Origin of the sequence: Mycobacterium sp. AZCC_0083 (assembly GCF_014202335.1) — a bacterium.
Taxonomy (GTDB): domain Bacteria; phylum Actinomycetota; class Actinomycetes; order Mycobacteriales; family Mycobacteriaceae; genus Mycobacterium.
Genome location: NZ_JACHGP010000002.1, coordinates 1 through 113,919, shown reverse-complemented (window position 1 = coordinate 113,919; position 113,919 = coordinate 1). Strand labels below are relative to the sequence as shown.

General features: G+C 66.4%; 109 protein-coding genes and 6 pseudogenes (1 of these 115 only partly in view). 48 read left to right on the top strand and 67 right to left on the bottom strand.

Annotated elements, in window-relative coordinates; all coding sequences use genetic code 11:
• Nucleotides 1-1,951, bottom strand: partial view of an accessory Sec system translocase SecA2 gene (gene secA2, locus HNP02_RS04075; protein ID WP_184435361.1) — the 5' portion only. 398 nt of this gene lie to the left of the window's left edge; only the first 1,951 of its 2,349 coding nucleotides appear in the window; the start codon lies at nucleotides 1,949-1,951; its stop codon lies off the left edge, out of view.
• Nucleotides 1,952-2,094: 143 nt separating this feature from the next.
• Between secA2 and HNP02_RS04070 the strand changes: the two genes are divergently transcribed.
• From HNP02_RS04070 to HNP02_RS04060, 3 genes are all read left to right on the top strand, one after another.
• Nucleotides 2,095-3,996, top strand: a complete 1,902-nt coding sequence (locus HNP02_RS04070; RefSeq protein ID WP_184435358.1) for an ABC transporter ATP-binding protein/permease — start codon at nucleotides 2,095-2,097, stop codon at nucleotides 3,994-3,996.
• Between the two features lie 45 nt (nucleotides 3,997-4,041).
• Nucleotides 4,042-5,955 carry an ABC transporter ATP-binding protein/permease gene (locus HNP02_RS04065; RefSeq protein WP_221317180.1) on the top strand — a complete coding sequence of 638 codons (1,914 nt, stop codon included), beginning with the start codon at nucleotides 4,042-4,044 and terminating at the stop codon, nucleotides 5,953-5,955.
• A gap of 74 nt (nucleotides 5,956-6,029) precedes the next feature.
• Nucleotides 6,030-7,937: an ABC transporter ATP-binding protein/permease gene (locus HNP02_RS04060; RefSeq protein WP_184435355.1), complete on the top strand. Its 1,908-nt coding sequence runs from the start codon at nucleotides 6,030-6,032 to the stop codon at nucleotides 7,935-7,937.
• A gap of 48 nt (nucleotides 7,938-7,985) precedes the next feature.
• Here HNP02_RS04060 and HNP02_RS04055 read toward each other — a convergent pair whose 3' ends face one another.
• Genes HNP02_RS04055 through HNP02_RS04045 form a run of 3 tightly spaced genes read right to left on the bottom strand, consistent with a single transcriptional unit; the run spans nucleotide 7,986 to nucleotide 10,654 of the window.
• Nucleotides 7,986-9,431 (bottom strand): FAD-binding protein, encoded by a 1,446-nt coding sequence (locus HNP02_RS04055; RefSeq protein ID WP_184435353.1) that lies wholly within the window; start codon nucleotides 9,429-9,431, stop codon nucleotides 7,986-7,988.
• Nucleotides 9,428-9,922 (bottom strand): VOC family protein, encoded by a 495-nt coding sequence (locus tag HNP02_RS04050; RefSeq protein ID WP_184435351.1) that lies wholly within the window; start codon nucleotides 9,920-9,922, stop codon nucleotides 9,428-9,430. Before HNP02_RS04050 ends, HNP02_RS04055 begins: the two co-directional genes overlap by 4 nt.
• A gap of 45 nt (nucleotides 9,923-9,967) precedes the next feature.
• Nucleotides 9,968-10,654 (bottom strand): TetR/AcrR family transcriptional regulator, encoded by a 687-nt coding sequence (locus HNP02_RS04045; protein ID WP_184435349.1) that lies wholly within the window; start codon nucleotides 10,652-10,654, stop codon nucleotides 9,968-9,970.
• Nucleotides 10,655-10,767: 113 nt separating this feature from the next.
• Here HNP02_RS04045 and HNP02_RS04040 point away from each other — a divergent pair, with 113 nt between their 5' ends.
• Nucleotides 10,768-11,208: a nitroreductase/quinone reductase family protein gene (locus tag HNP02_RS04040; RefSeq protein WP_184435347.1), complete on the top strand. Its 441-nt coding sequence runs from the start codon at nucleotides 10,768-10,770 to the stop codon at nucleotides 11,206-11,208.
• A 12-nt stretch (nucleotides 11,209-11,220) separates the two neighbouring features.
• Here the strand turns inward: HNP02_RS04040 and HNP02_RS04035 are convergent, their stop codons facing one another.
• The 4 genes from HNP02_RS04035 to HNP02_RS04020 form a co-directional block, all read right to left on the bottom strand.
• The gene (locus HNP02_RS04035; RefSeq protein WP_184435337.1) at nucleotides 11,221-11,775 is read right to left on the bottom strand and encodes a hypothetical protein; all 555 of its coding nucleotides are present in this window, start codon (nucleotides 11,773-11,775) and stop codon (nucleotides 11,221-11,223) included.
• Nucleotides 11,776-11,852: 77 nt separating this feature from the next.
• A complete protein-coding gene (locus HNP02_RS04030) occupies nucleotides 11,853-12,587 on the bottom strand; it encodes a hypothetical protein (RefSeq protein ID WP_184435335.1) in 735 nt (244 codons plus the stop codon).
• A 95-nt stretch (nucleotides 12,588-12,682) separates the two neighbouring features.
• Nucleotides 12,683-13,294, bottom strand: coding sequence for a LysM peptidoglycan-binding domain-containing protein (locus tag HNP02_RS04025; protein ID WP_309241408.1), 612 nt, complete (start codon nucleotides 13,292-13,294; stop codon nucleotides 12,683-12,685).
• Nucleotides 13,295-13,409: 115 nt separating this feature from the next.
• Nucleotides 13,410-14,816: an FAD-binding oxidoreductase gene (locus HNP02_RS04020; RefSeq protein WP_184436483.1), complete on the bottom strand. Its 1,407-nt coding sequence runs from the start codon at nucleotides 14,814-14,816 to the stop codon at nucleotides 13,410-13,412.
• Nucleotides 14,817-14,915: 99 nt separating this feature from the next.
• On the opposite strand from HNP02_RS04020, the gene HNP02_RS04015 reads away from it, so the two are divergent.
• Nucleotides 14,916-15,515 (top strand): hypothetical protein, encoded by a 600-nt coding sequence (locus tag HNP02_RS04015; protein WP_184435331.1) that lies wholly within the window; start codon nucleotides 14,916-14,918, stop codon nucleotides 15,513-15,515.
• A gap of 1 nt (nucleotide 15,516) precedes the next feature.
• Here the strand turns inward: HNP02_RS04015 and HNP02_RS04010 are convergent, their stop codons facing one another.
• The 3 genes from HNP02_RS04010 to HNP02_RS04000 all read right to left on the bottom strand — a co-directional run bounded on the left by HNP02_RS04010 (nucleotide 15,517) and on the right by HNP02_RS04000 (nucleotide 18,711).
• On the bottom strand, nucleotides 15,517-16,404 hold the full coding sequence (locus HNP02_RS04010) for a sterol desaturase family protein (protein WP_184436481.1): 888 nt from the start codon (nucleotides 16,402-16,404) through the stop codon (nucleotides 15,517-15,519).
• Nucleotides 16,405-16,492: 88 nt separating this feature from the next.
• Nucleotides 16,493-18,064, bottom strand: a complete 1,572-nt coding sequence (locus HNP02_RS04005; protein WP_184435329.1) for a carboxylesterase/lipase family protein — start codon at nucleotides 18,062-18,064, stop codon at nucleotides 16,493-16,495.
• Nucleotides 18,061-18,711, bottom strand: a complete 651-nt coding sequence (locus HNP02_RS04000; protein ID WP_184435327.1) for a vWA domain-containing protein — start codon at nucleotides 18,709-18,711, stop codon at nucleotides 18,061-18,063. The genes HNP02_RS04005 and HNP02_RS04000 overlap by 4 nt, the downstream gene beginning before the upstream one ends.
• 127 nt (nucleotides 18,712-18,838) lie before the next feature.
• Between HNP02_RS04000 and HNP02_RS03995 the strand changes: the two genes are divergently transcribed.
• Together HNP02_RS03995 and HNP02_RS03990 are read left to right on the top strand one after the other, a co-directional pair.
• Nucleotides 18,839-19,183 (top strand): multidrug efflux SMR transporter, encoded by a 345-nt coding sequence (locus HNP02_RS03995; RefSeq protein WP_184435325.1) that lies wholly within the window; start codon nucleotides 18,839-18,841, stop codon nucleotides 19,181-19,183.
• On the top strand, nucleotides 19,183-19,506 hold the full coding sequence (locus tag HNP02_RS03990) for a multidrug efflux SMR transporter (RefSeq protein WP_184436479.1): 324 nt from the start codon (nucleotides 19,183-19,185) through the stop codon (nucleotides 19,504-19,506). The genes HNP02_RS03995 and HNP02_RS03990 overlap by 1 nt, the downstream gene beginning before the upstream one ends.
• Here HNP02_RS03990 and HNP02_RS03985 read toward each other — a convergent pair.
• Genes HNP02_RS03985 through HNP02_RS03975 form a run of 3 tightly spaced genes read right to left on the bottom strand, consistent with a single transcriptional unit; the run spans nucleotide 19,457 to nucleotide 22,221 of the window.
• Entirely contained in the window at nucleotides 19,457-20,680 is a 1,224-nt protein-coding gene (locus HNP02_RS03985) for an MFS transporter (protein WP_184435322.1), read from the bottom strand. The genes HNP02_RS03990 and HNP02_RS03985 overlap by 50 nt on opposite strands.
• Nucleotides 20,681-20,701: 21 nt before the next feature.
• Complete coding sequence (locus HNP02_RS03980) at nucleotides 20,702-21,616, bottom strand: SDR family NAD(P)-dependent oxidoreductase (RefSeq protein WP_184435320.1); 915 nt, start codon at nucleotides 21,614-21,616, stop codon at nucleotides 20,702-20,704.
• Nucleotides 21,613-22,221 carry a TetR/AcrR family transcriptional regulator gene (locus HNP02_RS03975; protein WP_184435319.1) on the bottom strand — a complete coding sequence of 203 codons (609 nt, stop codon included), beginning with the start codon at nucleotides 22,219-22,221 and terminating at the stop codon, nucleotides 21,613-21,615. Before HNP02_RS03975 ends, HNP02_RS03980 begins: the two co-directional genes overlap by 4 nt.
• 147 nt (nucleotides 22,222-22,368) lie before the next feature.
• On the opposite strand from HNP02_RS03975, the gene lysA reads away from it, so the two are divergent.
• The 6 genes and pseudogenes from lysA to HNP02_RS03945 all read left to right on the top strand — a co-directional run.
• On the top strand, nucleotides 22,369-23,646 hold the full coding sequence (gene lysA, locus HNP02_RS03970; RefSeq protein WP_184435317.1) for a diaminopimelate decarboxylase: 1,278 nt from the start codon (nucleotides 22,369-22,371) through the stop codon (nucleotides 23,644-23,646).
• A gap of 49 nt (nucleotides 23,647-23,695) precedes the next feature.
• Nucleotides 23,696-25,831: a 4-alpha-glucanotransferase gene (gene malQ, locus HNP02_RS03965; protein ID WP_184435315.1), complete on the top strand. Its 2,136-nt coding sequence runs from the start codon at nucleotides 23,696-23,698 to the stop codon at nucleotides 25,829-25,831.
• 65 nt (nucleotides 25,832-25,896) lie between these two features.
• A complete protein-coding gene (locus HNP02_RS03960) occupies nucleotides 25,897-26,304 on the top strand; it encodes a hypothetical protein (RefSeq protein WP_184435312.1) in 408 nt (135 codons plus the stop codon).
• A 65-nt stretch (nucleotides 26,305-26,369) separates the two neighbouring features.
• Nucleotides 26,370-27,785 carry a serine/threonine-protein kinase gene (locus HNP02_RS03955; RefSeq protein ID WP_184435311.1) on the top strand — a complete coding sequence of 472 codons (1,416 nt, stop codon included), beginning with the start codon at nucleotides 26,370-26,372 and terminating at the stop codon, nucleotides 27,783-27,785.
• 65 nt (nucleotides 27,786-27,850) lie between these two features.
• Nucleotides 27,851-28,705: an LLM class F420-dependent oxidoreductase gene (locus tag HNP02_RS03950; RefSeq protein ID WP_184436477.1), complete on the top strand. Its 855-nt coding sequence runs from the start codon at nucleotides 27,851-27,853 to the stop codon at nucleotides 28,703-28,705.
• A pseudogene (locus HNP02_RS03945) lies at nucleotides 28,702-29,091 on the top strand (nuclear transport factor 2 family protein); the annotation flags it as partial. The gene HNP02_RS03950 and the pseudogene HNP02_RS03945, both read left to right, overlap by 4 nt.
• Nucleotides 29,092-29,137: 46 nt before the next feature.
• Here HNP02_RS03945 and HNP02_RS03940 read toward each other — a convergent pair.
• From HNP02_RS03940 to HNP02_RS03880, 13 genes are all read right to left on the bottom strand, one after another.
• Entirely contained in the window at nucleotides 29,138-29,605 is a 468-nt protein-coding gene (locus HNP02_RS03940; protein WP_184435309.1) for an NUDIX domain-containing protein, read from the bottom strand.
• Nucleotides 29,606-29,614: 9 nt separating this feature from the next.
• Nucleotides 29,615-30,385 carry a bifunctional 2-polyprenyl-6-hydroxyphenol methylase/3-demethylubiquinol 3-O-methyltransferase UbiG gene (locus HNP02_RS03935; protein WP_184435307.1) on the bottom strand — a complete coding sequence of 257 codons (771 nt, stop codon included), beginning with the start codon at nucleotides 30,383-30,385 and terminating at the stop codon, nucleotides 29,615-29,617.
• A gap of 19 nt (nucleotides 30,386-30,404) precedes the next feature.
• Nucleotides 30,405-31,817 carry a serine/threonine-protein kinase gene (locus HNP02_RS03930; RefSeq protein WP_184435305.1) on the bottom strand — a complete coding sequence of 471 codons (1,413 nt, stop codon included), beginning with the start codon at nucleotides 31,815-31,817 and terminating at the stop codon, nucleotides 30,405-30,407.
• Nucleotides 31,818-31,947: 130 nt separating this feature from the next.
• Nucleotides 31,948-32,985 (bottom strand): isopenicillin N synthase family oxygenase, encoded by a 1,038-nt coding sequence (locus HNP02_RS03925; RefSeq protein ID WP_184435303.1) that lies wholly within the window; start codon nucleotides 32,983-32,985, stop codon nucleotides 31,948-31,950.
• The gene (locus tag HNP02_RS03920) at nucleotides 32,982-33,515 is read right to left on the bottom strand and encodes a hypothetical protein (RefSeq protein ID WP_309241406.1); all 534 of its coding nucleotides are present in this window, start codon (nucleotides 33,513-33,515) and stop codon (nucleotides 32,982-32,984) included. Before HNP02_RS03920 ends, HNP02_RS03925 begins: the two co-directional genes overlap by 4 nt.
• Nucleotides 33,512-34,525 (bottom strand): allantoicase, encoded by a 1,014-nt coding sequence (gene alc, locus HNP02_RS03915; protein ID WP_184435301.1) that lies wholly within the window; start codon nucleotides 34,523-34,525, stop codon nucleotides 33,512-33,514. Before alc ends, HNP02_RS03920 begins: the two co-directional genes overlap by 4 nt.
• Entirely contained in the window at nucleotides 34,522-34,845 is a 324-nt protein-coding gene (locus HNP02_RS03910) for an amidohydrolase family protein (RefSeq protein WP_184435299.1), read from the bottom strand. The genes alc and HNP02_RS03910 overlap by 4 nt, the downstream gene beginning before the upstream one ends.
• 16 nt (nucleotides 34,846-34,861) lie before the next feature.
• Entirely contained in the window at nucleotides 34,862-35,707 is an 846-nt protein-coding gene (locus HNP02_RS03905) for an N-acyl homoserine lactonase family protein (RefSeq protein ID WP_184435289.1), read from the bottom strand.
• Nucleotides 35,708-35,710: 3 nt separating this feature from the next.
• Nucleotides 35,711-37,300, bottom strand: coding sequence for an ABC transporter substrate-binding protein (locus HNP02_RS03900; RefSeq protein ID WP_184435287.1), 1,590 nt, complete (start codon nucleotides 37,298-37,300; stop codon nucleotides 35,711-35,713).
• Nucleotides 37,297-37,935, bottom strand: coding sequence for a cysteine hydrolase family protein (locus tag HNP02_RS03895; protein ID WP_184435285.1), 639 nt, complete (start codon nucleotides 37,933-37,935; stop codon nucleotides 37,297-37,299). The genes HNP02_RS03900 and HNP02_RS03895 overlap by 4 nt, the downstream gene beginning before the upstream one ends.
• Nucleotides 37,936-38,940 carry an ABC transporter permease gene (locus tag HNP02_RS03890; protein WP_184435283.1) on the bottom strand — a complete coding sequence of 335 codons (1,005 nt, stop codon included), beginning with the start codon at nucleotides 38,938-38,940 and terminating at the stop codon, nucleotides 37,936-37,938. It lies immediately after the preceding gene.
• A 10-nt stretch (nucleotides 38,941-38,950) separates the two neighbouring features.
• On the bottom strand, nucleotides 38,951-39,814 hold the full coding sequence (locus HNP02_RS03885) for an ABC transporter permease (RefSeq protein ID WP_184435281.1): 864 nt from the start codon (nucleotides 39,812-39,814) through the stop codon (nucleotides 38,951-38,953).
• 1 nt (nucleotide 39,815) lies between these two features.
• Nucleotides 39,816-41,837, bottom strand: coding sequence for an ABC transporter ATP-binding protein (locus tag HNP02_RS03880; protein WP_184435279.1), 2,022 nt, complete (start codon nucleotides 41,835-41,837; stop codon nucleotides 39,816-39,818).
• 225 nt (nucleotides 41,838-42,062) lie between these two features.
• Here HNP02_RS03880 and HNP02_RS03875 point away from each other — a divergent pair, with 225 nt between their 5' ends.
• Nucleotides 42,063-42,740, top strand: coding sequence for a TetR/AcrR family transcriptional regulator (locus tag HNP02_RS03875; protein ID WP_184435277.1), 678 nt, complete (start codon nucleotides 42,063-42,065; stop codon nucleotides 42,738-42,740).
• Nucleotides 42,741-42,754: 14 nt separating this feature from the next.
• On the opposite strand, the gene HNP02_RS03870 is transcribed toward HNP02_RS03875, so the two are convergent.
• Nucleotides 42,755-43,612: a maleylpyruvate isomerase N-terminal domain-containing protein gene (locus HNP02_RS03870; protein WP_184435274.1), complete on the bottom strand. Its 858-nt coding sequence runs from the start codon at nucleotides 43,610-43,612 to the stop codon at nucleotides 42,755-42,757.
• 130 nt (nucleotides 43,613-43,742) lie between these two features.
• On the opposite strand from HNP02_RS03870, the gene HNP02_RS03865 reads away from it, so the two are divergent.
• The 3 genes from HNP02_RS03865 to HNP02_RS03855 all read left to right on the top strand — a co-directional run bounded on the left by HNP02_RS03865 (nucleotide 43,743) and on the right by HNP02_RS03855 (nucleotide 46,105).
• Nucleotides 43,743-44,375: a TetR/AcrR family transcriptional regulator gene (locus HNP02_RS03865; RefSeq protein WP_184435270.1), complete on the top strand. Its 633-nt coding sequence runs from the start codon at nucleotides 43,743-43,745 to the stop codon at nucleotides 44,373-44,375.
• A 34-nt stretch (nucleotides 44,376-44,409) separates the two neighbouring features.
• Nucleotides 44,410-45,210 (top strand): hypothetical protein, encoded by an 801-nt coding sequence (locus HNP02_RS03860; RefSeq protein WP_184435268.1) that lies wholly within the window; start codon nucleotides 44,410-44,412, stop codon nucleotides 45,208-45,210.
• A 64-nt stretch (nucleotides 45,211-45,274) separates the two neighbouring features.
• Nucleotides 45,275-46,105, top strand: a complete 831-nt coding sequence (locus HNP02_RS03855; RefSeq protein WP_184435265.1) for an SGNH/GDSL hydrolase family protein — start codon at nucleotides 45,275-45,277, stop codon at nucleotides 46,103-46,105.
• Here the strand turns inward: HNP02_RS03855 and HNP02_RS03850 are convergent.
• The 3 genes from HNP02_RS03850 to HNP02_RS03840 are packed head-to-tail and all read right to left on the bottom strand — an operon-like array spanning nucleotide 46,091 to nucleotide 47,985.
• A complete protein-coding gene (locus HNP02_RS03850) occupies nucleotides 46,091-46,465 on the bottom strand; it encodes a DUF732 domain-containing protein (protein WP_184435263.1) in 375 nt (124 codons plus the stop codon). The genes HNP02_RS03855 and HNP02_RS03850 overlap by 15 nt on opposite strands.
• 51 nt (nucleotides 46,466-46,516) lie before the next feature.
• On the bottom strand, nucleotides 46,517-47,098 hold the full coding sequence (locus tag HNP02_RS03845; RefSeq protein ID WP_255506194.1) for a hypothetical protein: 582 nt from the start codon (nucleotides 47,096-47,098) through the stop codon (nucleotides 46,517-46,519).
• A 53-nt stretch (nucleotides 47,099-47,151) separates the two neighbouring features.
• Nucleotides 47,152-47,985 carry a nuclear transport factor 2 family protein gene (locus tag HNP02_RS03840; RefSeq protein WP_184435261.1) on the bottom strand — a complete coding sequence of 278 codons (834 nt, stop codon included), beginning with the start codon at nucleotides 47,983-47,985 and terminating at the stop codon, nucleotides 47,152-47,154.
• A 118-nt stretch (nucleotides 47,986-48,103) separates the two neighbouring features.
• Between HNP02_RS03840 and HNP02_RS03835 the strand changes: the two genes are divergently transcribed.
• From HNP02_RS03835 to HNP02_RS03825, 3 genes are all read left to right on the top strand, one after another.
• Nucleotides 48,104-48,463: a hypothetical protein gene (locus HNP02_RS03835; protein WP_184435258.1), complete on the top strand. Its 360-nt coding sequence runs from the start codon at nucleotides 48,104-48,106 to the stop codon at nucleotides 48,461-48,463.
• 75 nt (nucleotides 48,464-48,538) lie between these two features.
• The gene (locus HNP02_RS03830) at nucleotides 48,539-48,967 is read left to right on the top strand and encodes a hypothetical protein (RefSeq protein WP_184435255.1); all 429 of its coding nucleotides are present in this window, start codon (nucleotides 48,539-48,541) and stop codon (nucleotides 48,965-48,967) included.
• 78 nt (nucleotides 48,968-49,045) lie between these two features.
• A complete protein-coding gene (locus tag HNP02_RS03825; protein WP_184435253.1) occupies nucleotides 49,046-50,701 on the top strand; it encodes an acyl-CoA synthetase in 1,656 nt (551 codons plus the stop codon).
• Nucleotides 50,702-50,705: 4 nt separating this feature from the next.
• Here HNP02_RS03825 and HNP02_RS03820 read toward each other — a convergent pair whose 3' ends face one another.
• Complete coding sequence (locus HNP02_RS03820) at nucleotides 50,706-51,203, bottom strand: SRPBCC family protein (protein ID WP_184435250.1); 498 nt, start codon at nucleotides 51,201-51,203, stop codon at nucleotides 50,706-50,708.
• Here HNP02_RS03820 and HNP02_RS03815 point away from each other — a divergent pair.
• The 9 genes from HNP02_RS03815 (at nucleotide 51,202) to HNP02_RS03775 (ending at nucleotide 60,974) form a co-directional block, all read left to right on the top strand.
• Nucleotides 51,202-51,675 carry a VOC family protein gene (locus tag HNP02_RS03815; RefSeq protein WP_184435248.1) on the top strand — a complete coding sequence of 158 codons (474 nt, stop codon included), beginning with the start codon at nucleotides 51,202-51,204 and terminating at the stop codon, nucleotides 51,673-51,675. The genes HNP02_RS03820 and HNP02_RS03815 overlap by 2 nt on opposite strands.
• The gene (locus HNP02_RS03810) at nucleotides 51,672-52,454 is read left to right on the top strand and encodes an SDR family NAD(P)-dependent oxidoreductase (protein ID WP_184435245.1); all 783 of its coding nucleotides are present in this window, start codon (nucleotides 51,672-51,674) and stop codon (nucleotides 52,452-52,454) included. Before HNP02_RS03815 ends, HNP02_RS03810 begins: the two co-directional genes overlap by 4 nt.
• Nucleotides 52,455-53,230: 776 nt before the next feature.
• The gene (locus HNP02_RS03805) at nucleotides 53,231-53,869 is read left to right on the top strand and encodes a peptidoglycan endopeptidase (RefSeq protein WP_184435243.1); all 639 of its coding nucleotides are present in this window, start codon (nucleotides 53,231-53,233) and stop codon (nucleotides 53,867-53,869) included.
• A gap of 358 nt (nucleotides 53,870-54,227) precedes the next feature.
• A complete protein-coding gene (locus HNP02_RS03800) occupies nucleotides 54,228-54,971 on the top strand; it encodes a GntR family transcriptional regulator (protein ID WP_184435241.1) in 744 nt (247 codons plus the stop codon).
• On the top strand, nucleotides 54,968-55,195 hold the full coding sequence (locus tag HNP02_RS03795; RefSeq protein ID WP_029114105.1) for a ferredoxin family protein: 228 nt from the start codon (nucleotides 54,968-54,970) through the stop codon (nucleotides 55,193-55,195). The genes HNP02_RS03800 and HNP02_RS03795 overlap by 4 nt, the downstream gene beginning before the upstream one ends.
• Nucleotides 55,196-55,205: 10 nt before the next feature.
• Nucleotides 55,206-56,639, top strand: coding sequence for an ABC transporter substrate-binding protein (locus HNP02_RS03790; protein WP_184435239.1), 1,434 nt, complete (start codon nucleotides 55,206-55,208; stop codon nucleotides 56,637-56,639).
• A gap of 32 nt (nucleotides 56,640-56,671) precedes the next feature.
• Nucleotides 56,672-57,502 carry an ABC transporter permease gene (locus tag HNP02_RS03785; RefSeq protein ID WP_184436471.1) on the top strand — a complete coding sequence of 277 codons (831 nt, stop codon included), beginning with the start codon at nucleotides 56,672-56,674 and terminating at the stop codon, nucleotides 57,500-57,502.
• 11 nt (nucleotides 57,503-57,513) lie between these two features.
• A complete protein-coding gene (locus tag HNP02_RS03780) occupies nucleotides 57,514-58,248 on the top strand; it encodes an ABC transporter ATP-binding protein (RefSeq protein ID WP_184436469.1) in 735 nt (244 codons plus the stop codon).
• Nucleotides 58,248-60,974, top strand: a complete 2,727-nt coding sequence (locus tag HNP02_RS03775) for a fumarate reductase/succinate dehydrogenase flavoprotein subunit (RefSeq protein ID WP_184435237.1) — start codon at nucleotides 58,248-58,250, stop codon at nucleotides 60,972-60,974. Before HNP02_RS03780 ends, HNP02_RS03775 begins: the two co-directional genes overlap by 1 nt.
• Here the strand turns inward: HNP02_RS03775 and HNP02_RS03770 are convergent.
• The gene (locus tag HNP02_RS03770) at nucleotides 60,971-61,159 is read right to left on the bottom strand and encodes a hypothetical protein (protein WP_184435235.1); all 189 of its coding nucleotides are present in this window, start codon (nucleotides 61,157-61,159) and stop codon (nucleotides 60,971-60,973) included. The genes HNP02_RS03775 and HNP02_RS03770 overlap by 4 nt on opposite strands.
• 208 nt (nucleotides 61,160-61,367) lie before the next feature.
• On the opposite strand from HNP02_RS03770, the gene HNP02_RS03765 reads away from it, so the two are divergent.
• Entirely contained in the window at nucleotides 61,368-63,737 is a 2,370-nt protein-coding gene (locus tag HNP02_RS03765) for an arylsulfatase (RefSeq protein WP_184435233.1), read from the top strand.
• Between the two features lie 3 nt (nucleotides 63,738-63,740).
• On the opposite strand, the pseudogene HNP02_RS03760 reads toward HNP02_RS03765, so the two are convergent.
• Nucleotides 63,741-64,011 (bottom strand): annotated as a pseudogene (locus HNP02_RS03760) (histidinol dehydrogenase); the annotation flags it as partial.
• On the opposite strand from HNP02_RS03760, the gene HNP02_RS03755 reads away from it, so the two are divergent.
• From HNP02_RS03755 to HNP02_RS03745, 3 genes are all read left to right on the top strand, one after another.
• Entirely contained in the window at nucleotides 63,934-64,884 is a 951-nt protein-coding gene (locus tag HNP02_RS03755) for an amidohydrolase family protein (protein WP_184436467.1), read from the top strand. The pseudogene HNP02_RS03760 and the gene HNP02_RS03755 sit on opposite strands and share 78 nt — an antisense overlap.
• A 13-nt stretch (nucleotides 64,885-64,897) precedes the next feature.
• Nucleotides 64,898-65,305 (top strand): hypothetical protein, encoded by a 408-nt coding sequence (locus HNP02_RS03750; RefSeq protein WP_184435231.1) that lies wholly within the window; start codon nucleotides 64,898-64,900, stop codon nucleotides 65,303-65,305.
• 150 nt (nucleotides 65,306-65,455) lie between these two features.
• On the top strand, nucleotides 65,456-68,335 hold the full coding sequence (locus HNP02_RS03745) for an RND family transporter (protein ID WP_184435229.1): 2,880 nt from the start codon (nucleotides 65,456-65,458) through the stop codon (nucleotides 68,333-68,335).
• A 69-nt stretch (nucleotides 68,336-68,404) separates the two neighbouring features.
• On the opposite strand, the gene HNP02_RS03740 is transcribed toward HNP02_RS03745, so the two are convergent.
• Together HNP02_RS03740 and HNP02_RS03735 are read right to left on the bottom strand one after the other, a co-directional pair.
• Nucleotides 68,405-70,819, bottom strand: coding sequence for a Tex family protein (locus HNP02_RS03740; protein ID WP_184435227.1), 2,415 nt, complete (start codon nucleotides 70,817-70,819; stop codon nucleotides 68,405-68,407).
• Entirely contained in the window at nucleotides 70,773-72,122 is a 1,350-nt protein-coding gene (locus HNP02_RS03735; RefSeq protein WP_184435225.1) for an acyltransferase, read from the bottom strand. Before HNP02_RS03735 ends, HNP02_RS03740 begins: the two co-directional genes overlap by 47 nt.
• Before the next feature lie 141 nt (nucleotides 72,123-72,263).
• Here HNP02_RS03735 and HNP02_RS03730 point away from each other — a divergent pair, with 141 nt between their 5' ends.
• The 3 genes from HNP02_RS03730 (at nucleotide 72,264) to HNP02_RS03720 (ending at nucleotide 74,172) form a co-directional block, all read left to right on the top strand.
• Complete coding sequence (locus tag HNP02_RS03730) at nucleotides 72,264-73,082, top strand: carbon-nitrogen hydrolase family protein (protein WP_184435223.1); 819 nt, start codon at nucleotides 72,264-72,266, stop codon at nucleotides 73,080-73,082.
• Complete coding sequence (locus HNP02_RS03725; RefSeq protein WP_309241403.1) at nucleotides 73,079-73,795, top strand: alpha/beta hydrolase; 717 nt, start codon at nucleotides 73,079-73,081, stop codon at nucleotides 73,793-73,795. The genes HNP02_RS03730 and HNP02_RS03725 overlap by 4 nt, the downstream gene beginning before the upstream one ends.
• Before the next feature lie 101 nt (nucleotides 73,796-73,896).
• On the top strand, nucleotides 73,897-74,172 hold the full coding sequence (locus tag HNP02_RS03720; protein WP_184435219.1) for a hypothetical protein: 276 nt from the start codon (nucleotides 73,897-73,899) through the stop codon (nucleotides 74,170-74,172).
• On the opposite strand, the gene HNP02_RS03715 is transcribed toward HNP02_RS03720, so the two are convergent.
• On the bottom strand, nucleotides 74,169-74,816 hold the full coding sequence (locus tag HNP02_RS03715) for an HD domain-containing protein (RefSeq protein ID WP_184435217.1): 648 nt from the start codon (nucleotides 74,814-74,816) through the stop codon (nucleotides 74,169-74,171). The two genes, HNP02_RS03720 and HNP02_RS03715, sit on opposite strands and share 4 nt — an antisense overlap.
• Nucleotides 74,817-74,881: 65 nt before the next feature.
• Here HNP02_RS03715 and HNP02_RS03710 point away from each other — a divergent pair, with 65 nt between their 5' ends.
• Nucleotides 74,882-75,892 carry a GlxA family transcriptional regulator gene (locus HNP02_RS03710; protein WP_255506192.1) on the top strand — a complete coding sequence of 337 codons (1,011 nt, stop codon included), beginning with the start codon at nucleotides 74,882-74,884 and terminating at the stop codon, nucleotides 75,890-75,892.
• 138 nt (nucleotides 75,893-76,030) lie between these two features.
• Here HNP02_RS03710 and HNP02_RS03705 read toward each other — a convergent pair whose 3' ends face one another.
• From HNP02_RS03705 to HNP02_RS03640, 14 genes are all read right to left on the bottom strand, one after another.
• Nucleotides 76,031-77,725: an HNH endonuclease signature motif containing protein gene (locus HNP02_RS03705; RefSeq protein ID WP_184435215.1), complete on the bottom strand. Its 1,695-nt coding sequence runs from the start codon at nucleotides 77,723-77,725 to the stop codon at nucleotides 76,031-76,033.
• A gap of 163 nt (nucleotides 77,726-77,888) precedes the next feature.
• Nucleotides 77,889-80,066 carry a thiamine pyrophosphate-dependent enzyme gene (locus HNP02_RS03700; protein ID WP_184435213.1) on the bottom strand — a complete coding sequence of 726 codons (2,178 nt, stop codon included), beginning with the start codon at nucleotides 80,064-80,066 and terminating at the stop codon, nucleotides 77,889-77,891.
• 22 nt (nucleotides 80,067-80,088) lie between these two features.
• Nucleotides 80,089-81,279 (bottom strand): acyl-CoA dehydrogenase family protein, encoded by a 1,191-nt coding sequence (locus HNP02_RS03695; RefSeq protein ID WP_309241401.1) that lies wholly within the window; start codon nucleotides 81,277-81,279, stop codon nucleotides 80,089-80,091.
• A 31-nt stretch (nucleotides 81,280-81,310) separates the two neighbouring features.
• Nucleotides 81,311-82,546, bottom strand: coding sequence for an amidohydrolase family protein (locus HNP02_RS03690; RefSeq protein ID WP_184435211.1), 1,236 nt, complete (start codon nucleotides 82,544-82,546; stop codon nucleotides 81,311-81,313).
• Nucleotides 82,543-83,604, bottom strand: coding sequence for an FUSC family protein (locus HNP02_RS43630; protein WP_184435203.1), 1,062 nt, complete (start codon nucleotides 83,602-83,604; stop codon nucleotides 82,543-82,545). Before HNP02_RS43630 ends, HNP02_RS03690 begins: the two co-directional genes overlap by 4 nt.
• Nucleotides 83,604-84,101, bottom strand: a complete 498-nt coding sequence (locus tag HNP02_RS03680; RefSeq protein WP_184435201.1) for a (2Fe-2S)-binding protein — start codon at nucleotides 84,099-84,101, stop codon at nucleotides 83,604-83,606. Before HNP02_RS03680 ends, HNP02_RS43630 begins: the two co-directional genes overlap by 1 nt.
• Nucleotides 84,088-84,969: a xanthine dehydrogenase family protein subunit M gene (locus HNP02_RS03675; RefSeq protein WP_184435199.1), complete on the bottom strand. Its 882-nt coding sequence runs from the start codon at nucleotides 84,967-84,969 to the stop codon at nucleotides 84,088-84,090. Before HNP02_RS03675 ends, HNP02_RS03680 begins: the two co-directional genes overlap by 14 nt.
• A complete protein-coding gene (locus HNP02_RS03670; protein ID WP_255506191.1) occupies nucleotides 84,966-87,290 on the bottom strand; it encodes a xanthine dehydrogenase family protein molybdopterin-binding subunit in 2,325 nt (774 codons plus the stop codon). Before HNP02_RS03670 ends, HNP02_RS03675 begins: the two co-directional genes overlap by 4 nt.
• Nucleotides 87,287-88,069, bottom strand: a complete 783-nt coding sequence (locus tag HNP02_RS03665; RefSeq protein ID WP_309241400.1) for an ABC transporter permease subunit — start codon at nucleotides 88,067-88,069, stop codon at nucleotides 87,287-87,289. Before HNP02_RS03665 ends, HNP02_RS03670 begins: the two co-directional genes overlap by 4 nt.
• Nucleotides 88,066-88,920, bottom strand: a complete 855-nt coding sequence (locus HNP02_RS03660; RefSeq protein WP_309241399.1) for an ABC transporter permease — start codon at nucleotides 88,918-88,920, stop codon at nucleotides 88,066-88,068. Before HNP02_RS03660 ends, HNP02_RS03665 begins: the two co-directional genes overlap by 4 nt.
• Nucleotides 88,917-89,696 carry an ABC transporter ATP-binding protein gene (locus HNP02_RS03655; protein WP_375373642.1) on the bottom strand — a complete coding sequence of 260 codons (780 nt, stop codon included), beginning with the start codon at nucleotides 89,694-89,696 and terminating at the stop codon, nucleotides 88,917-88,919. Before HNP02_RS03655 ends, HNP02_RS03660 begins: the two co-directional genes overlap by 4 nt.
• Nucleotides 89,697-89,775: 79 nt before the next feature.
• Nucleotides 89,776-90,753 (bottom strand): ABC transporter substrate-binding protein, encoded by a 978-nt coding sequence (locus tag HNP02_RS03650; protein WP_255506190.1) that lies wholly within the window; start codon nucleotides 90,751-90,753, stop codon nucleotides 89,776-89,778.
• Between the two features lie 77 nt (nucleotides 90,754-90,830).
• Nucleotides 90,831-91,148, bottom strand: coding sequence for a hypothetical protein (locus HNP02_RS03645; RefSeq protein WP_184435191.1), 318 nt, complete (start codon nucleotides 91,146-91,148; stop codon nucleotides 90,831-90,833).
• The gene (locus HNP02_RS03640; protein ID WP_184435188.1) at nucleotides 91,145-92,143 is read right to left on the bottom strand and encodes an LLM class flavin-dependent oxidoreductase; all 999 of its coding nucleotides are present in this window, start codon (nucleotides 92,141-92,143) and stop codon (nucleotides 91,145-91,147) included. The genes HNP02_RS03645 and HNP02_RS03640 overlap by 4 nt, the downstream gene beginning before the upstream one ends.
• 87 nt (nucleotides 92,144-92,230) lie before the next feature.
• On the opposite strand from HNP02_RS03640, the gene HNP02_RS03635 reads away from it, so the two are divergent.
• Nucleotides 92,231-92,827 carry an SRPBCC family protein gene (locus HNP02_RS03635; RefSeq protein WP_184435185.1) on the top strand — a complete coding sequence of 199 codons (597 nt, stop codon included), beginning with the start codon at nucleotides 92,231-92,233 and terminating at the stop codon, nucleotides 92,825-92,827.
• 1 nt (nucleotide 92,828) lies between these two features.
• Here the strand turns inward: HNP02_RS03635 and HNP02_RS03630 are convergent, their stop codons facing one another.
• From HNP02_RS03630 to HNP02_RS03615, 4 genes are all read right to left on the bottom strand, one after another.
• Nucleotides 92,829-93,272: a RidA family protein gene (locus HNP02_RS03630; protein ID WP_255506188.1), complete on the bottom strand. Its 444-nt coding sequence runs from the start codon at nucleotides 93,270-93,272 to the stop codon at nucleotides 92,829-92,831.
• A 14-nt stretch (nucleotides 93,273-93,286) separates the two neighbouring features.
• Complete coding sequence (locus HNP02_RS03625; RefSeq protein WP_184435181.1) at nucleotides 93,287-94,021, bottom strand: GntR family transcriptional regulator; 735 nt, start codon at nucleotides 94,019-94,021, stop codon at nucleotides 93,287-93,289.
• 96 nt (nucleotides 94,022-94,117) lie between these two features.
• Nucleotides 94,118-95,110, bottom strand: coding sequence for an ATP-binding cassette domain-containing protein (locus HNP02_RS03620; RefSeq protein WP_184435178.1), 993 nt, complete (start codon nucleotides 95,108-95,110; stop codon nucleotides 94,118-94,120).
• Nucleotides 95,110-96,159 (bottom strand): ABC transporter permease, encoded by a 1,050-nt coding sequence (locus HNP02_RS03615; RefSeq protein WP_184435163.1) that lies wholly within the window; start codon nucleotides 96,157-96,159, stop codon nucleotides 95,110-95,112. The genes HNP02_RS03620 and HNP02_RS03615 overlap by 1 nt, the downstream gene beginning before the upstream one ends.
• 128 nt (nucleotides 96,160-96,287) lie before the next feature.
• Here HNP02_RS03615 and HNP02_RS03610 point away from each other — a divergent pair, with 128 nt between their 5' ends.
• Complete coding sequence (locus HNP02_RS03610) at nucleotides 96,288-97,097, top strand: cutinase family protein (protein WP_221317177.1); 810 nt, start codon at nucleotides 96,288-96,290, stop codon at nucleotides 97,095-97,097.
• Nucleotides 97,098-97,173: 76 nt separating this feature from the next.
• Nucleotides 97,174-97,896, top strand: a complete 723-nt coding sequence (locus tag HNP02_RS03605; protein ID WP_309241443.1) for a glycoside hydrolase — start codon at nucleotides 97,174-97,176, stop codon at nucleotides 97,894-97,896.
• Here the strand turns inward: HNP02_RS03605 and HNP02_RS03600 are convergent.
• On the bottom strand, nucleotides 97,893-98,372 hold the full coding sequence (locus tag HNP02_RS03600; protein ID WP_221317176.1) for a hypothetical protein: 480 nt from the start codon (nucleotides 98,370-98,372) through the stop codon (nucleotides 97,893-97,895). The genes HNP02_RS03605 and HNP02_RS03600 overlap by 4 nt on opposite strands.
• Before the next feature lie 498 nt (nucleotides 98,373-98,870).
• Between HNP02_RS03600 and HNP02_RS43625 the strand changes: the two genes are divergently transcribed.
• Complete coding sequence (locus HNP02_RS43625) at nucleotides 98,871-99,146, top strand: excalibur calcium-binding domain-containing protein (protein ID WP_309241398.1); 276 nt, start codon at nucleotides 98,871-98,873, stop codon at nucleotides 99,144-99,146.
• A gap of 52 nt (nucleotides 99,147-99,198) precedes the next feature.
• Here the strand turns inward: HNP02_RS43625 and HNP02_RS03590 are convergent, their stop codons facing one another.
• From HNP02_RS03590 to HNP02_RS03580, 3 genes are all read right to left on the bottom strand, one after another.
• Nucleotides 99,199-100,461, bottom strand: a complete 1,263-nt coding sequence (locus tag HNP02_RS03590; RefSeq protein ID WP_184435157.1) for a hypothetical protein — start codon at nucleotides 100,459-100,461, stop codon at nucleotides 99,199-99,201.
• Nucleotides 100,462-100,504: 43 nt separating this feature from the next.
• The gene (locus HNP02_RS03585; protein WP_255506185.1) at nucleotides 100,505-102,190 is read right to left on the bottom strand and encodes a serine/threonine-protein kinase; all 1,686 of its coding nucleotides are present in this window, start codon (nucleotides 102,188-102,190) and stop codon (nucleotides 100,505-100,507) included.
• A 66-nt stretch (nucleotides 102,191-102,256) separates the two neighbouring features.
• On the bottom strand, nucleotides 102,257-104,188 hold the full coding sequence (locus HNP02_RS03580) for an FHA domain-containing protein (protein ID WP_184435151.1): 1,932 nt from the start codon (nucleotides 104,186-104,188) through the stop codon (nucleotides 102,257-102,259).
• Nucleotides 104,189-104,486: 298 nt separating this feature from the next.
• On the opposite strand from HNP02_RS03580, the gene HNP02_RS03575 reads away from it, so the two are divergent.
• A complete protein-coding gene (locus tag HNP02_RS03575; protein ID WP_255506246.1) occupies nucleotides 104,487-104,837 on the top strand; it encodes a DUF732 domain-containing protein in 351 nt (116 codons plus the stop codon).
• Nucleotides 104,838-104,876: 39 nt separating this feature from the next.
• Here HNP02_RS03575 and HNP02_RS03570 read toward each other — a convergent pair whose 3' ends face one another.
• Both HNP02_RS03570 and HNP02_RS03565 read right to left on the bottom strand, forming a co-directional pair.
• Complete coding sequence (locus HNP02_RS03570; RefSeq protein ID WP_184435145.1) at nucleotides 104,877-106,259, bottom strand: FAD-binding oxidoreductase; 1,383 nt, start codon at nucleotides 106,257-106,259, stop codon at nucleotides 104,877-104,879.
• Complete coding sequence (locus tag HNP02_RS03565) at nucleotides 106,256-107,737, bottom strand: APC family permease (RefSeq protein WP_184435142.1); 1,482 nt, start codon at nucleotides 107,735-107,737, stop codon at nucleotides 106,256-106,258. The genes HNP02_RS03570 and HNP02_RS03565 overlap by 4 nt, the downstream gene beginning before the upstream one ends.
• A gap of 164 nt (nucleotides 107,738-107,901) precedes the next feature.
• Here HNP02_RS03565 and HNP02_RS03560 point away from each other — a divergent pair, with 164 nt between their 5' ends.
• Together HNP02_RS03560 and HNP02_RS03555 are read left to right on the top strand one after the other, a co-directional pair.
• Complete coding sequence (locus HNP02_RS03560) at nucleotides 107,902-108,048, top strand: hypothetical protein (protein ID WP_255506184.1); 147 nt, start codon at nucleotides 107,902-107,904, stop codon at nucleotides 108,046-108,048.
• A gap of 10 nt (nucleotides 108,049-108,058) precedes the next feature.
• A complete protein-coding gene (locus tag HNP02_RS03555; protein WP_255506183.1) occupies nucleotides 108,059-108,466 on the top strand; it encodes a hypothetical protein in 408 nt (135 codons plus the stop codon).
• A 14-nt stretch (nucleotides 108,467-108,480) separates the two neighbouring features.
• Here HNP02_RS03555 and HNP02_RS43620 read toward each other — a convergent pair.
• Both HNP02_RS43620 and HNP02_RS43615 read right to left on the bottom strand, forming a co-directional pair.
• A pseudogene (locus tag HNP02_RS43620) lies at nucleotides 108,481-108,813 on the bottom strand (DUF742 domain-containing protein); the annotation flags it as partial.
• Nucleotides 108,814-108,948: 135 nt separating this feature from the next.
• Nucleotides 108,949-109,467: pseudogene (locus HNP02_RS43615) on the bottom strand (peroxiredoxin); the annotation flags it as partial.
• Nucleotides 109,468-109,631: 164 nt separating this feature from the next.
• Between HNP02_RS43615 and HNP02_RS03545 the strand changes: the two are divergent.
• Together HNP02_RS03545 and HNP02_RS03540 are read left to right on the top strand one after the other, a co-directional pair.
• Nucleotides 109,632-109,859 (top strand): 4-oxalocrotonate tautomerase family protein, encoded by a 228-nt coding sequence (locus HNP02_RS03545; RefSeq protein ID WP_184435136.1) that lies wholly within the window; start codon nucleotides 109,632-109,634, stop codon nucleotides 109,857-109,859.
• A gap of 143 nt (nucleotides 109,860-110,002) precedes the next feature.
• Entirely contained in the window at nucleotides 110,003-110,752 is a 750-nt protein-coding gene (locus HNP02_RS03540) for a hypothetical protein (protein ID WP_184435133.1), read from the top strand.
• Nucleotides 110,753-110,840: 88 nt separating this feature from the next.
• Here HNP02_RS03540 and HNP02_RS03535 read toward each other — a convergent pair whose 3' ends face one another.
• On the bottom strand, nucleotides 110,841-111,551 hold the full coding sequence (locus HNP02_RS03535; RefSeq protein WP_184435130.1) for a spermidine synthase: 711 nt from the start codon (nucleotides 111,549-111,551) through the stop codon (nucleotides 110,841-110,843).
• 299 nt (nucleotides 111,552-111,850) lie between these two features.
• Here HNP02_RS03535 and HNP02_RS03530 point away from each other — a divergent pair, with 299 nt between their 5' ends.
• Nucleotides 111,851-112,120: a DUF1778 domain-containing protein gene (locus HNP02_RS03530; protein WP_184435127.1), complete on the top strand. Its 270-nt coding sequence runs from the start codon at nucleotides 111,851-111,853 to the stop codon at nucleotides 112,118-112,120.
• A gap of 3 nt (nucleotides 112,121-112,123) precedes the next feature.
• Nucleotides 112,124-112,636, top strand: coding sequence for a GNAT family N-acetyltransferase (locus HNP02_RS03525; protein WP_184435124.1), 513 nt, complete (start codon nucleotides 112,124-112,126; stop codon nucleotides 112,634-112,636).
• Between the two features lie 435 nt (nucleotides 112,637-113,071).
• Here HNP02_RS03525 and HNP02_RS03520 read toward each other — a convergent pair.
• From HNP02_RS03520 to HNP02_RS03510, 3 genes and pseudogenes are all read right to left on the bottom strand, one after another.
• Nucleotides 113,072-113,374 (bottom strand): annotated as a pseudogene (locus HNP02_RS03520) (integrase core domain-containing protein); the annotation flags it as partial.
• Nucleotides 113,375-113,381: 7 nt separating this feature from the next.
• The gene (locus HNP02_RS03515; protein ID WP_184435121.1) at nucleotides 113,382-113,687 is read right to left on the bottom strand and encodes a DUF6262 family protein; all 306 of its coding nucleotides are present in this window, start codon (nucleotides 113,685-113,687) and stop codon (nucleotides 113,382-113,384) included.
• Nucleotides 113,684-113,919, bottom strand: a pseudogene (locus tag HNP02_RS03510) (integrase); the annotation flags it as partial. The pseudogene HNP02_RS03510 and the gene HNP02_RS03515, both read right to left, overlap by 4 nt.

Here is a 113,919-nt window from a genome sequence, read left to right as displayed (position 1 = left end):
AACGCGCGGCCAGCTCCTCGCGCGCCGTCGCAGTGCGGAGCAGCTTCTCGCGACGATCCGAGATGATCGCGCGCTGCTGGGCGACCAGCTGGTTGTAGCGCCAGGTGTTGGCGTGCACGTCGAGCAGCTTGCCCTCGGCGATACGCTGCGCGTGTTCGAGCAGTTGGGCAGCTTTGTCGTTGGTGATCCGGCCGTCTTCGTCGGTGTGCGTCGGCAGCTTCTGCGGCTCGAGGTGAGCGGCGACGACGTCGTCCTCCCAGCTGGAGAAGAACACCGACGAGCCGGGATCGCCCTGTCGTCCTGCGCGGCCGCGCAGCTGGTTGTCCAGGCGCTCGGTGAAATGCCTGCCGGTGCCGATGACGTGCAGGCCACCAAGCTCGGCGACCTCGTCATGGTCGGTCTCGTCGGAGCCGCCGAGCCGGATGTCGGTACCGCGGCCTGCCATCTGGGTGGACACGGTGACCTTGCCGAGGGTGCCCGCCTCGGCGATCACCGCGGCTTCCTCGGCGTCGTTCTTGGCGTTGAGCACGACCGCGGGCACGCCGGCCTTGACGAGGCGCTCGTGCAGTTCCTCGGATTCGGCGACGTCGCGGGTGCCGACCAACACGGGCTGGTTGGTCTCGTGCACCGACTTGATGTGTTCGATGACGGCGTCGTTCTTCGCGGCGACGGTGATGTACACCCGGTCGGCCTCGTCCTCGCGCACGTTCGGGGTGTTCGGCGGGATCGGCGAGACGCCCAGCTTGTAGAACTGGCGCAGCTGCTCGCCCGCGGCCAGCGCGGTGCCGGTCATGCCGCACACGGTGGGATACCGGTTGATCAGCGCTTGGACCGTGATGGTGTCGAGCACCTCACCGGTCTCGGTGGTCTCGATGCCTTCCTTGGCCTCGACGGCGGCCTGCAGACCGTCGGGCCAGCGCTGCAGTTGCGCGATCCGGCCTCGCGACGAGTTGATCAGCTGCACCGCGTCGTCGCGGACGATGTAGTGCACGTCGCGCTGCAACAGCACGTGGGCGTGCAGGGCGACGTTGACCTCGGTCAGCGTGGTGCTGACGTTCTCCTCGGAGTACAGATCGATGCCACCGAGGGCGGCCTCGAGCTTGCGGGCGCCCGCCTCGGTGAGGTGCACGTTGCGACGATCGGGGTCGGTGTCAAAGTAGATTTCGGCGGACTTGTCCGCGAAAAGCTCGCCGACCAGCCGGATGACCTCGACCCGTGGCTGCTCGCGGTGCGTCGTGCCCGCGAGCACCAGCGGCACCAGCGCCTCGTCGACGAGCACCGAGTCGGCCTCGTCGATCAGTGCGACGTCCGGATCCGGCGACACCAGGTCTTCGACGTCGGTGACCAGCTGGTCGCGCAGCACGTCGAAGCCGATCTCGTTGACCGAGGCGTAGGTGACGTCGCAGGCGTAGGCGTCACGGCGCTCGTCGGGCGTGGACTCGGCGGTGATCCAGCCGACGGACAGGTCCATGGCCTCGAGCAGCGGCCCCATCCATTCGGCGTCGCGTCGGGCCAGGTAGTCGTTGACGGAGATGACGTGCACGCTGCGGCCCGCCAATGCGTAGCCCGCCGCGGCGATCGCGCCCGCCAGGGTCTTGCCCTCGCCGGTCGCCATCTCGACCACGTCGCCCGCAAGCATCCGCAGCGCGCCGAGCAGCTGAACGTCGAACGGTCGCAGCGTGGTTGCACGTTCGGACGCCTCGCGGGCGATCGCCAGGAATTGCGGGATGTCGGACGACTCGGCCAGCTCGCCGAGGTTGAGCAGCTTGGCGGCCTTGCGCAGCTGCTCGTCGTCGAGGCCTGCGGCCTTCTCTTCGAAGTCGGAGGCGGCGCGGACGTGCCCCATCGACTGGGCTTGATCCTTGTCGGTGCTGGCGCCGAGCAGCTTCCAGAACCGGTTGCTCAGCCGGTTCGGGGCGCTGTTCTTGGACTTGGGAGCGGTCTTGGGCACGTGTTCAAGGTACGCGGCCGGGAACACCCGCCGAGAGTGTGATCGGCACCCAATCGCATTCGACCCGGGATCAGCCAGGTCGGCGCTGCGGTAGCTTCGCCGCAGAGCGGTGTCGTCGGACGCCTGCGGAGGAGTTTCGTCGGATGGATTCTCCAGAGTTCAAACCATCGGTCGACTGGAGCAATGAACTCGTCAACTCGACGCTGTGGGTGCTCGAGACATTCCTGATCGCCGCGCTCTGCGTGGTCGTGGTGCTCGTCCTGCTGCACCGGTTCACCGGGTGGGGGCGCCAGTTCTGGCGCATCACCGGTGATTACTTCGTCGGGCGCGCGAGCTGGCCGGTGTGGTTGGTGCTGGCGGCTCTGCTGGCTTCGGCGGTCGTGTCGGTGCGGGTCAGCGTTCTCATCAGCTACTACGCCAACGATCTCTTCTCGGCGTTGCAGGTCGCCTTCGAGGGCAGCGGCTCGTCGGAGACTTCCCTGAAACAAACTGGCGTCCATGGGTTTTGGACGTCGATGGGAATCTTCGCGATCCTTGCGACGGTGGCCGCCGCCCGGTTCCTGCTCGACCTCTACCTCACCCAACGATTCATCATCGACTGGCGAGTGTGGTTGACCCGCAGGCTGACCGGCGACTGGCTGGACGGGCACGCGTACTACCGGGGCCAACTCGCCAAGGAACCGATCGACAATCCCGATCAGCGCATCCAACAGGACATCGACATCGTCACCACCGTGACGGGCGAGCCGAACGTGCCGTCGCACGGCTCGGGCAGCACCCTGCTGTTCGGCGCCGTCGAGTCGGTGTTGAGCGTCGCCGCGTTCGGCGTGATCCTGTGGCACCTGTCCGGACCGCTGACGGTCCTTGACGTCACGTTGCCGAAGGCGCTGTTCTGGATCGTGATCGGCTACGTGCTGGCCGCGACGATCATCGCGTTCTGGATCGGTCGGCCGCTGATCCGGTTGAGCTACCTGAATGAGTTGCGCAACGCCAGCTTTCGCTACGCGATGATCAGGATGAAGGACAGCGCGAGCGCCATCGGTCTCTATCGGGGCGAGAACGTCGAACGCGGCCTGCTGGACCACAGACTCACCTCCGTCATCACCAACTACCGGATGTGGCTGAACCGCATGGTGATGTTCCTCGGCTGGAATCTGGCCGCGAGTCAGACGATCAATCCATTGCCGTACATCGTTCAGGCGCAGCGACTCTTCGCGAGTGAGATCTCGTTCGGGGACGTGATGCAGTCGGCGACCGCGTTCCACGCGATTCACGACGCCTTGTCGTTCTTCCGCAATGCGTACGACTCGTTCGCAAGTTACCGGGCGGCGCTCATCCGCCTCGACGGGTTGATCGACGCCAACGACCGTGCCAGAGCGATGCCCCGCGTGACGACCCAGGACGCGGACGTGGTGGCTGCCGAGGACGTCGACGTGCGAACACCCGACGGAAAGAGACTGATCCGCGCACTGTCCCTGCGGCTGGAGCCCGGTGACGGCCTGCTGATCAAGGGCCCGTCGGGCAGCGGGAAGACCGTTCTGCTGCAGAGTGTCGCGGGCTTGTGGCCGTACACGTCCGGAGTCGTCAGCTACCCGATCGCCGCGCGGGAGACGATGTTCGTCGCGCAGCTGCCCTACCTCCCAATGGGCGATCTGAGGGCGGTGACGTCCTACCCATCTCCGGAGGGGGCCGTCGACGACGAGCTGGTTCAGGGCGCCCTTCTCAAGGTGGCGCTGCCGCATCTGATCATCCGGATCAACGAGGTGAAGGACTGGGCCAAGGTGCTCTCGGTCGGCGAACAGCAACGCATCGCCTTCGCGCGCATCCTGCTGAACAAGCCCAAGGCCGTGTTCCTCGACGAATCCACCTCCGCCATGGACGAGGGTCTGGAGTTGATGCTCTACCGCCTCATTCGCGACGAGCTGCCCGACACGATCGTGGTGAGCGTGAGCCACCGCGACACCGTCGACCAGCATCACGACCGGCAGCTCGAACTGCTCGGCGATGGCGACTGGCGACTCGATCGGCTCGCCGCCGCTCGTTGACGCCTCGGGAAGCCCGGCGGCAGGCAGTGGGGGTACCTTGCCGGGATGGATATGTTCACCCCTTCGCTGGACTGGGGCGGCGAGTGGCTCGTGTCACTGATCTGGATCGCCAAGGCGTGGGCCATCGCCGCGGTCGCCACGGTCGCGATCCTGGCCCTCATCTTCCGCTACACCACGTGGGGCAGGCAGTTCTGGCGCATCACCGGCGCGTACTTCACCGACCGTTCCAGCCTGAAGATCTGGCTGTGGTTGGCATCGATGCTGCTGTTGGTGATCATCGGCGTCCGCATCGACGTGCTCATGAGCTACTACGGCAACGACCTGATGACCAGCTTCCAGGTGATCGCTACGGGCATCGGCGGCAACGACGAAGCCGTGAAGAACTCCGGCAAGGCCGGCTTCTGGCTGGCGATGATCGTCTTCTGCGTACTGGCCTCCATCTACGTGGCGCGCGTCATGCTGGACCTGTTCGTGGCGCAGAGGTTCATGTTGGCGTGGCGGGCCTGGCTGACAGATCGGCTCACCGGGGACTGGCTCGACGGCAAGGCCTATTACCGATCCCGCTTCATCGACGACACGATCGACAACCCAGACCAGCGAATCCAGACCGACATCGACATCTTCACCGCAGGCGTGGGGCCATCTCCCAACACGCCGAACCAAACTGCGGGCTCCACACTGCTGTTCGGGTCGATCTCCGCGGTTACCTCCATCTTTTCCTTCGTGCCGATCCTGTGGGGCCTGTCGGGCACGCTGACGATCTTCGGGATGGACATTCCGCGGGCGATGTTCTGGATCGGGCTGGGTTACGTCGTCTTGGCGTCGATCATCGCGTTCTGGATCGGCAGACCGATCATCTGGTTCAGCTTCGACAACGAGAAGTTCAACGCGGCCTTCCGCTACGCCCTGGTGCGACTGCGCGACGCGTCCGAGGCGGTCGCCTTCTACCGCGGGGAGATCGCCGAGCGCGCCGGATTGCGGGGACGCTTCGGCGCTGTGGTCGACAACTACAAGCGCTACGTCAACCGAATGGTCGGCTTCTACGGCTGGAACCTGTCTCTCAGTCAGATCATCGTGCCGTTGCCCTACCTGCTGCAGTTTCCGCGGTTCTTCGCGGGCCAGATCAAACTCGGTGACATGTCCCAGACCGCGTCGGCCTTCAACAACATCCAGGACGGGCTTTCCTTCTTCCGAAACGCCTACGACCAGTTCGCCGGGTACCGGGCCGCGATCATCCGCCTTGACGGCCTTGTCGTCGCCAACCAGGAGGGCAGGGCGCTGCCGCAGCTGACGACCACGCCATGCAAGGACGGCACGGTCGAACTCGACGACGTCGAGGTCCGCACACCGGACGGCAAGCAGCTGATCAAGCCGCTCGACATGCGCCTGGAGATCGGCGACACATTGGTGGTCACCGGCCCGTCGGGCAGCGGGAAGACCACGCTGTTGCGCAGCCTTGCCGAGCTGTGGCCGTTCACGTCGGGGACGCTGACCCGGCCGTGCGGCCCCAACGAGACGATGTTCCTGTCGCAGCTGCCCTACGTGCCGCTGGGTGATCTGCGCGCCGTGGTGACGTACCCGGGCGAGGAAGGCACGATCGACGACCAGGCTCTGCGGGACATGCTGGAGAAGGTGGCGCTCCCGCATCTCGTCGTCCGGCTCGACGAGGTCCTTGACTGGGCCAAGGTGCTCTCCCCCGGCGAGCAGCAGCGAATCGCGTTCGCCCGCATCCTGCTGACCAAGCCCAAGGCGGTATTCCTCGACGAGGCCACGTCGGCGCTCGACGAGGGCCTGGAGTTCATGCTCTATCAGCTGGTGCGCGCTGAGCTTCCCGACACGATCCTGGTCAGCGTCAGCCACCGCACGACCGTCGAGCAGCATCACACCCACGAGCTGGAGTTGCTCGGCGACGGCGAATGGCGGCTGGGCCGCGTGGCGGGCGACTCCGTCCCGGTGTGACGCCTCTAGGGGCGAGCGAAGCGACGGGGTATGTCATCCCGATCACAACGGATGGGTCGCGGTAGCTTCCCGGCATGGAGATGTTCACCCCGTCGCTTGACTGGGGCGCCGAGATCGTCGATTCGCTGGTCTGGATAGCCAAGGCGTGGGTCATCAGCGCGCTGTGCACGCTGGTGGTGCTGACGTTGATCGCACGATTCACCACCTGGGGCAGGCAGTTCTGGCGCATCACCGGCGACTACTTCAAGGGTCGCCAAAGTGTTTCTGCGTGGGCCTTCGTCGCGGTGCTGCTGCTGTCGGTGATGATCGACGTGCGCCTGTCCGTCTTGTTCAGCTACCAGAGCAACGACCAGTTCTCCGCAATGCAGGCCGCGGTCAGCGACGAGGGGGTGGCGAAAGACTCGGCGATCGACGGCTTTTGGGTCGCCATGCTGATCTACCTCGCCCTTGCGGTCTCCGACATCGTCCGCACGCTGCTGGATCTCTACCTGATGCAGCGGTTCATCATCCGGTGGCGGGTCTGGCTCACCCACCGGGTCACGGGCGACTGGCTTGACGGTGATGCCTACTACCGGGGCCGGTTCCTGGCCGGTTTCGGCGACGAGCCGATCGACAATCCGGACCAACGCATTCAGCAGGACATCGACATCTTCACCACCGGTACCGGTCCCGAGACGAATACGCCGACGGTCGGGACGTCGCAGACACTCGTATTCGGTGCGATCACGTCGATCCTCTCGGTGGTTTCGTTCACTCCGATTCTTTGGAGTCTGGCCGGCCCGCTGACGGTCTTCGGGGTCACCGTGCCGAAGGCGCTGTTCTGGCTGGCACTCGTCTACGTGTTCTTCACAACCGTCATCGCGTTCTGGATCGGCCGCCCGCTGATCCGGCTGTCGTTCCGCAACGAGCTCACCAACGCCGCGTTTCGCTACGCGTTGGTGCGGCTGCGCGATGCGGGTGAGGCCGTGGGGTTCTACCGCGGCGAACGTGCCGAAGGTGGCCGGTTGATGACGAGGTTCGCGGCGATCATCACCAACTACCGGGCCTTCGTACGACGGGGTGTGTTGTTCCAGGGCTGGAACAGATCGGTGCACCAGATCGTCAGTCCGCTGCCGACGGTCGTGCAGATTCCCCGGGTGTTCGCCGGCGAGATTCAGCTCGGCGACATGACCCAGTCGTCGAGTGCGTTCCTTTCGGTGCACGACTCGCTGTCGTTCTTCCGTGCCGTCTACGATTCGTTCGCCGGGTATCGGGCGGCCATCATCCGCCTCGACGGGCTGCTCACCGCCAACGAAAGGGCAAGGGCGCTACCGTCGTTGACCGCCCTCCCGAGCACCGACGGGTCGGTGGAGCTCGACGACGTCGAGGTCCGCACGCCTGAAGGGGTGCAGCTGGTCGATCCGCTCGACGTGCGCCTCGATCCCGGCGACTCGCTGGTGATCACCGGTGAGTCGGGCACCGGCAAGACCACGCTGCTGCGCAGCCTGGCGCAACTGTGGCCGTTCACGTCGGGCACGTTGCGCAGCCCCGAGGGCGCCACCATGTTCCTGTCCCAGATGCCGTACGCGCCGTTGGGCGACCTGCGTTCGGTCGTCTCGTATCCGGGCGAGGGAGGCGATTTCGGCGACGCAGCCGTTCACGCCGCACTGGACACCGTCGCGCTTGGCCATCTGGGGAGCCGCCTCGACGAGGTCGCGGACTGGGCCAAGGTGCTCTCCCCCGGCGAGCAGCAACGAATCGCGTTCGCCCGGGTGCTGCTGGTCAAGCCCAGCGGGGTGTTCCTCGACGAGTCGACGTCGGCGCTCGACGAAGGCCAGGAGTTCGCGTTGTACCGGTCGCTGCGAACGCAGTTGCCGGACTGCATCGTGGTCAGCGTCAGCCACCGCGGCACCGTGGAGCAGCATCACCGCCGTCGCCTCGAACTGCTTGGCGGTGGTGGTTGGCGGCTCGGCCCGGTCGCCGAGGCACCGTTGCCCGTATAGGTTTTGGGTCCGGTGGGCAGGAGCGAAGCGACCCGGGGAATGTTACCGCTACCGTGCGGCGTGCGCGCCCGCCCGGCGTCCGAAGAACGATCCTTCGCCCAGCTGGGTCCCGCTGGCGTAACCCTTGCCGTCCTGAGCGATGTTGGACGCGCAAGCGCCCGCCGCGTACAGCCCGGGAATCACCGAATCGTCCGCGCGGCGGACCTGGCCGTCGACCGTGGTGGCCAGTCCGCCGACGGTGAAGCCCGAGTACATCGCGTGTCCAAGCGAGAGGTCGAACGCCGCCCACGGCCCGGTGTCTTGTGCCGCAAGGAATTCCGGCTGCTTGTGGAAGTCGGGATCCTCGCCTCGTGCAGCGTGCTCGTTGTAGCGGTCGAGGGTGGCGACCAGCTTGCCCTTCGGAATGCCGAGTGCGGCTTCCATCTCGTCGACGGTCTCCCAACCGTCGATGAACTTGATGAGCGGGAACATCGGTCGCTCCATGTGCGATTCGTCGACGATCAGGTACGCCGCGCTGTCCGGTTGATCCATCACGAAACCCGATGTGCGGGAATGGTAGGAGTCCTCGGTGACGAACCGCTCACCGAGTTTGTTGACGATGATGCCGGTGAGCAGGATGGCCGGCGGATACACCGGGGCGGTGATGAAGATCTGGTCCATGTGCTTGGTCGCTCCGCCCGCGGATTCGCCGAGCCGGATGCCAAGCCCGTCGTCGTAGCTGTTGCCAAGCACGAACGGCTTCTCGGCCAGCTTCGGTGTCAGTTCGGCAACCATGTCGGGGTTCATCACGAAGCCGCCCGCGGCGATCACGACCGCCTTCGCGCGGATCGCGCCGGATTCGTTGAAGTGCTTCCAGCCGACCCCGACGACCGCGCCGTCGTCGACGACCAGAGCGGAAGCACCCGTCTCGTAGCGGATCTGAACGCCGAGATCTGCGGCCCGCTTGACCAGCAGGTCGACCACCATGCCCGCACCGCCGGTGTCGCCGGGGACCGGCACCTTGTGCCCGCGCGGTGCCGGTTTGGCTTCGTCCTTGTACGGCCACACCTTTTCGTTGCCGGTGAACATCAGGCCCTCGGTGTTGGGCTGAATGACCGCCTTCTCGGGGTAGTAGCTGCGCTCGAACTGAAAGCCCAAGTCCTCCAACCAGTTGAAGTGCTCGACGCTGCCGTCCGCGTAAGCGCGGATCTTGTCGAGCTCGGGCTCGCGGGACACCGCGACGAGGTACTTGTACATCTCGTCGGCGCTGTCCTCGTGCCCGGTGGCCTGCTGCACGGCGGTCCCGCCGCCGAGGTAGAAGTGCCCACCTGCCATCGACGTCGTTCCGCCGGCTGCAGCTGCGCGTTCGAGGACCAAGACCCGTGCACCAGCGGCGGCGGCGCTGACCGCGGCGCAACCACCCGCGATGCCGAATCCGACCACCACGACGTCCACGTCGTCGGACCAGTCCGCCACGTCCGCGGCGTCGATGGTTTCCGGAAGCTGGGTCGTCACTGTTGCTCCTGTTTGACGTAGTCGAAGAAGGCTTGGATCTCGGGTGGGACGTAGGCGATCTCGAGGTAGGGCACGCCGGCGTCGGGCGCGGACACGTAGGCGAACTGCATGCCGCCGGGCATGGTGCCCCGGGTCAGCACCGGTGCGCCGTTCCGCTCGGCGTCCTCGCACATGGCGTCGAGGGCGTCGGGGCTGGGAGCCGTCACGCTGACGTGGTGCAATCCTGAACCGGATCGTTCGAGGAACTCCGAGTAGAGGCTGGTGCCGGAGACGGGCTGGATGATCTCGAGTTGGGTGTCGCCGGCATAGGACAGCGAGATGTGCACGACGAAGTCGGCAGGCGCACCGCGATGAGTGCACGAGTCGGGGGCGAAGTGGATGTCGGACATCCTGATCCACTTCTTGGCGCCGAGAAGCGAGGTGAGGGCGGCTTCGGTGACATCGAGGTCGCGCGTCACCCACGCAATCTGGACAGGTGTCTGGGCGGGCATCGGTTCGAGGATATCTCCGGGATCCCCACCTGGCTAGAACGTGTTCTAGTTTTGCGCCGCGAATGTGGTGAGCAACAACTCGATCTGCCCGTCGAACACCGCGGCGGGGTCGGTCAGGGTGTCCGCGCCGTACTGGCCGAACACCTCGAGGCTGATCGCACCGACCAGTGCGGCCCACAGCAGGAAGCACTTGAGCACGGTGGCGTCGTCGCCGGTGAATGCGAACTCGGCTCGGACGGCGTCGAAGTCGGTCGACATCGGCTGGCGCGCTTGAATGTTCGGCACGGGGATGTCGCCAGCGGCGATGCCAGAGGCAACGGCGGCGAACAGGGCTCCGACCACCCTGGTGCCCGGCCCGACCGTCCGCTCCGCGGGAGCGTGATAGCCGGGCACCGGGCTGCCGTACAACAGGGCCCAGCATGCCGGCTGATCGATCGCCCATTGGCGTGCGGCCCGCGCGCTGGCGAGCGCCTGTTCGGCCCAGGATCCCGACGCCGAGCGGTGCGCGCGGTCGACTGCGTCGGCGAGTTCGGTGTAGGCATCGATCAGCAGGAGGGTCAGAAGGTCGTCACGGCTTGCGACGTATCGGTAGACCGCCGAGGACACCATGCCCAGCTCACGGGCGATGGCGCGCACCGAAAGTCCGGCCGCGCCCTCGGTGACGAGGTGGCGCCTGCCGATCGCGATGATGTCGCGTTCGATCCGCTCACGCGATTCCTGCCGCTTGCCCATCGCCCGAGTGTGACACAGAACGAGATCACTGCTCTTGATTTCTCCGCAGGGTCGTGTCACGCTAATAACGAGAGCACTGCTCTCTAATATCAGACTTCCCGAAGGAGACCGCAATGACGACGCGATACGACGAACCGAACCTCGCCGCAAGGACCTTCAACGAGGTCTTCCGCTGGCTTGCCGAAGCCGGCATCGGCATCGCGGGCACCAGGGCGCTTCGGGTACGCGGCCGCAAGACCGGCAAGCGCAGAGGCGTGGTGATCAACCTGCTCACCGTCGACGGGCGCGACTATCTGGTGTCGCCGCGCGGCAATACGCAGTGGGCGCGCAACGCCCGCGCAGCGGGCGAGGTGGAGATGGGTCCCCGCTGGCGTGGCCGCGAGGTCCGCATCACCGAGCTCGCTGACGACGCCAAGCCCGAACTGCTGAGGCGTTACGTGAAGCGGTGGTACTGGGAGGTCAAGGGTCACGTCGGCGGTCTGACTCCGGAGTCGACGGATGCCGAACTCCGTGCCGCCGCGCCGTCGATCCCGGTATTCGAGCTGTCCCGCTAACCCGATCCGCCGTCACGACCCGTCGAGAAGCATGCGCACGATGGTCTGGGCAGTCTCCTGAGACATGTTGCCGGACAGTTGAAGCGACTGCCCCTCGATGGGTTGGTCGATCGCGGGAGCCGCGAGCACCATGCCGTCACGCACGAACGCCAGCTGCTTTCCGATGTTAGCCGCGGTGTAGCCGCCGAACGCCGCGCCGGATCCTGGATCCATCGCGAGCTGAACGCTGTAGAACTCGCTCATCGGCAGCTTGACCGCCTTGGCGCCGGTCAGGTTGAGCTCCAACGCAACCGGGCCCATGTCGTAGCGGGCCGCGCGGTCGAGGTCGCAGGCCTGCTGGGGTTGGTCGGGTGGAGGCGGCGGTGGCAGCTGACACTCCTCGGGCGTGCTGACCAGCGCCTGGAACACCGGCCGGACCGCCAACGGCTTCATCACGATCACGGGCGTCGTCGAGGTCGGTGTGGCGGAGCGCGACGGCGGCGCGCCAGAGTCCTTGGCCAAGAAGGGCATCACCACTGCGCCGAGGGTGGTGCCCACCATGGCGAGGATGCCGAGTGACCCCAACACGGCGATCAAGATCCGTCGACGAGACCACCCACCCCTTGAACCAGGCATGCTTGCTCTCTGCCCGGCGCTACGCCGGCCTAGGCCGGTGCGTTGGGCGGGACTGGAGGTTGGGGGACGGCGTTGGGCGCAATGCCCGAAGAGGCCGTGAAGACCTCCTCGCGGATCTGCTGATCGGCTGCCTGCCAGGAGACGGCCGCAGGGTAGGTACCCCACGTGCTGTTGAACATGCCGACGATGACGGCGCGTCCGTCATCGGTGGGCACATAGACCGGGCCACCCGAATCACCCTTCTGGCTGACCACGCCATTGGCCATCGTGAACCATCCATTATTGACGGCGTCTACGGTGCCACAGCTTTCGCCGGTGATCACACCGAAGTGGCATACCCGCTGACCGGGCTGCGGCAATACCGTTGGATCGGCGACGAGGACCCGCCCGCCGGGAAGGACGTTGTTCACCACGACCTCGGGCGCCAGCGCAATCGTCTCCCAGTCGGCGATCAGGTGATCGGTCGCGACGGTGGCTCCGTCGGGGGTGTTGTCCCGGAATATTGCTTGGTGGCCGATGACATTTCCGTTCTTGTCCCCCACCGACCCGCTGCCACGACAGTGGCCCGCCGTGTAGGCCGTGCGCGTCGCCATGTCGACGAAGCCCACCGTGCACTGGTTGGTGTCTTGGCGGACCTCCATGCCGGGAAAGACCACGACGCCGGGGTCGGCGTTGGCGGTCAACGGCGCGAAGACAGGCGCACACAGCCCGGCTGCGATCGGGGCGGCCACCACAGCGAGCACGCGCAAACGCCACCGCCGCATGGGTTCTCCGATCCGTGAAGGTAGATGGGCACACCAGCCTACCCGTAAGCAAATGCGGCCCGGGCCGAAAAGGCCCGGGCCGCATCTTGCTTGCGCTACGGAATCGTGAGCACCTGACCGGGGTGGATCAGGTCGGGGTTGGAGATGCCACTGGCATTGGCGATCTCCTGGTACCGGTTGCCGTTACCGTAGAACCGTTCGGAGATGGCCCACAACGTGTCACCTGACACCACCGTGTACGTCTGCACTGCAGGTGGTGGTGGCGGCGGAGGAGGAGGCGGCGGCGGTGCTGGTGCCTCCTCGACTACCGGTGCCTCGGCCGCAGCGAGCTCGACCTCGGGCTCGGCAGCGACGGGCGGCGCCGGCGGCGCGTCGTCGGTGTGGGTCTCGGATGACCACGCCGGTCCGTCGAAACCGTAGAGGACCAGGTTGCGGTCGTCCTGCAGAACCAGCCGGACGTCCTTGGCGCCCTTGGTGTCGCTGTGCCACACCGGCTTGTCCGCCGTGTACAGCACGAAGTTCCCGTCTTCCTGCACCTCGGCGCGGACCACGCTCTGGCCATTCGTTTCGGTCGACCAGACCGACTGGTCACCTGCGTAGAGCACGAAGTTGCCGTCGTCCTGCAGGATCGCCTTGTACGCCCCGTTGGCCGACGTCAACGACTGCCCAACCTCGAGCTTCTCACCCTTTTGGAGTCTGTCTCCCACGATGTCTCCCCTTCTCCTCATTTGACGGCTGAGAGCTTACTAAGCCTCCCTGGGTTCGTGGGCGGGTTCGACTGCGCACGAGCAAAACGGTTGGCGAACAGTCGGTTGCGGATGACTAGGAGTCGAAGCCGAGGCCGAGCGCATCCAGCGTTCGCAGCAAAGCATTGCGTCGCCCCTCGGTGTGGTCGGCGCGATCCAGTGACCAGCGGGTGGCCTGGATTCCTACGCTGGCCAACGGCTCGGGCGGAAACGGCAGCGGGCGCTTGCGGACCATCTCGAGCTCGGTACGCGGTGTGTCCTTCCCTCCGAGCAAGTCGAGGCACACGTCGGCGGCGAACCGTGCCGCGCCGACGCCGAGTCCGGTGAACCCGTTGACGTAGGCGACCCTGCCGTCGCGGGCCAGTCCCCAATGCGCACAGAACCGGGTGTTGGTGTCGATGGCGCCTGCCCACCGGTGGCTGAACCTGACGTCGTCGAGTTGCGGAAAGGTGATGAAGAAGTGCTCGGCAAGCCGGCGGTACGTCTCGGGCCGGTCCTCGTAGGAGGCGTCGACCTTGCGACCGTAGTGATAGATGGCGTCATAGCCGCCCCACACGATGCGGTTGTCCTCGGTGCGCCGGTAGTAGTGAAACTGGTTGGCGGAGTCGCCGATTCCCTGTCTGCTCTGCCAACCGATGCGCTCCATCTGGGCGTCGGTGAGCGGTTCGGTGGCCAGCACGTAGTCGTAGACGGGCACGGTATGAAACCTGTTGCGGCGCAACAGCGAGGTGAAGACATTGGTGGCCAGCACGACCTGACGCGCCGTCACGATGGCACCCCCGGTATCGACGCGCAGTGCGGCACCGCCGGAGTCGAGCGTGACGGCGTTGGTGTGCTCGTAGATCCGTACGCCGGCTTCGGCGCATGCGCGGGAGAGTTCGAGCGCCAGCTTGGCAGGGTGCACGATCGCACACGTGTCGGGTTCGAACAGCCCGGCCAGGTAGGTCGGCGAGTGGACCTCGCTCTGCACGTCCGCACGGCCGAGGAAGCTGCCCTCCCCCTTGTCCGCGGCTTCCTGGAGCCATTCCACCTGATGGGGTTCCGTCGCGACGGCGAGCATTCCGGTGCGCTGCCACTCCACGTCGAGGCCGAGCCGCGCGATCTCGTCTTGCATGCCGTCGAGATTCTCGATGCCCATCTCGGTGAGCCGGTCGATCTCGTTGGGCCAGCGCGTCTTTCCGTTCGCCAGGCCGTGAGTGAGGCTGGCCTCGACGAAACCGCCGTTGCGACCCGAGGCGGCCCACCCGATGCGATCGGCCTCGATGAGCACGATGCGTTGGTCCGGATTGCGCTGCGCGGCATGTAGTGCGGTCCACAGCCCGGTGTAGCCGCCGCCGACGACGAGCAGATCGCAGGTGGTCGAGCTCGACAGTCGCGGATACTCCGGACGCGCGATGTCGAGCCACATCGAACCGAAGCTGCTTGCGGCAAGCGACCGTTCAACGATCGCAGGATCCACATGGCCGTCGAACACCGTTTCCACACTGCGGGCAATCACACCGCGGAGACTACCCGCGGACAAGATGGCATCGACCAGCGAGACCGCCACGAATTAGCTTGCGGTCCAGGTGACGATGGACTCGTGCTGTTTCTCCTCACCGGCGCGAGCGGCGCGGGCAAGTCCTCGGTCAGGCAGGCGATCGAGGCCGATCTCGCACCGACCGTCGAATGCGTCGAGCTCAGACAGTTCGGCCCGGTTCCTGCGGTTCCTGACCTGGCCTGGCGGCAACGGATGGCCGAGTGCGCCGTCGCCAGGGCCGTGCGACTCGACGCCGAAGGCCGCGATCTGCTGCTGGCTGGCGACCCGGTGGCACCTGGGGAGGTCCTCGCGGCGCCGTCGGCACCGGGCGTAGACATCGCGGTGTGCCTGCTCGACGTCGACGAGGCCACCCAGCAGCGCCGGTTGCGGGGCCGGGGCGATCCCGAGGAGCTGCTGTGGCGCCATGCCGCGTTCGCGCAGTGGATGCGCAGGCACGCCGAAGATCCCGCCCACATGCCCGAGGTGCTCGTCAACGATGGTTGGCAGGAGATGGACTGGTCGAGGCTGTCGCGGTTGTCCTGGAAGGTCACGGTGATCGACGGGTCCAGGCTGAGCGTCACCGAAGTCGGCGAACGGGTGCGGCACTGGATCGATGCGGTCAGGGCCGGGTCGGCGCCGGTGTTCCGCCGGTCCGGCGAATGAACTACTGGGCGGTGGTCATCGGCGCAGGAATGTCGGGCTGCACGCTCTGCGGCGGTGCCCATCCTGGCCGGCCGAACGTATAGCCGATCATGTCGCGCCAGCGGCGGGCATGCCGGACGTCGCGGGCGATCGCGACGTACTCGTGGGTCTGCAGCGTCCAGACGTTGTAGGTGTCGATCTGCTTGGTCAGCCCGTAGTGCGGCCGGGACGTCTCCGCGGTGAAGCTGCCGAACAGCCGATCCCACAGGATCAGGATTCCGCCGTAGTTCTTGTCGAGGTACTGCTGGTCCATGCCGTGGTGCACCCGATGATGCGATGGCGTGTTGAACAAGAATTCGATTGGGCGCCAGAGCTTTCCGATGCGCTCGGTGTGAATCCAGAACTGGTAGACGAGATTGATGGAGAAGCTGAGGAAGACCATCCACGGCGGCACGCCGAACAGCGGCAACAGCGCCCGCAGGAAGACGTCACCGCTGATGTTCCACTTCTGCCGCAGCGCGGTGGCGAAGTTGAAGTACTGGCTGGAATGGTGGGCCTGATGGGTCGCCCAGAAGATGCGGACCCGGTGGGCCATCCGGTGATAGAGGTAGTAGAGCAGGTCGACGCCGAGGATGGCGATGACCCAGGTGTACCACTGGCCGGCTGGCAGATGCCACGGCGCGACGTAGACGTACAAGGCCACGTAACCCAGCAGCGCGATGCCGTTGAGCAGGCCACTGGTGCCGATCGACACAATGCCCATCCAGATGCTCGCCCACGCATCTGGCTTGAGGTAGGCACCCGCGGGCGCCTGCTCGGCCTCGGTGTGCTGAAGTTTGCGCGCCGACGCCCACTCGATGATCAGCAGCACCAGGAAGAACGGCACCGCGTACATCACCGGGTCGTGCATCAGCGGTGGCAGCACGTCCGAGAGAAACCTCGAGAACGCATTCGACCAGTCCACGTCGACACCTCCGAGGGCAGCGTAACGCCCCCGCTCAGCGGAAACTGAGCACGTCGTCACCCCACGCCGCCCGCAAGGCCCGGTCCGGGTCGTCCACCACGGTGTCCTGCTTGTCGATCACCAGGGTGGCCCGGTCATCTCGCCGATACGGCCGCCAGGCCGGTTCGCCAGCAAGTCCGGTCGGTTTGCCGGACACCGCGAAGTTCCGCCACCTGGCCCGCATCCGCTCCGAGACCGCTGTTCCCGTCTTCAGTCCGCCGAGCTTGAACGTCGGATCCTTCGGTCCGGCCACCAGGTTGCCCCACACGTAGGGCAATTCGGTGGCGTGTGCCGCGCCGAGGCGCAGCAGTCGCAGCATCGGCGTGGCCCAGTCGAACCGGTAGACGTAGACCGGGGCGACGGCGGCATGCCCCTCTGCCATCCAGATCGACGGCATCCGGAAGCCGAGGTCACGGGCCACTCCCATGCCCGGTGTCTTGCCGCGGCCGCGATAGGTGGCGCCCAGCTCCTCCTCGGTGGGCAGTTGGAGGCCCGGTTGTTCGGAGGCGATCTCGGCGAACATCGCCTTGATCGCCTGGGGTGTGATCGGCAGCAGCGGTGACTTCATGAACCGGAAGAGCGCCGCCTCGTGCTTGTTCGTGCCGATGAGCAAGGGCACGGCGTGCGTGCGGCCGGCACGCGCCACCACCACGGGGTAATCGGGTACCACGTCGCCGTCGACGAACGGAGCGAAGGCCAGCGTGCCTGGGGTGCGCAGGGGCACCTCGTCGAAGACCTGCTTGGACGCGGCAAGCACCGCGGCGGTCGGCGCGGCGGCCAGTCCGGCGGCGTCGTCGACGCCCAGCGCAGCGAGGAACTGCTCGGCGACCACGCGTGAGCGGGCGGCGTCGTAGATCGACGTCGCGGGTGAGCTCTGTGCGATGGCGGCCGAGAACAGCCCCGCCGCAGCAGGACTGGCCAGCAGCGTGGTGACCATGCCCGCACCCGCCGACTCGCCGAAGAGGGTGACCCGCCCGGGATCGCCACCGAAGGCGGCTACGTTGTCGCGGACCCAGTTCAGTGCGAACAGCACGTCGCGCAGACCCAGGTTGGTCTCGAACGTCGACGTCGGCGTCGAAAACGGCGAAAGATCGAGGAAGCCAAGCGCACCCAGCCGATAGTTCACGGTGATGACCACGACGTCGCCGCTCGAGGCGAGCGCCCGCCCATGGTACAGCGGCTGCGCCGACGACCCGAGGATGTAGGCACCGCCGTGCACCCACACCATCACGGGCTTGGCGTCGCCGGGTGAGGTATCCGACGACACCCACACGTTCAGTGTCAGGCAATCGTCGCCCTGCGGAGCACCGAGATCGATCGGGATCCGCGGATCAGTCGGTTGCGGGCACACCGGCCCGACGCGGGTGGCGTCGGCGGGTTCGGTCCATCGTTCCGGTGGTTGCGGCGCGCGCCAGCGCAGCTCGCCAACGGGTGGCGTGGCGTAGCGAATCCCCTTCCACACCTTGACCGTTCCGTCGTCGATGCCGCGCACCGGCCCGTGCACGGTGTCGACGATTTCGATGACGGGATGCCCGCCAAGCTGCCCGGTGCTCTGTTCGGCCGTCACTTGTTCGCGTTGCCAAGGGCCGCCACTCGGTCGTTCTCCGAGAAGCCCTGCACCTTGGCACCGGCAGGGGCGGATCGCTTGCGCGCCACGAAGGCACCCGCCGAGGCCATCGCATTCACCACTCCGCCGCCGGTGGTGTCCCAGGTCATCGACTTCTCGGCCTGCACGCCGAGCGCGGTGCCGATCTGCACGGCGTCCATGTTGGCACCGAGGAACAGGAAGTCCCAGGCGTAGTCGCTCTCCTGCCTGCGGATGGCGGCGCCGACGGCGTCGTGAGTCCATTCGCGGCTCGAGTTCTCGTGTCCGTCGGTGAGCACGACCACGATCACGGTGCCAGGCCGCTCGTCTTCTGCCAGCGCGGCCAGGTCCGCACCCACGTCGGTGATCAACCGGCCAAGCGCGTCGTAGAGGGCCGTCCCTCCCCTGGGTTGCAGTTCCAGCCGCGGGACGTCGCCGATCGGCCGGTTGGCGTAGACCACGTCGTACTCAGTGTCGAACTGCGCCAGCGTCACTCGCGCGTCACCCGGTTCGGCGCGTTGGGTGTCGATGAATGCGTTGAACCCGCCCTCGGTATCGGACTTCACGGTTTCCATCGATCCAGAACGGTCGAGCAGAACGGCGATGAGCGTGCGTCGAGGATCCGTCACGTAGTGCTCCTTCAATCGATCCGGCAGGCGTTGAGCGCCTTTTGACACCAGGCTACGCGCGGCCCCGGCAACCCCTCTGAGCTGTGCTTTTCACGGATCGGGCACGGCGGTCGACTAGTTTCGAACCGTGCGAAAGTGGGCGTTGCTGAGCGCAGCCATCACCATCGAGGTGGCGGCAACGCTGTCTCTTCGGGCGTCACGAGACCATTGGGGCTGGCTGGTCGTGGTCGTCGCCGGATACGTCGGCGCGTTCGTGCTGCTGACCCTCGTGCTTCGCGCAGGCATTCCGATCGGGGTGACCTACGGCATCTGGGGTGCGCTCGGCACCGCAGGCACCACCGTGCTGGCCGCGGTGATCTTCGGCGACCCGTTCACCTGGGCCATCGTGATGGGCATCGTGTTGATCATCGCGGGGGTGCTGCTGATCGAGATCGGGTCGCAGCGGGCCGCCGCTAACAAGACGACACCGTGATGTGGTCGGCGCTGGCCGGCGCGATCCTCGTCGAGGTCATCGCGACCCTGTCCCTGCGTGCGTCGGACGGCTTCCGCAAGCGAGGCTGGATGATCCCGGTCGTTCTCGGCTATCTGGCGTCCTTCTATCTGCTGTGGATATCGCTGTCGCTGGGGATGCCCGTCGGCGTCGCCTACGGCGTCTGGACGGCGTGCGGCGTCGCGCTGGTCGCCATCATCGCCCGGTTCCTGTTCTCCGAACCGCTGACCTGGCTGATGGGGGCAGGCATCGCACTCATCGTCGCCGGCGTGCTGACGATCGAGATGAGCGGTGCGGTGCACTGAGCACGCCGGCCAGCGACATCGCCGCGAGACCGGCGACGGGGACGATGAGCAGTCCGGCGCGCACGCTGGTGGCGTCGGCGACGACCCCAACGATGATCGGGGACATCAGGAATCCGGCCCGGCACAACCACGTCACGATCGTCAGCCCCGTACCCGGCCGCAGCCCTCGCACCCGATCGGCCCCATGCATGGCCGCCGGGATCAGGGTGGCGCTGCCGAAGCCGGCGGCGGCGAATCCGGCAATGGTCGCGGGCACACTCGGGAACGCCAGCGCAGCACTCATGCCAACGGCCGCGATCAGCCCGCCAACGCGGGCCACGACACGTTCGCCGAACCCGTCCACCAGGCGGTCACCGAAGAACCGCCCGAGGAACTGAAAGCTGACCAGCGCGATGTAGCCGAATGCGGCGATCGCGGCCGGGGTGCCCAGGCTGTCCCTCAGATAAACCGTCGCCCAAGAACTTCCGGCGTCCTCGATGGCCGCGCCCGCGATCGCGATGCCCACCAGCGCGGCCAGTGGGGCGTAGACGCCCAGTCCGGTCTTCGTGCGGTCGGCCCTCCCCGCAGCGGGGTGGCCGTCGTGGTCGGGGCCGCGAAGCAGAAACGGGTACGCGATCACGGCGACTGCGCCGAAGACGAGACCGGAGAACGCCAGGTGCACGCCGCGTGGGACGTGCAGCGCGATGGCGGCCGCTCCCATCAGCCCGCCGCTGATCGCGCCAACCGACCAGACCGCGTGCAGGGAGTTGATGATCGACCGGCCGTAGATGCGTTGCACTCGCAGACCGTGCGCGTTCTGCGCGACATCGGTGACGGAGTCTGCCGCTCCCCCGACGAACAGCGCGGCGGCGAACAGCGCCGGTGACGGGGCGATCGCGGCGCCGAAGACGAACGACGCGATGCCAAGCGTGGCGATCACGGCGACGCGGGATGAGTTGAATCGGCGGATCAATGCGCCCGCGGTGAGCCCGGAGACCAGTGCGCCCGCGGAGAACGCGGCGACCGACGCTCCGTACGCCGCGTTTGAGAGCCCCAGGTCGGCCTTGATCTCGGGGAATCGCGGCAACATGTTGGCGAAGATCGCCCCGTTGGTGAGAAACAGCGCGGCGGTGGCCACCCTGGCTCGACGGTCTCTCGTGGCGGCGGGAACGTCGTCGAGCCGTCCGAGCGCCATGGGCACCGACGTTACCGGTCGCTAGGGAACGGGCGTCAGCAGCCGCTCGCTGGTCTCCCACAGATCGAGCGCCTTGTCGCGGTCGTACGAATCGACCGACGAGCGGATCGGCCGCGTGCCTTCGAAGTACGAGCCGGTGACACCGTCGTAGCGGGGGTCGCCTACCAGCGCTGCCAGACGTTGCCCCGACGACCGCGTGCTGTTGACGTTGGGCAGAACGCGCAGCGCGGGAAACAGGTATCGCCAGGCCAACCGTCCCATCGGCGAATAGTCGCGCGCCAGACCAGAACCCGGCATCAGCCCCGGGTCGAACGCGTTGACGGTAATGCCCCGCTGCCCCTGACCGAGCCGGCGGTCGAGTTCGTAGGCGAACAGGACGTTGCACAGCTTCGAGGTGGTGTACCTGCGGCGGCCGTCGATGGTGTCGCCCGGGGGGTGGGCCAACTCCGCGGCACTGCTGTAGTGCGGGGACGGCATACCGGTGTGCTTGGCGGGGTCGTGGGTACCGCTGCTCACGACGACGATCCGCGCCGGGTCGGCCAGCTCGTCGAGGAGGCTCTGTACCAGCGCGAAGTGACCGAGGTGGTTGACGCCGAACGTCATCTCGACGCCCTCGGCCGTCAGCTCCGTGCCGGACACCACCTGCACTCCGGCGTTGCACACGACGGCATGCAACGGCGCGAGACCGGCGTCGCGGAATGTGTCGACGAAGGCGCGCACCGATTGCAGCGACGCCAGGTCGACCTCGATCACCGTGCACCGCTCGGGTGCACCGAGTCGCGCCACCGCCTCCGCGCCGCGTGTCGGACTGCGCACCGCGAGTACGACATGCCACGACCCATCCCCAACCAACTGTGTCGTATCCAGCAGTGCCCGTGCGCATTCCAGGCCAAGGCCGGCGCTTGCACCGGTGATGATCGCAGTTCTGGTGGTCATTTCTCCTCCAAGAGAATCGGAATCAAGGCTGCCATCGTCTGGTGCAGCCGCCGGTACATGCGCGCGACGTCAGTCGCGTCGGGTTCGAGATGTTCGGCAAGAAAGATGCCGTCGGACATCGCGGTGGCGACGGCGGCGAGTTCGGCAACGACGCGCTGGGCCTTCGCGGGTGGCACATCGTCCGGTATTAGTAGCGCGATCGCCTGGTGAAACCCCGCGATGGCCCGGTCACGGACCCGGCGGATGACCGGGGCGACCGCGGGGTCGTCTCTGCGCTCCAACGACAGCAGAAGAAACAGTCGCAGGAACAAGGGGTGTTGCTCCTGCTGTGCAGTCACGGCTGCGAGCTGGCGTTCGACGTCGGCCTCGACGGGAATCGCCGCGAAGTATCGCTCGGCGCCGCGCTCCATGACCGCGGCGAGCACACCTTCCTTCGAGCCGAAGTGCCAATAGATGGAACTCGGAGGCAACCCGCACGCCTTCCTGACGTCACTGATCGACGTCGCCGCGAAGCCCTTGGTGGCCATCAGACGCTCGGTCGCGTCGAGGATGAGCTCGCGCGACTGCTCACCCTGCTCCTGCTTCTTGGTCAACGGAACCGTCACGAGTCTTCCTTCTGTAAGGATCGTTACAGACGCAACAGTACACGCTCGCCCCGGAACCTTCCCCCGACGCTTCGCTCGCCCCGGTGAGAATTCACGAACTTCGTCCCAGTGCGTTCACGCTCGACGAACCGGTGGCACGCTGAGGCGATGTCGATTCACACCGCGCCAGCCACCGATCAGGTTCTTGGCCTCTTTCCGCCAGGATCCCGGCTGGACGACGACGGAACCCTGATGGTCGGCGGCTGCCGGCTCGACGACGTGGCGGAGAAGTTCGGCACCCCCGCGATCGTGGTGTCCGAGGACGCATTGCGTCAGAGGGCACGCGACTACCTGACCGCGTTCCGCAGTCGCTGGCCGCGGGCGGACGTGGCGTTCGCGTCGAAGTCGTTCCCCTGCACGGCGGTTCAGCGTGTGATGGTGTCCGAGGGCCTGCACCTCGACGTCGCGGGCGGTGGCGAGATCCTCAGCGCGCTGAAGGCCGGCGCCGACCCAGCCCGCCTCGTGCTGCACGGCAACGCCAAGACCGACGAGGAACTCGAGTTGGCCATGTCACGCGGCGTCGGGCTGATCGTGGTTGACAACTTCGACGACATCGACCGGCTCGAGCGCATCGTGCCCGCGGGTACCCGGCAACCCTGTCTGGTGCGGGTGATCCCCGGCGTCGAGGCCGCCACGCACGCGTCCCAGGCGACGGGCCACGCAGGCTCCAAGTTCGGGCTGATGCCCGACGACGCCCGCGACGCGATCGGGCGGGTCGAGCGCAGCGCCAAGCTGCGGCTCGACGGCGTGCATACCCACGTCGGTTCGCAGTTGCTCAACGTCGAACAGTTGGCCGCCGCGGTCGAGCCGATCGCCAAGCTCGGCACGTTCGAGGTCTACGACCTCGGCGGTGGCCTCGGCGTCGGCTACACCTACGACGAGCACCCGCCAAGTCTCGATGCGTACGCCGACGCAATGGTCGCGCAGGCCCGCGCGCTGCTTCCCAGTGGAAGCCGCATCATCGTCGAACCGGGCCGCAGCATGGTCGCCAACAGCGCCTGCACCATCTACCGCGTCACGACGATCAAGCGCGGACTCGTCACCCACGTCGCTGTGGACGGCGGGATGGGCGACAACCTCGAAGTGTCGCTGACGGGGCAACGATTCGAGGCGACGCTCGTCGACCGGGTCGGCGGCGGGGAGACGGTGACCGTCGTCGGCAGGCACTGCGAGTCGGGCGATCAACTGGTCGACGGCGTCGCCCTGCGAGACCCCGCGGTGGGTGACCTGCTGGCCGTCCCCGTCACCGGCGCGTACTGCTACACAATGTCCAACCAATACAACGGCGCACGCCGGGTGCCGGTCGTGTTCGCAAGAGACGGAGCCGCCCGACTCGTCGTACGCCGCGACACGTGGGACGACCTACTGGCCCGCGACGTGGACTGACGCGCGACACCCACGCACACCCGAGCCGCAACCGGCAAGATCATCACCCATGACCGCTCCGTCGTTGGTCCACCTCGCCCACCGCTACGGTGTGGCCACCCACTACGTCGACTGGATGGGCGGCAATCGGTCGGTGCCCGAATCGACCCTGGTGTCCGTGCTGGACGCGCTGGGAGTAGTGGCCGACACCGAAGAGGCAAGGGCGGCAGCACATCTCGCCCACGGCCGGGCGCACTGGGAGCGCACGCTGTCGCCGACCATCGTGGCTCGCGCCGATCGTGCGTCGTCGTTCTGGGTACACGTCTCCCACGGCGACCCCGTCGGCGTGTGGATTCGGTTGGAGGACGGCACCGTTCGCGCCGGCCTGCGGCAGCTGCAGAACGACAGTCCGCCCTACGACCTCGATGGTCGCCTGATCGGTGAGGCCACGTTCGAACTCCCCGCCGGGCTGCCGTTGGGGTACCACAGACTGCACGTGCAGGCGGGGACGGAGCATGCCGATACCGCACTGATCGTCTGCCCCGGCGCGGCCGCACTGCCGCCGCGGCTCGGGGCAGGCCGATCATGGGGCCTGGCCACCCAGCTCTACAGCGTGCGATCCGAACAGTCCTGGGGCATCGGCGACCTGACCGATCTCGCCGATCTGTCGGTGTGGTCGGCCGGTCACGGTGCGGGCTTCATCCTGGTGAACCCGCTGCACGCCGCTGCGCCGAAGGCCCCGATGGAACCTTCCCCGTATCTGCCGACATCGCGCCGATTCGTCAATCCGCTGTACCTGCGGGTCGAGGCGATCCCCGAGTTCGCATACGCCCGCAACCGCGGCGGGTTGCGCAAGGCGCAAGCCGTCGTCCAGGCAAAGGCAAAGGCGTCCAAACTGATCGACCGGGATTCCACGTGGAAGGTCAAGCGTGCGGCGCTGAAGAACGTCTACCGGGTGCCACGCTCGGCGGGCCGCGAGCTGGCCTACGCCGCCTACCGCAAGCGCGAAGGGCAGAGCCTCGACGACTTCGCCACCTGGTGTGCGCTCGCCGAGAAGCACGGCAACGACTGGCACCAATGGCCCGAGGAACTGCACCACCCCGCGGGCGAGGCCGTCGCCGCGTTCGCCGCCAAGCACGCGGACGCCGTCGACTTCCACCGGTGGTTGCAGTGGCAGTCCGACGACCAGCTGACCAACGCTCAGGCCACCGCGCTGCAGGCGGGCATGGCGCTGGGTGTCATGCACGATCTTGCGGTCGGGGTGGACCCGAACGGAGCCGACGCATGGGCGCTGCAGGACGTGCTGGCCCTCGGGGTCAACGTCGGTGCGCCACCCGACGAGTTCAACCAGCTCGGCCAGGACTGGTCGCAACCGCCGTGGCGGCCCGATCAGCTGGTCGAGGCGGGCTACGAGCCGTTCCGCGCCGTGGTCAACGCGATGCTGCGGCACGCAGGTGGTGTCCGCGTCGATCACATCATCGGGCTCTTCCGGTTGTGGTGGATCCCGAACGGGGCGGCTCCGACCGACGGCACCTACGTCCGCTACGACCACGAGGCGATGATCGGCATCCTGGTCTTGGAGGCACACCGTGCCGGGGCGGTCGTCGTCGGCGAGGACCTGGGCACGGTCGAGCCGTGGGCCCGCGACTACATGCGCGAACGTGGACTGCTCGGCACGTCGATCCTGTGGTTCGAGCTGGACCGCGACGGTGACGGCGGGCCGCTGCGCGCCGAGCGGTGGCGGGAGTACTGCCTGTCCTCGGTCACCACGCACGACCTGCCGCCCACCGCGGGCTATCTAGCCGGTGAGCACGTCCGGCTGCGCGAGGAGCTCAACCTGCTCACCACGCCCGCCGCGGAGGAACTCGCCGCCGACGAGGCCGAGCAGGCCGCCTGGCTGGCCGAACTGCGTCGCGTCGGCCTGCTGCACGACGGCCAGGAGCCCAGCACCGAGGAGATCGTCCTTGCGCTCTACGAATACCTCGGGCGGACGCCGTCGCGCCTGCTCGCACTGGCCTTGCCGGACGCCGTCGGCGACGTCCGCACCCAGAATCAGCCAGGCACCGTCGACGAATATCCGAACTGGCGAGTGCCGCTGGCGGGCCCCGACGGCGCGCCGATGCTCCTAGAAGAGGTGTTCACCGACCCTCGTGCGGCCGCGCTCACCGAGGCGCTGCGCGCCCAGGTAACACTGAGCGTGGAGTGACCGAAGTTCACTCAAGAGGCTCGATTGCGATAACCTCGGAACGCACCGCGACACTCGGAGGTCACGTGAAGAAGCTTGTTGTGCTGGGAGCCGGCACGTTCGCAGTCGTTGGAGCGGCCCTGCTCACCCCTGCGGTCGCTGATGCCGACCCGGGCAGCGCGTCGGCCCTCAACGTCGTCGGCGAGCCGTACGGCAGAGCCGTCAGCATCCTGAAGAGCCAGGGCGTCAAGCCGTCGTTCGGCGGCTCGGTGGGCAGCGACCTGCCCCAGGCGGCGTGCATCGTGGACTCGCAGAAGATCACGAATCAGGGCCGGATGATCCTGAATCTGAACTGCACCCAGAAGGCCGCAGACGACGCAACGGCCAGCCAGCCCGCCGCAAGGACTGCTCCCGGCGGAGGGGCTGCACCAGCGCCGGGTGCCGGTCAGGGTACGTACGGTGGCCCCATCGGGGTGCCCGTCCCCGTCAGCTGACCCGGGCCTAGTTTTTCGGGGCGCGCTCGCTCTTTGACCGCGCACCCGCGGTCTACTATTCCGGCATGCCGTTGGCCCCAAGACCGTTCGACGCAGGAACGATCTTCGCGGGGTACACCATCGTGCGGCGACTGGGCTCGGGCGGTATGGGCGAGGTCTACCTGACACAACACCCGCGACTCCCCCGCCAGGACGCCCTGAAGGTGCTCCGGCCCGAGGTGTCGGCCGACGGCGAGTACCGCGAGCGATTCCACCGGGAGGCGGACATCGCGGCCACGTTGTGGCACCCCCACATCGTGGGCGTACACGACCGCGGAGAGTTCAATCGCCAACTCTGGATCTCGATGGACTACGTGGACGGCACGGACGCCGGCCGGCTACAGCACGACGGGTACCCCGAAGGCATGCCCGCGGCCGAGGTCGCCGAGATCGTCGCCGCGGTAGCGGACGCCCTTGACTATGCCCACCAACGCAACCTGCTGCACCGCGACGTCAAACCCGCCAACATCCTCGTCGCCAAGGACGACCAGCGCATCCTGCTCGCCGACTTCGGAATCGCCCGCTGGGTCGACGACCCGAGCGGTTTGACCGCGACGAACATGACCGTCGGCACGGTGTCCTACGCGGCTCCCGAGCAGCTGATGGGCGGGCAGCTCGACGGTCGCGCCGACCAGTACGCGCTGGCTGCTACTGCGTATCACCTCTTGACCGGCTCACCGCCGTTCCACCACACGAACCCGGCCGTCGTGATCAGCCAGCACCTCAATGCGACGCCACCCATGATCGGCGACCGCCGCCCGGAACTCGCCGCGCTCGACCCCGTGCTGGCCAAGGCACTGGCGAAGGACCCGGACGACCGCTTCGAACGCTGCGCCGACTTCGCCCGTGCGCTCGCACACCAGGTCGGCACCGACCAGCCCGACGCAACCCGGCTGTCTCGGGTCGCCGCCACTCCCAAGGCCACCCGATCGCTGGTCCGGCCCAGCGTGATCATCCCTGCCGTCCTGGCGATTCTGTTGGTCGTCGCGATCGGCTTCGCGATGTTGGAGCTCAACCGCGCCGACGACGAGAAGGCCGCGCCTCCGGCAGGCACCGCGTCCGCGACGTCCCGGGTGACGCCATTGCCTCCGCCCCCTGAGCCTCCGCCATCGCCGTCGGCGTCTCCCCCGTCGACGACGACACCAACCACGACGACCGCTGCGGCACCCGTCGCGGTGATCGGCGCCGACTGCTCGCCGCTCGGCAGCACCGGCACGACCGCCAACGGAGCAACCGCCTACTGCTCGACGCTGCAGAACACCAACGCGACCATCTGGTCGCTGACCCAGGGCACCGTGGCCAGCCCCACGGTCACCACCGAGCCGACCGACCAACCACTGCCCATCGAAGAGGAGTCGCCGGTGCGGGTGTGCATGCAGCAGACCGGCCAGACGCGTCGGCAGTGCCGCGAGGACATCCGGCGCAGCAACGGGCTGCCGTGACGGACCCGCCCAAGTTCGCCGTGATCACTCCCGTCGCGGCGGGCGTGACCGCCGACCCGACGTGGATGACGACCTTCGCCCGCCACGTCGAGGCGTGCGGGTTCGAGTCGATCGTCGCCGTCGAGCACACGGTGCTGATGACGCAGTACAGCAGTGTCTACCCATACGACGAGTCGGGCCGGGTGGAGATCCCCGCGGATTGCCCAGTGCCGGATCCCCTTGACCTGCTGGCGTTCCTGGCCGCAAGCACGACGACGCTGGGGCTGGCGACGGGCGTGCTGGTGCTGCCCAATCATCATCCGGTGGTGCTGGCCAAGCGCGTCGCCACACTCGATTCGTTGTCGGCTGGCCGGGTCCGCCTTGCGGTCGGCATGGGGTGGTTGCGGGAGGAGATCGAGGCGTGCGGCGCCCCCTTCGACAGCCGTGGCCGCCGCGCCGACGAGCAGATCGAGGTGCTGCGACTGCTGTGGGAGGGTCGGCCCGATGGCGCCGACTTCTCTGGTGAATTCTTCCAATTCGCCCATGCTGCTTGTCATCCCACCCCTGTCAGACGCATACCGATACACCTCGGTGGGCACACCCGCGCAGCGGCACGGCGGGCGGGACGCCTTGGTGACGGCCTTCAACCGCTGGGCGTCGGGGGTGCCAAGCTGACTGAACTGGTCGCGGTGATGCGCGAGGAGGCCGAACGCGAGGGCCGCGATCCCGATTCGTTGGAGCTGAGCCTCGGACACATGGTCGCCAAGATCGACGGTGAGCGCGCGGGCAAGCTTGCGGAGTTGGGCGCCGACCGCGTGGTACTGGCGATGCCGCCGACCTCCGACATCGACGAGGCCTGCGATGTGGTGTCGGAGTGCGCACGGCGGCTAGCGTTGAGTTCCGGAGGGCAGGAGCGCAGCGACCGGGGAATGCAACGATGACTCTGTCCGTCGCGGACCGGCTGGCGGTTGCCGATCTGGTGCATCTGTACGCGGCCGCCGTCGACGACCGCCGCTTCGACGACGTCGTCGAATTGTTCACCGAGACAGCCGAACTGCACCTTCCCGATCCACCGCGCTCGCTGGACCCGATTCGGGTGCTGCACGGCCGCGACGGCGTTCGCGCCGCGATGAAGGCGCTGGTGGTCGAACGCACCGAGCACGCGATCGTCGGCGAGGTGTATGCCGACGGACCGGAGCCGGGCTACGCGCTTGGCAGGATCACGGCCGTCGCCCACCACTGGACGCGTCGCGCCGGCCAGGTCACCGATCTCGTCTGGCACGTCCGTTATGACGACGAGTACATGCGGACGAAGTTGGGGTGGCGCATCCATGGCCGCGCGCTGACCATCAACGCGATCGAGACGCGACCCGTCAGGCGCCTGCGAGATGCTCCTCAAGTCGATCGAGCAGTGGCCGCTGACCCGTCAGCAGCTTCAACCGAGCCTCTGGCATGGAAAGCCATGCGACCCGGTCGATCTCGGGGAACTCCCTGATCTTTCCTGATCCCCTCGGCCATTCCAGTTCGAAGGTATTGCTCTTGCTGTGGGTGAGGTCCAGATCGCCGCGGACGGCGAAGGCGGTGACGATCTTGCCGCCGGGCTGCTTGACCGGGGCGAACTCCATGCGCGGCCCGGCGGGGACGTCGAAGCCGATCTCCTCGCGGAACTCGCGCTGGGCGGCAGTCCACGGGTCTTCGTCATCGGCGTACTCGCCCTTCGGGATCGACCACGCGCCCTCGTCCTTGCGCGCCCAGAACGGCCCGCCGGGATGGCCGATCAGCACTTCGGCGACATCGTCGATGACCCGGTACAGCAGGAGACCTGCGCTGCGTTTCGGCATCCGCTCAGACTAGGCGCGGGGCCTGGCCGTGATCAGCAGGGTGTCTCCGCCCACGGTGACGCCTGCGGTGCCGATGTGCGCGGCGAGCCGGTCCCGCAACTCGCCGGCCTTCTCGGCGGGCAGCACCAGGTGGTTGGAGTAGGTGAAGACGAGGTCGAGCCATTCGTCGCGGGCGTAGTGCGCCTCGCGTCGGTAGGTGTGCTGGCGGGCGGTGAAGCCTGCGTTCTCGAGCACGTCGTCGACACGGGCGATGTCGAGCCCCTCCGCGGTGGGAGTCGCAGTGACCAGTGGTGAGCCGGGCTCCATGAAGTCGCGGTAGATCGGCGCGAAGTCGCTGCGCGACGGCGCGACCGGAAACATCCGATTCCACGCCAGCGCCAGGTGACCACGGTCGGTCAGCAGCTGCCGAACCTTGGGCAGCGCCACGTCGGGATCGACCCAGTGGAACGATTGGGCGAACATGACGAGGTCGAACCTCTGCTCGGCGGCGTCCCACTCCTCGAACTTCGCGATCTGGGTGCGAATCCCCTTCTCGGCGGCGAGTTCGGCCATCCTCGGATCGGGTTCCAGCGCAAGCACGTCGACGCCGCGATTGGCCAGCTGCCCGGAGGCGATTCCGGTGCCCGCCCCGACGTCGAGCGCATTGTCGACGCCCGCAGCTACCAGATCGTCGATCAGCCGGGCCGGGTATTCCGGGCGGTGCCGGTCGTAGGCACGTGCCGCGGCACCGAAGGAGTCGGCCCGTTCGCGCTGGTGATGGAGTCCCCGGGATGAGGTCATGGACGCACCCTCCTCGAGCTCAACTGGACGCGTACTGAATCATCGGCTCGGAGAACACTTCTCCTTCGGGCGTGATGATGGTCAATGCCCCCGACCTGATTTCATACCGGGTTCCGTCGGTCTGATTCACCACGTCGAAGCCGCCCGCCGAGGGTACGGCGTGGTCGAGTTCAATCTGCGCTCCATCTCTCAGGCGGACACCGCGGTAGTAGTACCCGTCCGTGCCGTAGCGGCAAACCACCAGCGCAGACGCCGCGGTGAGGCCGAGCGCGACAGGACGCTGACCTGGGGCGCATCGCGCACCTGGGTAGGCCATGAAGCCGAGGTCGTCGGTGCCGGGCAGGCTGATCGGCGGGGGTGTGGTCGCGGTGGTTTCCGTGGTCTCGGGTTCAGCGGTCTCGGAGTGCGTGCTGGTGATCGGCACGCGGGTCATGGTGGCCGAGGCTGGCGTCGCGTCCGTCGTGCGGTTACCGCCGAACGCGAGCCACAGCCCGGCGACTGCCGCCACCGCCAACACGGCCACCGCGGCGGCGATACCGACTACGGCTCCGCGTCCGAGATGGCGACGGGGAGAAGTGGTTTGGGGCGGACTGGGTGCCGCCGTGACACTCATCGCCGAGGCCGACGCAGCCCGTGCCAGCTCACCGGCCGACGGGCAGCGATTGGCCGGGTCCTTGGTCATGCCCCACAGGATCACGGCGTCGAAGGAGGGATGGAGGCCTGGGTGTGTGACGCTCGGCCGGGGTGGCGGCGCCAGCAGGTGCGCGCTCATCAGACTGGGCAGATCCCCCGTCGGGTACGGCGGTTGCCCGGTGAGGCATTCGAAGAGCACACACGTCAGCGAGTAGACGTCGGCTGGTGGGCCCACAGTGCCGCCGGAGAACCGTTCCGGAGCCATGTACGCGCACGACCCGATCGCCGAACCCGCGCTCGTCAGGCCGGAATCCCCGCCCCAATGGGCGATGCCGAAATCCACCAGGTAGACGAAGTCGCCGGGGGTCAGCAGCAGGTTCTCCGGCTTGACGTCGCGGTGCGTCAGCCCGCTGGCGTGCGCGGCGTCGAGCGCTGCGGCGACCTGAGTGATGATCGCAGCTGCCCGCGCTGGATGCATTGGGCCGCTCCGTGCCAGCACCGCCTTGAGGCTGGCTCCCTCAACCAGTCGCATGTCGATGAACAGCACACCGTCGATCTCGCCGAAGTCGTGCACGGGGACGATGTGCGGCTCGTGCAGCCTTGCCGCCGTGCGAGATTCGCGCCGGAACCGCTCCTGAAAGCTGGGGTCGACGGCCAACTCGGGTCGCAGCAGCTTGAGCGCGACCATACGGTCCTTGACCGTGTCGTAGGCCTGGTAGACCTCACCCATCCCGCCCGCCCCGAGCAGCGACCGAAGCTCGTAGGGGCCGAACTTCTCACCGACGCGTGGACCGGTCATCCGGCAACCGGATCGGGCATCGGACGAGCGTAGCAAGACTCGCTGGGCGGCGCGTTTGGCGATGGCGAAGCCGATGTCGACTTCGATTGGGCTGATGCGCCGGCTGATCAGGCCGGTAGTGGCGACAGATTCAGTCGATGCCCTGCAGCGCCTGTTGACCGAACGAATTCATCTCCATCGAGCCGTCCGGCAGCACCAGTTCCCCGCGCTCGAGGCGCGACCGCAGATAGGCGAACGTCTGGGCGGTCTGCGCGAACAGGTGCTCCCCCGCCCGCAACGCCGGTCTGGACGTGCCGTCGCCGGCGACGAACTGCGGCAACGGCTTCACCTCGGTGTGGTAATCGACGTTGAAGAACAGCGGGAACGAGTAGCGCTCCTCCTTCACCTTGCGGACGCGGTGACTGGTGGCGACGTAGGCCCCGTTGGTCCACAGCTCGAGCAGGTCGCCAATGTTCACCACGAACGCGTCGGGCACGGGCGGGACGTCGACCCACACGCCGGCACCGTTGAGCACCTCGAGTCCGGGAGCGGTCGGCTTGAGCAGGGTGAAGCACTCGTAGTCTGTGTGCGCCCCGATGCCCAGCACGTCCTCGGCGTCGGGGTTGTACGGGTAGTGCACCAGGCGCAGCTGACTCGGTGTCTTGGTGGCGTGCTGGGTGAAGGTGTCGGGATCTTCGCCGAGCGCCACCGCGAAGGCCCAGAGCAACTGATTGCCCAGGTCCAGCACGGCTTGGTAGTAGGCGGTCACCGACTCGGCGAAACCGTCGACTTCGGGCCACACGTTGGGACCAAGCATCGGATTGCCCGCGACGTGGTCGGGATCATCAGCGGGTAGGTCGAGCGCCGTGTCGAAGGCCTCCTTCAGGTCGGGCATGCCGGTCTCGACACCTTCCTCCCCTACCGGCACGTACCCGCGATGGCAGGTCGAGAGCCCGATGTAGCTGCGCATCTTCTCCTCGACCGGTAGCGCGAAGAACGTCTTCGTAGCCGCCAGCATGCGGTCGAACAATGCCTCGTCAATGCCGGTGCCGCTGATGTAGAGGAAGCCGATCTCGCGCGCGGCCTTCCCGATATCGGCGGCGACTCGCTCGCGTTCGGCGCGGTCCGGCGACCGCAGCCCGGTGATGTCCACGATCGGAATCGAGGTGAAAGGGGTTGTGCCTGTCACAGTTCCACGTCTCCTTCGCTCTGCACTACAGTCCACCGCGCGCCGTTGACGCGGATTTCACCATCAGAAAGGTTGGGCGCCAACGCTTCCCACTCAACGCTGCCGACGGCGGCCAGCGTGACGGCGGTCGCGGATGCCCAGGCGAACACGGCACCCACCCGAAGCAGCAGCGCGTCGCCCGCGTCGGCTGATTGCAGCGTCAATGCCCACCGCGGGGAGGACGGTCCGTCATCGCGTACCCAGTGCTCGACGTAGTCGGCGTGCACCCCCGTCTCCACCAGGGTGTCGCCGTCCCAGTGCATCGCGCCCGCGTCGGGAAACGGCCCGGGCGGTTCCAGATCGACCATCCGATGCCACTCGAAGACGTCGTCACGCTGGTGCAGGCGGCCGCCGAACCCGCGTGAGTCGACGTAGGCGGTGTCGCCCTGTAGCCAACGGACGTCGCCGCCGGTCACGTGTGAGCCGTCCTCCTGGATTAACAGAGTGCGCCGCCACAGACCGGCACACCGGGACAACTGCACGGCGATCACGAGGATTCCTCCCAGCGGGACTTCAGGGTTTGCAACCCGTCGGCGGTCGGTGTGCCGAACGCGCGCACGCGTGCGATGCCACCGTCCGGATAGGCCTGCAACCGCACCGCGGTGATGTCCGTGGCGTGCACGGCGAACACCTGCCTGGCGTCGGCGACAAGGCGGGTCCTCGGCAATACGGGTACGTCGAATGCGACCAGGGCCCAGCCGTGTTCGCCGTCGGGCAGGCACTTGCTACCCACCACCGACACCTCGAGGGTGGCGTTGAACACGAAGTAGGAGGTGTCGATCTCGATCCGGCGCAGTTCGGAGGCCGCGGCGAAGGAGATCATCACCGCGTCGTAGCTGTCAGGGCCGACATCACGCCGCCGCCGGGTCTCCCAGCCGTCGCCCATGTTTCGGGGTCGGTCCGGTGCGATCAGTGCTGATGCCTTCGAGTAGAAGTTGTCGCTGGACCACTCCACCCGGCCACCCCGCTCGACACCCGACACCTCGACCGTGACGTCGGCCCACGCATCGGGATCGGGCACGACGTCCCCGTACACGCGCAGCCGTGCCACACCCCCATCCGACTCAAGTGCCAGCCGTACGTGGGTGTAAAGGCGCTGATCGTCGACTTCGAGAAGATTGTGCGAATCGGGTTTCAGCGCAGTCGATTCGACGACGGTGCGCCACTGAGTCCCCGCATCGGTGGGATCGTCGAGCAGGTCGAGCCTGCACGCGTCGATCCGGCAGCCGGTGGGATGGTTGCCGGTGAAGGAGCGGGTGTCGACGTCGACGGCGCGCAGCCTGCCTGGTGACCCGAGCCGAACGATTGCCCAATCCCCTTCTGGCCCGGCGTGCCTGCGCGTCTCCCAGCCGTCCACGACCTCACCCCGATGGTCATAGGTTCCCGGCACGAACGCGGGTTCGGCGGGGTCGACGAGTCGCTCCTTGAAACCGAACGACTCGTCGCTCGCCGCCAACACACTTCCGCCAAGAATCCGGGATGCCAGATCCACGCCGCTCACGAGGTCAGCCCCAGCGCGGTCGAGATCGGCCAGTGCGTGCCGAGCGGCATGTCCACGAGCGTGGTGATGCCGCCTGCCGCGGCGGCAGCCGTCGCGCTGGTGAATCCCTCCCAGTCGGTGCCTGGCGCGTTGACGTGGACGTGGGTGTCGACGAAGCCCGGCAGCAGCACCGCAGACGGCGGCACTAGCACCTCCTCGTACGCGGCGAGATCCGCGTCGAGGGGTTCGACCGCGGCGATGGCCCCGTCGACGACACCGACTGCCGCAGAACGTATCCGGCCGCCCACCAGGGCCCGTTCGGTACGCAGCACGACATCCATCAAGACGGCACGTCCATTACGGGGCGTCCTCGCGCGGCACCTGGCCGAACCTGTCGTGGAACTGCTGGGTGAGTTCGGGCCACACGTGCGGGTCGTGGCCGGGGATCAGGGGGTAGCCCTTGTCGGCCGCGAGCCGCTTCAGCTTGCGGATCGGTTCCACGGTCTCCTCGGGCGTCACCCCGATGTAGCCCCCGATCGGCAACTCGTGCTCGATGTTCTCGGTCAGGTCGGCGGCGTCGAACGCGAAGACGAACCCGTCGCCGCCCACCGACTCGTCCAGTTCGACCACGAAGCTCTGGTGACCGGGGGTGTGTCCGTAGGTCGGTACCGCGGTGATGCCAGGTGCGATCTCGGCCTCGCCGTCCGCCAGCTGCCAGTCGATGTTCGGATCGTCGAAATCGATCCGGGCAATGGCATGACGTTCCGGTTCGGGATGATTCGAGAGCCCATAGTCGACTTCACGGCGTTGCGCATGGACCGGCACCTTGCCTGCGAACAGCTTCAGGCCGCCTGCGTGATCGTGGTGCAAGTGGCTGACCGCGACCGCATGGATGTCGTCGATGTCGACGCCGATGTCGTGCAACGACTCCTCGATCGGCTCGCCGGGCCCCGGCAGCACCGGGATGTACTCCACGCTCGGGAAGAAGCGCCGATACAGTGCGGGGTCACGTACCAGGGCCGTGTTGAACCCCGTGTCGAGCAGGACCCAGCCACCGTCGGTCTGGAGCAGCACCCCTGGCACCGGTTCCCGCATCCGCAGCTCGGCCGGCGCGCCGTACACCGACACCGACTTCGGCAGCTCCTCCCACCCGAGGGTCAGCAGGATGATCCGGCGAACCTTGCCCTTTCTGACCAGGTTCACCCGTCACCCGACCGACAGATCGGCGATCCGCAGCGAGTTCGGGTTCGACACCGCGTGCGCCTTCTCAACGCCCTTGAGCCAGGGCTGAGCGACCACGAAGTCGTCGATGTCGGCGACGTTGAGCCAACACCCGGTCGCTTGTGCCTCCGTACCGGCATCCCCGTACGGCTGCGGCACGCCGGTCGGCAGCCCCGCTGCCAGCGATGCGGATAGCCGCGGCGACGAGCAGCTCAGGTAGTTGATGCCGCCGTCGGCGTCCCACGCGATGTGGCCCCACGTGTACGGCGAGGGGGCATCCGGCCACACCAGGCCGGCGTAGAGCTCCGGTGCTGCCGAGGCGTTCCCGATCCAGCCGTAGATCTCCGACGTCGGGTACCCCTGCACTTTCGCGGTGAGCCCCGCTGCGGCGAGCTGAGTTTGGACGAGATTGCCGATCAACTGAGCGTCGGGGTTGCTGGTGTCGAAGCCGATGGTCACCGATTTCTGATCGGCGGGCAGCCCGGCGGCGATCTTGGTCAGCGCCGACGGATCATGTGTCAGAGTCTGCTTCCCGTACGCCGCATCGAGCGTGTAAGGCGGATACATCTGTGCGCCGACCTTGCCGCGGCCGAAGTACGTCTGCTTGACCAGCTGGTCGACGTCGACGGCCTGCATGATCGCCGTACGGGTGGCCTGGTCCTTCATGAGGCCCTTGGTCGGGTTGGTGTAGAGGAAGGCTGCCATCATCGTGGGCAACGAGTAGTGCGAATACTTGTCGTTGTTCAGGTACTGCTCGACCGCAGATGACGGCAGGTCATGCAGGATCGCGGCGAGCTGACCGTTGTTGAACTGCAATTGCATCGCGGACGCGTCGGTGATGACGGGCATCTCGACCTTCTCGAAATACGGCTTCGGACCCCAGTACTCGGGGAACACCGCCATCGCGTAGCGCGATCCGACCTGCGCGTCCGTCAGCGTGTACGGGCCGGTGCCGAGATCGTGAGTGGTGAGGTAGTTCTGGGCGAAATCCGAGCCGGCATTCTTCTGCAGCCCGGTCGGGCTCATCATGCGCGGGCCATACGGTGACGCGAGGTAATCCAGGAACTCCGAATTGGGAGACTTCAGGGTGATCGTGACACCGTAATCCCCTTGAGTGGTCACCGAATCGATGTCCTTGACCATGTATGCAGGCCCGCCGTTGACGGCCAGCCGACGGTCGAAGGACGCCTTGACCGCGTCCGACTTGAACGGTGTTCCGTCATGGAACTTCACGCCCTCGCGCAACTTGAGCGTGAACACCTTGTTGTCGGGCGAAACGGTCCACTCGGTGGCCAGCAGTGGCTCGAACTCGGCCTTGTCCTGGCCCCCCTTGAACTGCAGCAGACCTTCGTAGGTGTTTGTGGTCAGCAGCAGACCCTGCCCGGCGTAGTACACGTCGGGGTCTGGCGGTTGGCCCGGGTCCTGCAGGAATGACAGGTGCAGCACCTTGTCCGTCGGCGCCGCATTCGGCGTGCCACCACCGGAATCCGAACTACTACAGGCTGACAACGTCAGCATCGCGACGGCTCCGGCGACGGCCACGGACTTGAGGCCGGTTTTGAATCGGTTCTTCATCGTGCTGCTCCTTCGAGGACGGGACCGGCGGTCCGCTCCAGTTGTTCGAACGCGGCGAGGATCTCCTCGGTGGTGCGCATGGCGCCGGTCTGCAGGTACTCCATGGCGGCGAGCGCTGCGTCGTGGAGGTACTGCGACGAGCCGCCGACACAGTCGGTCACCACGCGGACGTAGAAGTCGCGCTGGTGTGCGTCGGCGAAGGTGTAGTGCACGCACACGTCGGTCAGGCCGCCGACCAGGATCAGCGTCGACGCCCGCAGCCCCCGCAGGACGATCTCGAAATCCGTTCCGATGAAACCCGAGTAGCGCCGCTTGACGATATGAAACTCGTCGGGCAGCGGCCGTAGCGACGGCTCCAGATCGGTGCCGGGCTGGCCTTCGACGCAATGCACGCCCTCGGTGCCGTCCAGTTCACGGCCGAAGTCCACTCCACTGGAGCGGTGCACCTCTTGGAAGAAGACAACGGGCACCCCGGCGGAGCGTGCCGCGGCGAGCAGCCTTTCCGCCCGCTGGACGCGTTCGGCGTGACCGGACATCACGGGAATTCCCGCTTCCTCGGCCGACATTGCGCCGCCTTCCTGCATGTCGACGACGACGAGTACGGGATTGCCCACGATGAGTGGCTGTGTCGGCACCTAACCTCCTGTGACTGCGATTCGGGGATCTGCCGCTGCCTGCAGGAGATCGACTGCGGTATTGATGGCGACGTAGAGCACGCCAAGCATCAGCGTGACGCCTGCAATGGCGGGAAAGTCGGCGACAGGAATGCTCTGTGCGATGTACTGACCGATGCCCGGCCAGCCGAACACCTGCTCGACGACCAGCACACCGGAGAACATCAGGCCCACCTGCAGACCCGTCATCGACATTGCGCTGCCCACGCAGTTGCGCAACACGTGGCCAACCATGATTCGGCCTTCGGAAAGACCCTTGGCCCTCGCGGTTCTGGCGTAGTCGCTGTCCGCATCGGTCAACAGGCTCGATCGCAGCACGCGGCCGATCGCGACCGCGGGGCCGAGTGCGATCACGATGGCGGGCAGGATCAGGTGGTGCAGCGCGTCGGTGACGACGTCGATCCGCCCGGCAAGCAACCCGTCGACCGTCAGCAACCCGGTTGGCCCGCTGGGCGGGTTGGGCACGCTGATTCGGCCGTTGGCCGGGACCCAGCCCAATTTTTGGTAGAACACGATCAGCCCGACGATTCCGAGGAGGAACATCGGTGCCGCTGCGCCCGTGAACAGCACGGCGCGCAGCACCTCCGACCCGCGCCACTTCAGCGTCATGCCGAAGGCCAGCAATGCCGCGAGGATCAGCGCTATCGCGATGCCGTACAACGCCAATTCCAGTGTCGCCGGGAAGAAGTCGCTCAGATCGCTGCTCACCGGATGGCGGGTGCGGAACGAGGAGCCGAGGTCGCCCTGCACGGCGGAGGTCAGGTAGCGCCAGAACTGATTGAAAATCGGCTGATCCAGTCCGAGCGCATGCCGACGGGCCGCGACGGCATCCGCCGACGCGTTTGCACCGAGTTGAGCCTTCACCGGATCCATCGGCGAAATGTGCTGCAGCACGAACATCACCGCCGTCAAGGCGACGAGGATCGCTGCCGTGGCCCCCAGTCGGGACAGGATGAAATTTCTCATGTCCGACCTCCTAACTCGTCTTCATCAGGTTGCGTAGGCCGTCGCCCGCGATGTTGGCGATCAGAGCGAGCACGAGCACGGCAAGACCGGGCATCACGGGGACCCACCACTGCTGAAGGAAGTACGTCAGGTTGCGGGCGCTGTCGGCGCCGAGTTCGGGTGCAGGCGCTGATTGACCGAGGCCGAGGAATGACAGCGCGGCCAACGTCAGGATCAGAGTGCCGATGTCGAGGCTGGCGGCGATCAGTGCGTTGGGCACGGCGCCAGGCAGAAGATGGCGTGTCGCGAGCCGAATCCTGCCGACTCCAGCCAGTTTCGCCGCCTCGATGTGCGGGCGCGCGGCCAGCCGCGCCACCTCACCGCGTACCAGCCGCGCGTAGAACGGCCACCAGACGATCGACACTGCGACAAGCGTGTGGACGAAGCCAGGGCCGAGTGCGGCGACCACCGCGATCGCCAGCACGGGTGCCGGTAGCGACAGGAACCCGTCGGTGATCCGCATCAGCATCGAGTCGACCCATCCGCCCGTCGCGCCTGCGATGAGTCCGACGAGCCCTCCGAGGATCAGCCCGATGGCCACGACCGCCAGTGCCGCGAACCAACTCGACTGCACCCCGTAGAGCAGACGGGACAGGATGTCGCGCCCGACACTGTCGCTGCCGAGCAGGAATCCGTCCTTGCCGGGTGCCTGCAGTGGCATGCCAACCGGTACCAGCGGATCGTGTGGCGAGATCAACGGGATCGCGACCGCGACGACGGTGACCAGGGGCACCAGGCCGACGGCCGCCCAGTTGACCAGAGACGACGGTGATTTCAGCAGCGAGAGCCGGTCTTGGCCGCGCATCCACGTGCCACCGGTGACCGCTATCGCCATGTCAGCTCGCCTTCCTTTCGATGCAGGCCACCTGGTGCGGGCTCCCTGGGATGCCCTCCAGCCGGACGTCGAGTTGCGCGTCATTGCAGGTGTCGACCGCGATCGGGCATCGGGGATGGAACGCGCAACCGGTAGGAGGCGACAGCGGGCTGGCGGGTTCGCCTGCCAACACCCGTGATTCGCGGCCGATATCGGGTATCGAGTCGACGAGTGCCTGCGTGTACGGGTGGGTGGGCCGGTTGATGACGTCGTCGGCGGGACCGATTTCGACGATCCGGCCCAGGTACATCACTGCGATCCGGTCGGCGACCACGCGGGCTACGGACAGGTCGTGGGTGACGAAGAGGACCGACATGTCCAGCGTGCGGCGGAGATCGCCGATCAGGTTGAGCACCGATGCGGCGAGCGACACGTCGAGTGCGCTGGTGGGCTCGTCGCACAGCAACACCGACGGTGGCACTACGGTCGCGCGGGCCAACGAGACTCGTTGCCGCTGACCGCCGGAGAGTTGGCCTGCGCGCGACTTTGCGATCTCGAGCGGCAAGCCGACGCGGTCGAGCACCTCGGCGACCGCGTCGTTGCGCTGTGCGCGTGACATCTTGGTGCTCCGCAACCGCTCGGAGATCAGCTCGCCCACCGACAGCCACGGGGTCAACGACGCGCCTGCGTCCTGGAACACCATCTGAGGTCGATGCCCGCCCGCGAGTTCGACATCGCCGGAGGCAAGTTCGACATCGCCCGAGGTCTGCTTCTCAAGACCGGCGATGACACGCAATAGCGTCGATTTGCCCGAGCCGCTCTCCCCGACCAATGCCACCGATTCGCCGTGCCCGACGGTGAGTGAAATGCCACGCAGGGCATGCAGTTTCCCACCGTTGTCGCCGGAGCGGTCGAGGATCCGTCGTTTGACGATGAAGGTCTTGGTGATGTCGCGAGCCACGACCGACGGTGGGACGGTGTCGTCGGGCCCTGACCCGTCGAAGGTCTCCGAGGCGTTGGTGGCTGCACTACCCAGAGCGTCGACGACGTCGTCGAACGGCAAAATGCATGCGCTGACCCGGCCGTCGGCCACGGCCACCGGGTTCGGCGGGACGGTGGAGCAGGCGGAGGTCTCGAGGACGCATCTCGGGGCGAATGCGCAACCGGGTAGCGGGGTCACCGCGCTTGGCACCGAGCCTGCCAGCGCGGCCAGTCGCTGATCCCTCGCGGTGTCGAGGGTGAGGCGGGAGCGCAGCAGCCCGTGGGTGTAGGGGTGGGCCGGCCGCTCGAGCACGTCGCGGGTCGGTCCGATCTCGGCGATGCGGCCCGCGTAGAGCACCGCGATGCGGTCGGAGATCTGCGCTGCGACACCGAGATCGTGTGTGATGAACACGATGCCGCACCCGATCTCGTCGCGCAGGCTCTGCAGCAGGCGCAGCACTTGCGCCTGAACGGTCACGTCGAGTGCGGTGGTCGGTTCGTCGGCGACGATCAGTTCGGGGTCACCCGCGATCGCGATCGCGATCATGACGCGCTGGCGCAGACCGCCGGACAGTTCGTGCGGGAAGGCCCGCATCCGCCGCTTCGGCTCGGGGATTCCGACCGCGGTCAGCAGACGCAGCGCTTCTTCGTCGCTGCCTGCCGCTTCGGCTACCTGCTTGCCGATGCGCATCGTGGGGTTCAGCGAGGTCATCGGATCCTGGAAGACCGCGCCAAGATCCAGTCGGCGCACCTTGCGGAGGGCCTTGGGCGATCCCTCGATCATGTCGGCGCCGGCGACGCTCACCGTTCCTGCCGTCCGCGCATGGTCGGACAGCAGCCCGAGCATGGTGAAGCCGAGAACGCTCTTGCCAGAACCGGATTCTCCGACCAGGCCGAGGATCTCACCGGGCGCGATGGTCAGTGACACACCACGAAGGGCGTGCACGTTGCGGCCGTTGCGGCGGAACGTGACGTGCAGGTCGCCGACGCTGGCGACGGGGTCCGCCACCGTGGGCACGGCTGCAGACCTGTGCGCATCGACCTCAGAAGTCGCAATCCCCATTCAGCCCTCCTCTACTTCTCGGACGTCGCTAGATGACGTCTGGAGGTGGCGCGCCTGCGGACCACTCGCCTGTCACTTGACAGTTTTCACACTCCCCGGTGGTTATGGGTATCGCTGGCGTAACCAAAATCGTGCACAGGTAACCGATACGTATCGTGGGTTTCTATCGTGTGACAGATAAGGGAGGAACTCCACTTCGGGGCCGGTGTGGGCAACTATGGGTCGATGACCGTCACTCGTGCGGGCCGGCCTCGCCTGAGGTCACAACGACGGCCCGGCACCACCGCACGCGACGAGATCCTCGACGCCGCCGGTGAGCTGTTCACGACGACCGGCTACACCGGCACGTCGACGAGGACCATCGCTGAAGCCGTCGGCATCAGGCAGGCATCGCTCTACCACTACTTCAGCACGAAGGACGACATCCTCTGCGCCCTGCTTAGCCAAACCGTCACTCCGACTTTGTCATTCATACCGAGCCTGGCGGCCGCAGACCCGCCGCTGAGCGCGGCAGGACATCTTCACGCCTTGGCCGCGTTCGATGGGCACCAATTGCTCAACGGCCGCTGGAACCTTGGTGCGCTCTACCTGCAGCCCGAGCTGCGCGGGGCACGGCTGGAGCCGTTCTGGTCCGATCGCGAACAGCTCCGCCTGCACTACCTCGCACTGAGCCGGGCCATCGTCACCGAGACCGGGGTCGACGAGGTCGCCGCCGAGCTACCTTTCCGGCTCGTCGAGTCGCTGGTCAACATGTGGGCCGATCGCCGCGACGACGACAGGACGGGGCTGCCGATGCACGTCGCGGACGCCTGCATGCGGGTGCTCGGCCTGCCCGACGCCCGCACCCCCGCGCTACGCGAGCGCAGCGCCGCTGAGCTAGTGCGTCACGCCTCGACGGCTTGATACGAGGGTTCAGCTCAAGGGGTCACCAGCAGCGAGCCGAACCGCAACGCCAGCCAGGGCTTGCGGCCACCTGCGCGCAGTCTCCCGCGAAAGATCTGCGGCCACTGCGTGATTCGGCCATAACCCAGCAACAGGAACGTGACGGGGTCAGCGGTGATGACGCAGTCGGCTCGCTCGCCCGCGGCGGTCACGGTGGCCGCGCCGTCGGCGACGGCGAGGCGGAAACGACGGCCACCGCGCATTCGGAGTTCGTAGCTCACCCGCGTACCCACCGCACGCGACGGTCGCAGGTACTCGGGCGCGATGTTCAGCACGCCGGGAATCACCAAGTGTGCGTCGCCATCGGTGATGGTCCAGGGCACGCCTGCAGACCGCGCGACGTCGAGCCCGTGCACGACCTGCTCCCCAAGTAGCAGGGAGGTCATCGTCGACGGGGCGATCACCATGCCGTTCGGCGTCGCGATGACGGCCGCCAGATCAGCGGACGAGGCGACCGCGACGTAGGCAAGTGCGGCGTCCTCCAACATGTCGGCCAGGCGATTCGGATCCCGCTCCGGAATCTCTTCGAGATGGCGGGCGTTCACCTTAGCGCCCAGCTTCCACGGTGACTCCATCGGCGGATTGGCATGCGTCATATAGCCGTTGGCGTACCGGGTGAGCGACTGGGTGAAATCCCGAATGCCGCCGACCATGTGTGCGGCGATCTCGGCGGCGGTCCAATCGACCCGAGAGGTCGGGACGTTCGGATCCTCGAGGCCTCGCCAGAGTTGTGTGGTGCGCCCGACGGCGTCGCGAAAGGCGTCCAGGCATTGATCGTGGTCGCGTCGTGCGCTCTCGGCAGGTCCCGCGGTATCGACGGCGGCAGATGTCATGAGCGCGCTCCCCTGGTACTCGCCTGTGTAGATAGAGCTACTATTTCACATTTTGTTACTATGTCAATAGGGTGAGCGGGTCGCCAACGAGACATTTCCCGTCGCTTCGCTCGCCCCGGAGGAGTACGAGATGCGTGAACCGGAACCCGAGCAGCCGGCATCGCTGCGTGCCGTGCAGGTCGCCCAGACCCGCGCCGCGCTGCTCGCCGCCGGGCGCCGCCTCTTCGGCGAGAACGGCTTCCGATCCACCTCCGTCGAGGATCTCGCTCGCGAAGCGCGGGTAACCACGGGCGCCCTCTATCACCACTTCCCCACCAAGACAGCCCTTTTCGAGGCGGTCTTCACGCAGGCGCACATCGACCTGTTGATGGCGGCGACCACGGCCGCGCAGAGCACGGCAGACGACGGTCCCGCGAAGAAACGCGATGACCTCGCCCGCGGCGTCGACGCCTTCCTCGACGGAATCCTGCAACCCGACATTCAGCGAATCCTGGTCCTGGACGGCCCAGCGGTGCTCGGGCTCGCCCGGTTCACCGAACTCGACGAGCAGTACGCCCACGCCGCGATCATGCATGCCCTGGTGTCCGTCGCCGAAGCCGGCGCAACCCAGATAGACGATCCGGACACCACCACCAGCCTGCTCCTCGGGGCGCTCACCCGCGGCGCCATGCTGATCGCGAATTCCGCGGACCCGGTCGAGACGCGCCACGCGGTGGCGCGGTCGATGCGATCGCTGCTGAACGCATTCACCGCTCCCGACTGACCAACCCACGTCCGACGAAGAGGATGCTGGTGTCATGACGCGTCCTGGACCGCCGCGCCGCTGGGATCCCCTCCGCCCGCTGGACGTGCTGGCCGCGTTCTGGTCGACGGCGGCCGTGGTGAACTCCGGCGCAGCGGCCGCCTATCGCACGCTCTTCCTCACCCTGCGCCGACTGATCGTCGGCAGGCGGCTTGCCGTCAGGTTGGCCGACGGCGACCTGGTCCTGACGATCACCGAGTTCGACTCGCGGCTCGACTTGCGCGGCCTCGCGGTCGGTCAGCTCAACGACGTCCGCCTCGAAGCCAGGGACCTGCGCTGGAACGGCCACCACTTCGACATGGCCAGCGCGATGCTGCAGAACGTGCACGTCCGCGCGTCCGTGCCCCCGGTTCTGGTAGCCGCGCCGGTCGAGCTCACCCTTGAACTGCCGGCGCCGGTGCTCGACGAGCTGTTCCGGTGGGCCGCGCCGCGGCTATCGGGCGAGATCGGACCCGACGGCATCGCCCGGATCAGCCTGGCCCGTCGCAAGGGCAGCGGTCACGTCGAGGTCGAAACGCACATCGACGGGTCGACGCTGTGGATCACACCACGCGCGATCGTGCGGCGCCGCAGGTGGGCGCTGCCGCAGAACACTCCCGGCTACCGCGTCCAGCTGCCCGAGTTGCCCCGTGGGCTCCAGCTCACCGACGTCGATCTGGCCCCCGGCGTCGTGAAACTCACGGGGACGTTGCCGCAATGGCACATGGACGTGCCCCGCGCCCGGTTGGAGGACCTCATCGGTCAGCTCAGCGTCGTCGGGCGTCCGCTCAGCCCGATCTGGCCAACACGCGGGTGACACGCGGTGCCGCGCACGCCGCACCCTGCGGGCATCCCGACGCGGCGCGATTAAAGTCTCGGTCGTGGGTGATGGTGAATTCTGGGGCGGCTACTCCCGCTACGTCGCAATCGGCGACAGCCAGACCGAGGGCCTGTGGGACGGTGACGACACCAACGGGGTGTACGGCTTCGCCGATCGGCTGGCGGTCATGCTTGACACGCTGCAGCCCGGTGTCGCCTACGCCAACCTCGCGGTGCGGAGCAGACGCATCCGCGACGTCCTCGACGACCAGCTGCCCGCGGCGCTGGCCATGGAGCCGGACCTGATCACCACCTGCATCGGCATGAACGACGTCACCCGGCCCGGGCGTTCGTTCGACCGCGCGCTGGCCGACCTGGACTACCTGCACGACAGGCTCGCCGAATCGGGCGCGACCATCGTCACGACGACGTTCCCCGACCTGGCCCGCATCCTCCCGGTGGGAAGACTCATCGCAGGCCGGGTGGTCGAGATCAACCACGTGATCCGGACCGCGGCCGCCCGGCACGCCTTCCGGCTCGTCGACCTCTACGGCGCCCCGTCGATGACCGACCCCGACACCTGGAGCACCGACCGCGTGCACGGATCACCAAGGGGGCACGCATTGTTCGCCGCCGCGGCCGCCGAGGCACTCGGCCTTCCAGGGAGCAATCACGACTGGGCTCACGCGCGACCCGACGTGGTGCTTCCGGGTTTCCGGTCGCGCTTCTACTCGCAGGCCTTGTGGGCGCAAAACCTATTGATGCCGTGGATGTGGCGCCATTTCAGGGGGCTCTCCGGCGGTACCGGTCGAGTCCCTAAACGGCCCGTCCTTGACGGCCTGCAGGGTCTCGAGAGCGTACGTGGCTGGTCGGTCGGCTCAGAAGCCGAATAGCCCGGGCGGTATCGGCGATTCCCCGTTGCCGATCGCGGTGACCGCGCCCGGACAGAACGCCGTGATGGCCAGCCCGGTGAACATGGTGGCCGGGCCGAGTGACATGCCCGCGACGTTGGCGACCTGGGCTGCGGCGTCCGCCGCGGTCTGTCCTGGCTGCGCGAGCATCGGGCATACCGATTGACCAAGCGCGACGGCGTCGGCAGGGTTGGTGGCGCCGAGTCCGGCACTGCTCAATGAATCGATGAACGCATCGTCGGACGGGTCGGCCTGTGCCTGCGCCGCCAACGGCACGGCCATGGCAAACGCGCCGACCACTAGGGCGGCGAGGCGTGTGGTCTTCGTCGTTCTACGGGCCATTGGTAGAGCGTACGGCCGAATCCTGCGATCGGCCGAATCCTGGGAGCCCAATTACGGTCCTTGCCACACCGACGCGATCTGCCCACCGATGTCGATGATCTTGGCCTTTCGCGACCCCGGGCTGTCGATCTCGCGCGACACGTGAGCAGAGATGAAGCGCTTGATCTCCGCGTCGACCCCGCCGACGATGCGCAACAGTTCGGCCCGTAGCGATGTCGACGTGACGTGGATCGCGATGTCCGACGGCCGCGGTTTGTGTACGTCGAGGATGAGCAGCAACGGTTCGGCAGCCACCGCCGTCGCCCCAAGTGCGATCTCTCCGAACACCATGAACCGGGGCTTGTCGATGCGCAGGTCGATGACCATGTCGATCTCGAGCGGGATGCGGATCGAGAAGGTGATCTGCTCACCGACATGGCGGGTGACCGTCGGTGTCTGGATCTTCACCCTGGCGGTGACCTTGGCGATCCCGCCAGGCCCCTGACCCATCGGGCCCATCTCGAACTCGTCGCCGGCGATGGTCGCGATCGCGTCGCCGACGCGTTGTTCGGTGACGGCGATCTCGAAGAATTGGCGGCCGAATTCCTCGTAGGTCATCGTTTTGTACTCAGACAGGGTTTCGTGCTCAGACATGGTGGGGTAACCGTCTCACGTCCGTACCACCGGACATTGCAACGCCGCCGAAATCAGTCGCGCTGAGATCCTGGCCCGAACAATCGCATCCTGACCGTCGCGAGCGTTTTGGGCCGCATCTCGGCGATGACCACCTGGCGCTGTCCGCTCGATTCGATCCGTACCGCCACCGTGTTGCCTGCGGCGATCAGCTTGTGTGGGCGGCCACCCGCCAACCGGCTCACCAGGTCGGACGTGGCGATCCGCTCGTCGTCGCCGAGCGTGATGTGCACCTGATCGGACATTCGACGCCGGACGGCCACCTCGTCGCCCGCGCAGGCGTCGTCGAGGAATCCGGACAGGTGGCGCTTGCCGCGCGCCCCGACTCCCCTGAACCCCGACAGAAAGCCCAGCGTTCCCCCGACACCCTGGTTGACCAGCAGCCCGCGGGACAACGACAAGCCAGCCGGCACTGCGGCCAGGCCACCCTTGGCGAATTGCATCACCATCGCGGGCAGCTCCCAGTGTGCTTGCAGCCGGGCAATTCTCAGCTCGCCGTCGACTTCTTCGACGTCGTACCGCAGGTAGGCAGGAATCCTCATCACCAGCGAATCCGCCATCGCCGCCTCGAGCTCGACATCGCGCACGACCGTGCGCCCGACCACGAAGTCGCCGTCGCGGTGGATCGTGATGTCGCGAGGTGCGATGAACGTGTCGTAGAAGCGTTCGATCTCGTCGCGGCCATGGTGCGGCGCGGAACCGACCGGATCGTCGACCCGCCCACCAGGAGTGAAGAGGTCGACCCAGGCGCGCCGGTCGTGTGTGCGCAGGGCCGCGGGCGATCTCTCGACGGTGGCCAACAACTCGGCGCGGGTGGGTGCCGTGCCTGCGGGCTGATGATCGGGCATGACCTCATCGTCTACCAGAGGCCCGCCCCGGTGGGCACCGTGGCGAACATTGCCGACGACGCGCACACTGGTGGAAGACCGCGAGCCCGCGTCACGATCCATCTTCAAGGAGGCGGCGATGAGCCAGAACGGACCGTTCGGCATCGACCCCGAGGATTTCGACCGCGTGTTCCGGGAGGCCGGCGACGGCCTCCGCGACGCACTCGACCGCCTCGGCAAGGGCGCAGGCTGGGCCACCCTGCTGGATCAGATCACGCGACAGTCGCGGCCCAAGTCGGAACCCGAGACCGCCGGTGAGACGGGTGACGGCGTCTGGGCGATCTACAGCGTGGACGCCGAGGGCGGTGCTCACATCGAAGAGGTCTACCCCAGCGAACTCGACGCGTTGCGCGCCAACAAGACCAACACCGACCCCACCCGCAAGGTGCGGTTCCTGCCCTACGGCATCGCGGTGAGCGTGCTCGACTCACCCGAGTAGCCGGCCGAGAAACCGCTCGCCGGCCACGTCCCACCCATTAGGCTTCGCCACAACGCCGAGGGAGGGCTCACCGACATGATTCGCAAACTCTTGGTAGCTACGGCCGGCATCGCTGCGGCCGCCGCCGTCGGCGTGGCGCCGTCGGCCGTCGCCGATCCGGACAACCACTATCCCGATCATCCGGGCCGCTACTCGACCGATGTACCCGGCATGAACTACGACGCCTCACTGAGCGCGCCGTGCGACAACTATCAGCTGTTCACCTTCGGCCGTGGCCCCGGCGGCGAGGCCTTGGCCTGCCATTGGATTCCGAATCAGTGGCCGCCGATCTACACCGGATTCTGGGTGTCGTCCTACCCCCTCTTCGGCCAGCAGGACATCGGCGCCCCGTGCCCCGGCCCGAAGTCGGCGGCACAGGCGCCCGACGGCCGCCCGATGGTGTGCCTCGGAGCGCAGGGTTGGCAGCCGGGCACGCTGACGGGGGCCGGCTTCTTCCCCGGCTGAGCACACGCCAATTGACCACGAATCCGCCGACCATACAGTTAGCGATGGGATGTATGGTCATCGATTGTGAGCGTTGTCATGAGTGACGTGTCCTTCAACTTGTCCGATGTGTTCGGCACCGTCGCGCGGGCGATTCCCGACCAGACGTTCCTGACCTGGCGCGACCGGCACCTTAGCTACGCCGACGTCGACGCCCGAGTGGACGGGTTCGCGCACTACCTGGCGTCGGTCGGACTCGGCTGCCACACCGAGCGCGACTCGCTCGCAGGGCATGAATCGGGTCAGGATCACCTCGCCATCTACCTGCGCAACGGCAACGAGTACCTCGAGGCGATGATCGGCAGCTACCGCACGCGGGTGGCCCCGTTCAACGCCAGCTACCGCTACGTCGCGGAAGAGCTGGTCTACCTGCTCACCGACTCGAAGGCCCGGGCACTGGTCTATCCGGCGGAGTTCGCATCGCGGGTGGCCGCGATCCGCGACCGGCTGCCCGCCCTCGAAGTACTGATTCAGGTCGCTGACGGATCCGGTAACGAGTTGCTGCCCGGCGCAGTCGACTACGAGACGATCCTCGCCACCCCTGCCCCGCCGGACGGCATGCCGTCGACGTCGGGCGACGATCTCTACGTCCTGTACACCGGCGGCACCACGGGGATGCCCAAGGGCGTGCTGTGGCGCCAGCACGACATCTTCGTATCGTCGATGGGAGGACGGCCATTCGGCAGCGACCAAGCCATGGCCTCCTACGTCGAACTCGCCGACAAGGCCCGCGCGTCGGCAGGGGCGTTCGCAATCATGGTGATCCCGCCGTTCATGCACGGTGCCGCCCAGTGGGCCGCCTACAACACCGTGACGATGGGCGGGCGCCTGGTCATTCCCGACGACGTGGAGCGCATGCGCCCCGCAGCGGTACTGCGACTTGCCGAGCGCGAGCGGGTGATGGGCATCCCGGTGGTCGGTGATGCGATCGCCCGACCGCTGCTCGACGAGATCGAGACGGGTGACTACGACCTGTCCGGGTTGGTGACCATCACCAACGGTGGCGCCCCGCTGTCGCCGACGGTGCGGGAACGCATCCTCACCGCACTTCCGCACGTGATGTTGCTCGACGCGGTCGGCGCATCCGAGTCCGGCGCCCAGATGAGCACCTACAGCACCGCAGGCACCGAAACGCAGGCCGCGACATTCACCCCGCAGTCCGATACCGCCGTGATCTCCGCAGACCTGGACCGGGTGCTCTCGCCCGGCGAGGGTCAGGGCTGGTTGGCCCGCCGCGACCTCATCCCCCTCGGGTATCTCGGCGACGAGGCGAAGTCCGCGCGTACGTTCCCCACGATCGACGGGGTGCGGTGGTCGGTGCCAGGCGACAGGGCCAATGTTCTCGACGACGGCCGCATCCAATTGCTTGGCCGCGACTCGGTGACGATCAACTCCGGAGGCGAGAAGATCTTCGCCGAGGAGGTCGAACGCGCCATCGCCGCCCACCCGGATGTCTACGACGTGGTGGTCGTCGGCAGGCCATCCGAGCGTTGGGGCAGTGAGGTCGTGGCGATCGTGCAACTTGCCGAGGGCGGATCCGCCACCGACGAGGAACTCGCCGACGTGTGCCAGAAGTCCATCGCACGCTACAAGATTCCCAAGGCGTTCATCCGCACGGCAAAGGTGCAGCGGTCCCCCGCGGGGAAGGCCGATTACCGCTGGGCCAAGGAGATCGCGGTCGGCCCAGAAGCGTGACGGCTCAGGCGAAGTGCCTGCGGATGCCCGCCAGCATCTCGACGTGCGCGGCGACGGCCTGACGTACCGTCGTCGCCGCCAGCGGACGAGGGGCCCGGATCACCAGGCGCTCCGTGACGCGGGTGCCGTTGCCCTCCTCCTCGAACGACACGACGCCGTCGAGTTCGACACGAGGAAACTGCCGCGCCTCGGTCAGCACGTCGCCGTGCAGTGGCACGTCCAGACGCGCCGTATAGGCGATGCCCAACGCGAGTGGCCCTAGCGGAATGCGGTCGCGGACGCGGTAGGTCTGGGTGTAGCCGTCCGCCGTCTGCGTCCGCGCGGTGGACTGCACCGAGACCACCAGCGGGTGGACCACCTTGATGTTGTCGAGGTCGACGTAGAACGCCCTGACTTCATCGGGCGGGGCGGGGACGACGTCGGTGATGGTGCGCTCCGCACTGGCGATCCACCAACTGGTTCCGCGGTTCACCAGCCGAATGTAGCGGTAGTTTGACGGCATGCCGGACGGGAAGGCCGATGCCGGCCTCGACACGCAGTTCTCGCACGTGGTCATCGCGGTCAGCGACATGGACCGTGCGCTCGCCTTCTACCGCGACGTGCTCGGCATGGACGTCGTCTTCGACCAGGAACTCGCGGGTGAGCCGTTCTCTGGCCGCGCGATCGGTGGCCTCGTCGGCGGTACCAGCATCGAGTTGCTGCGCCTGCCAGGGCAACGCGCCGACGATTCGCCGGCAGCGTACAAACCCGTTGGTCTGCAGGTGATTTCGTTCTCCGTACCGGACCTCGATCATGCTCACGCGACGATCAGGGACGCGGTGGGCGACCGTGCGCAGAACCCCTTCGAAGTCGAGGGTGTACGGATGTTCTTCGTCACCGATCCCGACGGCACGGTGATCGAGTTCGTGCAGTTCCCCGACGGCGCGCGCAACCCAGCCGAACTGCACAGGGGCATTCCCGGTGGTGACGCGTGAGCACCGGCTTCTCCCACCCGCAGTCGCTGGCGGGACGCACCGCGATCGTGACGGGTGCCGCTCAGGGTGTCGGCAAGGGCATTTCGCGGGCGTTGCTCGGTCGGGGCGCGACGGTGCTTCTGGTCGACGTCAAGGACGAGAAGCTGGCGGCCACGTCGGCCGAGTTCACCGAAGCGGGCTTCACCTTCGAATCCCTTCGGGCCGACCTGCGGGATCCGTTGAGCCCGCGCAGGATCGTCGACGCCGCGCTGACGGCGTTCGGCCGGATCGACGCCCTGATCAACAACGCGGTCGCCACCAATGAGCCGAAACGGTTCGTCGACATCACCCTCGACGACTACGAGCTGGTGTTCGACACCGCCCCGCGCGCCACGTTCTTCCTCATGCAAGCCGTGCATCCGACGATGTCTGCCGCAGGCGGTGGCGTGATCGTCAACCTCGGATCCGGTTCTGGCACGGGTGGGCAAGCGCGCTTCGGTGCCTATGCCGCCGCCAAGGAAGCGGTGCGCGGCATGTCGAAGGCCGCCGCGCTCGAGTGGGGACGCGACAACATCAGGGTCAACGTGGTGTGCCCGTTCGCCGACTCGGAAGGCATCCAGTTCTGGCGGGAGATCGCACCGAAGGACTTCGAGCAGGCACTGAAATCGGTGCCGCTGCGGCGGGTCGGCAGGACCGCCGAAGACATCGGGTCCGTCGTGGCGTTCCTCGTCAGTGACGAAGCCGAATACCTCACCGGCCAGACCATCCACGTCGACGGCGGCATGGGCGTGTACCGCTGACGCCAGTCCACTGCTGCTCTCCTGCTGCTGGCTCAGCCATCTCGAATTCGACTGGGAGACACGCTCGGCATCCTCCAGCCCTGTGGTGAGACTGACCGCGGCCTTGTTGTCACTGTGATGGGGCAACGACTTTCAGTTATTGAAGTGCCAACGCCGTGTCGTTTGGTCGTGTCGATACGGAAGGCATTGCCGTTGAGCACTTTTCGCGATCAGGGATTCATTTGCCGAATCGTGCTCGAAAAACGTTGGTATCAAACAGAATATGGGCGTTGTGTGACGTCGACTCGTTCCCGACATCGCATCACCCGCTTCCCGGGGTTCAATTGAACCGGCGCAGGGCCTTTCGCCGATCGAGGGGCAACACCGATACCAGTGTCCGCATCCCCTTTTCAGGACATGCAGGCGCGCAATCACTTAGATGAGCTTCGTGAAATCTCCGCGGACCGACTTAACCGATTCAGAAGACGTGCCAATACGTCCACGAGGTGCGGTTTGAGCAACGGCCCGTGAACTGCATAGATCTCCGATTCACGAGGTATGTGGGGCTTCGCGGTACTCATCCAGAAACCGTGCATGAACAGGCGTTTCAACACATTTCACAGTTCGCCTCGTGAAAGCGGCTCTGGCGCAGCAACGCTGCGCGAACTGCCACTACCTTCTACTCGAGAACGTCACTCGCTCAACGTTTCTTGTTGACTAGTCCATGGGTTTCACGAAACGTGATCGCCGCCACAAATTTTGGCGACGAGCAAATCCCGTTGCTAGTGTCCGACCGCATGATCGGAATAGCGACCGCAACGCTGATGACACTCGTCAACCAGGTCTCGGGCACGCCGTACGTAACGGGTGGCGACTCGCCACACGGGACGGACTGCTCCGGCCTCGCGTCCTGGGTGGCCAATGCGGCCACTGGTAGGCCCGTGTACGGCGACAGGTTCCATACGGGCAACGAGGAATCAGCCCTGCTTGCTCGAGGCTTCAAGTACGGCACCGCCCCCGGTGCGCTGGTGATCGGCTGGAACGGCGGCCACACGGCAGTGACGCTGCCCGACGGCACCCCGGTGTCAAGCGGCGAAAGCGGCGGCGGTGTCAGGGTCGGCGGTGGTGGCGCCTTCCAACGTCAGTTCACCCATCACATGTACCTCCCGGTGCCGCCCGAGGGGATCGACGAGCTTCCTGCCGACGCTCCCATCGACCCCTTCGCACCGCCGCCCCCGCCAATCGACCCGTTCGCACCGCCTCCGCCGCCGGCGGACGTCGTGAACGTGGGATTCGTGGAGCCTGCGCCCGAGGCCGCTCCTGGAGCCCCCGAGCCTGGCCTGGTGCTCCCCCCGGCAGCCCCGGAGGACATCCCAGCCCCCGCACCCGAGCTCCTGCCCGTCCCGGCGCCGGACGCCCCCACCGACGTGATCTGACCGTCCCAACCGTTCGACGGCGCTGAGCGCCGTACAAGCACGAACCCGATGCCGTGTGCACTCTGTGCACACGGCATCAATGCGTTGCGGCGGGGTGTGAGCCCCCTCACATACTTCGACTCACCGGGATTGCAAATCGGGCTGCCCCGCCGCAGGTGGCGCAATACCCGGATTCGCGAGGATTCGGGCAGGTCCACTCGGAGCGGCATCCGGCGCATTGCCAGACCGGGCGTCCCCACGTGAACGCGGCCGCCAGATGGGGTCAGACGACGGCCTTAGCGTGATTGAAGCCCATTCGGACAGCCCATTCGACAGGCGATCTAGCAGTCCGTTCAGACCGTCGTCGACGAGGAGTGACGTGACTCAAATGGAGCCGACGCCCATCCGCCGTCCGCGCGCCGATCAAGCTCGGCTGGTCGCCGACGTATTGCGTCATCAGATCCACGCCGGCGGCTATCCCGACGGACTGCCCACGGAAGGCGAGCTCGCTTCCGAGTTCTTCGTGTCGCGCAACACGGTCCGCGAAGCTCTCGCCGCCCTGAAGACCGAGGGCCTCATCGGCCGCGGACCCAAGGTCGGCACGCACGTCGCCATCCGCAAGTACGACCACGACCTCGACGCGCTCGTCGGACTGAAGGCGACTTTCAAGGGATATGGCGAGATCCGCAACGTCGTGCGCGCCGCCATGCCGGTTGCCGCTCCCCCTGCGGTCGCCAACCGACTGCAGCTCGACCCCGGCGATGACGTCATCTTCGTCGAGCGACTCCGGTTCCTCGGTGACCTGCCGGTGAGCCTCGACATGACCTACCTGGCACCCGACATCGGCGCTGCCGTCCTGGAGAGTTCGTTGGAGACCAACGACATCTTCGCGCTCATCGAAGAGGCGACGGGCCACCGCCTCGGCACCGCTGCCCTTGCCGTCGAGGCAGTGGCGGCGGACGCGCACACGGCGGCCCTCCTGCAGGCTCCCGACGGCGCCGCGGTGCTGTTGCTGGAACGACTTACACACCTCGACGACGGAAGACCCGTCGATCTCGAGTACATCCGGATGCGCGGCGACCGAATCACGCTGCGCGGCAACCTGCTTAGGGGAACTTCATGACGCTGGTCAACCAACGGGTCGACGTACCGGTCACCATCGACGAGTCGTTGTGCATCGAGGGCTGCACGCTGTGCGTGGAGATCTGCCCACTGGACTCGCTGGCGATCAATCCGGAGAACGGCAAGGCCTTCATGCACGTCGACGAGTGTTGGTACTGCGGGCCGTGCGCAGCGCGCTGCCCCACGGGCGCCGTCACCGTCAACATGCCCTATCTCCTGCGCTGAAGGACCACTCGTGAAACGCATCCTCGCCACCCTCGTTGCCGCTGCCACCGTCGGCTCGCTCGCCTCTTGCTCACTCGACTCCACGTCTCGGTCCGCCGACACCGTCAACGTCGTCATCGGCTACCAGTCCAAGACCATCAACACCGTCACTGCCGGAACTCTGTTGAAGGCCAAGGGTTTCCTGGAGAAGCGGCTGGCCGACATCACCAAGCGCACCAACACCACGTACTCGGTGCAGTGGCAGGACTACGACACCGGCGCTCCGATCACCGCGCAGATGGTCGCCGAGAAGATCGACATCGGGTCGATGGGTGACTACCCATTGCTGATCAACGGCTCCAAGACCCAAGGTAACGAGCGCGCCCGTACCGAGCTGGTTTCGGTCACCGGATACAGCCCGACCGGTGCGCTCAACATGGTCGTCGTTCCGCCGAACTCGACGGCCCGTACCGTTTCCGACCTCAAGGGCGAGAAGGTCTCCGCGAGCGTGGGGTCCGCAGGGCACGGCACCCTCGTCCGAGCGCTCGACAACGCAGGCATCGACCCGGCCACCGGTGTCGAGGTGCTCAACCAACAGCCGCAGGTTGGTGCATCAGCGCTGGAATCCGGTCAGGCGCAGGCACTCTCGCAGTTCGTCGCGTGGCCGGGCCTCCTCGTCTTCCAGAACAAGGCCAAGCTGCTCTACGACGGCGCGGAAGGCAACTACCCCACCTTCCACGGCGTCGTAGCCCGCCGCGACTACGCCAACCAGCACCCCGAGGTCCTCGACGCCTTCCTGCAGGCACAACTCGACGCCACGGAATTCCTCAACGGCAACCCGCTGGAGTCGGCGAAGATCGTCGCCGACGGCAGCGGTCTTCCCCAAGAGGTCGTCTACCTCTACAACGGCCCAGGCGGCACGTCCTTCGACACCACCCTCAAGCCGTCCCTCGTCGACGCGCTCAAAGGCGATGTGCCCTACCTGAAGTCGATCGGAGACTTCGCCGACCTCGACATCAACGGCTTCGTCTCCGACGTGCCCCTTCGCAAGGCGTTCACCGACCGGGGCCAGAACTACGACGCTGCACTGAGGTCCACCGTGAACCCGTCGTCGCTACGCGGCCAGGACCCCGTCTGCAACGTCCCGCTGACGGACCCCAAGCTGGCAGGCGAGCTCTGGATCGACGGCCAGGACACCACCCAGCCCGCCGCCAACCCCGGTTGCCTGCTGCGGGCCGTCCGCGACGCAGTTGCCAAGGGCCAGAAGGTGCGTGGCGCCTACATCCCAGACACCGAGTTCGGCACCCGATGGTTCGCCGACAAGTCGATCTGGGTCCACTCACCAGTGCAGGGCGGCCAGACCTATCTGCCGTTCGGAACTCCGGCCGGTGCCGAGCGCTACACCGGGTCGCATCCCGGCTCGGCGGTCGTGGACTACCAGCAGGCCCTTGCGGGTGCGGTGTGACGACCCAGCCCGCGGTCCTCGCCGCCGAACCCATGGTCGCCGCGCGGCCCGTGGCACCGGCCGTCACACCGGCACCACGCCGCAGGCCCTGGCTCGCCTGGCTGGTGCGGATTGCGTCGGTGGTTGCCGCGATCGGGCTGTGGCAGGTGTTGACCGCCAACCACGTTCGGTTCTGGCTGCGGTTCGACACCCTGCCGACGGTGACCGAGATCGTCACGGCCTTCGGCCACCGGTTTGGCGCAGAAGACTACTGGCTCGACCTCGGACAGTCGCTGATCCGCATCCTCACCGGATTCGGCATCGCCGCCGTGGCCGGGGTGCTCACCGGAATCCTGCTCGGCCGCTCGGACGCGTTCGCCAACGTCTTCGGCCCGCTCACCGAATTGGCAAGGCCCATCCCGGCGATCGCCATCGTGCCCGTGGCGATCCTGCTCTTCCCCACCGACGAGGCGGGCATCGTGTTCATCACGTTCCTGGCCGCCTACTTCCCCATCATGGTCAGCACCCGGCATGCGGTGCGGGCGCTGCCGACCATCTGGGAGGACTCGGTGCGCACGCTCGGCGGCAGCCGGTGGGACGTGCTGGTGCGGGTCGTGCTTCCCGGGATCCTGCCAGGAGTGTTCGGTGGCCTGTCGGTCGGCATCGGCGTTGCCTGGATCTGCGTCATCTCCGCAGAGATGATCTCGGGCCGGCTTGGAGTCGGCTACCGGACGTGGCAGGCATACACCGTGCTGGCCTACCCCGAGGTGTTCGTCGGCATCATCACCATCGGCGTGCTCGGCTTCGCCACCTCCGCCGCCGTCGAGCTGATCGGGCGCCGGGTCACCCGCTGGCTGCCACGCGGCGAGGAGAAGACACGATGAGCGCCACCGGCATGACCCTGGAACTGCACGACCTGGTCCTCAGCTACGGCGGACCACCGGTGGTCGACGGGCTCGACCTATCGGTGCGCCCCGGCGAGATCCTGGTGCTCACAGGACCGTCGGGATGCGGAAAGTCGACCGTGCTGCGCGCCCTGGCCGGCCTGCTGCGACCCGACTCCGGCCGCATCGTGGCCGACGGCGAACCGGTGGTCACCACGTCGCGTGACCGCGCCATGGTGTTCCAGGACAACGCGCTATTACCGTGGCGCACCGTCCGATCCAACGTCGAACTCGCGCTGAAGCTGGCCGGCCGGCCCCGGGCGGGGCGTCGCACCGACGCGCTGCGCTGGATCGCCGACGTCGGCCTCACCGGGTTCGAGGACTACCTCCCGAAGAGCCTGTCCGGCGGAATGCGCCAGCGCGTGCAGCTGGCCCGCGGGCTTGCCGGAGCACCCCGCGCGGTGATGATGGACGAACCATTCGGCGCACTGGACACCCAGACCCGCACCAGCATGCAGCGACTGCTCATCCAGACCTGGCGCGCGCACCCGACCACGGTCGTGTTCGTCACCCACGACGTCGACGAGGCACTGCTCATCGGCGACCGCATCGCCGTACTCGGTCGCGCAGGCCAGCCGCTGCGGGCCTTGCTCGACGTGCCGTCCCCGCGTGAACCGAACGTCGCCCGCGCCGCGCTGCGCGCTGAAATCATTTCCGCCCTCGATCATTCGGAGCTCGTCAGTTGATGCAAATACCCGACCTCGATGACGCAGTCCGCCTCGACTGCGACGTTCTGGTGATCGGCGGCGGCACCGCAGGGACGATGGCCGCACTGACCGCGGCCGAGAACGGCGCCCAGGTACTGCTGCTGGAGAAGGCCCACGTCCGGCACTCCGGCGCGCTCGCCATGGGCATGGACGGCGTGAACAACGCCGTCATTCCCGGCAAGGCCGAGCCCGAGGACTACGTCGCCGAGATCACCCGCGCCAACGACGGAATCGTCAACCAGCGCACCATCTATCAGACCGCAACTCGCGGTTTCGCCATGGTGCAGCGGCTGGAGCGCTACGGCGTGAAGTTCGAGAAGGACGAGCACGGCGAGTATGCCGTGCGTCGCGTGCACCGTTCCGGCTCCTACGTGCTGCCCATGCCCGAGGGCAAGGACGTCAAGAAGGCGCTCTACCGGGTGCTGCGCCAGAAGTCCATGCGGGAGAAGATCCGCATCGAGAACCGGTTCGTCCCAGTGCGTGTGCTCACGGAGAACCTGGGCCGCGAGCGAAGCGACGGGAAATCAACGCGCAGAGCGGTAGGGGCTGCCGCGCTCAACAGCCGCACCGGCGAGTTCGTCGTCGTCGGCGCCAAGGCCGTCATCCTGGCCACAGGCCCGTGCGGCCGCCTCGGACTGCCCGCGTCGGGCTATCTGTATGGCACGTACGAGAACCCGACCAACGCCGGTGACGGCTACTCGATGGCCTATCACGCAGGCGCGGAGTTGTCGGGCATCGAATGCTTCCAGATCAACCCGTTGATCAAGGACTACAACGGCCCCGCGTGCGCGTACGTGGCCAATCCGTTCGGCGGCTACCAGGTCAACGCGGCCGGGGAACGGTTCGTCGACTCCGATTACTGGTCGGGCCAGATGATGTCGGAGGTGAAGCGGGAGATCGAGTCAGCCCGCGGCCCCATCTACCTCAAGGTCAGCCACCTGCCCGACGAGACGCTGAGCACGCTCGAAGGCATCCTGCACACCACCGAGCGACCGACCCGCGGCACGTTTCACGCCAACCGCGGTCACGACTACCGCACCCATGACATCGAGATGCACATCTCCGAAATCGGGTTGTGCGGTGGTCATTCCGCCTCCGGTGTGTGGGTCGACGAACACGCCCGCACCACCGTTACCGGCCTGTACGCGGCGGGCGACCTCGCCTGCGTTCCGCACAACTACATGATCGGTGCCTTCGTCTATGGAGAACTGGCAGGCGCCCACGCGGCGTCAACATTCGTTGACGACCGCGCGCCGGACGTCCTGCCTGCCGACCAGATCGCCGCCGCGCACGAACTGATCTACCGCCCGTTGCGGCACCCCGATGGCCCACCCCAGACGCAGGTCGAATACAAGCTGCGCCGGTTCGTCAACGACTACGTCGCCCCGCCGAAGACCGCCGCGAAGCTGTCCATCGCCGTGCAGACCTTCGACCGCATGCGCGAGGAGATCGCCGGCATCGGCGCCTCGACGCCGCACGAACTCCTGCGTGCCGTCGAGGTGTCGTTCATCCGCGACTGCGCCGAGATGGCAGCGCGGTCGTCGCTGACCCGCACGGAATCCCGCTGGGGGCTCTACCACGACCGTTCCGACCTCCCCGAACGCGACGACGAGAACTGGCGCTACCACCTCAACCTCCGCAAGAGCGACGACGGAGCGATGCAGTTCCTCAAACGACCCGTCGCGCCGTACTTCGTGCCCGTCCCCGGTCTCGACGACTTGCCAAGTGGGGAAACCGAACCCATCCACGTCCACCAGCCACCGCTCGTCGGCGGTCAGGCACCCGCATCAGAGGTGTCCCGGGTCCGCGACGGCGCCGCAGCGCAGCCACCGTCGCCGCGCATCGCTGCGGTACTCGCCCTGGAATCCCCTACCGTCGAGGATCTTTCGGAGTTCCTGACCGATCCGGACGCCGGTGTACGGCGCACCGCCGTCGACGTCCTCACCGAGCATCTGCCTGACGAGTACGGCCCAGCACTGCTGGCAGCGCTCGGCGACGGCGATCCAGGCGTTCGCGCCGCGGCGGCCGACGGGGTGCGCGAACTCGTCGAGGTGCTCCCCGACCCGGCCGCCGCCCGAACGTTCCTGACCGCCGCCGACCCGGTGGTGCGTGCGGCCGCCGTCTATCTGCTCAGTTCACGCAAGGTCGGCGACGCGGCGCACTTCCGCAGAAGCCTGGACGATCCGGACCATCGGGTCCGTATCGAGGCCGTGCGGGCGCTGGTGTCCGTCGACGATGCGGAAGGCGTGAGCGCCGCTCAGCACGACGACGACCGCGGCGTCCGCATCGCCGTTGCCAACGCCCTCGGCACCCTCGGCGAGGGTGCACCGACCATCCGCATCCTGATCGCCGACAGGGATCCGCTGGTGCGCGCCGCCGCACTGGCCGCGCTCGGTGCCGGCGGTGTCGTCGACGCGGACCTGACCACCGTGGAGCGGGCGTTGGCGGAGTCGGCGTGGCAGGTTCGCCAGGGCGCCGTCCGTGCCCTCGCCGGTGTCGGGACCACCGCGGCTGTCGCGCCGCTGACCCGCGCGCTCAACGATCCGCACCTCGACGTGCGCAAGGCGGCGGTTCTCAGCCTGACCCGGTGGGCGCCCTCCGACGACGCGGCGAGGGACGCGCTGAACTCGGCGCTCGACGACGGCGACGCCGACGTGCGGGCCTACGCGCGCCACGCGCTGGCAGCGCCGTCAGTGGATCGCTAGCGCTTGCGCCATCGCGACCCCGCGAAGGCGATGCCAACGCCCACCAGTGCGGTGATCGGACCGATCACCGACCAGGTGGTGGTGTTGCTCATAGGGCTACCGCCCAACACGCCGAAACCCTGCAATCCCCACAGCAGGCCGAACAACGTGACGATCACGCCCAACACCACGATGGCTATCCGCATCACTCGAGAGTAACCGCGCGTGTCGAACAGCTCCCTGAGGGAGCCGCGCGGCTTAGGCTGATGCCCTTGACTCGGGCAGTCCGTGAGAGGAGACGCGTGATCGGTTCTCCCGTTTGCCGACCATCCGCTTGGTCGTCCAAATAAGTTGCTGTGAGCACCAAATCTGCTGTACCACCGTGGTATTCAGCTTGTCCAATGGAGGACCATCATGGCGAAATCGCCGCGGGTAGTGCGCGACATCCTGCCCATTCCGGATGTCCCGCACGTTGGGCTGACCACCTACGATGCGAAGGACCCCGACACCAGCTATCCGCCGATCAGGGACGTGCGTCCGCCCGACGGTGCACCCAACGTGCTGGTCATCCTGATCGACGACGTGGGCTTCGGCGCCAGCAGCGCGTTCGGCGGACCCTGTGAGACGCCCAACTTCGAAAAGCTGGCATCGGGCGGGTTGAAGTACAACCGGTTCCACACCACGGCGTTGTGCTCGCCGACGCGCCAAGCCCTGTTGACCGGTCGCAACCACCATTCGGTGGGTATGGGCAACATCACCGAAACCGCGACCGCGGCGCCCGGGTACACCTCGGTGCTCCCCAATACCAAGGCGCCGCTGCCACTGACCCTCAAGCTCAATGGCTACTCCACCGCGCAGTTCGGCAAGTGCCATGAGATTCCGGTGTGGCAAACCAGCCCGGCAGGACCGTTCACCGCATGGCCGACCGGAGGCGGCGGATTCGAGTACTTCTACGGCTTCATCGGCGGGGAAAACAACCAGTGGGATCCGGCCCTCTACGAGGGCACCACCCCGATCGAGCCGCCGAAGACGGCGGCCGAGGGCTACCACCTGACCGAGGATCTGACCGACAAGGCGATCAACTGGGCGCGCCAGCAGAAGGCATTGCTGCCCGACAAACCCTTCTTCATGTACTTCGCGCCCGGCGCCACCCATGCGCCGCACCAGGTGCCGCCGGAGTGGATCGACAAGTACAAGGGCAAGTTCGCCCACGGCTGGGACCGGCAGCGCGAGATCACGTTCGAACGCCAGAAGGAACTGGGCGTCATCGCACCGGACGCCGTGCTCACCCCGCGCCACGAGGAGATCCCGGCGTGGGATGACATGGATCCGGCCCTCAAGCCCGTGCTCGAGCGCGAGATGGAGGTCTACGCCGCGTTCTTGGAGCACACCGACCACCACGTCGGCCGGCTGCTCGATGCCCTGGGGCCGGTGTTGGACGACACCCTCGTCTACCTGATCGTCGGCGACAATGGCGCTTCAGCGGAGGGCACCCTGCAGGGTGCGTTCAACGAGATGGCCAACTTCAACGGGATGGCCGACATCGAGACCCCCGAGTTCATGATCTCCAAACTCGGCGAGTTCGGCGGAGAGGGTTCCTACGGCCACTACGCGGTCGGTTGGGCGTGGGCGATGGATTCGCCGTATCAGTGGACCAAGCAGGTGGCGTCGCACTGGGGCGGCACGCGTAACGGCACGATCGTGCACTGGCCCAAGGGAATCAATGACAAGGGTGGTCACCGCAACCAATTCACGCACGTCATCGACCTCGCACCCACCGTGCTGGAGGCAGCGGGCATTCCGGCGCCGACGATGGTCAACGGCGTCCTGCAGAGCCCCCACGAGGGGACCAGCATGCTGTACAGCTTCAACGACGCCGATGCACCCGAGCGGCACCAGACCCAGTACTTCGAGATGTTCTGCAACCGAGGCATCTACCACAAGGGGTGGAGCGCGGTGACCAAGCATCGCACGCCATGGGCAATGGGCGGCCAGGCGATGCCCGCCTTCGACGACGACGTCTGGGAGCTCTACGACGGCAACAGCGACTGGACCCAGTCGAGGGATCTGTCGAAGGAGAATCCGGAGAAACTGCATGAACTACAGCGCCTTTGGCTGATCGAGGCGGTCAAGTACAACGTGCTTCCGCTCGACGACCGCCAGATCGAGCGCATCAACCCCGCCACCGCTGGGCGACCGTCGCTGATCAAGGGCAACAGCCAATTGCTGTTTCCTGGCATGGGTCGGCTGTCGGAGAACAGCGTCGTCGACATCAAGAACAAGTCGTTCGCGGTCACCTCCGAGGTGCAGGCGCCTGCAGATGGCCTCGAGGGCGTGATCATCGCCCAGGGCGGTCGGTTCGGCGGGTGGAGCCTGTACGCCAAGGATGGTCACGCCAAGTTCTATTACAACGTGCTGGGCATCAAGTCGTTCGAGATCGACGCAACCGAACCAGTCCCGGCAGGCACAACCCAGGTACGCATGGAGTTCGACTATGACGGCGGCGGAATGGGCAAGGGCGGCAACGTCACCCTCTACTACGACGGTAGGGAAGTCGGCAAGGGTCGGGTCGATCAGACCCAGGGCTTCATCTTCTCGGCCGACGAGACGACGGACGTCGGCTATGAGTCCGGCACCACCGTCAGCCCGGACTACACCGCACACTCCAGCAGGTTCAGCGGCAAGATCGACTGGGTACGGATCGACCTCGGCGAGGACGCCAAGGACGCCGACCACTACATCGACCCCGACGAACGCTTCCGGGTAGCGATGGCGCGGCAGTAGACATTACGGGTTGAAGACGTGGTCGGTCCATGACAGCGGGGCGCCGGTGTACTTGGCGTGACGGACGTCGCCGGAACGGGCGTGACCCTCGAACAGCTCCACCCGGGCGGCCCGCCCGCACAGTTCGCCGAGGGCGGCGCTGCTCGCCGTGTAGGTGACTTCCTGATAGGTGACCGGGGCCAATCACCTTGTCGCCATAGCTGACACACGTTCCCTCACCCAAGAACAAGGCACCGTAGTCACGCATCTGCTCCAGCGCCTCGCGAGGCTCGGAGTCGTCGAGGCCGACCGCGTCCGGTTCACCCTCACCCCCGAATTCACCGATCCCGATGCGAAGCTGGACCGGCTCGCTGACGTCGGCCTCGACGCGGCGATAGTCTCGCTGGTCCCCGCGCTGTTCTGCTACCACGCCGAGCCCGGCAGATCCGCGCACCTTGCAGCCCTCGTCAACGAAGCCCTGGCGCAGTTCTGCACAGGCGAACCGCAGCTGCGGTGGATGGCACACGTTCCGCTACAGGACCTGTCGGCTATCACCGACACAATCGAGCGCGCGAAGGCCGCCGGAGCCGTTGCCATCGAGGTCGGCACCTTGATGGCGGGAAAACCACTGGACCACAGCGACTTCGATCCGTTGTGGGCCACCGCGTCGCGCCTTGGGTTGCCGGTGATGCTGCACCCGGCATACAACGCGCCGCACCCCGGCCTTGCGGACTGGTACCTGCAGAACGCGATCGGCAACCTCCTGGAGACCACTATCGCCGCCGAAAGGCTGGTGTGCGCCGGTCCCCCTTCCCGCTTCCCGTCGTTGCGGATCATCTTGTTGCACGGCGGAGGGTTCGTGCCGTGGCAGATCGGGCGGCTACGCCATGCGCGAGGCGTCCGGCCGGAGTGCCAGGACATCCCCGGTGACCCGGAGAAGTGGCTGGAGAACTTCGTCTTCGACACCCTCGCGCACGATCCCGAAGTTCTGGAAATGCTCGTCAAACGGGTAGGTCCCGCGAACCTCGTGATGGGCACGGATGCCCCGTTCGACATGGCGTCAGCTCACCCGATGCGTGATCTGCTGAGCGTCGTCGACGAAGGCACCGCTCGCCAAATCATGGACGAAACTCCAGCGCGTCTCTTCGGGTTGAACTCCGCGCGCTGATCTGGAAAGCACCATGACCACTAGCATTCGCCGTATGCATTTGACGGGGGCCTTCTTTGCGAACGCGGCGAGCGAGACGAATGGGATGCTCGAGGTTTCCGGCGGCTGTTGGTCCAGCACCACGGTTCCACCGGGATCTACGGGGTTCCTGACTCAGCTGGTGCTGTTGGCGGACGTCGGCGATGACAGCGTCGGTCAGGAGTACGTGGTCTGCGTCGACGCCAATGGCCCGACCGGAAGCCGGTGGACTGCTGCGCTGTCGACGCCCTTCGTGGTGACTGAGTTCCTGGTGTTCATGATTACTCCGCAGATCATGCTTCCCATCGAACCCGCAGGGGGTCGCCACGTCTACAACGTGCGCATTCAGGGTCAGCACAACCAGATCGACCTGCCGCTGCAGGTGAACGTCGCGAGCGGTTAGAGCGTCCGCGGCGACCACCGCCGACCGGTCGACGAAGCCCCTGTGAGGCGTCCCCATCTGGTATTACTAAGGTGACCTAACGCCCCTAGGGAGGAGTTCCGCCGAGGTGCCCGCTGCCGTTGCAGACGGGCGCAAACCCCGGATGACGACATGGTGAGCGCCCCGACCATCGAACCCGTCCCCCCAACCGAGCAGGCCCGGCGACGTGGCCCGGCGAAGTGGATCCGCCGGTTGGCGGCCACCATCGTCATCTTCTGGATCGCGATCATCGCAATCCTGAACGTGACCGTGCCGCAGCTCGAAGTCGTCGGCCAGATGCGGTCGGTCTCGATGAGCCCCGACGAAGCCCCATCGGTGATCGCGATGAAGCGCGTTGGCCAGGTCTTCGAGGAGTTCAAGTCCGACAGTTCGGCCATGATCGTGCTGGAGGGCGAACAGCGCCTCGGCGCCGATGCGCACCGCTTCTACAACGACATGGTCGCCAAGCTCGAGGCCGACACCAAGTACGTCGAGCACGTTCAGGATTTCTGGGGCGATCCGCTGACCGAAGCCGGAGCCCAGAGCACCGACGGTAAAGCCACATACGTGCAGGTGTATCTCGCAGGCAATCAGGGTGAAGCCCTGGCCAACGAGTCGGTCGCGGCCGTGCAAAAACTCGTCGCCGGGCTTACTCCCCCACCGGGGGTCAAGGTCTACGTCACCGGGGGGTCGGCGCTGGCCGCCGACCAGCAGATGGCAGGCGACCGAAGCGTCAAGATCATCGAGTTCGCCACGTTCGGCGTCATCATCCTGATGCTGCTTCTGGTGTATCGGTCGATCACCACCGTCCTCATCGTGCTCGTCATGGTGTTCCTCACGCTGTCGGCGTCCCGCGGCGCGGTGGCGTTCCTTGGCTACCACGACCTCATAGGGCTGTCGACCTTCGCGACGAATCTTCTTGTCACCCTGGCGATAGCCGCATCGACCGACTATGCGATCTTCCTCATCGGGCGCTACCAGGAGGCCCGCACCGTAGGCGAAGATCGGGAGTCGGCCTACTACACGATGTTCCACGGCACCGCGCACGTGGTACTGGCCTCTGGCATGACGATCGCCGGTGCGACCTTCTGCCTTTCGTTCACCCGGCTGCCCTACTTCCAATCGCTGGGTGTCCCCCTCGCGGTCGGAATGTCCGTGGCAGTGTTCGTGGCGCTCACACTGGGCCCCTCGGTGATCACGGTCGCCAGCCGCTTCGGACTGCTGGAACCCAAGCGCGCCATGCGAATTCGCGGTTGGCGACGGTTGGGCGCCGCCATCGTCCGGTGGCCGGCCCCGATCCTGCTCGCGACGGTCGCGCTCTCGCTGGTCGGCCTGCTCACCCTGCCGGGCTACCAGCCCAACTACAACGACCGCAACTACATCCCCCCCGATCTGCCCGCCAACGCGGGATTCGCCGCCGCCGAGCGGCACTTCTCCGTCGCCAGGATGAATCCCGAACTGCTGCTCATCGAAGGTGACCGCGATCTGCGCAACGCGGCGGACTTCCTGGTGATCGACAAGATCGCCAAGGCCGTCTTTGATGTACCCGGCATCGGAAGCGTTCAGGCGATCACCCGCCCTAGCGGCAAACCCATCAAGTTCAGCACGATTCCGGCCCAGCTCAGCAACAGTGGCGTCAATCAGACGATGAACCGCAAGTACATGCAGGACACCATGGACAACATGCTGGTGCAGGCCGCCGACATGCAGACCACCATCGACACGATGAGCAGGATGATCGAGTTGATGGAAGAGATGAGCTCGGTGACCCACGAGATGGTCGGCAAGACCACCGACATGGCCGTCGACATCGCCGAATTACGAGACCGGATAGCCGATTTCGATGACTTCTTCCGCCCCATTCGCAACTATCTCTACTGGGAACCGCACTGCTACGACATCCCGGTCTGCACATCCATGCGCTCGATCTTCGACACGCTCGACGGTGTCGACACCATGACCTCTGACTTCCAGGAGCTGCTCCCGGACCTGCAACGCCTCGACCTGATAATGCCGCAGATGGCGGCTTTGATGAAGCCGAACATCGAGACTATGAAGTCGATGCAAATGATGATGCTGAAGATGCACTCCAGTCAGGCGGGCATGCAGGACCAGTCGGAGGCGAGGGACGAGAACTCCACCGCGATGGGTGATGCGTTCAACGACTCCATGAACGACGACACCTTCTATCTGCCGCCGGAGATCTTCAAGAACGAAGAGTTCAAACGCGGTATGGACAGCTTCATCTCGCCGAACGGCCACGCCGTGCGGTTCATCATCTCCCATGAAGGCGATCCGCTGACCGCCGACGGCATCGATCGCATCGACGCCATCAAGGAGGCGGCGAAGGAAGCCATCAAGGGCACGCCCCTCGAAGGATCGAAGATCTACGTCGGCGGAACTGCCTCGGTGTTCAAGGACATGCAGGAGGGCAACAGTTACGACCTGTTGATCGCTGGAATCGCCGCGCTGACACTGATCTTCATCATCATGCTGCTCATCACGCGCAGCATCGTCGCGGCCGCCGTCATCGTCGGCACCGTGGTGCTGTCACTCGGCGCGTCGTTCGGCCTGTCGGTTCTGGTCTGGCAGCACATACTTGGCATCGAACTGCACTTCATGGTGATGGCGATGGCGGTCATCATCCTGTTGGCCGTGGGCGCGGACTACAACCTGCTGTTGGTGGCGCGCCTCAAGGAAGAGCTGCACGCCGGGATCAACACCGGAATCATCCGCGCCATGGGCGGCAGCGGGTCCGTCGTGACCGCCGCCGGCCTGGTGTTCGCGTTCACCATGATGTCGATGGTCGTCAGCGAGTTGATCGTGGTGGCCCAGATCGGTTCGACGATCGGGCTGGGCCTCCTCTTCGACACCTTGGTGGTCCGGGCGTTCATGACGCCGTCGATCGCCGCACTGATGGGTCGTTGGTTCTGGTGGCCGCAGGTGGTCAGGCCCCGGCCCAAACCCGCGAAGTGGCCCAAACAACCCGCGCAGGCGACAGTCGAACAGTAAATTTCCCGTCGCTTCGCTCGCGCCGGCCACATCACCCGTCGCTTCGCTCGCCCAGGCCAGCCGTTCGGGTTACCGCCCGAACCCGGCGTCACGCAATGCCTGCGCCATCGACCCCGTGGATTGATTCGACTCTCGAGCGCCAGACTTCTTGTCGCGACTGGGGTTTGGCCGCTTGCCCGTGCTCTGATTGGCGCCGCCCTTGCCCTGATTGGCGTCGCCGCGGGGCGCGGGAGCTCCGCGGTCGGGGCGCTTGCCCCGGCTCTTCCCGTCGCTTCGCTCGCCCCGGTGACCGCCCTGCGGGGTGTCGTTGAGGCGCAGAGTTAGTGCGATCCGCTGGCGATCCAGATCGACCTCGATGACCTTCACCCGAACCACCTGCCCGGACCGCACCACCTCGTGCGGATCGGAGACGAAGCGATCGGACATCGCGGAGACGTGCACCAGCCCGTCCTGATGGACGCCGACGTCGACAAAAGCCCCGAAGGCCGCGACGTTCGTCACCACGCCTTCCAGGACCATGCCCGCCTTCAGGTCGGCCACCTTCTCCACACCGGCAGCGAACGTCGCCGTGGAGAACGCGGGCCGTGGATCGCGTCCCGGCTTCTCCAGTTCGGCGAGGATGTCGGTCACCGTGGGAATGCCGAACCGGTCGTCGGCGAAGTCTGCGGGGCGCAGTGACCGCAACGACCGTTCGTTGCCGATGAGTTCGGCGAGGGTGACGCCCGAGCGGTCGAGGATCCGCCGGACCACCGGGTAGGCCTCGGGGTGGACGCCGGATGCGTCGAGGGGGTCGTCGCCGCCGGTGATCCGCAGGAAGCCGGCGCATTGTTCGAATGCCTTGGGGCCCAGGCGAGGAACGTCCAGCAGTGCCTTGCGCTTGCGGAACGGTCCGGTCTGCTCGCGGTGGGCAACGACGGCCTCGGCCAGGGTTTCCGTGATGCCCGAGACGCGGGCAAGGAGCGGAACCGACGCGGTGTTCAGGTCCACGCCAACGGCGTTCACCGCGTCCTCGACGACGGCATCCAGACTGCGCGCGAGGGTGCCCGGCGTGACGTCGTGCTGGTACTGCCCGACGCCGATCGACTTCGGCTCGATCTTCACCAGCTCCGCGAGCGGATCCTGGAGCCGACGTGCAATCGACACCGCCCCGCGCAGTGTGACGTCGAGACTGGGCAGCTCGTGCGCCGCATACGCAGATGCCGAATACACCGAGGCGCCAGCCTCGCTCACCATGGCCTTCACGGGGGCGGTCGCGCCGGAGCTGCGGATGTCGGCGATCAGTTCGGCTGCCAGTGCATCGGTTTCGCGGGACGCCGTCCCGTTGCCGATGGCGATGAGGTCGACCCCGTGGCGCGCGACGAGCGCTCCCAGCGTTGCCTTCGCGGCATCCCATTGCTTCTGCGGCTGGTGCGGGAAGATCGCACAGGTATCGACCACCTTGCCGGTGCCGTCCACGACCGCCACCTTGACGCCCGTCCGGAAGCCGGGGTCGAGGCCGAGCGTCGTGCGCGTACCGGCCGGTGCCGCGAGCAGCAGATCCTTGAGGTTCTTGGCGAACACCGCCACGGCGTCCAATTCGGCGCGTTGCCGCAGCCGCATGCGGGCGTCGACCGCAGCCGAGATCATCAGCTTGACGCGCCACGCCAACTTGACGGTGGTCGCCAGCCACGGTGTCGCCGCGGCCGTGGAGGTCATGTCGATCCCGAGCGTCTTGGCGACCATGGCGTGGTACACCGCCTCGTCGCCACCGTCGAGGTTGAGTGCGAGCACCTGCTCCTTCTCGCCGCGCATGACGGCAAGCACCCGGTGTGATGGGATCCTCTCCAACGACTCGGAAAACTCGAAGTAGTCACGGAACTTCTGTCCTGCAGCGCTTTTGGAGATCTCCTCCGATGATGGTGCCGTCCGCAGCGCGCCGTCGGCCCAAAACTTGGCGCGGACCGCGCCGACGAGCTCGGCGTCCTCGGCGGCACGCTCGATGAGAATGTGTCGAGCCCCGTCGAGTGCGCTGGCAGCGTCGGCGACGTCGGCCCCGAGGAACCCGGCAGCCAACTCTTCGGGGGCGAGCGTCGGATCGCTCAGAATCTGATCGGCGAGCGGTTCGAGACCAGCTTCGCGTGCGATCTGCGCCTTGGTTCGCCGCTTCGGCTTGTAGGGCAGGTAGATGTCCTCGACCCGGGACTTGGTGTCAGCCGACAGGAGTGCTGCCTTGAGTTCGGCGGTGAGCTTTCCCTGCTCCTCGATGGAGGCCAGTACGGCGGTGCGCCGGTCGTCGAGTTCTCGCAGGTATCCGAGGCGCTCCTCGAGGGTGCGGAGCTGGCCGTCGTCGAGGCTGCCGGTGACCTCTTTGCGGTACCGCGCGATGAACGGCACGGTCGAGCCCTCGTCGAGCAGCCGCACCGCGGCGGCCACCTGGGCCTCGCGTACGGCGAGTTCCTCAGCGAGACGGGTGTTTACGGGTTTGACGGTCAGGCTCGGAGTCACCCGATGACCCTACCGAACGCCCCTGACATACCCGCGCAGCCACCACCGCGGCGAGGAAGAATCCGAGAGTGATCCACCCTTCCGAACCGGCCAGCCCGTTCTTCGCCAGCCAGACCAGCGCGACGCCGGCGACGCATATCAGCGCACCTGCGGCGGTCGAACGGGCACCGGTGGCACCGACGGACGCGTCCCACCATGGCAGCCTGCGGTGTTCGAGCGGTGAGAGCAGCCGGAACGCGGCCGCCATGACGATCGCGAACGCCAGAGCGCGTAGAGCAAGCAGGCTCCAGAACCCCGGTGCGTGCACGTCGTACGCGTCGAGACCGACGGCGTGCAGGGTGAACGCGGCGACGGCGATGGCGGGGATGTGCCACAGATAGAGCGTCATCGCTCCCCCGTTGCCGACGGAGACGACGCGCCAGACCCGCGGGCGGGCGGCCCACCGCTGGATGGCGCCCGCGGCGGCGACGAACACACACGACACCCAGATGGAGTGCAGTGCCAGCAACAGCGTCGGCGGTGAGGTGTTGGACATCCGCTCCACGCCGGTCACGACCAGGGACACTTCATACAGCCCGGTCATCGCGAGGGCCAACTGCGCGGCGAACGCGGCCGCGGCCGTGACGAGTGCCGCACGCGGTCCGATCAGCCGCCGCGCATAGGCGACGCCGATAGTCGCGGGGATCAGCCAGACGAACAGGAAGTTGGCCCCACCCGCCGTCGGCGAGTCGAGCGCGACCCGAAGGCCGTCGAACCCAGCCGAGATCGCCAGAAGGGACACGATCACGACCGCGACCGCACGCCCCGAACTCAGCCTGGTCAGCGCCGGTACGAACGCGAGCACCACCAGGTAGACGCCGAGGAACCACAGAAGCGCGACGCTTTCGCGGCCAAGTCCCTCCGCGGACTCCGCTCCGAGGACCATCCGGGTCACGAGCAGACCGGCCGTCCATGCCGCGAGGTACCAGAACACGGGCCTGCACAGTCGTTGCGCCCTGGTGAACAGCCAGGTGCCCCACGGCGTGCCCGTCTTCCAGCCGTACGCGGCAGCGGCGCCGCCTGCGAGGAAGAACAGCGGCATGACCTGGGCGACCCACGTGAGGGGGGCGATCGCGGGCAGCTCGCCGATCAGGTTGCCGATGTGCAGTCCGTTGGTGTCGATGGTGGCGAGCAGCAGTGCGCAGTGCCCGAACATGACGACCACCAGCGCTGCGAGCCGGGCGACGTCGACGGCGCGATCGCGACCGGATGCGGTGGGGGCGCCGACCTCGTGTGCGTCGGTCCCGACCTTGGTTTGCGGCATGTACACAGCATGCCCGGGTTGCGGCTGCTGTGGATGAGTAGGACTACGCGCTTCTAGAACCTCTGCTCATCCAATATCGAGATGCCGCGCATCGAAATCTCGTGTTTGACCGCTGTGGGACGACGACCCACGATGACGGGCATGAGCACGACAACGGTCGGCATCGCACAATGGCACCCCACCTGCGGCGAACCTCGGCGAAACCTCGATACGGCACTTATCCACATCGAATCGCTGGCCGCTCGGGGCTGCAACCTCGTAGTGCTCCCCGAACTCTGGGCCTCCGGTTACGACGCGACGTCGCTGGCCGCGGACGCCGCCGCCGCGGCCGAGCCACTTGATGGCGAACGCGGACGCCATCTCGCAGCGGCAGCCGTGGAACACGATGTTTGGCTCTTCGCGGGTTCGGTACCCGAGGTCGATCACGACGGGCGACTCTTCAACACCGCCGTCGTCTACGCACCGGATGGCAGCCTTCGGGCGCGACATCGCAAGGTGCACTTGTATACCCCGCTGGGTGAGGACGGCGTGTTCACGGCGGGCTCGGAACCAACCGTTGTCGACGTCGACGGAATCGGGACCGTCGGGCTCAGCGTGTGTTTTGACGGCGATCACCCCGCGTATGCGCGGGCACTGCACGACCTGGGTGCGCGTGTGGTGATCTCGATCTCCGCCTATGAGGCCGCGACGGAATCATGGTGGGACATCCTGTACCCCGCGAATGCGCTCGCGAATGGTCAATGGTGGTTGATGGCCAATCAGTGCGGCGGCACAGGGCCGAATGCACTGCTCGGAGGTAGCCGGATCATCGCCCCCGATGGCGCCGTGATCGCCGAGGCGCCGCGGTGGGACGGGGATGGAGACCAGACCCATCTCCTCGTCGCAACGCTGGACCTCGGCACCGCCGTCGCAGCGGCCGAGCAGGAGGCCGGGGCGCTATGGGCAGAATCGGAACCGTGAAGGCCGTGACGGTGCGCACCGACGATGCGACGTCACTGCACGTCGGCGTCGTGGGTGATGGTTCAGATGTCTTGGTGTTGTCCGGCGGACCAGGGTGCGTGAACTACCTCGAGAACGACGCATTGGCGCCCCATGGGACGCGTGCCTGGTTTCCCGAGCCGCGCGGCGTTGGCCGCTCTGGCGGTGGCCCCCATGACCTCGCTCAAGCGGTCGCCGACCTCGAGACGATCAGGAGCGAGGTCGGCGCGGATTCCTGGACCGTGGTTGGCCACTCCTTCGGTGCGGACCTGGCCGTCCGTTATGCCTTGGACCACCCGGAACGCGTGCGCGCGGTGGTCGGGCTTGCCGGTCACGGGATGCACGAGGATCGGACTTGGTCCGACGTCTACTCATCGCGCCAGCACACCGAAGACGAGTTCGTCATCGAGTGGGAGCCGGCAGTGCACGAGTCGCTGAAGGCCTCCTTCGACGAGTGGATTCACGAGCCCGAGTTGTTCCGGCGACTGGCCGACTCGGCCGTGCCGATGACCTTCGTCGCCGCAGCCGAGGACATCCGCCCCGACTGGCCTCTTCGTCAGCTCGCCGCGTTGGTCCCGCGCGGGGTGTTCCTGGAGATCACCGGCGTCCCACACAATTTCTGGAGCACGCACCCTGCGATCTGGACGGAGGTCGTCTCCGACCTTTGCGCGGCGGTCGTCGGCTCGACCGGCTAGTTCTGCTGCACCACCTGCGCCGCAAGAATCCTCCAAGGCGTTCGCCACACAGTGTGTGAGACAGGCACCTTCTGGGTGCCCCCGCCGACGAGGAGCCACCAGTGTTGTCCACCGTTCTGTCCTGCTACCTACTTGGTTGGGTGATGACCACGATCGGGTTGGCCCTCGTGGTCGGCAAGCTGAACGATCGGGTCGCACCTCAGGCGCATCCGCTGCCCCTCGCCGTCGTGGCAGGTGCCGCCTGGCCGCTGGTTCTCTTGGGCGCCGCGCAGTTCGCGATCGTCGCGATCGTTCTGAACGCCATTCGCCGACGCACTGATGTTCCGCGCCCAGCCACGACCGCGGAGTTCGACGTGCTGCTCGCTGCGCCCGTCTAACCGTTTACCAGCGGCTGATCGTTCCAGCCGGAAGCACCTACGACGTCCAAGAACGTCACCGCCGGCGTCGCTGGGTACATCAGCTGATGCATATGGCCGGGAAAGGTCATCGGGTGTCCCTTCGCCGGGTTGGCCTCCACCTGCCGGGCAATGACTTCGGTCAGCGCGTAGCCGAGGTCGTGACGTGGCCACGACTCGTGGACGCGATCGGCGAATCCCGGTGCGAGCATGTCGCGATCGGTGCCGACGATGTCCGTCCCGATCCCCATGTGGGTGATGGCATGCACGGCACCGAACCTGTGCGCTATGCCAACACTGGTGTGCAGCGCAATCGCCTGCCAGACGGTCGTGACCCGGTCTTCCTGCACTCCTCGGTCACGCAAGAAGCGTGCCGCGGCGTCGGCGCCGTCGACTTCGAACCGCTGATCGCCGTTCGCGTGGTCGGTGGCGCCGAGGTCGTGCAGCACGCAGCTGAGGAACACCAGTTCGTCGTCGTAGTCGACGCCGCTCCGCAATCCCTTGACCGCGGCGAGCTCACGAGCGAACAGGTAACTTCGCACGCTGTGATTGGCGACGAAGGCCGGTGAGACGTCGAACACGAACTCTTTTGCGGCGCTGGCGATGTCGGAGTCTGGGAGGTCCATACCGCAACACTGCCGGACCGCAGCCTGCGGATACCAGTGGCTAGATGGCCGAACATAGTTAAGATATGGCCACGATGATCATTTCCGTGCTGGCGCTCGACCAGGTCATGGGTTTCGAACTGATGATTCCCGGCCAGGTCTTCGGCATGGCCAACATGGCGGCAACTGAAGCCGGAGCCCCCGTCGGCGACCCTGCGGTCCCTCCGTACGAGGTCCGGGTGTGCGGACAGCGCCCGTCGATCAGCACCACCGCGGACTGGGGCATGGCCGAGATTCGCACGTCCTACGGATTGGACGCGCTAGTGGACGCGGATCTGGTGGTGGTGCCGGGAACCCATCAATTCATGGAAGAACCTGACCCGCAAGTGATTTCTGCGTTGCGGGCCGCCGCCGACAACGGCGCACGGGTCGCGTCGATGTGCGTCGGGGCCTTCACTCTGGCCGCAGTCGGTCTGCTCGACGGCAGGCGCGCGACAACCCATTGGCAGTTCGCCGACGAGTTGGCACGGCGCTATCCCGCCGTCGACGTCGACCCCACCGTGCTGTTCGTCGACGAGGGCCCCGTGCTGACGGCGGCGGGAGTGGCATCGGGTTTGGACTTGTGCCTGCATCTGATCCGCCAGCACGCAGGCCCCGACCTGGCGGCCCGAACCGCGCGACGGATCGTGGTGCCCGCGTGGCGCGATGGTGGTCAGGCGCAGTACATCGAGCACGCGGGGCCCGCCGACGCAGGCCATCCGCTGCAGCCGACGATCACCTGGATGGAGGAGAACGCGGTCGATGCGCTCGACCTGCGGGCCATCGCCAACCACGCAGCGGTCAGCGTGCGAACGCTCAACCGCCAATTCCGCGAGCACTTCGGCACCACCCCGTTGGGATTGCTCGCCAGGATGCGCATCGACCGAGCCCGCCGGCTTCTGGAGTCCACCGGGCTCACCATGGACCGCGTCGCCGAGCAGTCCGGGTTCGGCTCCTACGCGTCGCTGCGCTATCACTTCCACCGCACGGTCGGGGTATCGCCCCAGAAGTACCGGCAGAGTTACGAATACCGGCAGACCTACACCGCCGCGCACTAAGTCCAATGCCGTGGCGATGGCCAGATTTCGCCAATCCGTGGCGATCTGACTACTGGCGCGTCGGCCCGATGCGCGCCGAGGATGTCGGCAATGAGTGCTGAGGCCGAGGGCCGTTCTGTCGGGCTCGTGCCCGGTTGGTCAGAACGGTGGTGGGTCGTCGTCGATGGCGCGTTGGTTGCGTTGGCGTTCGGCGTGGAGTCGCTGGGCGCTTTGTTGGGCGCGGGTGTTCTTGCGGGTGGGCATGGTCAGGCCGCGTTCGGGTGAGCCGGTGGCCGCTTCTGGTGCGAGGGTGCCCGGCGGTAGCGGTGTGGTGGTGTCCCAGTGTGGGAAGTGCAGTCTGCTGCCCGGTGGTCGGGTGTAGCGGTGTCCGGTGGGGCTGATCCACACGATGGTCCCGTCGGACAGTTGGTGGTCGGTCCAGCCGGTCGGGCCGATCCAGAAAGTCTTGAGTAGGTGGTGTTTTCGGCATAGGGCTTTGATGTTGCCGGGATGGGTCAGCCCGCCGGGACCGTGGGGTGTGGTGTGGTCGAGGTCGCAGCGTTCGGCGGGCCGGTCGCAGCCGGGGAAGCGGCAGGTTTGATCTCGATTGCGTACGAACCGCGCCAATGCGGCTGAGGGGCGGTAGCGCGGCTCGGCGCACAGTTCGGCCGGGTGGACGACGGGGCGTATGGGGGCGCCGAGGCGGATGAGTTCGGCGAGTAGTGGGGTGGGTACGATCGCGCCGCCGGCGATCACCGCCAATCCCGAAGCGGTGCTGCGGTGTTCGGGCTGTGGCTGGTGGTCTGATGGTTCGGGTTCGGGTTCGGGCTGCGGCTGAGGGTCCGACAGTTCGGGGTCGGGGTCGGGTTCGCGCTCCAGTTCTAGGTTGGGGTCGGGTGCTGGCTGCGCTGCGATCCCGCGTTGCGCCCCGGGCGGTGGTTGGTCGGGCATCGGCCCTGGGGCCGGCGGTGGTGGTCCCACGTCGGGATCATTGGGCCCTGGGTCGGGTGGTGGCGGGGGTGGTGCAGTGTCGGGGTGGTGGTCGGTGAGGATGTGGATGACGATGGCCTCGGCGCGGGCGTCGGGTCCGGCGGCGGTGCAGTCGGGGCGTGCGCAGGTGCAGGGCAGGTGGGTGCCGCGGGCGCTGAGCACACCGAGGGCTGCCGAGCGGCGTTCACCGGAGCTGCGGGGGTCGTGCGGGCAGACGGTGGCGGCGAGTTGAGCGACACAACGCGCCACCAGGTCGGCGTCGGTGACGGTCAACCGCCCCCAGATGGTGGTGGTGCCGGTGGTGTCGTCGCGGTCCCCGAACTTCACGTCGCAGCTTTTGGCGGCGGTCTGGAAGCGGCGGACGGCGGCGGGGTCGTGGACGAGGATGGCGGCATCGATGGCGTTTTCGAGTTTGGTCACCGACATCGGGCCGAAGGAGGCGGCGATGGCGGCCAGGTCGGCGTCGACGCGGGCCAGGATGTCGGGGTCGTCGATCAGTTGGGTGCGCCAGCTGATGGTGTGGGCCAGCGGGGCGGCCAGGGTGCCCTCGGCGACCAGTTTGGCGATCTGGGGCAGCCGATGACGCAGGGCCAGCCCTTGATGCATGTGGGTGGACGCCGTCCGCTGACTGATCCCGCTGGCTGCGGCGATCTCGGCGGCCGCGCTGTCCCAGCCATCGCAGGCCCACATCTCCCGCCCCATGGCTTGCTCGGCGGCGCAGCGTCGGGTGGTGAGTTCGGCGATGGCGGCCATCCGGTGAAAGGCCACGGTGGCCTGGGCACGGGTCCAGCCGGTGACGGCATCAACCAGCGCCGCATCATCGACATGCGGCAGGTCATCGCTCTGGGCTAATTCCTCGAACACGCTTCAATCATGCTGAGGAACCCAGACATTCATGCCCGCAGACTCAGACATCCAACCGACCCGCAACCTCGAGCTGTGGATGAATCGGTGACTGTGCACAACTCTGCACAACACCGACGTCGACGGCCCGAGTTGTCAGTGCCGCATGCTAAGACTCGGCGCGCTAGGCCGAGCCAACCAGCTTCGTCGCCGCGGCCTCGATGTCGTCCTCCGAGAGCAGCACTTTCAGCGCGGCGTCGCCGAGGGCGATGAAGCTGTCAGAGCTCGCGACCCGATCGAGGCGTCCGGCGAATCCGTGTTCGAGCAGGACGCCGAGAATGCCCTCTCCGACTCCGCCGGTCTTCCGCGTCTCGTCGACGATCAGCACCGTGCCGGTGGCATTCGCCTCCCGGATGATGTCGCCAACCGGCATCGGCGCAAGCCAGCGCAGATCGACGGTGCGGCTACTGATGCCGATGCGGTCGAGCTTCCGCGCCACGCGCAGGCTCATCCTCAACCCGTTGCCGTATGTGAGCAGGGTCAGATCGGTCCCGTGACCGTAGGTGCGGGCCCGGCCGATCGGCGCGTGGGGTTCGGCGCTGAGGTCGGGATAGCACGCCAACCAGCCGTCGTCACCATCCTCGTAGAGGTCCCGTGTGTGGTACAGCGCGATGGGTTCGAGGAAGATGCAGACGACGCCGGCCGCCGACGCGGCCTCGACGCAGCTGTGCATCATGGCCGCGGCATCGTCGGGGCGCGCGGGCGAGGCGATCACGACGCCGGGAATGTCGCGCAGCGCCGCGATCGAGTTGTCGTTGTGGAAGTGCCCGCCGAAACCCTTCTGATAGGCGTATCCCGCGATCCGCACCACCATCGGGTTGCGGTACTGCCGATTGGCGAAGAACTGCAGGGTCGCGCCCTCGCCGCGGATCTGGTCGGCGGCGTTGTGCACGTAGGCGAGGTACTGAATCTCTGGAATCGGAAGCAGCCCAGACACTCCGGCACCCAGCGCCAAGCCGAGGATCGCTTGTTCGTCGAGTAGCGTATCGAAGACTCGCGCGGAACCGGCCTTGGATTGCAGACCACGAGTCACTCCGTACACGCCGCCCTTTCGGCCAACGTCTTCTCCGAAGAGCAGCGCTTCGGGATGGCGCGCCAGCACGTCCTGCAGCGCGCGGTTGATGGCCAGCGCCACGGTCAGGGGTGGTTCGTCACCACCACCGTCGACGTCCATCGCTGCGAGCGGGCGTTTCGAGGCCGCCACCGCGTCCTCCATACTCGCCCGCAGTGGCTCCATCACCGCATGGGCGCTGTCGAGTTGAGCCAGATCGGCGACTTCCGAAGCCATCTCGAGGACCTGAGATCGTTTGGCCTCGTAGTGTTCCACCACTTGGGCTGGCGTCAACACGCCTTGCCCGATGAGCGCCTTGGCTGTGCATAGCAAGGGATCCCGGTCGTAGTCGGCGGCGATCTCCTTCGGCTGCCGGTAGGCGGCTTCGTAGTCGGATCCCGCGTGGGCCATCAGTCGGACCGTGCGCAGATGCAGGAACGCTGGTTTGCGGTGAGTCCGCACCCACTCCGCAGCGGCTGCGGTGGTGCCGAAGGTGTCGGCCAGGTCGGAGCCGCTGGCGCTGAAGTACTCCAGGCCATCGCGATTCGCGTACGTCCTGGCGACCCACCCTTGGGGGGTCTTCACGCTGATGCCGATCCCGTTGTCCTCGCAGACGAACAGCAGCGGGATCGGCAGACCCTGATAGGCGCCGTGCATCGCGGTGTTGATCGCGCCGGCCGCGGTGGAGTGGTTGACCGACGCGTCGCCGAAGCTGCAGACCGCGAGAGCGTCACTGGGCCAGGGGCATTCGACCCCCAACTTCTTGGCACGTGCGATCGAGAAGGCGACGCCGACCGCCCGCGGCAGGTGCGAAGCAATGGTCGAGGTTTGCGGGATGATGTTCAGGTCGTGTCGACCAAACACCTTGTGCCGCCCGCCCGACATCGGTTCCTCCGTCGCCGCGACGAGGCCCAGCAGCACATCGCGCAGCGGATCGCTGCCATCCACTTGAGCGGCGCGGGCCAGGAAGAACCCGCCGGAGCGGTAGTGCAGCAACGCCGGATCCGTCGGGCGAAGTGCCGCGGCTACGGCGGCATTGCCCTCGTGACCCGACGAGCCGATGGTGTAGAAACCCCGTCCGTGCGAACGCAGCCAGCGCGCCGCAAGGTCGAGGTGGCGGCTGCCCAGTTGCGCGTCGAACAGGTCGAGCCAGGCCTGCGGACTCAGCACGCCGCCGGATGTCGGCGAGGCGCCGTCATCGGGCAACGCCGAGATCGTGTCGGTGAAGTAGTCGTCAATCGGCTCAGCCACTATGCATCCCAACCGTCGGCCGTCACCGGAACGCCGCTGCGCCGGTGAGCGCCTGACCGATCATCAGCGTGTGCATCTCGCTGGTGCCTTCATAGGTCAGCACGGACTCCAGGTTGTTGGCATGTCGCATGACCGGATACTCCGACGTGATGCCGCTGGCACCCAAGATGGTGCGGGCGGTGCGGGCAATGGTCAACGCTTCGCGCACGTTGTTGAGCTTGCCGAGGCTGACCTGCGGGCCGGCCAGACCCATCGCATCCTTGCGCCGACCAAGGTGCAGCGCCAGCAGGTAGCCCTTGGCGTACTCGAGCGTCATGTCGGCGAGTTTCTGTTGTGTGAGCTGGAATCCGTCGATGGCGCGGCCGAACTGCTTGCGCGCACCCGCGTAGCTCAGCGCCGATTCGAGGCAGTCCCTGGCCGCGCCGATGGCGCCGAATACGATCCCGAACCGGGCCTCGTTGAGACAGCTCAACGGCGCGCGCAGGCCGCTGGCTCCTGGCAGTCGTGCACTGTCGGGCAGGCGGACGTCCTCAAGCACTAGCTCACTGGTCACCGACGCGCGCAGTGACATCTTGGACTTGATGGTGTGCGCGGTGAAGCCAGGGGTGTCGGTCGGCACCGCGAATCCTCGGATGCCGTCATCGGTGCGGGCCCACACGACGGCGATGTCGGCGACCGATCCGTTGGTGATCCACATCTTGGCGCCGTTGATGATCCAGTCGGTACCGGATCGGGCAGCGCGGGTACGCATTCCGGCTGGATCGGACCCGAAGTCGGGTTCGGTGAGCCCAAAGCAGCCGATCCTGCGGCCGGCCGCCATCTCTGGCAACCACTGCGTCTTGAGTTCTTCGCTGCCGAAGGCGTGCAGGGCGAACATGGCCAGTGAGCCCTGCACACTGACCAGCGACCGAATCCCGGAATCGCCTGCCTCCAGCTCGAGGCAGGCCAGACCGTAGGCGACTGCGGACGTGCCCGAGCAGCCGTAACCCACCAGGTGCATTCCGAGCAATCCGAGCTCACCGAGTTCGAGGGCCAGATCCCGCACCGGCAGTTCGCCATCCTCATACCAGGTGGCGATGTCGGGGGCGATGCGTGCCTTGACGAGTTCGCGTACGGCTTCGCGAATCTGGCGCTCTTCGTCGTCGAGCAACGCGTCGACGCCGATCAGTGCGTCGGGGGTGACGGGTGGCGTCAGGGACTGGGAGGGTGTCACTCTTCTCCTACCTGGTGGATGGGGTGGCGGCTCAGCAGCAGCCCGGGCCGTGCGCGGCTACGAGGGCAGGTTGATCGCGCCCATGGGCGTCGACCGGACCGTGCCAGCTCACCGCTCGGCTGGGCGGCGGGGTCTGTTCGCTGCGGGTGCGCACCAGTGGCACACCGTCGACGAGTACCGCGGCGATCCCCGGAAGGTCGCCGAGCGCAAAGCATTCCAGGCCGTCAGTCGCCATCGAGCCGGTGATGGGACCGAGCACGACCAGATCTGCGGGCATGCCCTCGGCGACTATGCCGGTGTGCAGGCCGTGGGCCTTGGCGGTCTGGCCGGTTGCCGCGGCGACGGCGACAAGGGGGTCGACACCGCACACCGACGACAGGTAACAGACGTTGCGGAGCATCCCGCGCGGGATGACACCGGTTCCGCCAGGGGTGTCGGTGCCGAGGGTGAGGCGCCCCAGTTGACCACGGGAGGTGAGTTCGTCGACGACGAGTTTGGTGGCGCGGTAGTTGTTCGAGCTGCACACCTCGAGCTTCGCCGACGGCAGCTCGGCCACGATCGCGACGATGTCCTCGTCGGGCGCCGGTATGGGGCCACCGGAGATGTGGCCGACGATATCGGGTTTGACGGCGGTCACGACGTCCGCTCCGGCCACCCGGCTGCTGCCCGATCGGGACACCCCGCCGGAATGCATCTTCACGGTCATTCCGCGTTCGTGCGCCCAACCGACGTATCGCTGAGCCTCACCGTCGCCCAACCGGTTCCAGTCATAGAAGATGAACTTCACCTGGTCGATGCCCTCGCGCTGCGCGCGGTCGAAGTGCTCTTCGGTCATGCCGGGGACCAGAAGTATCGTGCCTGCGTTGACCTTGACCCCAGAAGGCCGCATCCGCCCCGTCGTGTGCTTGGACGTGATCGCGATGCTCAGTACGAGCTCGGGGGTCAATGCATCGAAGGCCAGGCCGGGAATGTGCAGTTCACCGGCGGACACCATCGACGTGGTGCCGCCGTGCAGATAGTTGTGAATCCAGCCGATGGAATTCTGTGCTGGCGTCCATTCACCGAAGGTGGGGTGCACGTGACCGTCGACCAGACCGGGTATCACGGTCAGCCCGCCCGCCGAGAGTACGAGATCCGGTGCGGGGTGGCTGATTCCGATGCCGGAGATGACACCATCCTCGATGAGGATCGTGGTGTCGCGCAGCGGCGCGACGGCGCTGTCACCGTGCACCAGCACGCCGATGTCCTCAACCAACAGCGTGGTCACTGGCGACTCCTTAGGAACATTTTTGGATACACTATCCGATCTTTCCCCTCGGCGGTAGAGCGGTGACGGACGAGCCACGACGCGCCGAATACGACGACGAGGACGACGAGTGCGCCCGCCATGTTCATCGCGAGCCGGATGCCGCCCTCGTACCACGGAAACAGTCCGGGGTACTCGCCGATGACCAGCAGTACTGGTGGACCGGTGACCGCCCACCACGTGTAGTTCACCGGCCGCAAGGCCATCGCCAGGAAGAACAAGATCATCGTGACTGCAATGACCACCTGGGCCGGTGGCTGCGCGCCGAGTACCACTGCCGCGATGACAGCCCCCACCGTATTACCCGAAAGCCGTTGTGCCATGCGGACACCGGTCTGCGTCCGCCTGGGCTGGATGGTCAGCAACACACTGGTGATCAACCAGTGCCCACCCACCAGGTCATCGGGCAGCAGGCCAGCGATCACGACGGCCCCACCGACCGCCACACCCACACGGATGGCGTGACCGCCCATCCCGCTGGATGCGGTGGGCGGCGACTCTCCGTCGACGGGATCGTCGTAGCGAAAGACCTGCGCGCACGCCCACCATCCCAGCCAGGCCGCCGTGACCGCCAGCGCGCCCGCCGCGTACGGCCACGACGCCCACGGCGACGTAGCCACCGTGGCGCCGGCATCTACCGCGATCAGCACCACCGCCAACCCCGCTGTCGCACCCACTCTTTCGACGAGAGCCCCGAAGACGGCAGCGGCGACGATGGTCATTCCGAGGGCCACGGGGCTGCCGGTGGTCAGCGCCACCGCGACTGTCGCCACGACCAACGTCAGCCCGCGGACGGCGACGGTCACCAGCGCGCTGCGCAACTGCTGGGGAAGCGTGGGCACCGCGGTCAGAACGAATCCCAACGCGACCGACGAACCCAACTCGGCGTGCCCAAGGGCACGGGACACCACCAGGATCGTGCACAGCGCGACCGCCAGCCAGGCCGCCATCCCCCACCGGGCCCGGCCGACCGGCCGGAGCAGATCGGCCAATCGTTGCCGGGTCGCAGATGAGCGCACTATTCGGACGACTCGGCGGCATCGAGAACCGCCTGCACGATCCCCTGGTATCCGGTGCAGCGACAGATGTTGCCGGACAATGCTTCTCGAACCACTTCTTCGGTGAGCGGCTTGTCGGTATCGGTGTCACGCAACAGCTCCACCGCCGTGATCAGGAAGCCCGGGGTGCAGAACCCGCACTGCAACCCGTTGTTGTCGGAGAGGGCCCGGCGCAGCCTGGGTGCCTCCTCGAACTGATCCAGTCCCTCGACCGTGTCGACCCGCATCCCGTCGACCTGAGCCGCCAGCGCCAGGCAGGCTCGCGCGCTTCGCCCGTCGAGGAACACCGAGCATGCTCCGCAGACACCGTGTTCACATCCCAAATGCGTACCGGTGAGACCGAGTTCGTCGCGCAGGAAGTCCGCCAGCGTCAAGCGCGGGGGCACGGAACGACGAAATTCGCGGCCATTGACCGTGACGGCCACGACGACTGAGTCCGGGGTTTCAGCGGGCGTCATACGCGCCCTCGTCGTCCTGGGTGATGCGTCGCTCAGCCGTGGTCAATGCCTCGGCGAGGGCGGTCGCACAGAGCCGCCGTGCGTAATCGGCGTCCTCGGCCGACGGATCCGTAAGGGCGGCCCAGTCGTTGGCGAGGCCGTGCCACAGGTCTCGCGAAGGTTCAGCGCCGACGACCCGATCGCCGAGGAACAGCAGAGGCCGATCGGCAGCAGAGAGCACTCCAGCCCGCACCGAGGCGACGCGGCCGTCCGGCCGCAGTGTCAGCGTGCACCCAGCGCCGGCCAGCCCGTAATCGCCGTGCTGATGCGCGTATTCGACGAATCCCCAGCCCTGATGCGGCCGGGTGGCCGGGATCGACGCCCAGGTGATCATCTCGTGGTGTTCGAGCGCACTGGTGTAGAAGGACACGAACATGTCATCGGCGGATACCTCCCTGCGCCCGCTCTCCGCCGATTCGACGTGGAAGGTGGCGCCGAGCACCAATGTGGCCAGCGGCATTTCGGCGGCCGGGTCGGCGTGGGCCACCGAACCGCCGATGGTGCCGCGGTTGCGGATCCCGATGTGGCCGATGTAGCGGGCCGCATCGGCCAGCAGCGGCGCGCGGGCACCGATCACGGGATCCACCTCGACCGTGCGGTGCGTGACCAGTGCACCGAGGATGAGATGGTCGGTGTCGTCGAAGATCCGGTTCAGCTCCAGCAGTCCCCCGATGTCGATCACCACCGACGGCCTGGCCAGTCGAAGGTTCATCAGTGTCAGCAAGGACTGCCCACCGGCCAGGATCTTCGCATCGGGGTGTTCGGCCAGCAGATCGAGTGCCTCCGCGACCGAGCGCGGTCGGAGGTATCGGAATTCTGCGGGTTTCACGACGCCACCGCGTCCAATGCCCGGCACAGGTCGCCGGTGGCGATCGGCGTGCTGTCGACGTGAAACGTCCCGCCGATCGCGTCGTCGACCGCGCTTGCTACGGCCGCGTATACCGCGATCGTGCCGCTCTCCCCCGCGCCGCGCACGCCGATCGGGTTGGACGGGGTATCGACGTACAGGTGTTCCACCCGCACCCGAGGAACGTCGGTGCTCAGGGGCAGGTGGTAGGCGGCTAAGGTGGTGGACTGTGGCTCACCGCCCTTGGAGTAACTCCAGTGTTCGAATAGCGCACCACCAAGGCCCTGCGCGACCCCGCCGATGATCTGCCCCTCCACGATGCTCGGATTGATCTCGCGACCACCCTCGTGAGAAACGGCGTAGCGCAACACCTTCACCACTCCGGTGCGGCGGTGTACGCCGAGGATGACCGCGTGCACTCCCATGGTCCACGTCACCGTGGACACCCGGAAGACAGTGCTGACGTCGAGCGCGCCGCCTCCTTCGTCCTGGCCGCCGACCCGTTGTGCGGCGGCCAACGCATTCCAGCCGATGACGTTGTCGCCCGCATGGAATGCCCCGTCGGCATAGCGCACTTCCCCCGCACCGAGCAACGTGCGTGCTCGCACGGCCGCGAGTTCGATCAACTCGAGAGCCCCCTGGTGGACCGCCGAACCGGCCAGTATCGCCGAGCGGCTGGCGAACGTCCCAATGCCGTCGGGCAGCTGCTCGGTGTCCGATGCCACGTAGTGCACGCGCTCGAAGGGTACCGCCAACGCGTCGGCGGCGACCTGCGCGAAGGTCGTCTCGTGGCCCTGTCCCGCCGACGCCGCGCCTGCCATCACCTCGAAGTGCCCGTTCGGCAGCAGTCGCAGACGGGCGGTCTCGTGCGGACCGCGGCCCGTCGCCTCCAGATAGGACGACAACCCGTATCCGACTCGATGATCGGGATGGGTTGCCGCGCAACGTTCTGTCTCGCTGCGCGGCAGCGACGTCAGCACCGAGTCGAGACACGCCCGGTAGTCGCCACCGTCATAGACGATCGGCACCCCGTCGCGGTACGGGATGGGTTGCGGATACGGCAGATCGGCTGCCGTCAACAGATTGCGGCGGCGGATCTGCTCGGTGGAGATGCCCAGCTGACATGCCGCGGCGTCCAGACTGCGCTCAAGCGCAAATGTCGCCTCCGGCCGGCCTGCGCCGCGGTACTGGGCCACCAGAGTCTTGTTCGTCAGCGCTGCCCTGCCCTTGACGTGCACGGCAGGCACGCGGTACGGCCCGAGCAGGTGAATCGCGGTGTTCGCGACGATACCTGCGACCCAAAGGCTTCCGGCGCCGATGTCGACGATGAAGTCGTCGTCCCATGCCAGGATGCGGCCGTCGTCGTCGACGGCGAGCCTGGTTCGGTGTACCTGGTCGCGGCCCTGGGCGCTGGCCACCAGGTGTTCCTGACGGTCCTCGACCCAGATCAGCTTGAGGCCGGTGTGTCGAGCCAGCACGGGAAGCACGATCTCTTCGGCGTAGACGTTGGCCTTGGTCCCGAACCCACCGCCGACATCGGGCACCGAGACCTTGATGTCCTCGCGCGGCCAGCCCGTCACCGCGCAGATCGCGTTGCGGACCATGTGCGGAACCTGCGTGGAGGTCAGTACGTCGACCCGGTGGCGACGCACATCGAATTCCGCTGCGACACCGCGACACTCCAAGGGCACCGCACCGTGTCGGTTCATCCGGTAGGTGTTCTCGACGACGCAGTGCGCGCCGGCGAATGCCTTGTCGGGATCGCCGAAGGCGAACTCGATCCGGGCCGCCTCGTTGCCGTCCAAGTGGTCGAAGAGCACGGGGGCCGCGGGATCGAGTGCGGCCAGCGGTTCAGTGACCGGCGGCAGCGGCTCGTATTCCACGTCGACTGCCTCCAGCGCGTCCTCGGCGCGGTAGCGGTCTTCGGCGATCAGCACCACGATGGCGTGCCCGACGTAGTACACCCGGTCGGTGGCCAGGATCGGTAGTCGCTGTTTGGCGAGAACACACGACGTCGCAGCGCCGAAGGCCGGGTCCGGCGTCGTCAGCTCCGGGATGGGCGTGTCGGCCAGGCCCAGATCCTTCGCGACGAAGACACCCAGCACGCCTGGCATCTGCTCGGCACGCGACGTGTCGATGCTCGTGATGCGTGCGTGCGCCTGGGTCGACCGCACGAACGCGACGTGGTGGGCGCCCGCTGCGTGATCGGCAAGGAAGCGACCCCGCCCGCCCAGCATGCGTTCGTCTTCACGACGCCGCACCGAGCTGCCAACGTAGCCCGGTCCAGTCGTCTGTGGTGTCAATGGATTCGCCTCTCCCATTGCCACAGGGCGATGGAGATCGCGAACGAGATGGTGATGAGCAACATGATGGTGGCGACCATCGACGGGTAGTCACCGTGGCTGTAGGACTGCAACACGACCCGCCCGAGCCCGCGTCGCGTTGCGAAGAACTCCGATAGCACGACACCGACGACGGCAAGGCTGACGGCAAGGCGGATTCCCGTGAGCAGCGGCCGCCGGATGGCGGGAAAGATGATGTGCACCAACATCTGCCAGGGGTTGGCCCGCACCGACTTCCCCAGTTTCCAGTACACCCGTGGGATCTCCCTGACTCCGGTGGAGACGTTGATCAGCACCGGGAACAGCGCGAACAGCACGCCCATGACGACTTTCGATCCGGTCAGGCTGAAGATGGGCAACAGCACCGGATACAGGACGATCTTCGGGATGCCGTTGAGGACGATGATCAGCGGCTCGAAGATCAGCCGCAATCGCTGCGAAAGCCCCAGTAGCAGGCCCGTGCCACCGCCGATTGCCGTGCCGATGACGAAGGCCAGCAAGACCGACTGAGCGGTGATGCGAACGTCGAACAGATAGGTCGGATCCGAGAGATTCCGGGACAGGACAAGCAGCGTCTCTACGGGTGACGGAATGACGAACGTCAAGCCGGACAGGACTTCCCACCCGACGACGACGATCAGCGCCAAGAGTGCAGACCCGACGAACTGGTTGCCAAGAACCGAGCGGATCCAGTCGGAGCGGGGCCGCGCTTCGGCGGCCTCGGTGAGTGTCGCGGTCACAGGTTCCTCCCACGAAGAAGCATCCGCTCGACGATGGCGAGGAGCACCGTGAGAATGAGGGACAACGCCAGCACCATGACGATGTAGGCGAACATCTGGTTGTTGTCGAACACCTCGTAGAGGTAGCGGATCCGGTAGCCAAGACCAGCCTGGGCGGTGGTGAACTCCATGGCGATGGCGCCGATGAGCGCATAGACGACCGCAAGGCGAAGCCCCGCCACGATGAACGGCCCGGCCGCAGGAATCGCGATCGCGAACAATGCTTGCCGGGGTGAGGCCTTCAGTGAGCGAGCCAGTTTCATGTAGACGGGTGGCATCGCATTCAGACCGACGGCGGTGTTCAGCGCCATCGGGATCGCCGCCATGATCGTGGCCAGGATGATGACCGACATGGCGTTGATCCCGACCAGGACGATCATCACCGGATAGAAGAGCACCAGCGGGACGGCGTAGAAGGACACCAGGTATGGCTCGAAGGTCCGACCGATCAACGGTGCCTTCCAGAACACCAGACCTGCGGCGAAACCTAGCAGGCTGCCGAGGACGATCGCGATCGCCACTTCGAATCCGGTGCGGCCTGCGTCCTCCCAGAACTGTGCTTGGGTGAGAAGTGTTGCGAGCGTCGGGAATATGGTCGATGGCGCGGGCAGCACGCTCTCCTTCCACAGTCCGGTGCGCACGCCGACTTCGCAGAACGCGGTGAACAGGGCGATGAGCCCGACGGTGGACGACACGCTGAGCACGAGGTTGCCCATCCGCCGCGGTCGCCGCTCGGTCGTCTTGGGCTCGCGTTCCGGTTCAGGCATGGTCTCGGTAGGCAGATCGTCGGCGGCCACGTAGGAGGTCGTCACGTGGTGACCTTCTCGTGGGCCTCCTGTTGTTTGAATCCACGCATGGACTCGGCTTGCAACGAACCCCAGATCCGGTTGTGCAGTTCGTTGAACCGCGGCGTCGACACCACGCTCGCGTCGCGGTCGTCGGGCAGATCGATGTCGATGACGTCGATGATCGTCCCTGGTCGGTACGACATCACCCAAACCTGCTGTGACAGCAGGATCGCCTCGGAGATGTCGTGTGTCACGAACACGATGGTCTGATGAGTCCTTGCCCAGATCTGGCGCACCTCGGCACCGAGGAACAGCCGGGTCTGTTGGTCCAGCGCAGCGAACGGCTCGTCCATCAGCACCACTTCGGGCTGCACGGCCAATGTCCGCGCCAAGGCAACCCGCTGGCGCATGCCACCGGAAAGTTGTGAGGGATAGGACTTTTCGAAGCCGCTGAGGCCGACGAGATCGATCGCCTCCTTCGCACGCAGGCGTCGGGCATCCTTGGCGGTGCCGATGATCTGCATCGCGAAGGCGACGTTCTCCTCGACGGTCCGCCATGGCAACGTCGAGTCCTCTTGAAAGACCACGCCGATCTTCGGGTCCGGTCCGGTGACCGGCCGGCCCCCGACACTGACCGTGCCGCTCGACGCCTTCTGTAGGCCCGAAATGACGGCCAGCAGGGTCGATTTACCACAACCGCTGGGGCCGACGATGGAGACGAAGCTGGTGTGCGGTACGCGTTGGGTGATGTCCTTGACCGCCGTCACCTTCCCTGCCGGCACGTCGAAGACAACGGACACGTTCTCGATCTGGATACCTTGGGGTTCCACCAATGTCCTTCTTCCGTCGGTCGTTTCGGCGTGGTTTACGACTGCGCGATCAGATGGTCGCGCGTGCCTCATCGGGTAGGTACTGCTGATCGAGGACCTTCGCCCAGTCGACGGCCGCGGTGATCTGACCGGCGGCCACCATCAGGTTGGAGAGGTTCTTGAGACCGGCCGGGTCGACGTGCAAGGAGTAACCCTTGGCCAGGTCCGGGCTGTTCTTGAAGGCGGCCTTCATCACCTCGGGAGTCACGCCGACCAGCGGGGCCAACTCGGTGGCGGCTTCGTCGGGATTCGCCACCACCCACTGGTTGAGTCGGTCGGCCACCTTGAAGAACGACCGCAGGTTGTCCGGATTCGCCTCGGCGTATTGGGTGTTGACCGCCACCAAGTCAGCTGGCAGGTCGCCGAGCACGTCGCGTGAGTTCACCAGGATCTGCGCGTTGTCGGAGGCCTGCCTGGCGGCGATGAATGGCTGCATCGCCCATCCGGCGGTGATCTGGTTGGCCTTGGCAGCGGTCCAGTTGTCACCCATCGCGCCGACGGCCTGCGCCTTCACGCCGGGCAGCTTGCCCTCGAGCCCCTTGACCAGCAGTTCGGTCGACGATCCGGCGGAGCTGAAGCCCAACGTCGCACCATCGACGGTGCGTCCCGGTGGACAGATCCAGGAGAAGTCGTTCACCTGGAACCAGGGAGCAATCACCTTCAAGTTCGAATTCGGTTGCTGCGCGGCCAGAATCACCGACGTGTTGCCCGCGATCGCCAGGTCGGCGTCGCCGCTGGTGACCACCCGCAGTGTATTGCCGCCACCGCCGCCGGAGTACAGGTCAACCTTGAGGCCGGCCTCCTCGAACCACTTCTTGTTGATGCCGGCCTGCAAGATCGCCATGAACGGCAGGCTGTCGACACCGGTTGCGGAGATGCTGAGCGTGTCCGTTCCGCCGCTCCCACCGCCCGACTGTGGACCCGACGATTCGTCCGCACAGGCGGTGCCGCCGGCGATGACTGCGACGACCGTGAACACGGCCGCCATGCACTTCGAGATACGCGACATTCCAGACCTCCGGCGAGAAACTGAATATTGGATCCAACAATAAGAGCGGGTGTGATCTACGTCAACACGTGGGGCGAGTTCCTGCGCCGCCGACGCGAGCTGCCCGACAGCCCGGCCAGCTCGAGCCCTACCGCGATGCCCAGCATGGCGGCTGCGGCGATCAGCGGCGAGCCGGAGATGTTCGCCGCACGCGGCGGGTCCGGCGCGTGGCCCTCGTTCTCGGCCGGGCCATCCCGCGTCGCCGGCGACATGCGCGGCACACCGTCGGCTGGCACGAGTGCTCGGTTCAGCGCAGGCGGAGCGCCCGGCACCGAGCTGCCCGGGGCGGGAAACCCTGGCGCCTCCCCCTCGGTCGCGGCGTCACCGCCGGTCATGGCCGGGCCCCGTCGACGATCTCGGCGAAGGTGCGGATGGTGGCTTCCCTGCTCTGGCCGGGGCGGACGAACGGCACGATCGACACCTGGTCGACGCCAAGCGACTCCACTTCCTTGAGCCGTTGGGCGCACTCGTCACGGGTACCCGCCAGGGCGAACAGGTCGACCAGTTCGTCGGGCACCAGATCGGCGTGCGCCGCCTTGGTGTCCATGTGCTCGTAGTAGTCGTAGCTGTCGCGGATGCGGTCGATGACCTTCTCCAACGCGGGATCCACCCTTGCGGGCAACGGCCGGATGGCAACCCGGGACACATGGGCCCGGACCAAGTCGCGGGCCTCGGTGCGATCGTCCCCGATGGCCGTCGGCGTCCACAGCACGATGTGTAGGTCGTCGAGGGTGCGCCCGCTTGCCTTGGCGCCCACTTCGATCGTGGCCAGCGCCGCCTCGATGAAGTGCGGTGCCGTACCGACCAAGACGATCACCCCGTCGGCAATACGGCCCGACATTCGCAGGATCTTCGGCGCTGAGGCAGCAATGTAGATGGGGATGTTCAGCGGACCTGTCAGGTAGTTGAGGTGGTAGTCGGCGCCGCTGCTGGCTTCGACCACCTTCTCGCCGCGGAACAGCGTGCGCAGATCAGTCACCGACCGTTCGAGTTCTGCGAGCCGTTGCGGTTTGAGACCCATTGTGCGCAAAGAGGAATCGCCGGTACCGATGCCGAGTGCGACGCGCCCCTGCGTGAACTCCGCCAAGGTGGCCCACGTCGATGCGAGCAGTGACGGATGACGGGTGACGGCATTGGTCACGCCGGTACCGAAGACGATCTTCTCGGTACCCACGGCGGCCGCGCCCATCACGGTCGACGATTCACGCCAGATGTTCTGCGAGTCGCCGAACCAGACGTTGTCGTATTCCAGCGTCTCGCACAGCCTGACGTACTCGCACATCTTCCCAACGGGCTCGGTGGGGAAGAGTCCGACTCCCTTGCTCAGCATGATCGTGATCCTTACCGCACTTGTTGGATAGAATATCCAATTGTAGGGTCAGTTCCTCAACCACACCAGTCGAAACGAAGGAAAACCGTGCAACTCGTCAACGACTTCGTTGTCGACGCCCCGCTGGAGACCGCGTGGTCGGTGCTCACCGACGTGCCCCAGGTCGTCGAATGCATCCCTGGTGCGCAACTCGAGAGCGCCAGTGGCGACGACTATTACGCCAGCGTGACGGTCAAGGTCGGACCCGTCGGGTTGACGCTGACCGGGACTGCGACCATCGTCAGCCGCGACAACGCCGCGCATCGGATGGTGGTCCGCGGGACGGGTCGCGATCGCAAGGGCAACGGGTCGGTGGAGGCCACGATCACCGTGGTGGCTCAGGACCGCGGCGGGCACACGGCGGTCACCCTGACCACCGATCTCGAACTCGGCGGCCGCATCGCGCAGTTCGGAAGCGGCGTCATCTCTCAGGTGAGCAACCGGATCCTGGGGCAGTTCGCCAACCGGTTGAACGCGCGGATCGCCGCACCCGAAGGTGCCACCGACTCTCCCGTGCGGCCTGCCGCGGCAAGGGGCATTGCTCGCGTAGCCGCCACCGACCAGCGGGTCGCGCTGGCGCTCACGGCGCTGGCCGGCGTCCTGCTCGGGCTGGCGATCGGACGAACGGCCGAGCGCCTAGTCTGAGTCACACCTCTACGGCCGCAACCAAATCGAGCTCCACGCAGGCGCCACCGGGGAGCGAGGCGACACCGATGGCAGTGCGGGCGTGCGCACCGCATCGTTCGCCGAACACCTCGAGCAGCAGACGGGAGGCGCCGTCGATGACAGCGGGATGGGCACCGAAATCACCCGTCGCGCGCACATATCCACGCAGGTGCACCAGCGCAGTGACGTTGTCCACGCCGACCGCCGCGTCAATCGCTCCGATCAGGTTGAGCGCCGCCAGCCGGGCCTGATCCCGAGCTTCTTCAACCGACACGTCGGCGCCGACCACACCGGACAATGCGGCGCGGTCCGGTCGGCGAGCCGTCGCACCCGAAACCCATAACTGGTTCCCGCACAAGCGACTTGGAAAGTAGGCGCCCTTCGGTGTGGCAGCCTCCGGAACGATGAGCTGCAGACCAACCAACCGCGAGCTCGGCGTTACGACGTCGATTCGGCCTGCTCCTGCATCAGCGCCTCGGTGAGGTTGTCGATGGCGTGCGCGCGGTGCTCGTGATTCAAGGCCACCGCCCGTTCGACGTCGCGTTTGGCCATCGCATCGGTCAGCAGAATGTGCTCGGTATTGACCTTGGTCAAATCCATCAGGTGCGCGTACAGCGGGCGATATGCGTCAGCGGTGTTGTAGAGCTGCGTGACAATGCGTTTCGTGCGCGCCATCCGGCTGGCCTCGAACGACAGGAAGTGGAACCGCCGGTTGGCAACGCCGACGGCGACGAGGTCCTCGGCCGCCGCGGCGGTGTCCATCTCGGCCATCTGCTCGCGCATCTGCTCGACGATCTCGTCGGTGACGTTGGGCATGCCGTCGCGAATCAGGACCTCTTCCAAGATCGCGCGCAAGCGGAAGACCTCCTGCAACTCCTCCAGGCTCAGCTTGGCCACCCGGTAGCCGCTGTGCGGCACGTAGGTGACGTGCTCCTCGGCCTCGAGCGTCTTCAGCGCCTCCCGGATCGGGATCCGGGATACCCCGTACATCTCGACCAGGTTGTCCTGCACGATCCAGCTGCCTGGCGGGAATCTGCCGCTGCTGATGTCGCGACGGACGGCCTCGGCGACGGCCTGGTGGGCCGTCTTGGGACGCACGAAGTCCGAGGGCTGTCCGGTGCCTGGCTCGGCGGCCCTGACACGTTGCGGGCGCTGCGTAGTTCGCGGTGACATCGGCCCTCGCTTTCGCTGATATTGGATATTCTATGCGATCACGGTTCATCAACGCTAACGGCACGCGGGCCCCGGAACGCGAGCGAAGCGGGCTCGTCAGTCCTCCGGCAGCGGGCGGTGCTCGATGAGGTCGCGCACCGCGCCGGTGCCGAGCCGCTCCCGGAATGCGGCAACGGTGTAGCCGATGACCGTCGCATCGGTGCGCGCCCGCACGGTCGCGGCGCGCGGCATGTGGAACAGCGGGCCGATCTCGCCGAAGTAGTCACCCACCATGGCGACCTTGAGCAATTCCTCACCACCGCCGGGTAATTCGCGGATCATCTCGATGTCACCCTCGGACACGACGTAGATCAGATCGCCCATCGTGCCCTGCTCGAACAGCGTCTCGCCAGCCAGCAGCCGCACCGTCTCGGGGGGCCGGTCCATCGTCGCGAATTCGGGTACCATCTCGACGATGCGATCGGCCAGCGGCAGAATCCGACTGTCGTGCGTGGCGACCACGACCATCCGATCACCGGAGGCGAGCTCGCGGATCAACCGCAGCACCTCCTCGACCTGAATGAAGTCCAGGTGCGCGGTTGGCTCGTCGGCCAACACCAGCGGCGGATCGAGTGCGATCGCCCGCGCCACCGCAACACGCTGCTGCTGTCCCCCACTCAGATCACCGGGCCGGTGGTCGAGCCGATCCTGCAGGCCGACGCGCGTCAGCAGTTCCTCGGCGCGCTCGCGTGCCGCCCGCCGGGGCGTGCCCGCCGCGTGCAGTGGGACCAGCACGTTCTCCAGCGCCGTGAGGCTGGGCACCAGGTTGAAGGCCTGAAAGACGATGCCCACCGTCTCGCGACGGTATTGCGCCAGCCCGCGTGCGTCGAGAGCAGTGAGCTCGACGTCGCCGAACTTGATGGCCCCGGAGTTGGGGCGGAGGATACCGCCGAGGCAGGACAGCAACGTCGTCTTCCCGCAGCCGCTGGGGCCCAACAGGATCACCAGCGACCCTGCGGCCACGTCGAGGTTGAAATTGCAGATGGGTCGGACGGCGTGCCCGCCGCTGGAGTATTCGACGACGAGGTCCTGGATGCTGAGATCGCCCACTACGGACCCCCGAATGCCAGCGCGGGATCGACGGATACCGCGCGATGCAGGCCACTCGCACTGGCGACCAGGCCGATGATGATGGCGACGAGCGGCAGCGCGACGTAGGCCCCGGTCGGCACGATGACCTGCATCGGGAACAACGGTCCGAGCGCCATCGACATCAAGGCACCGACCAGTGCCGCTAGCAGTGCCACCACGATGGCCTGCATGGCCAACCCGGCGGCGACGTTGCGGGTCGGCACGCCAATTGCCTTGAACACCGCGAAGTCTCGTAGCCGCTCGAGCGCGGAGAGGTAGATCACCGATCCGACGACCAACGCCGCGACCACCCACAGCAGAATCGCGACGATCGTGATCGAGTTGACCGCCACCTTCAGCGGTCGGAGGAGATCGGCGATGGCGCCTGCACGGTCGATGGCCGCATAGCCGTCGGGAAGCTGCGTGATCGTGCCGCGGACACCGATCGACGCGACCAGTTGTTGACCGCCGTAGACGAGTTGCTGTGCACCTGCTGTGGTGAGGAAGACGTTGGGCAGGTTGGCCAGTGCGGTGGAGTTGTCGACGATGCCGACGATGCGCAGCTTGCGCGACGCGATCTCGATCTCGTCGCCGACGTGGCGTCCGAGCGTGCTGGAGACCGCGACCTCGTCCGGTGTTGTCGGGGCCCGACCCTCCGAGGTGACGGGCATTCCAGGGCCGCTCTCGGGGGCGCCGAACAAGTCGGCGTTGCGCGTCGAATCACCCTGCGTGACCGTACCGCCCGCATATGTCAGCGGAGCCGCTGCGAGCACGCCGGGTGTCGCTGCGATCCGCTCGAGGTCCACTGGCGCGAACGGCGTCGCTCCGACGAACGGGCCGGACGCTCCTGCCTTGACCACGAACACGTCGACGCCGAGCGCGTCAACGGTCTTTTCGGCCTCCACACTGAAGCCGTTCGCGAGCCCTGTGAGGACCAACGTCATGGCGAAGATGATGGCAGTGCTGAGGACGGCGATGACGAAGCGGCGTCTTCGCCACTGCATGTCGCGTAGGGCCGCCATCAGCATGTCGGCGACGTTACCGACGACGAGTCGAACGCGTGCCGAGATTGGCTAGGTCTCGTCCTGGCAGATCGCTGGGACCCGCTCGGCGCGCGATCGACGTCACGCTGTGCCAGCATTGGACCGTGAGGCCAATGCGCATCGCTGGCTTGATCGGCGTGACAACCGCGGCAATCTGGGCGATGCAGAGCGCCCCGATACCTTCCGCACGCGCGGAGGGCTGCTCCGACGCCGAGGTGGTATTCGCCCGCGGCACCACGGAATTGCCCGGTGTTGGCCCGACCGGAGAGGCGTTCGTCGACTCGCTGCGCTCGAAGGTCGGCGCGAAGTCGGTCGGGGTGTACGCCGTCGACTACCCAGCCACCACCGACTTCCCCACTGCGGTGCAAGGCATTACGGACGCCCGCGCCCATGTCCTTGCCACCGCGGCGAGCTGCCCTCACACCAAGATGGTGCTCGGCGGATTCTCCCAAGGGGCAGCGGTGATGGGGTTCGTCACCGCGAACGTGGTGCCGGACGGTGTTTCAGTCACGGACGTGCCCGCGCCGATGCCGCCCGACGTGGCCAACCACGTTGCAGCGGTTGCCCTCTTCGGGAAACCGTCGACACGATTCATGCACGCGATCAACGACCCGTCGGTCACCGTCGGGCCCGAGTACCTGGCGAAGACCGTCGACCTGTGCGTCGACAACGACCTGGTCTGCGATTCCCACGGGACGAGCTTCTCCGCACACAACGAGTACGTGGAAGCCGGCTTGGTCGACCAGGGAGCGGGTTTCGTCGCGAATCAACTTCAGGCCAGTTGGGCCGCGGACGTGCCGGTTCCTGAAGCGCCGTCCGCCGGCGCGCCGACGCCGTCGCCGCACTTGCCAGCCGCGCCGTTGACACCGCCAGGACCCACCATTGCAGTCGCACCGCCTCCGGCCGTCTTGCCGCTGACCTGATTCCTCGACACATCCACCCCCGTACGGTGTTTCGCATCAGCGGGTGCGATGAGCCGCGTCGCCCTTGACGGCGAGGATCACCCTTACTCCACGACGCGCTGCGCGAAGATTGCCACGCTGCGTCGAATGTGAAAGTAAGGTGCTGTTCGTGGGTAGAGGCGTGTTAGCCAAAGGCCGCGGACGCTGGTTGGCGCTCGTGGCCTCGGTCGTCGTGTCCGCAGGCATGTTCTATGCCCAAGATTCGGAGTCTCGGTGCTGCGACGCGACCCCCGCAGCCGCCCCGACGAGCCAGGGATCTGCGCCTGCCACCGCACCAACCGTCGCCAGCCCCACGGAGGCGGACTTGTTGGCGGCAAGCGCACCCGCCGCGGCTGCTGCTGCGCCGAACTTCCAGTTTCCGTTGCCGCCTGGTATCGCGCCGGAGAACGGGTTGCAGGTCCACACCATCCGGGCCGCCCGCGCCATCAGCGTGATGTTTCCCGAGATCACCACCATCGGCGGGTACCGGCAGGATGCCCTGAAATGGCACCCCAACGGTTTGGCAATCGACGTGATGATCCCGAACTATCACAGCGACGAGGGGATCGAGCTCGGCAATCAGATCGCCGGATTGGCGCTGGCGAACGCGAAACGCTGGGGCGTGCTCCACGTGATCTGGAGACAGGGCTACTACCCCGGCATCGGCGCGCCGAGCTGGACCGCGGATTACGGCAACGAGACGGCCAATCACTTCGACCACGTTCACATCGCCACCGACGGCGGCGGCTACCCGACGGGGACCGAGACCTACTACATCTAATCCTTCGAGGGCTGCGGTGAGCGCTGCGCGCGACGGTTACCGGGTAGCCGGTCCACGAACCTGCCGAGTCGGAGGACGGTGTTGTCGAGCGGGTCGACGATCTCGGTGAGCCGCTGCAGCGTGGGCAGGATCGCGACCAGTTCGTCGATGCCGACGGCAAGCTTCTCGGCGTGGGTGTCGATGCCCTGCGCCGCGGTACTCAGGCCCGAGATCTCGTCGGCGATCTCGCGCGCGTTCTGGTCGATTCCTGCCGCGCTGGCACCGAGCTCGGACAGACTGCCTGCGATGACCTCGGCGGACCGTCTGAGCTCGGCGACGTCGTCGAGCAAGGACCCCGCCCTGTCGATCAGCGTCGCCAACGCGACCACCCGCAGTGCCGTTTGCTGCACCGAGGCGCTGGTCCACGTGAAGACCCTGCGGAACCCGGGGATGGCGTCGAGGTCTACCTGCGGCGGTGAGTAGCCGATCAACTGCATGCCGTTGATTGTGCGCTATGTCACTCCACGTAGGTGTGACTGGCAACGTTTCCCGACGATGGTGCAGGTACGGAGTTCGGCGGGCTTTCGACGGGCGACGGCTTTCTCTTACCTTGCCATCACTGCAGTTCAGGCTTGACGGCATAGTCAATATTGGATGCGCGGACCGAGCCTTCCGCGGTGAGATCTGGCGAACCGCCAGCGAACCACGCATCGTGCGCCGTAGGCTCCACGCCAGCGCACCATCACCCGGGGGAATCCTTGATTTCGCAGCCATCTCTGACGCCTGGCTGGTATCCAGACCCGACCGGCACCGCGCGGCGGGCGTACTGGAACGGTCGAGAATGGGGATCGCCGCCACCCAAATCGTCATTCAAGAAACGGGTGTTCATCATCGTCGGCAGCATTGTCGGCGGACTAGTCGTGTTGGGATTCCTTGGCAACATTGGCTCCGGCGGCGACACTGCCACACCAGCGGCATCGATCCTAACGAAGACGGTGACGGTCACAGCCCCGCCGCCGATATCGACGGTGACGGTCGTGGCGGCTCCCCCGGCCCCCCGCTTCGAACCGCCGGTTCCCACGTCGTATCCGCCGATCGAAGCGCCGCCTCCTCTGCCACCGGTTGGACTCCTAATGCCTCCGATCCCGTCGAGCGCGTACTACGGGAGTTGCGCAGCGGCGCGTGCCGCAGGCGCGGCGCCGCTACACGTCGGTAAACCCGGCTATCGCCCAGGCCTGGACCCGGACGGCGACGGCGTCGCCTGCGGATGACGAGTGTCCGAGCTGCTCAGGCACCAAGCCGGAACGGCGGGTACTCGTTACCCTACGGAGTCGCCAGCAGTGAGTACTGCGCCGCCGCGCGCTGTCGCGCGTCCGCCTCGTCGGCGCCATACACGCCGGCAACATAACGGTCGTACAGCACGTAGCACTCGAACTTGAATCCCGGTGCATCCGTTGACGCGTCGGGCTTCACCGCGAAGCACTTCGAGTCGGAGAGACCCCGGACACCGTCGACGGGATGGCCGATGTCTTCATCCGTCGCGATCTCCTTGTCCATCAACGTGATCGCTGCCTCGTGATCCCGCGCGCGGAGCAGGCTCGAGCCACCTAAATTCGGGTCGATCCACACGGCCGCCTGGTCTACCCCGGCATTCTCGTACGCCCGGTCCTTCATCTCGCTCTCGTTCTGGACTTGTCGGGCGCCATTCGGTCCATAGCTGGCGACCGTGGTCGACAGCGTCGGTTCAGTCCCAGGGGTGAGGTCGACCAACCGGCCGAGAAGGCCCTCTGGATCCTTGGGGAGCTTCGCGATCCGATCGACCGGGGTCGGCTCAAAGTGGTCGAGCATCGGAACTTCCAGATCGAACGTCTTCTCCACCATTCCCGTCAACGTATCCAGATTCGGAGTCGGATTGGCCACTAGCAGGTGAATGACGAAGACGTCATGCGCGAGGGTGGACGCCATGGACGGGCTGTTCGGACGCCAGTGCCCGTGGGCCGCAGGATACTTCGTTACCGGAACCGGAACATTGTCCCGGCTGACTGCGAAGTCCACCGCATCCATCTCCACCGCGGCGTTCTTGGCCGCCGCCGCATCCGGGAATCGCGCCACCATGATCAACACCGTCTTCGGATCTTGATCTGGCGCTTCTGAACTCGACGGGTCCAACTCAGTGTTGCTCGCCATGAGCAAGTGTCCAGCGAGCATCCCGTACTTGGCGAGGACCGGGGCGACGACTGCCTCACCGGTCGCCGAGATGTTCGATGCGACATCGGCCGGAGTGGTCAGCGGGTTGAGAGCGGTCAGTTTGACCAAAGCGGGATCGACGTCCAACGGATCGGCCACCGCCTCCGCCATCCGGATCGCCTCCGCCATCCGGCCTTCGTCCTCGGAGGCCACCTGCCCCAGCCTGCGGGGCATGGTCAGGTACTTCCCGGTGTCCAGCGTCGACAGATCAACCACTGGCGGTTTGGGTTTCGACGACGTCGCGGGAGGCGACGCCGTTCCGCCGCTGTGGCCACACCCCGCCAGCAGCGCCGTCGAGATTCCCGCCATCACGACGATCCGCGGTATAGCACCTAACATTGCTCGCTCCCCCTGCTCGAATTGCCGCTGGTGCCGCCCGGCCTCACAGCGGAGCATCCTTGAACCAGTGGTCGTACACGTCCTGTCCGCTGGTGCCGTCGTTTCCGTTGGCGATGACAGAACAGAAGGTTCGCGCCGGGCTGTCGAAGGAGATGGCTATGGCGCCGGCGCCGTTGTGGGTTCCGTAGATGATCTGACCCGCCCCTCCACCACGCGACCACTGTTCGGTTTGTGGGGCGGTGAGTGTGTCGGCGACACCTGCGAGCGTCTGGGGAGTGTGGTCGCTATTGCAGATGACGATGTAGTTGGCGATGTACTTGGACTGCGCACCCGTTGCGGGACTGCAGGCGAGTCGTGCGATGGGCACTGCCGTTTCAACCCCGTCAATGGGCTCGAACCGAATGTCGACGGGCTCACACGTGGCCCCTTGATAGGCAGTGCCGGACGGCGAGTCCGGCATCAGACCCGGTAGGGCCTTGGCCACGAACTCGTAGGCCTGCCATGGACCGGCGGGAGGTTCGGTGGGCGGCGTCGGCGTCGCGCTCGAGGTGGCTGCCACGGGAGTGTCATGCGGCTGCCCGCCCCGCAGCAACAGGCTTGCGGCCACCACCAGCCCGACGACCACGGCCAGAGCGGCCGCGCCGACGATCATGCCGCGCTTCCTTCCCGGTGAACGCGGTGCGTGCCCGGTGGCCGCAGGTGACAACGCACCTGAGGTGGGAATCCTGGTGTCGGCCAGATCCGCGGGCGTCATCGACCCGGCGTAGGCCGTCGCGGCCTGTGCTGGAGCAATAATCGAATTGGGCCGAGTGACAGCGGTATTCGAGGAGTCCGGGTACGACGGGTAATCCGCGGCGAACATCGTCGCCGCGCTCGACGCGTCGCCGCTTCCTGACCGCAGCAACGCGGCCTGAGCCGCCGCTGCGAGCTCGCGGCACGACCGATACCGGTGCTCCGGATCTTTGGCCATCGCCCGCGCGATTACGTCGTCCATCTCCGTCGGCAACGACGGATTCTCCAAAGTGATCTGAGGCGGTGGGTCGGTCAAATGTGCGTGCATCACGGCGATTTGCGAATCCCGAGGGAACGGAAACGAACCTGTCAGCATCACGTACAACGTGCAGCCCAGCGAATAGATGTCGCTGCGCGCGTCCAGCTCCCGCCCGGCGATCTGCTCGGGCGATGCGAACGGCAGTGTCGCCGGGACCGAGCCTGCGTTCGTCAACGCCGACGTCTCTTCCAGCGCGCGGGCAATGCCGAAATCCGTGACCAGGACGTGGTCGCCTTCATCGGGGTCCTCGGCGACCAGGATGTTCGCCGGTTTGACGTCCCGGTGCAACAGTCCACGCCGGTGGGCGCTGTCGAGACCCTTCGCCGCTTCAGTGAGAATGAAAACCGCCCGGCCGGGAGTGAGCACGGACGGACCTCGCTTGATCAGCTGGTGAACATCCACTCCATCGACGTACTGCATGGCGATCCACAGTTGATCGCCCTCGACGCCCCGGTCATACACCGAGACCACGTTGGGGTGGTCTACCCGCGCCGCCAGCTCTGCCTCGCGTTCGAACCGCGCCCGGAACTCGGGGTCGGAACCCAAGTGCTCACCCAGAACCTTCAAAGCAACCCGCCGGGGCAGGCGCGGATGTCGTGCCGCATACACAGTGCCCATGCCGCCCACACCCAGCCGGCGCTCGATGCGATAGCCGGCGAACACAGAACCCGGACTCATACCCATGATGGCCCCAACACATCGACCGCAGATGCCTTCTGCGGCCAACTTCGATACTGCAGCGGCTCAGCTGAATTCGACTGCATTGCTCACCTGCAAGTCGCTTTGATACCCGATCTCGATGACCGCCACGACCTGACTGAGCCCTGCGGAGATCTCATAGGGTGGACCGATGCACATCGAGGACTCGCCGTAGATCCAGATCCCGTCGACTGCGCCGAGGATGTCGTTCGTCTTCGGGTCCACGAAGCCCACGGTGAACGGTGTGTCATCGGGGACGCCGGTGACGAGGAACCTCGCGTGGACGACGTCGCCAGGCTGGACGCCAGTCAGATGGTTGAGGTCGTTCTCATCGCGCAGTGACCCGCACTCGTGAGGATCACCGTTCTCGAGCCCAGCCTTGTTCCAGCCGGCCGATTTCGCAGTGGCTCCATCAGGCAGGTGCTTGATCTTGTCGAGGTAGGGCGAAACATATTTCGAGTCGCCGCCGTCGCGGGCGATCTTGATGACGTCGGCGGCGAGCACACTCGGCCTGACCAGATACGAAGCCGCCGGTTCGTCCTCCTGTCCCTTACGGAACTGAGTGTTGACGGCAATCAATTCGCCGGCGGAGTTGATCGAGGCACCCCCGGAGTTGCCGTGCGCGATCCGCTCGGTCGTGTCGATCCAGAACCGTTCGGTGTTGGTGCCGTAGTCGCGTTTGAAGGCAGAGACATCACCACTGGTGACGGTCAGCGGACCGACGACGTGTTCGTCGCCGGTGAGAGCCGGGTATCCGAGCGCCGTGATGCGGTCGCCGGTCTGCAACGCGTCGCTGTTCCCGATCGGCACCGGTTCGGGCAGTGCCAGTTTGCCGGAGTCCAGGGGTGAGCCGTCGGCATTCGCATCGATCTTGATCACCGACAAATCGAGGTAACCATCGGAAACCACTGGAGTGGCACGGTATTTGGCTACAGCGGGGGTGTTGTCATCCTTGGCGAATGCCACCTGGAGGAAGGACGGATCATGATCTTCCACGCCGCCGCCCGTGAGCCCCTTCGCAGTTGGCTTGGCCACGTGCGCATTGGTCAGGATCAGTCCTTTGGAGTCGATGACCGTCCCCGAACCCGTCCACTCAGGGAGGCCGCTGGCGTCGAATGCGATGATCTGCACGCTGGCCCGCTTCGCCCGCGCCAGGTTGGCAGCGCTGAGCGTGTTGTCGTGCGTGCTTCCGCCGGTCAACAACACCGTCGCGGTGACCCCGCCAGCGACCACCGCCACCGCCGCGGCGGCTGCTCCCCAACGCGCGACCGTTCTGCGCCGACGCTTGCCGACGATCGCCTTCTGCGCCGATGCGACGTCGGCCACCGGCACCAGCGTGAGCTGATATCCGGCGTCCGGGTGGCCGAGTTGCACCACCGCCTGCTCGGTGAACTTCTTCTCCTTGACACGTTCGCCGTCGATGAACGACCCGGAGTTGGAGTGGTCGACGAACCACCAGCCGTCGGATCGTCGCCCGATGTTCGCGTGGTGGCGGGACACGGCGGCGTCGTCGGCGACGACGTCCGATCGTGCGTCGCGGCCGATCCGTACGGGTTTATCCGCATCGAAACGCTTGTCGCCGTCTCGCGTGCGAATCAGTAACCCGTCGACGGATTGATCCGCCTGGGATTCACCGTGGCCGTAGATGTGGGTGCGCTGCTGATCGGAGAGCATGACCGTGTGCTGATCGGCGAATACCGCCGTGCCTTCGTCATCGGGCGGTCCGTCGGCCGAGATCTGCGGTAGGGCGATGGTGATGTACGCGCCGACGCCATCTCTCACGGCCCCGAATCGCACCGTCGTCGTCGCGCCGAGCGACATGTGCGTGACGCGCTGATCGTTGATCCACGTGCCCCCGGTACTGCCGATGTCGACGAGATCCCAACCCGTCGCCGTCGGTCGCAGCTCACCGTGACGGCGGGAAATGCTCGGGCTGTCCAGCACGATGTCGCTGTCGCGGCTACGTCCGATCCGCACTACCCGCTGCTCGTCAAACGACGTCGGTCTGCCGCCTGCCGAACTAAATTCGAGTCTGTACACGTGAATTCCCGCCCTCGGATGTCAAAGCCGGAGCGCGCCATGGTCGCCGTCGCAGTCGTGCAACGGTGTAGACCCCCCGGTCTGGCGCAACTCCGTCAAGGACACGTGGACGACCGCCGCGGCAGTTCACTTCACAGGTAGAATGTGATGTACATCACATCGATCGCCTTCAGGCGCGATCGGGATCGTTGCGATCCCGACGTACGCCGATGCGCCGGGTCCTATCGTGACCACCATGCGCGCCTTGATCTTCGCCGTCGCGGCCCTGGTCGCCCTCGCCCCGGTGGCCAATGCCACCCCCGAGGACGACCAGTACCTCGCCATCCTCAAGGCACGCAACTTCGGCGGAGATCCCGACAAGCTCATCGGTTATGCGCACGACGCCTGTGACAACTACGGAACACCCGAACTCTTCGTCGCCCAGGTCGACCACATGCAAGCCATCGGCTACACCGAGACCCAGACGAAGATCATCATCGGCTTGGGAATGCAGGCCTACTGTCCGGACAAGCTGCCCAAGGTCCCTGCCCCCGGAGCCCCGGCCCCAGCTCCACTTCCAGTCCCGGCCTCGGCGCCGGCAGCCTGATGGACTTCGGCTGCCTCGCAACGGGTCCCCGTCGTACTGCTAAAGGGGAGATGCGGGCGCAATGCTCTGCTCGAAGCTGAACACATTGGTGGGGTCGTACTTCGCCTTGACCGCGCGCAGGCGGTCGACGCCTGCTCCCCAGTAGGCGGTCTCCCAGTCCGTTATGCCGGCATTCGGCACATTGGCGTAGGCGCCAGTCACGTAGGGCGCCATCGCCTGATGGAAGTCGGCAACCCACGCCTGGCACTTCGCAGTCAGTGGATCGGCCGTGGCCGGTGTCCCGCCACGAACGCCCCAGCCCGCACCTGGTTCGGCGTAGAAGATTGCGTTGCGGTGGGCGAACGCCGAGCCGCCGGAGGGTTCACTGTCCGTGACGGCTCCGCCGAAGGCATTGGTGAAGTAGTTGCTCTCCGGCGTGGGCGCCTTCGACATGTACTCGCACACGAGCCCGATCGCTCTCGCGGGGAACGGGTCGGAGACGAACTGCGAGAAGAACTTCCAGTTCGCCGCCTCCTCGGCGGGCGATATCTGAAATCCCGTGTAGGTGTCGGACCAGCTCGCGCTCGTCGTCGAGACAGCGGGACTGCCAACGGACAGAATTGGCGCGAGCAGCTCTGTTGCCTCTTCCTCCGACCCAGATGCGAGCACGCCGATCAGCGTGATCTTGTCGCGCAGAATCTCGAGCTGGCTGGTGAGCCGGTTGTCGACATGGGGGGCCGTGCGCTGCCAGGCGTCGAACACCTCGGGTAGGTCGTCGAGCCTCGGCCACGTCGCAGTCACGTAGATCGTCTGCGTCAATGGGTGGATCTTGTACGTCAGTGAAGTGACGATGCCGAAATTTCCGTTGCCAGCGCCGCGAAGTGCCCAGAGCAGGTCTGCGTTGTTCTCCTCGTCGACGGTGATCGCCTCCGCCCCATCGACATTCGACGCCACCACCACCTCTGCCGCGATCAGGTTGTCCGATGCCATGCCAAAGTTGCGGGTAAGGAGTCCGAAGCCGCCTCCGAGGGTGGCGCCGACCAGGCCGACGGTTCCTTCGGTGCCGGTCGGCGCCGCGAAGCCGGCCTTGCCGAGTTCGGTTACGGCTTCCAGCTGATTGAGCCCGGCGCCGACGGTCGCCGTGTGGGACGCCGTTTTGACCGTTGCCGACTTCAATTCACTAACGTCGATCACGATCCCGTCGTCGACATTGGACCAGCCCTCGAGGTTGTGACGGCCGCTCCGCACCCGGACTGCGACATCGTTCCGCCGCGCCCAGGCCAGCGCGTTGACGACGTCCTGCGCCTGCTGGGCGAACACGATCACCCTCGGATCGTGGGTGAAGAGCAGGTTGTAACCCGCGTTGGCGACCGGGTAATCGGCGTCGCCCGCACGGACGATCCGCCCGGTCAGCTCGGCCGGTCGCGCCGTGGTTGACGTCATGTGATCACTTCGGCCACGGCAGGGGCAGCCTCGCCCGGTTCGTGGTCGAGCACCTCGCGGTTGAAGATCATCATGTACGCGAAGTAGAGGGCCCCCACCACCAAGAGGCCGCCCACCATCACGATTGGGGCGAACGAGCTGGCCGGTGCCAGGATGAAGACCAGCGCACAGACCGACCAGATCAGCGCCGCGACGGCCACTGGCGTCTCGAAGCGACCAAGACTGAAGCCACCTTCCTTGTGGTCGAGACGTTTTCGCACCGCCAGGTAGAGCACGACGATCGCGCCATAAGTGACCGCCGGGAACACCGTGCCGGACGTGATCAGATCCAGCAGTGCGTCGCCGGGCAGTGCGGCTAGCACCGCGATCCCGATGACGACCGGCAGGATGGTGGCCGGGATGGGGGTCTGCGTGCGGCTGTCCACCCGTCTCATCAGTCGATGGGCGGGAAAGCGGCCATCGCGCGCCATCGCAAAGATCATGCGTGAGCAGCTGGCCAACACCACCAACCCACCCCCGAAGAAGGCAATCGCGATGACGACGAGAAACAGGCGTTCCGCGACCGGGCCAAGTTGGTCCCGCATGATCGCCGCGACGGGTGACTCGGCGGCCGTGACTGCGGGGATGTCCTTGATCGCGACGGTCAGCGCGATCAGGAACAACAGGCCCAGAACACCGGCCGCGGCAACCGATCCCACGATCGCGCGCGGGACGGTGCGAAACGGGTCCTTGGCCTCCTCTGCCATGTTCGCCGCGGAGTCGAAGCCCACGAGCGTCCCGAGGCCGACGATCATGGCGATCATCAACCCGCCGCCCAGCGCGTAGTAGCCCGAGTGCCCCTCGGCTACTCCACGCGACACGAGGTTGCCGGCGGAGCCGGTGCCCGTGACCGCCACGGCCACCAACAGCGCGACCGCCAGCACCGCGACGATCGACACCTCGATGGCGACCGCCACCGAGTTGATCATCGCGACGATCTTCGTCGAGGCGATCGCCAGCACGGCCTCGATCACCATCATCACCACGGTGATGATCCGTGCGGTGTCTTCGCTCGGCGCCATGTTGAACAACGGCATCAGGCACTGGCTCGCCATCGCGCTGTTGATCGCCATGAACCCGGTGATCAGGTAGCAGAAGGTGAGCCAGCCGAAGAACCACCCGATCTTCGGGTTGGCCAGTCGAGAGCCCCACTGATACGACGAGCCCGACAACGCGATGCGGGCCGCGAATTGCGCGATCACCAGCGCAATCAACATCTGGCCGATGAACGCGATGATCCAGGTCCAGATGCCCACCGGTCCGGAACCGCGCAGTAATTCGTCGTAAGTGCTGAAGACGCCGACCGCCACCGAGATGAACGCGAACGAAATCGCGAATACCTGAAATGAACCGAGAGTTCGCTTCAGTTCCGGCTCGTAGCCGCAGTCCCGACACTCGTCGTCCGCGATGGCGGGGTCCGCCACATTCTCCGTCGTCATGAGATGGCCGACCTTCCGTGGCGGGTGATGCACGGAACACTAGGTCGCCGGAGCCGAGTTTGCTGCGTAATTGACGTTTGCGTGAAAACTGCTCGCGGCACCGGTCTCTCCGTGCCGATGTCGCGACGATTCCGGCCAAGCGCCTGGCACGGACCGTTGCCGCCGTGCTTCAGGACGCCACCGGTGACTTCGACCTGCGTGTCCGCGACGTCGTCTCCATGGGCCGAGCGCGATACATGCGAATGTTTCAGGGCGACAATGCGTCTGACATCGACGCCGTCACCCGGCCGCGCTCAGACGGACTTCGGTAGGCGTGTGCCGGTGGCCAGTTCGGCGTATTGCCGCATCAGCCGGAGGGCGGCAGTAATCGTCGCCATCCTCGCCGTATTGGGCATCGATCCTCTGGTCGGGGTGTTCGGCTCCATGGCAGGTATCGCCACGGTCGGCATGGTCGTGCTCATGCTCACCACGTCGATCGCCGTTCTGGTCTTCTTCCTGCGCAACCGGGACCGCGCGACGGGTCGGCTCTGGACGACGCGGGTCGCACCGACGCTGGCCGTGCTCGGCTTGCTGGGCAGCTTGTGGCTGGTGCTGTCGAACTTCACCTTGGTCACCGGCGGCAGCGCCACACTAAGCACCATCCTGGCCGCGATTCCATTCGTGGGCCTGGTCGTGGGCTATCTGGTTTGGCGGCCAACGCAATCGCTGTCGTCCGTCGCTGCGGACTGAGCGACACCCACCCCTCAGAGTGCCCGTAGCCCTACCAGGGTCCGGGTTATCAGGTCACGACGTTCGTCGATTGACATCGAGTCACCGAGGGGCGCGCGCACCCGCAGATAACCCTGTGTCACCAGGTCGTCGACCAGGAACCGCGTCGCACCGAGCGGCAAGGACAGGCGAGCGGCGAGCTCTGCGACCGAGGTGCTATGCGCACACCAGGTCAGGATCTGGCCCCGCACATCATTTCTCGGCCAGCGCGGCGGGTTCGCAGTATTGTTCACCGCTTCGATCGGAGCCTCGAGTGCCAGGTCGATGCCAGAGTCGATACGGCCCGCAGTCAGGGTGTATGGCCGGACCAAGCTCGGCTCCGCCGCGGTTTCCGGTTCCGTGAACCAGTCGCTGATCGGTGCGTCCGTGCCCTCCGACTGCTGGTGCGCGGCGGTGTGCTTCTCCCTGACATGTGGCGAACTACGCGACAACTTGTAATTCTCCAAGAACCACAACGTCTGGTCGGCGTGCACCGATGCGCGCACCTCGTTGGAGACGACCTCGAGGACCGTGCGGTCGGTGTCGATGACGAATGTGGTCCGTCTGACCGGCAACAGCCGGGCCAGCAGTCCACGGCGTCGAGTGTGCCGGCTATGCCGGGCCGCCTCACGCGCCACGACGGATTTGCGCAGCTTGGCGAACCTGCCTCGGCGCACCCCGAACAGCTCCGACACCACGCCGTCCGCGTCGGAGAGCAGCGGATAGTCGAACGAACGCTGTTGGGCGAAGTGCGCCTGCCTGTCGACGGTGTCGGTGCTGATGCCAACCCGCTGGGCGCCAGCCCTGGCGAACTCGTTGCTCAAGTCCCGAAAATGACAAGCCTGCGCTGTACAGATCGGTGAGGACGCCAACGGGAAGAAGAACAGCACGACCGGTCCGTCGGCAAGGAGCGCGGACAGTGTCCGAGCCCGACCGGTGTGATCACACAGAGTGAAGTTAGGCGCCTTGTCGCCCGCCATCATCGGCAAAGAGTAACGCGGGGAAGCCCTGCGCGACCCGCTGCTCGGAAATTCGGTCACCGCAGTGATTGCTCCCAGAAAAGTGTCCCCCCTCGGGTGGCTGGCTGCCCTTAACACCTGAAAGCGACCCAACCGGGCAGCAGCACAGATCAGAGAGGAAACGAAAAATGCCGTTCGTCAATGTGAAGGTCATCGAGGGTGTGTTCTCGGCGGCCCAGAAGCAGGACATCGTCCGCAAGGTCACTGACGCCATGGTCGAGGTCGAGGGTGAGAACATGCGCCCGGTGACCTGGGTAGTGGTCGAGGAGGTCGCCAGCGGGGACTGGGGTATCGGCGGCAATCCGATGCACACCGCCGACGTCAAGGCACTCGCCGCAGGCCAACCCATCGCCTAACCAATGGCACCCCCGGCGGACGGCCTCAGAAGCCGTCCGCCGGGATCCGAAAGACGTTGCGGGCACCCGTCTTCTGTGACGTAGCGATCAGAAATCGCCCTGTGCCCGTTTCCCATCAACTCAAGTACACGAGGAGTAGAACCATGTCCAAATACGAGAACCCGATCCCGATGTCGGTGCTGGCGCGCCGACTGGCGGGCGCTGCACTCGCCGCGACGCTGATCCCTGGAGCACTCGTCACCGGCGCCCTGCTGGTTCCGGCAATAGCCAGCGCCGCAGTCGATTCCGACGGCGACGGCCTGACCGACGACTTCGAACTGCGCGGCCTCACCGACCCGCAGAACCCCGACTCCGACCGCGACTCTCTCAACGACGGAGACGAGCTGCACAAGTACTACACCGGGCCGGTCAATCAGGACTCCGATAGCGACGGTGTTAGTGACGGCGACGAGGTCTTGCGTTATCACACCGACCCGAACTACAACCCCGGTCAGGATCCCGACAGCGACGGGCTGGAAACCCCCGAGGAGCTCGACAACCACCTCGACCCCCAGAACCCCGACTCCGATCGCGACGGACTCCTCGACGGTGAGGAGATGCGGACCTATCACACCGGACCGCTGAACCAGGACTCCGACAACGACGACATCAGCGACGGTGACGAGGTCAAGCGCTACCACACCAATCCATTGGTGCCCAACGCCAAACCGGCTGCGCCACCGTCGCAGTCGCCAGCACCACAGGCCAAGGACACCGACGGTGATGGCCTGTCCGACGACGACGAGAAGAAGGTCTATCGCACCAACCCGAACAGCAGGGACACCGATCACGACGGGCGCGACGACGGCACCGAAGTCAAGAACAAGACCAATCCCCGCATCCCGCTTCTGTAGCCACCATGTGCGGGTGTTGTGACGTCACCGATTCCGTCCGTTGCGCCATGCGGGCGGAATCGGCGACGTCACCGCGGTCCGACGGCATTCAACTCGCGACGTAGACCGTATTGGTCGAGTACCCGCCGGTCAGCGGGTTGGGGAACCGGACGACGGACGCCTCGGACCGGTCGAAGGCCTCGGCGAGGATCGCCTCGAAGTCAGGGTCGGGCGGGTCATCGGACCACAGTGCGAAAACTCCGCCGGGAAGCAGGTGCCCGACGAGCTTTCTCAGTCCCGCGGGCGTGTAGAACGCGGCGTGGCTCGGGTGCAGGACGTGTCGCGGCGTGTGGTCGATATCGAGGAGGATGGCGTCGAAGCGGCGGCCCGGCTCCTCCGGATCGAAGCCGATAGTGCTGTCGGCCATTTCGAAGAAGTCACCTCGTTGCAGGCGAACTCGCGGATCTGACGCCAGTTCGGCGGTGTCGGGGAGCAACGCACGCTGATGCCAGCCGATGACCTCCTCGAGTGCTTCCAGCACGACGAGGGAATGAACGCGAGGATCGTCGAGCGCCGTCTGCGCGGTATAGCCGAGTCCCAGTCCCCCGACGACGACATCGAGGTCGGCATCGACCGCCCGGGCCAGGCCGAGACGCGCGAGCGCTACCTCGGCCACGGTGAACAGGCTCGACATCAGGAACTCGTCGCCGAGCTTGACCTCGTACACCTCGACGTTCAGGGTCGGCTCGATCCGCCTGCGCAGGCTGATGATCCCCATTCGAGTCTCGGACCAGTCCAGTTCCTCGAATCGTGCACTCACGACGCACCACCGACCCGCCCGTAATCTCGCTCGCCGAGAGCAGCTCGGCGGGTGAATCCTACAGACAGCCAGAGGATGGGCACTGCGCTCGAGGTGTCGTGGTCTGCGCGGACTGCAGTCGCGGGTCTGGCGGACCAGCATTGACTTCTCGTGTCACCGGTCCGTCAGCTGTACATACCCCTAAGACGTAGTAAAAGGCGCTGGCCGCAACCCTCACTAGCCCTGTACGTACATTCACCGTACAATGAAGCGATCAATAGCCGGAGCAGAGATGACTGAGGAAAGAAGGAGGTGTCGCTGTGGCAGTCAAAACGAAGCGCATCGAGCTTCGCGCGGAGCAAGCGACCTTGGACCGCATCCAGCGCGCCGCCAACCTCGTCCATGAGCAGACGTCGGAGTTCGTGCGCAAAGCTGCGACGCAACGGGCCGAAGACATCCTGCGTCAGGAGCTGGTAACGGCAATGGAGCCCGAACAGTTCGACAAACTGATGTCCTCGCTCGATGCTGCTGACGACGCGCCGCGGCTGGCGGCAGCCGCACGCAAACCAGCGGCCTTCACAAGGCGTTGAACAATGTTCGAGTCCGCGCGACTCACGGACGCCCACAGGCTGGAAGGGTTCGACTGCGGTAAGGAGTCGCTGAATACCTGGCTCATCGCCCATGCCCGTCGCGCGGACAGCAGCGGGATCGCGCACGTCTACGTGTGGACCCAGCTCGGCGAACAGAAGGTCAGCGCCTATTTCGCCATCTGCCCCACCGAAGTAGTACGCAACGACGACGGCGTCTCGGGCTCCATGGCCGGCGGCTATTCCCGCATACCCGGATACTTGATTGCCCGCCTGGCGATCGACACGTCGCTGCGGGGTCAGGGATATGGCGAGCAGCTGCTCCTCGACGCACTAGGCAAAGCCGTCGCCGCATCGGAAATCGGCGGTGGCCGACTCGTCGTCGTTGATGCCATAGACGACGAAGCGCAATCCTTCTACGAGCACTACCACTTCGTCCCCGTCAGGAACCGCGAGCGTCGTCTGGTCATGAAGGTGTCCACAGCGGCGAAAGCGCTCGGCGAACGCTGGCGGTACTAAACCCATTCCGCCGAAGAGTGTGCCGCACAAAGGAGTTGACCGTTAGCGGTGTCGAGAGTTTCCCTGGCGAGTTGGACACGCTGCGTGCCGAGAATGTGCGTTTGCGTCGTCTTTTTCAGTTGAGTGAGGAACAGGCACGCGCAGCCGCCAGTGACCAGGCGACGCTGACGGGGGCGCCGGCCTCACCGGTGACAATGGGCTCCCAGCATCGCGTCCCCCGCCCATGAAAAAACTCGCTCGGCTTCGCCGGCGAGTTTCTTTTTTCATATGTCGGGCTGACAGGATTTGAACCTGCGACCACTTGACCCCCAGGGAGCTCGAATGTGTGAACTGCCATTCCGCTCTGTCGCATAAGTAACGGTCAGAGCGTTTTGCATGTCTCCTCTCTGTCGCCTCGTCTAGCGCGTCTGAGCGTGTCTTGAACCATCCCGGGTTTCATGCACCCTCGGAGTTCTGTGAGCCAGCCGTTTGGCTGGCATCCATTTGATCGTAGTAATCGGCTTCTGCTTCGGCCGGTGGGATGCGTCCGAGGCGGTGCATGAGGCGCTGCTGGTTGTACCAGGCGACGTAGTCGGCGGTGATGAGTTCGACGTCGGGGAGCTTGCGCAGCGGGCCGCGGCGGAACGGGGAATCGGCACGAATGCATTCGTTCTTGTAGAGCCCGATGGTCGGCTCGGCGAGCGCGTTGTCGTACGCTTGACCGGCTAATCGGGGGTCGATGGACCCGCATTTCGGGCGGAATGGTTCATCGTCGGGATGGTGGTTTGGTGATTCTGCGGAGTTGTTCTTCGTGGCGTTTGACGCCTTCGGCGAGGGCTTCGACGGCGGTGCGCAGGTGTGCGACTTCGGTGGCGAGGCCGGTCAGGGTTCGGGCGTCGGTTTGTCGGGTGCGGTGTTCGTCGACGATGGCGCGCAGTTGTGGGTCGCGGTAGAGCGTTGCTCGGCTGATCTGGGCCTGTTGGGCGACGGTGGTGAAGGTGATTGGCTGGCCGGAGGTGGTGAGCTCGGCGCAGACACGTTCGACCCTGATGAGGGCGCTTTCGGCGGTCATGCGGGCGCCGATTGGGCGATGAGGGTGTCGAGTCTGGCGATGAGCTTGCGATGCCGGTCTGCCTCATCGATCCACCCGCGTTGTTCTGCGTCTGTGGCCAGGTCTTGGGCGTCGAGGCGTTGGGCGGCAAGGATTCCGAGGTGAGTGGCGTCGGTGTGAAAGCTCGGGCAGTGTTCGCAGATGTTGGCATACGGGCATGAGCCTTGTGCGGGGGCGCGCAGGCAATAGCCGC

Bases quoted from the DNA above. Each gene is read 5' to 3' on its own strand.
- HNP02_RS03780 (WP_184436469.1), top strand. From the start codon at position 57,514: ATGACCCTGGAACTGCACGACCTGGTCCTCAGCTACGGCGGACCACCG.
- HNP02_RS04030 (WP_184435335.1), bottom strand. From the start codon at position 12,587: ATGCGGCGGTGGCGTTTGCGCGTGCTCGCTGTGGTGGCCGCCCCGATC.
- HNP02_RS03650 (WP_255506190.1), bottom strand. From the start codon at position 90,753: ATGGCGGCCGTGTTCACGGTCGTCGCAGTCATCGCCGGCGGCACCGCC.
- HNP02_RS03625 (WP_184435181.1), bottom strand. From the start codon at position 94,021: ATGTCACCGCGAACTACGCAGCGCCCGCAACGTGTCAGGGCCGCCGAG.
- HNP02_RS03850 (WP_184435263.1), bottom strand. From the start codon at position 46,465: ATGGCCCGTAGAACGACGAAGACCACACGCCTCGCCGCCCTAGTGGTC.
- HNP02_RS03565 (WP_184435142.1), bottom strand. From the start codon at position 107,737: ATGACGACGGAGAATGTGGCGGACCCCGCCATCGCGGACGACGAGTGT.
- HNP02_RS03715 (WP_184435217.1), bottom strand. From the start codon at position 74,816: ATGGACCTCCCAGACTCCGACATCGCCAGCGCCGCAAAAGAGTTCGTG.
- HNP02_RS03985 (WP_184435322.1), bottom strand. From the start codon at position 20,680: ATGGCGCTCGGACGGCTCGACGACGTTCCCGCCGCCACGAGAGACCGT.
- HNP02_RS03710 (WP_255506192.1), top strand. From the start codon at position 74,882: ATGGCCACGATGATCATTTCCGTGCTGGCGCTCGACCAGGTCATGGGT.
- HNP02_RS03545 (WP_184435136.1), top strand. From the start codon at position 109,632: ATGCCGTTCGTCAATGTGAAGGTCATCGAGGGTGTGTTCTCGGCGGCC.
- HNP02_RS03880 (WP_184435279.1), bottom strand. From the start codon at position 41,837: ATGGGGATTGCGACTTCTGAGGTCGATGCGCACAGGTCTGCAGCCGTG.
- HNP02_RS03825 (WP_184435253.1), top strand. From the start codon at position 49,046: ATGAGTGACGTGTCCTTCAACTTGTCCGATGTGTTCGGCACCGTCGCG.
- HNP02_RS03735 (WP_184435225.1), bottom strand. From the start codon at position 72,122: ATGCCGCAAACCAAGGTCGGGACCGACGCACACGAGGTCGGCGCCCCC.
- HNP02_RS04050 (WP_184435351.1), bottom strand. From the start codon at position 9,922: ATGCCCGCCCAGACACCTGTCCAGATTGCGTGGGTGACGCGCGACCTC.
- HNP02_RS03875 (WP_184435277.1), top strand. From the start codon at position 42,063: ATGACCGTCACTCGTGCGGGCCGGCCTCGCCTGAGGTCACAACGACGG.
- HNP02_RS03835 (WP_184435258.1), top strand. From the start codon at position 48,104: ATGAGCCAGAACGGACCGTTCGGCATCGACCCCGAGGATTTCGACCGC.
- HNP02_RS03640 (WP_184435188.1), bottom strand. From the start codon at position 92,143: ATGCTGAGCAAGGGAGTCGGACTCTTCCCCACCGAGCCCGTTGGGAAG.
- HNP02_RS03980 (WP_184435320.1), bottom strand. From the start codon at position 21,616: ATGACCACCAGAACTGCGATCATCACCGGTGCAAGCGCCGGCCTTGGC.
- HNP02_RS03570 (WP_184435145.1), bottom strand. From the start codon at position 106,259: ATGACGTCAACCACGGCGCGACCGGCCGAGCTGACCGGGCGGATCGTC.
- HNP02_RS03575 (WP_255506246.1), top strand. From the start codon at position 104,487: ATGCGCGCCTTGATCTTCGCCGTCGCGGCCCTGGTCGCCCTCGCCCCG.
- HNP02_RS03645 (WP_184435191.1), bottom strand. From the start codon at position 91,148: ATGACCGGCGGTGACGCCGCGACCGAGGGGGAGGCGCCAGGGTTTCCC.
- HNP02_RS03955 (WP_184435311.1), top strand. From the start codon at position 26,370: ATGCCGTTGGCCCCAAGACCGTTCGACGCAGGAACGATCTTCGCGGGG.
- HNP02_RS03890 (WP_184435283.1), bottom strand. From the start codon at position 38,940: ATGAGAAATTTCATCCTGTCCCGACTGGGGGCCACGGCAGCGATCCTC.
- HNP02_RS04010 (WP_184436481.1), bottom strand. From the start codon at position 16,404: ATGCACGACCCGGTGATGTACGCGGTGCCGTTCTTCCTGGTGCTGCTG.
- HNP02_RS03775 (WP_184435237.1), top strand. From the start codon at position 58,248: ATGCAAATACCCGACCTCGATGACGCAGTCCGCCTCGACTGCGACGTT.
- HNP02_RS03830 (WP_184435255.1), top strand. From the start codon at position 48,539: ATGATTCGCAAACTCTTGGTAGCTACGGCCGGCATCGCTGCGGCCGCC.
- HNP02_RS03765 (WP_184435233.1), top strand. From the start codon at position 61,368: ATGGCGAAATCGCCGCGGGTAGTGCGCGACATCCTGCCCATTCCGGAT.
- lysA (WP_184435317.1), top strand. From the start codon at position 22,369: ATGTCGATTCACACCGCGCCAGCCACCGATCAGGTTCTTGGCCTCTTT.
- HNP02_RS03900 (WP_184435287.1), bottom strand. From the start codon at position 37,300: ATGAAGAACCGATTCAAAACCGGCCTCAAGTCCGTGGCCGTCGCCGGA.
- HNP02_RS03680 (WP_184435201.1), bottom strand. From the start codon at position 84,101: ATGACGCCCGCTGAAACCCCGGACTCAGTCGTCGTGGCCGTCACGGTC.
- HNP02_RS03940 (WP_184435309.1), bottom strand. From the start codon at position 29,605: ATGCCGAAACGCAGCGCAGGTCTCCTGCTGTACCGGGTCATCGACGAT.
- HNP02_RS03870 (WP_184435274.1), bottom strand. From the start codon at position 43,612: ATGACATCTGCCGCCGTCGATACCGCGGGACCTGCCGAGAGCGCACGA.
- HNP02_RS03990 (WP_184436479.1), top strand. From the start codon at position 19,183: ATGTGGTCGGCGCTGGCCGGCGCGATCCTCGTCGAGGTCATCGCGACC.
- HNP02_RS03865 (WP_184435270.1), top strand. From the start codon at position 43,743: ATGCGTGAACCGGAACCCGAGCAGCCGGCATCGCTGCGTGCCGTGCAG.
- HNP02_RS03750 (WP_184435231.1), top strand. From the start codon at position 64,898: ATGACCACTAGCATTCGCCGTATGCATTTGACGGGGGCCTTCTTTGCG.
- HNP02_RS03930 (WP_184435305.1), bottom strand. From the start codon at position 31,817: ATGACCGGTCCACGCGTCGGTGAGAAGTTCGGCCCCTACGAGCTTCGG.
- HNP02_RS03820 (WP_184435250.1), bottom strand. From the start codon at position 51,203: ATGCCGTCAAACTACCGCTACATTCGGCTGGTGAACCGCGGAACCAGT.
- HNP02_RS03610 (WP_221317177.1), top strand. From the start codon at position 96,288: ATGCGCATCGCTGGCTTGATCGGCGTGACAACCGCGGCAATCTGGGCG.
- HNP02_RS03745 (WP_184435229.1), top strand. From the start codon at position 65,456: ATGGTGAGCGCCCCGACCATCGAACCCGTCCCCCCAACCGAGCAGGCC.
- HNP02_RS03615 (WP_184435163.1), bottom strand. From the start codon at position 96,159: ATGCTGATGGCGGCCCTACGCGACATGCAGTGGCGAAGACGCCGCTTC.
- HNP02_RS04065 (WP_221317180.1), top strand. From the start codon at position 4,042: ATGGATATGTTCACCCCTTCGCTGGACTGGGGCGGCGAGTGGCTCGTG.
- HNP02_RS03730 (WP_184435223.1), top strand. From the start codon at position 72,264: ATGAGCACGACAACGGTCGGCATCGCACAATGGCACCCCACCTGCGGC.
- HNP02_RS04060 (WP_184435355.1), top strand. From the start codon at position 6,030: ATGGAGATGTTCACCCCGTCGCTTGACTGGGGCGCCGAGATCGTCGAT.
- HNP02_RS04070 (WP_184435358.1), top strand. From the start codon at position 2,095: ATGGATTCTCCAGAGTTCAAACCATCGGTCGACTGGAGCAATGAACTC.
- HNP02_RS03525 (WP_184435124.1), top strand. From the start codon at position 112,124: ATGTTCGAGTCCGCGCGACTCACGGACGCCCACAGGCTGGAAGGGTTC.
- HNP02_RS03795 (WP_029114105.1), top strand. From the start codon at position 54,968: ATGACGCTGGTCAACCAACGGGTCGACGTACCGGTCACCATCGACGAG.
- HNP02_RS03840 (WP_184435261.1), bottom strand. From the start codon at position 47,985: ATGCCCGATCATCAGCCCGCAGGCACGGCACCCACCCGCGCCGAGTTG.
- HNP02_RS03845 (WP_255506194.1), bottom strand. From the start codon at position 47,098: ATGTCTGAGCACGAAACCCTGTCTGAGTACAAAACGATGACCTACGAG.
- HNP02_RS03515 (WP_184435121.1), bottom strand. From the start codon at position 113,687: ATGACCGCCGAAAGCGCCCTCATCAGGGTCGAACGTGTCTGCGCCGAG.
- HNP02_RS03950 (WP_184436477.1), top strand. From the start codon at position 27,851: ATGACGACCTTCGCCCGCCACGTCGAGGCGTGCGGGTTCGAGTCGATC.
- HNP02_RS03935 (WP_184435307.1), bottom strand. From the start codon at position 30,385: ATGACCTCATCCCGGGGACTCCATCACCAGCGCGAACGGGCCGACTCC.
- HNP02_RS03785 (WP_184436471.1), top strand. From the start codon at position 56,672: ATGGTCGCCGCGCGGCCCGTGGCACCGGCCGTCACACCGGCACCACGC.
- HNP02_RS03885 (WP_184435281.1), bottom strand. From the start codon at position 39,814: ATGGCGATAGCGGTCACCGGTGGCACGTGGATGCGCGGCCAAGACCGG.
- HNP02_RS03805 (WP_184435243.1), top strand. From the start codon at position 53,231: ATGATCGGAATAGCGACCGCAACGCTGATGACACTCGTCAACCAGGTC.
- HNP02_RS03815 (WP_184435248.1), top strand. From the start codon at position 51,202: ATGCCGGACGGGAAGGCCGATGCCGGCCTCGACACGCAGTTCTCGCAC.
- HNP02_RS03590 (WP_184435157.1), bottom strand. From the start codon at position 100,461: ATGTTAGGTGCTATACCGCGGATCGTCGTGATGGCGGGAATCTCGACG.
- HNP02_RS03540 (WP_184435133.1), top strand. From the start codon at position 110,003: ATGTCCAAATACGAGAACCCGATCCCGATGTCGGTGCTGGCGCGCCGA.
- HNP02_RS04045 (WP_184435349.1), bottom strand. From the start codon at position 10,654: ATGGGCAAGCGGCAGGAATCGCGTGAGCGGATCGAACGCGACATCATC.
- HNP02_RS04040 (WP_184435347.1), top strand. From the start codon at position 10,768: ATGACGACGCGATACGACGAACCGAACCTCGCCGCAAGGACCTTCAAC.
- HNP02_RS03770 (WP_184435235.1), bottom strand. From the start codon at position 61,159: ATGCGGATAGCCATCGTGGTGTTGGGCGTGATCGTCACGTTGTTCGGC.
- malQ (WP_184435315.1), top strand. From the start codon at position 23,696: ATGACCGCTCCGTCGTTGGTCCACCTCGCCCACCGCTACGGTGTGGCC.
- HNP02_RS03600 (WP_221317176.1), bottom strand. From the start codon at position 98,372: ATGCAGTTGATCGGCTACTCACCGCCGCAGGTAGACCTCGACGCCATC.
- HNP02_RS03585 (WP_255506185.1), bottom strand. From the start codon at position 102,190: ATGAGTCCGGGTTCTGTGTTCGCCGGCTATCGCATCGAGCGCCGGCTG.
- HNP02_RS03910 (WP_184435299.1), bottom strand. From the start codon at position 34,845: ATGGATGTCGTGCTGCGTACCGAACGGGCCCTGGTGGGCGGCCGGATA.
- HNP02_RS03860 (WP_184435268.1), top strand. From the start codon at position 44,410: ATGACGCGTCCTGGACCGCCGCGCCGCTGGGATCCCCTCCGCCCGCTG.